Annotated in this window: 98 protein-coding genes, 2 tRNA genes and 2 pseudogenes (1 of these 102 only partly in view); 53 read left to right on the top strand and 49 right to left on the bottom strand. The window is 71.7% G+C overall.

Features of this window, described 5'->3' with window-relative positions:
- On the top strand, positions 1–2,123 hold the 3' portion of the coding sequence (locus ACFY4A_RS15795; protein WP_390829998.1) for a serine/threonine-protein kinase. It extends 454 nt beyond the left edge of the window; the window shows 2,123 of its 2,577 coding nt (coding positions 455–2,577); the start codon falls outside the window, past its left edge; the stop codon is at positions 2,121–2,123.
- Between the two features lie 188 nt (positions 2,124–2,311).
- Here ACFY4A_RS15795 and ACFY4A_RS15790 read toward each other — a convergent pair whose 3' ends face one another.
- Positions 2,312–3,061 carry an SLATT domain-containing protein gene (locus tag ACFY4A_RS15790; protein WP_390829997.1) on the bottom strand — a complete coding sequence of 250 codons (750 nt, stop codon included), beginning with the start codon at positions 3,059–3,061 and terminating at the stop codon, positions 2,312–2,314.
- A gap of 255 nt (positions 3,062–3,316) precedes the next feature.
- On the opposite strand from ACFY4A_RS15790, the gene ACFY4A_RS15785 reads away from it, so the two are divergent.
- From ACFY4A_RS15785 to ACFY4A_RS15755, 7 genes are all read left to right on the top strand, one after another.
- Positions 3,317–3,658, top strand: a complete 342-nt coding sequence (locus ACFY4A_RS15785; protein WP_390829996.1) for a YbaB/EbfC family nucleoid-associated protein — start codon at positions 3,317–3,319, stop codon at positions 3,656–3,658.
- A gap of 58 nt (positions 3,659–3,716) precedes the next feature.
- Positions 3,717–4,316, top strand: coding sequence for a recombination mediator RecR (gene recR / locus ACFY4A_RS15780; protein WP_141359690.1), 600 nt, complete (start codon positions 3,717–3,719; stop codon positions 4,314–4,316).
- Positions 4,309–4,968 carry a DUF5063 domain-containing protein gene (locus tag ACFY4A_RS15775; protein ID WP_390829995.1) on the top strand — a complete coding sequence of 220 codons (660 nt, stop codon included), beginning with the start codon at positions 4,309–4,311 and terminating at the stop codon, positions 4,966–4,968. The genes recR and ACFY4A_RS15775 overlap by 8 nt, the downstream gene beginning before the upstream one ends.
- A 190-nt stretch (positions 4,969–5,158) precedes the next feature.
- The gene (locus tag ACFY4A_RS15770; protein ID WP_390829994.1) at positions 5,159–6,436 is read left to right on the top strand and encodes an aspartate kinase; all 1,278 of its coding nucleotides are present in this window, start codon (positions 5,159–5,161) and stop codon (positions 6,434–6,436) included.
- Positions 6,433–7,536 (top strand): aspartate-semialdehyde dehydrogenase, encoded by a 1,104-nt coding sequence (locus ACFY4A_RS15765; RefSeq protein WP_390829993.1) that lies wholly within the window; start codon positions 6,433–6,435, stop codon positions 7,534–7,536. Before ACFY4A_RS15770 ends, ACFY4A_RS15765 begins: the two co-directional genes overlap by 4 nt.
- Positions 7,537–7,923: 387 nt before the next feature.
- On the top strand, positions 7,924–8,619 hold the full coding sequence (locus ACFY4A_RS15760) for a SigE family RNA polymerase sigma factor (RefSeq protein ID WP_390829992.1): 696 nt from the start codon (positions 7,924–7,926) through the stop codon (positions 8,617–8,619).
- Between the two features lie 104 nt (positions 8,620–8,723).
- Positions 8,724–9,779 (top strand): hypothetical protein, encoded by a 1,056-nt coding sequence (locus ACFY4A_RS15755; protein ID WP_390829991.1) that lies wholly within the window; start codon positions 8,724–8,726, stop codon positions 9,777–9,779.
- 7 nt (positions 9,780–9,786) lie between these two features.
- On the opposite strand, the gene ACFY4A_RS15750 is transcribed toward ACFY4A_RS15755, so the two are convergent.
- Positions 9,787–10,593 carry an SURF1 family protein gene (locus ACFY4A_RS15750; protein ID WP_390829990.1) on the bottom strand — a complete coding sequence of 269 codons (807 nt, stop codon included), beginning with the start codon at positions 10,591–10,593 and terminating at the stop codon, positions 9,787–9,789.
- A gap of 201 nt (positions 10,594–10,794) precedes the next feature.
- On the opposite strand from ACFY4A_RS15750, the gene ACFY4A_RS15745 reads away from it, so the two are divergent.
- Positions 10,795–12,624 (top strand): prolyl oligopeptidase family serine peptidase, encoded by a 1,830-nt coding sequence (locus ACFY4A_RS15745; protein ID WP_390829989.1) that lies wholly within the window; start codon positions 10,795–10,797, stop codon positions 12,622–12,624.
- A gap of 69 nt (positions 12,625–12,693) precedes the next feature.
- Here ACFY4A_RS15745 and ACFY4A_RS15740 read toward each other — a convergent pair whose 3' ends face one another.
- Positions 12,694–14,652 carry an NAD-binding protein gene (locus tag ACFY4A_RS15740; protein WP_390830053.1) on the bottom strand — a complete coding sequence of 653 codons (1,959 nt, stop codon included), beginning with the start codon at positions 14,650–14,652 and terminating at the stop codon, positions 12,694–12,696.
- A gap of 242 nt (positions 14,653–14,894) precedes the next feature.
- Here ACFY4A_RS15740 and ACFY4A_RS15735 point away from each other — a divergent pair, with 242 nt between their 5' ends.
- Together ACFY4A_RS15735 and ACFY4A_RS15730 are read left to right on the top strand one after the other, a co-directional pair.
- A complete protein-coding gene (locus ACFY4A_RS15735; protein ID WP_390829988.1) occupies positions 14,895–15,482 on the top strand; it encodes an RNA polymerase sigma factor in 588 nt (195 codons plus the stop codon).
- The gene (locus ACFY4A_RS15730) at positions 15,472–16,227 is read left to right on the top strand and encodes a hypothetical protein (RefSeq protein WP_390829987.1); all 756 of its coding nucleotides are present in this window, start codon (positions 15,472–15,474) and stop codon (positions 16,225–16,227) included. The genes ACFY4A_RS15735 and ACFY4A_RS15730 overlap by 11 nt, the downstream gene beginning before the upstream one ends.
- A 373-nt stretch (positions 16,228–16,600) precedes the next feature.
- Here ACFY4A_RS15730 and ACFY4A_RS15725 read toward each other — a convergent pair whose 3' ends face one another.
- The 6 genes from ACFY4A_RS15725 to ACFY4A_RS15700 all read right to left on the bottom strand — a co-directional run bounded on the left by ACFY4A_RS15725 (position 16,601) and on the right by ACFY4A_RS15700 (position 23,668).
- The gene (locus tag ACFY4A_RS15725; RefSeq protein ID WP_390829986.1) at positions 16,601–17,473 is read right to left on the bottom strand and encodes a serine/threonine-protein kinase; all 873 of its coding nucleotides are present in this window, start codon (positions 17,471–17,473) and stop codon (positions 16,601–16,603) included.
- The gene (locus ACFY4A_RS15720; RefSeq protein ID WP_390829985.1) at positions 17,470–19,284 is read right to left on the bottom strand and encodes an ABC transporter ATP-binding protein; all 1,815 of its coding nucleotides are present in this window, start codon (positions 19,282–19,284) and stop codon (positions 17,470–17,472) included. The genes ACFY4A_RS15725 and ACFY4A_RS15720 overlap by 4 nt, the downstream gene beginning before the upstream one ends.
- Positions 19,285–19,380: 96 nt before the next feature.
- Positions 19,381–19,566 (bottom strand): hypothetical protein, encoded by a 186-nt coding sequence (locus tag ACFY4A_RS15715; protein ID WP_390829984.1) that lies wholly within the window; start codon positions 19,564–19,566, stop codon positions 19,381–19,383.
- 208 nt (positions 19,567–19,774) lie between these two features.
- A complete protein-coding gene (locus ACFY4A_RS15710) occupies positions 19,775–20,191 on the bottom strand; it encodes a YeeE/YedE thiosulfate transporter family protein (protein ID WP_390829983.1) in 417 nt (138 codons plus the stop codon).
- Positions 20,191–20,916 (bottom strand): YeeE/YedE thiosulfate transporter family protein, encoded by a 726-nt coding sequence (locus tag ACFY4A_RS15705; RefSeq protein WP_390829982.1) that lies wholly within the window; start codon positions 20,914–20,916, stop codon positions 20,191–20,193. Before ACFY4A_RS15705 ends, ACFY4A_RS15710 begins: the two co-directional genes overlap by 1 nt.
- 1,708 nt (positions 20,917–22,624) lie before the next feature.
- Positions 22,625–23,668: a hypothetical protein gene (locus ACFY4A_RS15700; protein ID WP_390829981.1), complete on the bottom strand. Its 1,044-nt coding sequence runs from the start codon at positions 23,666–23,668 to the stop codon at positions 22,625–22,627.
- Between the two features lie 651 nt (positions 23,669–24,319).
- Between ACFY4A_RS15700 and ACFY4A_RS15695 the strand changes: the two are divergent.
- Positions 24,320–24,582, top strand: a pseudogene (locus tag ACFY4A_RS15695) (hypothetical protein).
- On the opposite strand, the gene ACFY4A_RS15690 reads toward ACFY4A_RS15695, so the two are convergent.
- The 5 genes from ACFY4A_RS15690 to ACFY4A_RS15670 form a co-directional block, all read right to left on the bottom strand.
- On the bottom strand, positions 24,545–24,670 hold the full coding sequence (locus ACFY4A_RS15690; protein ID WP_390829980.1) for a hypothetical protein: 126 nt from the start codon (positions 24,668–24,670) through the stop codon (positions 24,545–24,547). The pseudogene ACFY4A_RS15695 and the gene ACFY4A_RS15690 sit on opposite strands and share 38 nt — an antisense overlap.
- A complete protein-coding gene (locus ACFY4A_RS15685) occupies positions 24,667–25,266 on the bottom strand; it encodes an ABC transporter ATP-binding protein (RefSeq protein ID WP_390829979.1) in 600 nt (199 codons plus the stop codon). The genes ACFY4A_RS15690 and ACFY4A_RS15685 overlap by 4 nt, the downstream gene beginning before the upstream one ends.
- Positions 25,267–25,345: 79 nt before the next feature.
- Positions 25,346–25,419 (bottom strand) — tRNA-Pro (locus ACFY4A_RS15680).
- 33 nt (positions 25,420–25,452) lie between these two features.
- Entirely contained in the window at positions 25,453–26,286 is an 834-nt protein-coding gene (locus ACFY4A_RS15675; protein ID WP_390829978.1) for a Pr6Pr family membrane protein, read from the bottom strand.
- A gap of 154 nt (positions 26,287–26,440) precedes the next feature.
- Positions 26,441–27,367: a metallophosphoesterase gene (locus ACFY4A_RS15670; protein ID WP_390829977.1), complete on the bottom strand. Its 927-nt coding sequence runs from the start codon at positions 27,365–27,367 to the stop codon at positions 26,441–26,443.
- A gap of 150 nt (positions 27,368–27,517) precedes the next feature.
- Here ACFY4A_RS15670 and ACFY4A_RS15665 point away from each other — a divergent pair, with 150 nt between their 5' ends.
- Positions 27,518–27,982 carry a GatB/YqeY domain-containing protein gene (locus tag ACFY4A_RS15665; RefSeq protein ID WP_390829976.1) on the top strand — a complete coding sequence of 155 codons (465 nt, stop codon included), beginning with the start codon at positions 27,518–27,520 and terminating at the stop codon, positions 27,980–27,982.
- Between the two features lie 111 nt (positions 27,983–28,093).
- Here ACFY4A_RS15665 and ACFY4A_RS15660 read toward each other — a convergent pair whose 3' ends face one another.
- The gene (locus tag ACFY4A_RS15660; RefSeq protein ID WP_390829975.1) at positions 28,094–30,331 is read right to left on the bottom strand and encodes a transglycosylase domain-containing protein; all 2,238 of its coding nucleotides are present in this window, start codon (positions 30,329–30,331) and stop codon (positions 28,094–28,096) included.
- Between the two features lie 638 nt (positions 30,332–30,969).
- On the opposite strand from ACFY4A_RS15660, the gene ACFY4A_RS15655 reads away from it, so the two are divergent.
- Positions 30,970–31,308, top strand: a complete 339-nt coding sequence (locus ACFY4A_RS15655; protein WP_172632898.1) for a WhiB family transcriptional regulator — start codon at positions 30,970–30,972, stop codon at positions 31,306–31,308.
- Between the two features lie 173 nt (positions 31,309–31,481).
- On the opposite strand, the gene ACFY4A_RS15650 is transcribed toward ACFY4A_RS15655, so the two are convergent.
- Entirely contained in the window at positions 31,482–32,858 is a 1,377-nt protein-coding gene (locus ACFY4A_RS15650; RefSeq protein ID WP_390829974.1) for an ArsA family ATPase, read from the bottom strand.
- Entirely contained in the window at positions 32,855–33,832 is a 978-nt protein-coding gene (locus ACFY4A_RS15645) for an ArsA family ATPase (protein WP_390829973.1), read from the bottom strand. Before ACFY4A_RS15645 ends, ACFY4A_RS15650 begins: the two co-directional genes overlap by 4 nt.
- A gap of 106 nt (positions 33,833–33,938) precedes the next feature.
- On the opposite strand from ACFY4A_RS15645, the gene ACFY4A_RS15640 reads away from it, so the two are divergent.
- The 4 genes from ACFY4A_RS15640 (at position 33,939) to ACFY4A_RS15625 (ending at position 36,373) form a co-directional block, all read left to right on the top strand.
- Positions 33,939–34,097, top strand: coding sequence for a DUF4177 domain-containing protein (locus ACFY4A_RS15640; RefSeq protein WP_009189813.1), 159 nt, complete (start codon positions 33,939–33,941; stop codon positions 34,095–34,097).
- Positions 34,094–34,558 (top strand): RidA family protein, encoded by a 465-nt coding sequence (locus ACFY4A_RS15635; RefSeq protein WP_390829972.1) that lies wholly within the window; start codon positions 34,094–34,096, stop codon positions 34,556–34,558. Before ACFY4A_RS15640 ends, ACFY4A_RS15635 begins: the two co-directional genes overlap by 4 nt.
- 71 nt (positions 34,559–34,629) lie before the next feature.
- Positions 34,630–35,499, top strand: coding sequence for an NUDIX hydrolase (locus tag ACFY4A_RS15630; protein WP_390829971.1), 870 nt, complete (start codon positions 34,630–34,632; stop codon positions 35,497–35,499).
- Between the two features lie 43 nt (positions 35,500–35,542).
- Positions 35,543–36,373: an MBL fold metallo-hydrolase gene (locus ACFY4A_RS15625; protein ID WP_390829970.1), complete on the top strand. Its 831-nt coding sequence runs from the start codon at positions 35,543–35,545 to the stop codon at positions 36,371–36,373.
- 84 nt (positions 36,374–36,457) lie between these two features.
- Here the strand turns inward: ACFY4A_RS15625 and ACFY4A_RS15620 are convergent, their stop codons facing one another.
- Positions 36,458–37,132, bottom strand: a complete 675-nt coding sequence (locus ACFY4A_RS15620; RefSeq protein ID WP_028421034.1) for a Crp/Fnr family transcriptional regulator — start codon at positions 37,130–37,132, stop codon at positions 36,458–36,460.
- A 308-nt stretch (positions 37,133–37,440) separates the two neighbouring features.
- Here ACFY4A_RS15620 and nth point away from each other — a divergent pair, with 308 nt between their 5' ends.
- The 3 genes from nth (at position 37,441) to ACFY4A_RS15605 (ending at position 40,563) form a co-directional block, all read left to right on the top strand.
- Positions 37,441–38,493, top strand: coding sequence for an endonuclease III (gene nth / locus ACFY4A_RS15615; protein WP_390829969.1), 1,053 nt, complete (start codon positions 37,441–37,443; stop codon positions 38,491–38,493).
- Positions 38,494–38,562: 69 nt separating this feature from the next.
- A complete protein-coding gene (locus ACFY4A_RS15610) occupies positions 38,563–39,267 on the top strand; it encodes an NUDIX hydrolase (protein WP_390829968.1) in 705 nt (234 codons plus the stop codon).
- 96 nt (positions 39,268–39,363) lie between these two features.
- Positions 39,364–40,563: a MarP family serine protease gene (locus ACFY4A_RS15605; RefSeq protein ID WP_390829967.1), complete on the top strand. Its 1,200-nt coding sequence runs from the start codon at positions 39,364–39,366 to the stop codon at positions 40,561–40,563.
- A 21-nt stretch (positions 40,564–40,584) separates the two neighbouring features.
- On the opposite strand, the gene ACFY4A_RS15600 is transcribed toward ACFY4A_RS15605, so the two are convergent.
- From ACFY4A_RS15600 to ACFY4A_RS15575, 6 genes are all read right to left on the bottom strand, one after another.
- Positions 40,585–40,764: a hypothetical protein gene (locus ACFY4A_RS15600; RefSeq protein WP_225076961.1), complete on the bottom strand. Its 180-nt coding sequence runs from the start codon at positions 40,762–40,764 to the stop codon at positions 40,585–40,587.
- A gap of 127 nt (positions 40,765–40,891) precedes the next feature.
- Positions 40,892–41,842: an alpha/beta fold hydrolase gene (locus ACFY4A_RS15595; protein WP_390829966.1), complete on the bottom strand. Its 951-nt coding sequence runs from the start codon at positions 41,840–41,842 to the stop codon at positions 40,892–40,894.
- A complete protein-coding gene (locus ACFY4A_RS15590) occupies positions 41,839–42,333 on the bottom strand; it encodes a phage holin family protein (protein WP_390829965.1) in 495 nt (164 codons plus the stop codon). Before ACFY4A_RS15590 ends, ACFY4A_RS15595 begins: the two co-directional genes overlap by 4 nt.
- A 121-nt stretch (positions 42,334–42,454) precedes the next feature.
- A complete protein-coding gene (gene nhaA, locus ACFY4A_RS15585; protein ID WP_390829964.1) occupies positions 42,455–43,897 on the bottom strand; it encodes a Na+/H+ antiporter NhaA in 1,443 nt (480 codons plus the stop codon).
- 218 nt (positions 43,898–44,115) lie between these two features.
- Positions 44,116–46,080, bottom strand: coding sequence for an acetate--CoA ligase (acs, locus tag ACFY4A_RS15580; protein WP_390829963.1), 1,965 nt, complete (start codon positions 46,078–46,080; stop codon positions 44,116–44,118).
- Positions 46,081–46,211: 131 nt separating this feature from the next.
- Positions 46,212–48,596 carry a SulP family inorganic anion transporter gene (locus tag ACFY4A_RS15575; protein WP_390829962.1) on the bottom strand — a complete coding sequence of 795 codons (2,385 nt, stop codon included), beginning with the start codon at positions 48,594–48,596 and terminating at the stop codon, positions 46,212–46,214.
- Between the two features lie 316 nt (positions 48,597–48,912).
- Between ACFY4A_RS15575 and ACFY4A_RS15570 the strand changes: the two genes are divergently transcribed.
- Complete coding sequence (locus ACFY4A_RS15570) at positions 48,913–50,172, top strand: hypothetical protein (protein ID WP_390829961.1); 1,260 nt, start codon at positions 48,913–48,915, stop codon at positions 50,170–50,172.
- A gap of 60 nt (positions 50,173–50,232) precedes the next feature.
- Here ACFY4A_RS15570 and ACFY4A_RS15565 read toward each other — a convergent pair whose 3' ends face one another.
- A complete protein-coding gene (locus ACFY4A_RS15565; protein ID WP_390829960.1) occupies positions 50,233–51,213 on the bottom strand; it encodes an ATP-binding protein in 981 nt (326 codons plus the stop codon).
- A gap of 100 nt (positions 51,214–51,313) precedes the next feature.
- Between ACFY4A_RS15565 and ACFY4A_RS15560 the strand changes: the two genes are divergently transcribed.
- A complete protein-coding gene (locus tag ACFY4A_RS15560; RefSeq protein ID WP_390829959.1) occupies positions 51,314–52,177 on the top strand; it encodes a Fic family protein in 864 nt (287 codons plus the stop codon).
- Between the two features lie 369 nt (positions 52,178–52,546).
- Here the strand turns inward: ACFY4A_RS15560 and ACFY4A_RS15555 are convergent, their stop codons facing one another.
- Positions 52,547–53,380 (bottom strand): HAD family hydrolase, encoded by an 834-nt coding sequence (locus ACFY4A_RS15555; RefSeq protein WP_390829958.1) that lies wholly within the window; start codon positions 53,378–53,380, stop codon positions 52,547–52,549.
- Between the two features lie 583 nt (positions 53,381–53,963).
- On the opposite strand from ACFY4A_RS15555, the gene ssd reads away from it, so the two are divergent.
- The 7 genes from ssd to ACFY4A_RS15520 all read left to right on the top strand — a co-directional run bounded on the left by ssd (position 53,964) and on the right by ACFY4A_RS15520 (position 59,159).
- Positions 53,964–55,067: a septum site-determining protein Ssd gene (ssd, locus tag ACFY4A_RS15550; protein WP_390829957.1), complete on the top strand. Its 1,104-nt coding sequence runs from the start codon at positions 53,964–53,966 to the stop codon at positions 55,065–55,067.
- A gap of 86 nt (positions 55,068–55,153) precedes the next feature.
- The gene (locus ACFY4A_RS15545; RefSeq protein ID WP_390830052.1) at positions 55,154–56,329 is read left to right on the top strand and encodes a TadA family conjugal transfer-associated ATPase; all 1,176 of its coding nucleotides are present in this window, start codon (positions 55,154–55,156) and stop codon (positions 56,327–56,329) included.
- Positions 56,322–57,197, top strand: a complete 876-nt coding sequence (locus ACFY4A_RS15540; protein WP_390830051.1) for a type II secretion system F family protein — start codon at positions 56,322–56,324, stop codon at positions 57,195–57,197. The genes ACFY4A_RS15545 and ACFY4A_RS15540 overlap by 8 nt, the downstream gene beginning before the upstream one ends.
- Before the next feature lie 47 nt (positions 57,198–57,244).
- Positions 57,245–57,994 (top strand): type II secretion system F family protein, encoded by a 750-nt coding sequence (locus ACFY4A_RS15535; RefSeq protein WP_390829956.1) that lies wholly within the window; start codon positions 57,245–57,247, stop codon positions 57,992–57,994.
- A 70-nt stretch (positions 57,995–58,064) separates the two neighbouring features.
- Complete coding sequence (locus ACFY4A_RS15530) at positions 58,065–58,256, top strand: DUF4244 domain-containing protein (RefSeq protein WP_141359645.1); 192 nt, start codon at positions 58,065–58,067, stop codon at positions 58,254–58,256.
- Positions 58,243–58,653: a TadE family type IV pilus minor pilin gene (locus ACFY4A_RS15525; protein ID WP_390829955.1), complete on the top strand. Its 411-nt coding sequence runs from the start codon at positions 58,243–58,245 to the stop codon at positions 58,651–58,653. The genes ACFY4A_RS15530 and ACFY4A_RS15525 overlap by 14 nt, the downstream gene beginning before the upstream one ends.
- Positions 58,650–59,159, top strand: a complete 510-nt coding sequence (locus ACFY4A_RS15520) for an Rv3654c family TadE-like protein (RefSeq protein ID WP_390829954.1) — start codon at positions 58,650–58,652, stop codon at positions 59,157–59,159. Before ACFY4A_RS15525 ends, ACFY4A_RS15520 begins: the two co-directional genes overlap by 4 nt.
- A gap of 76 nt (positions 59,160–59,235) precedes the next feature.
- Here ACFY4A_RS15520 and ACFY4A_RS15515 read toward each other — a convergent pair whose 3' ends face one another.
- Positions 59,236–61,746, bottom strand: a complete 2,511-nt coding sequence (locus ACFY4A_RS15515) for a DEAD/DEAH box helicase (protein ID WP_390829953.1) — start codon at positions 61,744–61,746, stop codon at positions 59,236–59,238.
- A gap of 82 nt (positions 61,747–61,828) precedes the next feature.
- Here ACFY4A_RS15515 and bldG point away from each other — a divergent pair, with 82 nt between their 5' ends.
- From bldG to ACFY4A_RS15460, 11 genes are all read left to right on the top strand, one after another.
- Positions 61,829–62,170, top strand: coding sequence for an anti-sigma factor antagonist BldG (gene bldG, locus ACFY4A_RS15510; protein ID WP_009189842.1), 342 nt, complete (start codon positions 61,829–61,831; stop codon positions 62,168–62,170).
- A gap of 105 nt (positions 62,171–62,275) precedes the next feature.
- Positions 62,276–62,707, top strand: coding sequence for an ATP-binding protein (locus ACFY4A_RS15505; protein WP_390829952.1), 432 nt, complete (start codon positions 62,276–62,278; stop codon positions 62,705–62,707).
- Positions 62,708–63,020: 313 nt separating this feature from the next.
- Positions 63,021–65,426, top strand: coding sequence for a sodium-translocating pyrophosphatase (locus ACFY4A_RS15500; RefSeq protein WP_390829951.1), 2,406 nt, complete (start codon positions 63,021–63,023; stop codon positions 65,424–65,426).
- Positions 65,427–65,616: 190 nt separating this feature from the next.
- Positions 65,617–66,234 (top strand): small secreted protein, encoded by a 618-nt coding sequence (locus tag ACFY4A_RS15495; RefSeq protein ID WP_390829950.1) that lies wholly within the window; start codon positions 65,617–65,619, stop codon positions 66,232–66,234.
- Between the two features lie 64 nt (positions 66,235–66,298).
- The gene (locus ACFY4A_RS15490; RefSeq protein ID WP_390829949.1) at positions 66,299–67,843 is read left to right on the top strand and encodes a methyltransferase; all 1,545 of its coding nucleotides are present in this window, start codon (positions 66,299–66,301) and stop codon (positions 67,841–67,843) included.
- Positions 67,844–68,179: 336 nt separating this feature from the next.
- Positions 68,180–68,377: a hypothetical protein gene (locus ACFY4A_RS15485; RefSeq protein WP_390829948.1), complete on the top strand. Its 198-nt coding sequence runs from the start codon at positions 68,180–68,182 to the stop codon at positions 68,375–68,377.
- A gap of 248 nt (positions 68,378–68,625) precedes the next feature.
- Positions 68,626–71,460: a type I DNA topoisomerase gene (gene topA, locus ACFY4A_RS15480; RefSeq protein ID WP_390829947.1), complete on the top strand. Its 2,835-nt coding sequence runs from the start codon at positions 68,626–68,628 to the stop codon at positions 71,458–71,460.
- A gap of 124 nt (positions 71,461–71,584) precedes the next feature.
- Positions 71,585–74,884: a dTMP kinase gene (gene tmk / locus ACFY4A_RS15475; RefSeq protein WP_390829946.1), complete on the top strand. Its 3,300-nt coding sequence runs from the start codon at positions 71,585–71,587 to the stop codon at positions 74,882–74,884.
- A 644-nt stretch (positions 74,885–75,528) separates the two neighbouring features.
- The gene (locus ACFY4A_RS15470) at positions 75,529–76,734 is read left to right on the top strand and encodes a DNA polymerase III subunit delta' (RefSeq protein WP_390829945.1); all 1,206 of its coding nucleotides are present in this window, start codon (positions 75,529–75,531) and stop codon (positions 76,732–76,734) included.
- Positions 76,735–76,832: 98 nt separating this feature from the next.
- Positions 76,833–78,452, top strand: a complete 1,620-nt coding sequence (locus tag ACFY4A_RS15465; RefSeq protein ID WP_390829944.1) for an alpha/beta hydrolase — start codon at positions 76,833–76,835, stop codon at positions 78,450–78,452.
- Positions 78,453–78,570: 118 nt separating this feature from the next.
- A tRNA-Thr gene (locus tag ACFY4A_RS15460) sits at positions 78,571–78,644 on the top strand.
- Positions 78,645–79,212: 568 nt separating this feature from the next.
- On the opposite strand, the gene ACFY4A_RS15455 is transcribed toward ACFY4A_RS15460, so the two are convergent.
- From ACFY4A_RS15455 to ACFY4A_RS15385, 15 genes are all read right to left on the bottom strand, one after another.
- Entirely contained in the window at positions 79,213–79,716 is a 504-nt protein-coding gene (locus tag ACFY4A_RS15455) for a hypothetical protein (RefSeq protein ID WP_390829943.1), read from the bottom strand.
- Entirely contained in the window at positions 79,717–81,435 is a 1,719-nt protein-coding gene (locus ACFY4A_RS15450) for a sialidase family protein (RefSeq protein WP_390829942.1), read from the bottom strand.
- A gap of 663 nt (positions 81,436–82,098) precedes the next feature.
- Positions 82,099–82,857: a hypothetical protein gene (locus ACFY4A_RS15445; protein ID WP_390829941.1), complete on the bottom strand. Its 759-nt coding sequence runs from the start codon at positions 82,855–82,857 to the stop codon at positions 82,099–82,101.
- A gap of 34 nt (positions 82,858–82,891) precedes the next feature.
- Positions 82,892–83,365, bottom strand: a complete 474-nt coding sequence (locus ACFY4A_RS15440; RefSeq protein ID WP_260328226.1) for a hypothetical protein — start codon at positions 83,363–83,365, stop codon at positions 82,892–82,894.
- An 11-nt stretch (positions 83,366–83,376) separates the two neighbouring features.
- A complete protein-coding gene (locus ACFY4A_RS15435) occupies positions 83,377–84,651 on the bottom strand; it encodes an MCE family protein (RefSeq protein ID WP_390829940.1) in 1,275 nt (424 codons plus the stop codon).
- The gene (locus ACFY4A_RS15430; protein ID WP_390829939.1) at positions 84,648–85,940 is read right to left on the bottom strand and encodes an MCE family protein; all 1,293 of its coding nucleotides are present in this window, start codon (positions 85,938–85,940) and stop codon (positions 84,648–84,650) included. Before ACFY4A_RS15430 ends, ACFY4A_RS15435 begins: the two co-directional genes overlap by 4 nt.
- A complete protein-coding gene (locus ACFY4A_RS15425) occupies positions 85,937–87,046 on the bottom strand; it encodes an MCE family protein (protein ID WP_390829938.1) in 1,110 nt (369 codons plus the stop codon). Before ACFY4A_RS15425 ends, ACFY4A_RS15430 begins: the two co-directional genes overlap by 4 nt.
- On the bottom strand, positions 87,043–88,242 hold the full coding sequence (locus tag ACFY4A_RS15420) for an MCE family protein (protein WP_390829937.1): 1,200 nt from the start codon (positions 88,240–88,242) through the stop codon (positions 87,043–87,045). The genes ACFY4A_RS15425 and ACFY4A_RS15420 overlap by 4 nt, the downstream gene beginning before the upstream one ends.
- Positions 88,239–89,279: an MCE family protein gene (locus ACFY4A_RS15415; RefSeq protein WP_390829936.1), complete on the bottom strand. Its 1,041-nt coding sequence runs from the start codon at positions 89,277–89,279 to the stop codon at positions 88,239–88,241. Before ACFY4A_RS15415 ends, ACFY4A_RS15420 begins: the two co-directional genes overlap by 4 nt.
- Complete coding sequence (locus ACFY4A_RS15410) at positions 89,276–90,523, bottom strand: MCE family protein (protein WP_390829935.1); 1,248 nt, start codon at positions 90,521–90,523, stop codon at positions 89,276–89,278. Before ACFY4A_RS15410 ends, ACFY4A_RS15415 begins: the two co-directional genes overlap by 4 nt.
- 20 nt (positions 90,524–90,543) lie before the next feature.
- Positions 90,544–91,368 carry an MlaE family ABC transporter permease gene (locus ACFY4A_RS15405; RefSeq protein WP_390829933.1) on the bottom strand — a complete coding sequence of 275 codons (825 nt, stop codon included), beginning with the start codon at positions 91,366–91,368 and terminating at the stop codon, positions 90,544–90,546.
- A gap of 3 nt (positions 91,369–91,371) precedes the next feature.
- A complete protein-coding gene (locus tag ACFY4A_RS15400) occupies positions 91,372–92,142 on the bottom strand; it encodes an ABC transporter permease (RefSeq protein WP_061918911.1) in 771 nt (256 codons plus the stop codon).
- Positions 92,139–93,068, bottom strand: a complete 930-nt coding sequence (locus tag ACFY4A_RS15395) for an ABC transporter ATP-binding protein (RefSeq protein WP_390829932.1) — start codon at positions 93,066–93,068, stop codon at positions 92,139–92,141. Before ACFY4A_RS15395 ends, ACFY4A_RS15400 begins: the two co-directional genes overlap by 4 nt.
- 106 nt (positions 93,069–93,174) lie before the next feature.
- Positions 93,175–94,275 carry a sigma-70 family RNA polymerase sigma factor gene (locus ACFY4A_RS15390; RefSeq protein WP_390829931.1) on the bottom strand — a complete coding sequence of 367 codons (1,101 nt, stop codon included), beginning with the start codon at positions 94,273–94,275 and terminating at the stop codon, positions 93,175–93,177.
- A 100-nt stretch (positions 94,276–94,375) separates the two neighbouring features.
- Entirely contained in the window at positions 94,376–95,419 is a 1,044-nt protein-coding gene (locus ACFY4A_RS15385; protein ID WP_390829930.1) for a lytic transglycosylase domain-containing protein, read from the bottom strand.
- Between the two features lies 1 nt (position 95,420).
- Here ACFY4A_RS15385 and ACFY4A_RS15380 point away from each other — a divergent pair, with 1 nt between their 5' ends.
- The 3 genes from ACFY4A_RS15380 (at position 95,421) to ACFY4A_RS15370 (ending at position 99,087) form a co-directional block, all read left to right on the top strand.
- Positions 95,421–95,774, top strand: a complete 354-nt coding sequence (locus ACFY4A_RS15380) for a transposase (RefSeq protein WP_390830050.1) — start codon at positions 95,421–95,423, stop codon at positions 95,772–95,774.
- Positions 95,775–96,168: 394 nt separating this feature from the next.
- A complete protein-coding gene (locus tag ACFY4A_RS15375; protein ID WP_390829929.1) occupies positions 96,169–98,475 on the top strand; it encodes a SpoIIE family protein phosphatase in 2,307 nt (768 codons plus the stop codon).
- Positions 98,476–98,715: 240 nt separating this feature from the next.
- A complete protein-coding gene (locus ACFY4A_RS15370) occupies positions 98,716–99,087 on the top strand; it encodes a hypothetical protein (RefSeq protein WP_390829928.1) in 372 nt (123 codons plus the stop codon).
- A gap of 303 nt (positions 99,088–99,390) precedes the next feature.
- On the opposite strand, the gene ACFY4A_RS15365 is transcribed toward ACFY4A_RS15370, so the two are convergent.
- The gene (locus ACFY4A_RS15365; protein ID WP_390830049.1) at positions 99,391–101,040 is read right to left on the bottom strand and encodes an adenosine deaminase; all 1,650 of its coding nucleotides are present in this window, start codon (positions 101,038–101,040) and stop codon (positions 99,391–99,393) included.
- A 294-nt stretch (positions 101,041–101,334) separates the two neighbouring features.
- On the opposite strand from ACFY4A_RS15365, the gene ACFY4A_RS15360 reads away from it, so the two are divergent.
- Positions 101,335–102,228 carry a glycosyltransferase family 2 protein gene (locus ACFY4A_RS15360; RefSeq protein WP_390829927.1) on the top strand — a complete coding sequence of 298 codons (894 nt, stop codon included), beginning with the start codon at positions 101,335–101,337 and terminating at the stop codon, positions 102,226–102,228.
- A gap of 39 nt (positions 102,229–102,267) precedes the next feature.
- On the opposite strand, the gene ACFY4A_RS15355 is transcribed toward ACFY4A_RS15360, so the two are convergent.
- Both ACFY4A_RS15355 and ACFY4A_RS15350 read right to left on the bottom strand, forming a co-directional pair.
- Positions 102,268–103,962: a bifunctional 3'-5' exonuclease/DNA polymerase gene (locus tag ACFY4A_RS15355; RefSeq protein WP_390829926.1), complete on the bottom strand. Its 1,695-nt coding sequence runs from the start codon at positions 103,960–103,962 to the stop codon at positions 102,268–102,270.
- 72 nt (positions 103,963–104,034) lie between these two features.
- A complete protein-coding gene (locus ACFY4A_RS15350) occupies positions 104,035–104,802 on the bottom strand; it encodes a Clp protease N-terminal domain-containing protein (RefSeq protein WP_390829925.1) in 768 nt (255 codons plus the stop codon).
- Positions 104,803–104,937: 135 nt separating this feature from the next.
- On the opposite strand from ACFY4A_RS15350, the gene ACFY4A_RS15345 reads away from it, so the two are divergent.
- Positions 104,938–106,038: a DUF2786 domain-containing protein gene (locus ACFY4A_RS15345; RefSeq protein ID WP_390829924.1), complete on the top strand. Its 1,101-nt coding sequence runs from the start codon at positions 104,938–104,940 to the stop codon at positions 106,036–106,038.
- Positions 106,039–106,071: 33 nt separating this feature from the next.
- On the opposite strand, the gene ACFY4A_RS15340 is transcribed toward ACFY4A_RS15345, so the two are convergent.
- The 3 genes and pseudogenes from ACFY4A_RS15340 to ACFY4A_RS15330 form a co-directional block, all read right to left on the bottom strand.
- The gene (locus tag ACFY4A_RS15340; RefSeq protein ID WP_390829923.1) at positions 106,072–106,209 is read right to left on the bottom strand and encodes a hypothetical protein; all 138 of its coding nucleotides are present in this window, start codon (positions 106,207–106,209) and stop codon (positions 106,072–106,074) included.
- 48 nt (positions 106,210–106,257) lie between these two features.
- A complete protein-coding gene (locus tag ACFY4A_RS15335) occupies positions 106,258–106,785 on the bottom strand; it encodes a DUF4232 domain-containing protein (protein ID WP_390829922.1) in 528 nt (175 codons plus the stop codon).
- A gap of 682 nt (positions 106,786–107,467) precedes the next feature.
- Positions 107,468–107,560 (bottom strand): annotated as a pseudogene (locus ACFY4A_RS15330) (30S ribosomal protein S14); the annotation flags it as partial.
- 134 nt (positions 107,561–107,694) lie between these two features.
- On the opposite strand from ACFY4A_RS15330, the gene ACFY4A_RS15325 reads away from it, so the two are divergent.
- The 4 genes from ACFY4A_RS15325 (at position 107,695) to ACFY4A_RS15310 (ending at position 109,407) form a co-directional block, all read left to right on the top strand.
- Positions 107,695–108,069 (top strand): VOC family protein, encoded by a 375-nt coding sequence (locus ACFY4A_RS15325; protein ID WP_390829921.1) that lies wholly within the window; start codon positions 107,695–107,697, stop codon positions 108,067–108,069.
- A gap of 28 nt (positions 108,070–108,097) precedes the next feature.
- On the top strand, positions 108,098–108,445 hold the full coding sequence (locus ACFY4A_RS15320) for an ArsR/SmtB family transcription factor (RefSeq protein WP_390829920.1): 348 nt from the start codon (positions 108,098–108,100) through the stop codon (positions 108,443–108,445).
- Between the two features lie 83 nt (positions 108,446–108,528).
- Positions 108,529–108,993: an SRPBCC domain-containing protein gene (locus tag ACFY4A_RS15315; protein WP_390829919.1), complete on the top strand. Its 465-nt coding sequence runs from the start codon at positions 108,529–108,531 to the stop codon at positions 108,991–108,993.
- Between the two features lie 147 nt (positions 108,994–109,140).
- Positions 109,141–109,407, top strand: a complete 267-nt coding sequence (locus ACFY4A_RS15310) for a DUF397 domain-containing protein (protein ID WP_390829918.1) — start codon at positions 109,141–109,143, stop codon at positions 109,405–109,407.
- A gap of 94 nt (positions 109,408–109,501) precedes the next feature.
- On the opposite strand, the gene ACFY4A_RS15305 is transcribed toward ACFY4A_RS15310, so the two are convergent.
- Positions 109,502–109,981 carry an ATP-binding protein gene (locus ACFY4A_RS15305; RefSeq protein ID WP_390829917.1) on the bottom strand — a complete coding sequence of 160 codons (480 nt, stop codon included), beginning with the start codon at positions 109,979–109,981 and terminating at the stop codon, positions 109,502–109,504.
- Between the two features lie 354 nt (positions 109,982–110,335).
- Here ACFY4A_RS15305 and ACFY4A_RS15300 point away from each other — a divergent pair, with 354 nt between their 5' ends.
- From ACFY4A_RS15300 to ACFY4A_RS15290, 3 genes are all read left to right on the top strand, one after another.
- Complete coding sequence (locus ACFY4A_RS15300; protein WP_390830048.1) at positions 110,336–111,160, top strand: helix-turn-helix domain-containing protein; 825 nt, start codon at positions 110,336–110,338, stop codon at positions 111,158–111,160.
- Positions 111,161–111,305: 145 nt separating this feature from the next.
- Positions 111,306–112,766, top strand: a complete 1,461-nt coding sequence (locus ACFY4A_RS15295; protein ID WP_390829916.1) for an aldehyde dehydrogenase family protein — start codon at positions 111,306–111,308, stop codon at positions 112,764–112,766.
- A gap of 16 nt (positions 112,767–112,782) precedes the next feature.
- A complete protein-coding gene (locus tag ACFY4A_RS15290) occupies positions 112,783–113,424 on the top strand; it encodes a PadR family transcriptional regulator (RefSeq protein WP_390829915.1) in 642 nt (213 codons plus the stop codon).
- The last annotated feature ends 333 nt before the right edge of the window (positions 113,425–113,757 follow it).

The raw sequence follows: 113,757 nt of genomic DNA, 5'->3' as shown, positions 1-113,757 counted from the left end.
CCAACGTGCTGGTGACGATCGACGGGCCGCGCGTCATCGACTTCGGCATCGCACGGGCCCTGGAGACCGTCACGGACGGCGGGCTCACGCGGACCGGCGCGCTGGTGGGCTCGCCCGGGTTCATGGCGCCCGAGCAGGTGCGCGGCGACCGGGTCACGACCGCGTGCGACGTCTTCTGCCTGGGCTCGGTCCTCGCGTACGCGGCGACCGGCGCGCTTCCGTTCGGCGGCGCCGACAGCGGAGTGCACGCGCTGATGTACCGCATCGCCGAGAAGGAACCCGACCTCGAGGCGCTGCCCGAGGGCATCGCCGACATCGTCCGCGCCTGCCTGAAGAAGGACCCGGCGGCCCGGCCCACCGTGGACCAGATCATCCAGCGCACCGGCGCCGAGGATACGGTCGCCGACGGCCGCCTCCGCGACCCGTGGCTGCCGAGCGCCCTGGTCGCCCAACTCGGACGCCACGCGGTCCAGCTCCTGGACGCGGAGAACCCGGAGGACCCACGAGAGGCGGCGGGCGCCGCTCCTGGGGGACCCGGCGCCACCCCGCCGACTGGCACGCCCGGCCCTCACGAACCGTCCGGCACGCCCGGGGCTCCCGGAGCCCCTGGGGGCGTGCCGGGGGCGCCTGCTGCCGGGCTCGGGCCTGCAGCGGCCGGCGCTTCCGGTGTGCCCGGCTCCCACGGGGTGCCGGCGCCGCCCGGTGCGCCGGGAGCCGCCGGGGCTTCGGGAGGGGCTGGGGCCGTCTCGGGGGTGCCTGCTGCCGGGTCGGCTTCGGGTGTGCCCGGCCCTGATGGGGCGTCGGTGCCCTCCGGTACACCCGGTGCGCCGGGAGCCGACGGGGCCCAGGGAGGCGCCGGGGCGGTGTCGGAGGCGCCCGATGCCGCGTCCGGGGCTGCCGGTGCATCTGGCGCTCATGGGGCCTCCGGGTCCTCGGGTGCGCCGGGAGCAACCGGGGCTAGCTCAGGGCCTGAGGCTGTCGCCGGCGCGCCTGTTGACGGGTCCGGGGCCGCCGCCTCGGGTGTGCCGGACCCTTATGGGGCGTCGGCGTTGCCCGGTACGCCCGGTGTCCCGGGAGCCGGAGGGCCTCGGGCCGTCTCGGGGGCGCCCGCTGCCGGGTCCGGGGCTGCCGGGTCCGGGGCTGCCGGGGGCGGCTCGCAGGGGCCGGCCGGGGTTTCCGGGGCCGCGGGGGCGCAGCCGCACGCCTCGCCTGAGCATGCGCCCGTTTCCGATGCCTCCGTGCCGCCGCCCGGACAGCCCGGTGGTGGGGGTCGCACCCCCGTGGATCACCTGCCCACCATGATCGCGGGGCAGGTGCCGCCGCCGGGCCCGGCGCCCGCTCCCGCCCCGTACGGCTACCCCCAGCAGCATCCGCAGCCCGCCGCCTACGGCTACCCCCAGCAGCCCGGCGGCTGGGGCGCTTCGCCCGGGCACCACCCGTACGGCAGCCTGGGCCAGACCCCGCCGTACGGCCCGCCCCCGGTCGGCTCGACCCCTCCGTACGGCCCGAGCCCGCTCCCGGAGCGGGAGCCGCGCCGCGGCGGCCGCTCCACCGCGGCGCTGGTCGCGGTGGCACTGGTGGTGGCGCTCGGCGCGGGCGGTTCCGTGTACGCCCTGATGCGCGGCGGCGGCGACAGCGACGACAAGGGCGGCGGGTCCGGCCCGACGCCGGCCGTCAGCGTGCCCACCACGCACGACGCCACGGGTCCCGACGGCTCCGACCCGTCCCCGGCGGCCTCGCAGCCGGGGTCCCCGTCACCGGCCGGCGGCGTGGTCCCGACCGGCTACCTCGGCAGTTGGACGGCGACCATCGACAACGCCTACGGAGCGAACGGCCGCCGGCTCACCATCACCCAGGGAAACGTGGGCGACACCGTGCTCACCCTCGTCGCCGACGGTCCCACCGACAGCGGCGGCACCTATCACTGCGTGTTCGAGGCCCGGCTCGCCCAGCGGCCGAGCGGCGGCGGCCCGCTGGAGATCGGCCCCTCCGTCGTCACGACGGGGCGGCAGAGTGAAGGGTGCAACCCGGGCGCGGCCACGGAGGTCACCCTGCTGCCCGACGGCAGGCTCCAGCGCCTGAACACCGGCAGCGGCGAGAAGCTGACGTACACCAGGCAGTGACCAGGGCCCGTGCCACCGGGCAGTGACCGGCGTCAGCGCGGCTCGGGCGGCCGCTGCCGGGGCATGTTCGGCCGTGCGGCGCCCGGCGGCAGCGGCAGGCGCCCGTGCCCGCCGCCCGGCTCGGACCGCCCGGCGGCCCCCGGCCCCGGCGCCGATGGAGGGCCCGTGCCACCGGGCAGTGACCGGCGTCAGCGCGGCTCGGGCGGCCGCTGCCGGGGCATGTTCGGCCGTGCGGCGCCCGGCGGCAGCGGCAGGCGCCCGTGCCCGCCGCCCGGCTCGGACCGCCCGGCGGCCCCCGGCTCCGGCGCCTGAAGGCCCATCGGCGCCGAGCCGATGCGGAACTCCACCATCCAGTCGGCCGTCTCCGTGCGCACCAGCTCGTTGACGTCCTCCGAGAACCGCCGCAGCACCCCCAGGCACCGCTCGGCGGCCTCACCGGCCGTTCCCTCCGCCGGGCCCAGGACCTCCCGCACGTTCTCGGACGCCCAGTCGAACTGCAACGCCTGCAACCGGCGCTGCACGGCCTGCGCGGTCGCCACGTCCCGCATCCACCCGGCCGTCACCCCGAAGTACCGGTCGATCCCCACACACGCCACGCACAGCAGCAGCGCCACGTACCCCCACGGCGCCACCCCGTCGGCCGCCCCGGTCAGATCGAGCAGGGGCAGCGCCGCCCCGGTCACCGCCCCCGCCGCGGCCCCGCCCCGCAGCGCACGCGCCCCGCGCCGCTTCCACACCCGCTCCCCGAGATACCAGGCCACGGTCTGCAGCGCCCCCCGCTCCACCCAGCGGTACAGCTCGTCCAGCCGCTGCGCCGGCTCGCCCCAGTCGCCGAGCGGGAGCGGCCGCCCGGTCAGATCGCCCGGCCGCAGCCCGGCCGCCTCGTCGCCCCGCCCGTCCTGCGGCGGACGCTCGGGCTGCATCTCCGGCTGACCCACCCGGCACTCCCTACTGATCACGATCCGTGACGCTGGCTGACACGCCGGACCCTTCCTACCCCCCAATGGGTGGCGAGGCGCCGGGAAGCACAGCTTTTCCGCCCGTAAGAGGGCCTTGATCAGGTATAGGGCTCATCCGAGACTCACTCGAAAGAGTGGCGGGGCGCTGCCTGCCCGGACCACGTAGGCTCGTGCCAGCGGGGAACCGGCGAATCGGCCCCCGCCCGGACAGCCGTACGAAAGCAGGAGCTGATCGTGATTCCCGGTGGTGGCCAGCCCAACATGCAGCAGCTGCTCCAGCAGGCCCAGAAGATGCAGCAGGACCTTCAGCGGGCCCAGGAGGAGCTGGCGCGGACCGAGGTCGACGGGCAGGCGGGCGGCGGTCTGGTCAAGGCCACCGTCACCGGCGCCGGCGAGCTGCGCGCGCTGAAGATCGACCCCAAGGCGGTGGACCCGGAGGACACCGAGACCCTCGCCGACCTGATCGTCGCCGCCGTCCAGGCGGCCAACGACAACGCCCAGGCCCTCCAGCAGCAGAAGCTCGGACCGCTGGCCCAGGGTCTCGGCGGCAGCGGAATCCCGGGACTGCCTTTCTGAGGCGGGCGCCGGGCAACTACCGTACGAACCGAAGCGACCCAGGAAGGACGGCACTCCGTTGTACGAAGGCGTGGTCCAGGACCTCATCGACGAGCTCGGGCGGCTGCCCGGCGTCGGTCCCAAGAGCGCGCAGCGGATCGCCTTCCACATCCTTCAGGCGGAACCGGCGGACGTACGGCGGCTCGCCCAGGCCCTGCTCGAGGTGAAGGCGAAGGTCCGCTTCTGCGCGACCTGCGGCAACGTCGCGCAGGAGGAGCTGTGCGGGATCTGCCGCGACAGCCGCCGCGACCCCTCGGTCATCTGCGTGGTCGAGGAGCCGAAGGACGTCGTCGCCATCGAGCGCACCCGCGAGTTCCGCGGCCGTTACCACGTCCTCGGCGGGGCGATCAGCCCCATCGAGGGCGTCGGCCCGGACGACCTGCGAATCCGGGAACTCCTGGCCCGTCTGGCGGACGGCACGGTCACCGAGCTGATCCTGGCCACGGACCCGAATCTCGAAGGCGAGGCGACGGCGACGTACCTCGCCCGCATGATCAAGCCCATGGGCCTGAAGGTCACCCGCCTGGCCAGCGGCCTCCCGGTGGGCGGTGACCTGGAATACGCGGACGAGGTCACTCTCGGCCGCGCCTTCGAGGGGAGACGACTCCTAGATGTCTGACGCCACGCTGCACGCCACCAGCCAGAACCCGGACGACTTCGCGGTCCAGATCGCCGACCAGGTGGAGAGCTTCCTGGTCGCGGTCACCGAGGTCGCCAAGGGCGACGAGCCGGACTCGGCGGTGCCCTTCCTGCTGCTGGAGGTCTCCCAGCTGATGCTGGCCGGCGGCCGGCTGGGCGCGCACGAGGACATCGTCCCCGACGAGCGCTACGAACCCGACTCCGGCCCGGAGCAGGACGTGGACCAGCTCCGCGAGAACCTCGCGCGCCTGCTGGAGCCGATCGACGTCTACTCCGAGGTCTTCGACCCCTACGAGCCGCGCCGGGCGCCCGTGCCCGCCCGGATCTCCGACGACCTGGCGGACGTCGTGGCCGACCTGCGTCACGGCATGGCCCACTACCGAGCCGGCCGCACCACCGAGGCTTTGTGGTGGTGGCAGTTCTCCTACTTCTCCAACTGGGGCTCCACGGCCTCCGCCACCCTGCGCGCCCTGCAGTCCCTGGTCGCCCACGTCCGCCTCAACCAGCCCCTGGAGGAGCTGGACGGCCTGGACACCGACCAGGGCATGGGCGACGACACCCTGGAGTTCGAGGCCGGCAAGGTCATGGCGCAGGAGATCGCGGACCCGCTGGGACTGCGCCGGGCACGCTGACCGCTCCGATGTGACGCGGCGCACTTTCCGAGTGGTATTCCACTCCCTGGGCATGAGCCGTTCTGACCAGCGGGCGCCGGGTATCTCACCATGCGATATCGCGAAAGGGAAATTCGGACGCTCGATAGACTGAGCCGACCGCACCGCATATGCGTGAGTGCGATGGACACGGACTGAGCGAGGAGCGCACGTGGGCCTTGTCGTGCAGAAGTACGGAGGCTCCTCCGTAGCCGATGCCGAAGGCATCAAGCGCGTCGCCAAGCGAATCGTGGAAGCCAAGAAGAACGGCAACGACGTGGTTGTCGTGGTTTCCGCGATGGGCGACACGACGGACGAGCTGATCGATCTCGCCGAGCAGGTTTCCCCGATGCCTGCCGGACGCGAGCTCGACATGCTGCTGACCGCCGGAGAGCGGATCTCCATGGCACTGTTGGCCATGGCGATCAAAAACCTGGGTCACAAGGCCCAGTCGTTCACCGGCAGCCAGGCAGGTGTCATCACCGACTCGGTGCACAACAAAGCCCGGATCATCGACGTCACGCCGGGCCGTATCCGGACCGCGCTGGACGAGGGCAACATCGCCATCGTCGCCGGATTCCAGGGCGTCAGCCAGGACAAGAAGGACATCACCACGCTGGGGCGCGGCGGCTCCGACACCACCGCCGTCGCACTCGCGGCCGCCCTCGACGCCGGGGTGTGCGAGATCTACACCGACGTCGACGGTGTGTTCACCGCCGACCCGCGCGTGGTGGCGAAGGCCCGGAAGATCGACTGGATCTCCTTCGAGGACATGCTGGAGCTGGCCGCGTCCGGCTCCAAGGTGCTGCTCCACCGCTGTGTGGAGTACGCACGCCGGTACAACATCCCGATCCACGTCCGCTCCTCCTTCAGCGGATTGCAGGGCACGTGGGTCAGCAGCGAGCCGATTCAGCAAGGGGACAAGAAGGTGGAGCAGGCCATCATCTCCGGTGTCGCACACGACACCTCCGAGGCCAAGATCACGGTCGTGGGCGTGCCCGACAAGCCCGGCGAGGCCGCCTCCATCTTCCGTACGATCGCCGATGCCGAGATCAACATCGACATGGTCGTGCAGAACGTGTCCGCCGCCTCCACCGGTCTGACGGACATCTCCTTCACGCTGCCGAAGACCGAGGGCCGCAAGGCCATCGACGCGCTGGAGAAGAACCGGGCCGGCATCGGCTTCGACTCCCTGCGCTACGACGACCAGATCGGCAAGATCTCCCTGGTCGGCGCGGGGATGAAGACCAACCCGGGCGTCACCGCCGACTTCTTCACCGCGCTGTCCGACGCGGGCGTGAACATCGAGCTGATCTCGACCTCCGAGATCCGTATCTCGGTCGTCACCCGCCAGGACGACGTGCCGGGGGCCGTGCGCGCCGTGCACAGCGCCTTCGGGCTCGACTCCGACAGCGACGAGGCCGTCGTCTACGGAGGCACCGGGCGATGAGCGACCGACCGACGCTCGCGGTCGTGGGAGCGACCGGAGCCGTCGGCACGGTACTGCTCCGGATCCTGTCCCAGCGCGCGGACATCTGGGGTGACATCCGCCTGCTCGCCTCCCCCCAGGGCTCTCCCCCGGGCTCTCGCCCGCGTTCGAGCGGCGGGGAGCCCGAGCGCACGGTCGGCCGCAGGCTGACCGTGCGCGGCGAGGAGGTCGAGGTGGCCGCGCTCGCCGAGGACGCCTTCGACGGGGTGGACATCGCCCTGTTCGACCTCCCCGACGAGGCCACCGCGCACTGGGCGCCGCTCGCCGCCGCCCGGGGCGCGGTGGTGGTCGACAACTCGGGCGCCTTCCGCACGGACCCCGACGTGCCGCTCGTCGTGCCCGAGGTCAACCCGCACGCGGTGCGTCGGCGCCCGCGCGGGATCGTCTCCAGCCCCCACTGCACCACCCTGTCCATGATCGTGGCGCTGGGCGCGCTGCACGCCGAGTTCGGCCTGCGCGAGCTGGTCCTCTCCTCGTACCAGGCGGTGAGCGGGGCCGGAGACGAGGGCGTGGAGACCCTGCGCCGGCAGCTGTCCCTGGTGGCGGGCACGGAGCTGGGGACCAGCCCCGGTGACGTGCGGCGGGCCGTCGGGGACGACACCGGTCCGTTCCCGGAGCCGGTGGCGCTGAATGTCGTGCCGTGGGCCGGGTCGCTGTGCGACGAGGGCTGGTCGTCGGAGGAGATGAAGTTGCGGGACGAGTCCCGCAAGGTGCTCGGGCTGCCGCGGCTGCCGGTCGCCGTGACCTGCGTGCGCGTCCCGGTGGTCACCACGCACTCCCTGACCGTGCACGCCCGCTTCGAGGGCGAGGTCACGGTCGGCAGGGCGCGGGAGATCCTGGCCACGGCGCCCGGTGTGGTGCTGTACGACAACCCGGCCGCGGGCGAGTTCCCCACGCCCGCCGACGTGGTGGGCACCGATCCGACGTGGGTCGGGCGAGTGCGCCGGGCGCTGGACGATCCCACGGCGCTGGAGTTCTTCGTGTGCGGTGACAACCTGCGCAAGGGCGCGGCGCTGAACATCGCGCAGATCGCGGAGCTGGTGGCGGCCGAGGCGCCGTGACTTCTGTCGCGCGAGTGGGCCGCCGCCGGAGATACCGTGGCCGGGGGCCTATCCGTTTGTAGGATCCATGTAAGAATCATGGCCCGGCCGGTGGGCCGGACCACTTGATCCATGCCGTTCGGCGGCTGATGATTTGCCTCCCCGTCCTTTGCAACCGCGCGAAGGGCGGGGAGCGTCTTTGCGGTCGCCCTTCGGGGGCGTGGGGACGCTGCGGGACGTGGGGACGTCCTGGCGATTCAGGCATAGGGGATGAGCGGGACACATGAGGGCATACAGGGCGCACTCGGGTGTGCCGCCTGCCGTGAGAACGTTGCCGGACGTGTCACATGGCGCAAATGTCTTGCCCGGCACGTACAACCTCGGTGGGGGGAGACGTGTCCAACTGGCGTGGCAGAGGTTCTCGAGTTCACCCCCAAGTTCTTCGAGCGGGGGGTATCCCCGGCGGCGACCCGCGGCACCGCCCTGCGGCCGCCCCGCGCGGCGCTCCGTCCGCGCATGCCCGGTGGCATGCCGGTGATCGCGCCCATGCCCGCCGCGCGGCCCGCCCGCATACCCAGTCAGCGTGAGCCCGCCGAGGAGACCGTGGCGGCCGGCACCACCGTCGACCACCTCACCGAGACCTACCGGGCGCACTACCGCTCCCTGCTGGGCCTGGCCGCGCTCCTGCTCGACGACACCGCCTCCTGCGAGGACGTGGTCCAGGAGGCGTTCATCCGCGTCCACTCCGCCCGCAAACGCGTCCGGGACCCGGAGAAGACCCTCGCCTATCTGCGGCAGACGGTCGTCAACCTCTCCCGTTCGGCCCTGCGGCGCCGCATCCTCGGCCTGAAGCTGCTGTCCAAGCCGATGCCGGACATGGCCAGCGCCGAGGAGGGCGCCTACGACCAGCTGGAGCGCGATTCCCTGATCAAGGCGATGAAGGGCCTCCAGCGCCGCCAGCGCGAGGTCCTGGTGCTGCGCTACTTCGCCGACATGACCGAGGCGCAGGTCGCCGAGACCCTCGGGATCTCGCTGGGCTCGGTCAAGGCGTACGGCTCGCGCGGCATCGCGGCGCTGCGGGTCGCGATGGGGGCGTCGGCATGAGGGAGCACGACGAGGACCGCGACGAGCGCGAGCCGGACGAACCCGGCGCATCGCGCGAGCCGGACCACCAAGAGCACACGCAATCGCACGCTGGGAACGGAACCGTGAACCACAGCCCAGACGAACTCGGCCCGGACGGGCTCGACTCGGACGAGCTGGCACTGCGCAGGATGCTGCACGAGGCGGTCCAGGACGTCGAGCCGCGGGACGGCACGCTGGAACACCTGCGGCGCGCGGTCCCGGCGCGGCGGGCCCGCAAGCGGCAGGCCGCCGTCGGAATGGCGGCCGCCGCCCTGTTCGTCGGCACCGCCATCCCCGCCCTCGTGCACGTGTCCCACACCAGCGACTCCGACGCCAACCCGGCCATCGCGGGCCAGGCCTCCCAGGCCCAGGGCGGCACGAGCCAGGGCAAGGACCCGGACGGTGGCGAGAGCGGCATCGGCGGCTCCTCGGGCAAGGCCACCGGCGGGGGCGCGGAGGAACGCAAGGACGATCGGAAGAGCGGTCCGGACAGCGCCGCCGACAGTGGACCCACCGGCGGCCCGGACAGCCCCTCGGCCCCGGCCGGCAGCGACGCCCCGGTGTGCACGGCCTCCCAGCTCGGTCCCGCCACCGCCACCGTCGACGCCCCCGACTCGGCCGGTGTCGTCTACGGCACCTTCCACGTCACCAACGTCTCCGCCGGCAGTTGCCGGGTGGGCGGCTCCGGCTCGGTGAGCACCCTCGCGCAGGGCGCGGCCGACGCCACCAGGATCACCGTGGTCGCACACACCTCCGGCGACGCGGCGGCCGGGCTACCCGACCCCTCCACCGAGGCACCCGGACTGCTCCTGCCGTCCGGCTCGGCGTACGAGGTGAAGTTCGCCTGGGTGCCCTCCCAGACCTGTCCGACCAGCGGCGGCGGGAGCACCGGGGGCGGCAGCGAGACCGGCGGCCCCTCGTCCGACCCGTCCCCGACCCAGGGCGCGAGCACCACGGGCGGCACGAGCACCGGCAGCGACTCCGGCGTCACCACCCAGACGCTCCTGGCGGACGGCACGGCCGACGGCAGCGTCGTGGTCTCCCACACCCCGGAGGCCGGCTCGCCCTCGGCGTCGGTGACGGTGACGAACGCGTGTGCGGGAACGATCTACCGGACCGGGGTGCTCCCGGCGTCGTAGGGGCCGGTCAGGCGCCGGACGCGCCGCTCGACGCGGGCGCCGGCACCGGGGCCTCCTCGGGCGCCAGCCCCAGTTCCGCGTCCCGTACGGCCTCCACCTCGCGGCGCACCAGCCGGAACCACATGAAGACCACGAAGCCGGCGAAGACGAACCACTCGCCGGTGTATCCGAGGTTCTGGAACGCCTTCAGGTCCAGCCCGGTGTTGTCCGGGGCCTTCGCCGGCACCGCCCTCATCCCGGAGTCGGCGTGGTTGAGGGTGACCCAGGCGTCGTACACGTCGTACGGCACGAGGTTGACCAGCGAGGCCGCGCTGATCGCCGCGGTCTGCCCGGACGGCAGTCCCCCCCGGGCGCTGACCCCGTTGTCACCCGGCGTCTCCGAGGCCTGCAGCGCTCCGGTGACCGTGACCTCGCCCGTGGGCGGCGCCGGGGCCCTCGCCGGACCGGCGTTCCCCGGCAGCCAGCCGCGGACGACCGGCAGCGCCTTGCCGGAGCCGGTGCGCAGCAGCGTCAGCACGTAGAACCCGGGTTCGCCGTCCAGCTCGCGGTCCGGGACGAGCAGCTGGTCGCCGTACCGGCCGGTCGCGGTGGTCTGCATGCCGGACGTGCGCTTGTCCACGGGCAGCAGCCGGTCCAGCGGGCGCGGCGCCTCCTTGCGGTAGGAGGCGGCCTGTTCGGTAGCGGTCCGGTGGTCCTGCACCCGCGCCTCGAACCGGCTCAGCTGCCAGGACCCCATGAACACGCAGAAGGGGATGGCGAGCAGCACGAAGACGTTGATGCCCCACCAGCGAGGTGTCAGCAGAAACCGGTACACGCCCTCAACGGTACGGTGCCGCACGCCGCACCCCGGTCGCGGGGTCGGCCCGGCGGGGCGCCCGGTGGACGGGGCGCGGGTCGCCCGGCGGGCGGGAAAGGTGTGGAAGTCGTAAGAGGATGCGCAGGGTCCGGGCGGAGTTGTCCACAGGCTGGGGAGGCCTGCCAGCGCGTTGTCGGCGGGACCGGGCACTATGGGGTCATGACTGAGAGCAACGGGTCCGACTCGCCGCAGCTCGACCGGCGGGCACTCATCGAGGAGATGCCGGACTGGGAGAAGCGCTTCCGCGCGCCCCGGGTGTCCCTGCCCGACTGGGCGGAGGACGCGCCGGAGCGCTCCCTTTTCGTGTCGAACGCGACCGGGACGTACGAGCTGTACGCCTGGGACCGGGCGACCGGCGGGCAGCGGCAGGTCACCGATCGGCCGAACGGCACGACGGACGGCGTGCTCTCGCCGGACGGGCGCTGGATCTGGTGGTTCGACGACAAGGACGGCGACGAGTTCGGCGTCTGGCGGCGGCAGCCCTTCGAGGGCGGCGCCGACGAGGTGGCCGTGCCCGGCCTCGGGGCGTCGTATCCGGCGGGGCTCGCGCTCGGCCGGGACGGCCGCACGGCGATCGTGGGGCGCTCGACGGACGAGGACGGTACGACCCTGCACCTGGCCCGCGCCGGCCAGGTGACGGAGATCTACCGGCACCGCGAGTCGGCGGGCGTGGGCGACCTCTCCCACGACGGCTCGCTGATCGCCCTGGAGCACACCGAGCACGGCGACGCGATGCACTCGGCGCTGCGCGTGCTGCGCCCGGAGGGCACGACGGTCGCCGAGCTGGACGACACCAAGGGCGGGACGGTCGAGCTGGGCCTCGAGGTGCTGGGCTTCGCCCCGGTCGACGGGGACACGCGGCTGCTCGTCGGCCACCAAAGGCGCGGCCGGTGGGAGCCGCTGGTGTGGGACGTGGCGACGGGCGAGGAGTATGACCTGGCGCTCGACCTGCCCGGCGACGTGAGCGCCGAGTGGTGCCCGGACGGCGGCGGCCTGCTCGTGGTGCACGCCTTCGAGGCCCGCAGCGAGCTGTTCCGCTACGACCTGGCCACCCGCGAGCTGACGAGGATCCCCACCCCGCCCGGCACGGTCTCCGGCGCGACCGCCCGCCCGGACGGCAGCGTGGAGTACCTGTGGTCCTCGGCGGCCGAGCCCTCCGCGGTCCGCTCGACGCACGGCGGGGTGGTACTCGACCCGCCCGGCATGAAGTCGCCGGGATCGGTGCCGGTGGAGGACGTGTGGGTGGAGGGCCCCGGCGGCCGTATCCACGCCCTGGTGCAGAGGCCCGCGGGCGCGACCGGGCCGCTCCCCACGGTCTTCGACATCCACGGCGGCCCCACGTGGCACGACAGCGACTCCTTCGCCGCGGGCCCGGCCGCCTGGGTCGATCACGGCTACGCGGTGGTCCGGGTCAACTACCGCGGCTCGACGGGCTACGGCCGGGCCTGGACGGACGCGCTGAAGCACCGGGTGGGCCTGATCGAGCTGGAGGACATCGCGGCGGTCCGCGAGTGGGCCGTCGGCTCGGGACTGGCCGACCCGGCCCGCCTGATCCTCACCGGCGGCTCCTGGGGCGGCTACCTCACCCTGCTCGGTCTCGGCACCCAGCCCGACCTGTGGGCGCTGGGCATCGCCGTGGTCCCGGTCGCCGACTACGTCACGGCGTACCACGACGAGATGGAGGCGCTGAAGGCCATGGACCGCACCCTGCTCGGCGGCACCCCGGAGGAAGTGCCGGAACGCTTCGAGGCCTCCTCGCCGCTGACCTACGTCGACCAGGTCAAGGCGCCCGTCTACATCTCCGCCGGGGTCAACGACCCGCGCTGCCCGATCCGCCAGATCGAGAACTACGTCAAGCGCCTCGCGGCGCGCGAAGCCGTCCACGAGGTGTACCGCTACGACGCCGGCCACGGCTCCCTGGTCGTCGACGAACGCATCAAGCAGATCCGCCTGGAACTGGACTTCGCGGAGCGGCATCTGCCGAAGTAGGGCAGGTGCGGGGCGCAGGTGGCCCAGGACCGCGCATCCTGAGCCACCTGTGTCCGCCCCGCCCACCTCCTACGTTCCCTGCGTCCTCGTCTGCTCCCGCGACCTGCGGCCCAGCAGCTCCGCCAGCCCGCGCCGGGTCGCCGCGAGCACCACTCGATCCTCCTTCCGCAGGACATGGGTGCCGGGCAGGTTCCACACCAGCCCCGAGCCCCGGTCCGGGTGCTCGGCCGCCGCCTCCGGCGCGGCCGGCTCCCGCCGTCCGTCCGGGGTCATTCCCACGTCGAGTGCCAGCACCCGCCAGTACCCCGGCCGGAAGGCCTCCGCGAGCGTCCTGCCCTCCAGCTGCGGATGCCCACCCACGTCCACGGACGCGAACAGCAGCACCCGCCGCTCCACCGGAATCGCCCCCAGGATCTGCCGGCCGGACATCGCACCGGCGAACGCGGGTGCCGCCAGGTGCGTCACGCTCCGGCTGCGCGTCAGCGCGTGCGGGTGCGCGGCCCGCAGGGTGCGGTACACCGCGGTGGCGAAGTCGTCGTCGTACAGGCGCAGCACCACCCGCAGGTCGGGGCGCACGGACCGCGCGTACAGCACGGCCTCCAGATTCGTCGTGTCCGCGCTGGTCACGGCGAGCAGCGCGTGCGCGCGGTGGATCTTCGCGGCCTCCAGCACGCCCTCCTGCGTGACGTCCCCGAGCACCACCGGAACCCGCAGCCGCCGCGCCGTGGCCACACCGCGCGCCTCCGGGTCCGACTCCACGCACACCACGGGGATGCGCAGCTCCCGCAGCCGCGTCAGCACGCGGGTGCCGATCTTGCCGAGCCCCAGCAGGACGACGTGCCCGCCGAGCCCCCGCGGCGGCCTGCGCAGCGCGGACGCCGACCGGAACGTGCCCAGCGCCTCCAGCACCGCCGCCAGCAGCACGGGCAGCAGCAGCACACCCACCAGCCCGGTCAGCAGTTGCAGGAGCTGCCGTCCGACCGGTTCGCCGAGCGCGGGGTCGTCGATGGCGAACAGGTCGAGCAGCGTCAGGTACACCGCGCCCAGCGGATGGACCCCGGCCACCACCCACAACGCCACCGCGAGCGCGAACACACACGCCACCAGACCCGCCACCGTCCACCGCAGCCGCCGCGAGAACAGCGACGTCAGCGGCGGCACGGCGGCCGCCACCACGCGCCGGGCGGACAGCGGCTCACCGGCGGCGTAGGAGACCTGCTCCAGCACCACGGTCCCGCGCCCGGTGGCCGCCCGTACCGCCGCCTCGTCCGGCAGCAGCTGCGGCCGCTGGTCGCCGCTGTCCTCGGAACCGTCCGCGCCGGCCGGGTCGCTGGTCGTCGCGGACAGCAGTGCCAGAGTGCACAGTCCGGGGTCGGCGACCTGTCCCGGCGCGGGCGGCGGCCGTTCCACCGCGCGCAGCAGCAGTGCGTCGGTCTGGACGACCTTGCTGGTGCCGACGACGGCACTGGCGGCCAGCGCGGGGGCGGCGGTGTCCGCGTCGGACAGCACGGTCGTGGACGCGTCGGCGCCCGCCGCGGAGTCGCCGCCGACCGCCAGCGCGGCGGCCTGGTCGAGGAGCTCCTCGATGTGCTGGCCCAGCCGCCGGTTGTACAGGCGCACCACGAGCCGCAGCCGAGGGTTGATGCGGCGGGCGGTCAGGGCGGCGCGGATGTTGGTCTCGTCGTCGTCGTACACCAGGGCCAGCGCCGCCGCCCGCTCCACACCCGCGTCCGCGAGCACGGCATCGGTCAGTTCGGCGGCCTCCAACAGCCGGTCCGCACCGGTGTGTTGGCCACCCGGGCCACCGCCGGTGCCGTTGCCCGCGCCGCCGGCCCCGCCTCCCGCCCGGTTCACGGCCGCGCTCACCACCCGGTCCAGCAGCGTCGACGCCGTACGGCTGCGGCCCACCACCGGTGGCCGCACCGTGCGCTCGGAGGGCGGTACGACCAGCGTCACGTGCTCGCCGTACACCCCCCGCAACTCGGCGGCCAACCGGTGGGCGAGCCCGTCGTCCCCGCACACCACCATGTGCGCGCCCGTGCCGTCCGGCACACCACCCTGATACGGAACGCTCCCCACGAGGGAAGAGACTGCCGTATCGAGAGGGGTGGTTCCACCATCCACCCCGGCTCCCGCACGGTCCCCGCAGGGCCCCTACGAAAATCGTTCCGCGACAGAGCGCGGGGAGAGCGGTCCCGCGGGAGAATCGGAGCATGGGATTCCGCTTCGGTCGGGCAATCCCTGCACGGGGATGGTCCGTATATACGGATGTGTCGAGATTCTGGTTCCCCGTGGGCCGGCTCCCGGACGAGGCTCTGCTGTCCGGGCTGGCAACCGGTGATCCGGAACTCGCGGTCAGTTTCGTACGCAGGTTTCAGCACCGGGTCTTCGGTGTCGCCGTCGCGGTCACCGGGGATCCGCAACTAGCGGAGGACATCGCTCAACAGACATTCGAGCGGGCGTGGCGGCACGCACAGATCTACGACTCGCGCCGCGGGTCGGTGACGACCTGGCTGACCACCATCGCCCACAACCTCGCCATCGACGCCGTGAGGTCACGGCGTCAGGAGCCGGTGGCGCCGGAGGACCTCGACGCGATCCTGGACGTCGTCAGCGACACCCCCGAGCGGCACGCGCTGGCCGACGAGGCGTCGACCCGGCTGCGCGCAGCCGTGGCCGAGCTGCCGCGCGAACAGGGCCGTGCCCTGGTGATGGCCGGCATCTACGGCATGACCGCCCAGCAGATCGCCGACTGGGAGCACATTCCGCTGGGCACCGCCAAGACACGGGTCAGGACGGCGATGGGGAAGCTGCGCACCACCCTCGCCTCCTTCCAGCGAGGCGACCATGGCCAGTGAGTTCAGCTGCGAGAAGCTCCGCGAGATCGGTGCCGAGCTCGCGCTGGGCGTGCTGCCCGGCCGCGAGCGGGCCGGTGCCGTCGCGCATCTCGAGAGGTGCGCGGACTGCCGCGAGTACATCGGACAGCTGACTCTGCTGGGCGACCGGCTGATCGGGCTCCTGCCGGGCAGCGAGCCGCCGGTCGGGTTCGAGAGCCGGGTGGCGCAGGCGCATACGCAGAGGGCGGCGCACGAGGGGCGTCCACACGCCCGGGCGCCGGGGATCCCGCGTCCGGGCGTGCTCGGCCGGATACGGCCGCGGGTCGCCGCCGTCGCGGGCGCGGTCCTCATCGCCGTCGGCTTCGGCGGCTGGGCGGTCGGCACGGCGATCGAGTCCACCGTGGCCGGGCCCGCCTCGACCGCCGCCGTCGGGTCGGGCATGCTGTGGGGCGGTTTCACCTCAGCCGACGCGGCCGCAAGGCCGGCCGGCGAGGTCTACGCCCACCCCGGCTCCCCGGGCTGGATCTACATGAGCGTCGACCTCACCAAGACCGGCGCCCCCCACGAGGGCAAGGTCACCTGCCGGCTGGTGCGCAAGGACGGCACCACCGTCCGCGTCGGTGAGTTCACCCTGCACCAGGGCCGCGGCTCCTGGGGCGGCCCGGCCACCGTCGACCCCGCGAAGCTGGCCGGCGCGCGGTTGATCGCCCCCGACGGCATCGTGCTGGCCAGGGCCCACTTCGCCACGGGCGAGGAGACGTCCTGAGGACTGCCGGTCGAGGACTGTCGAGGACTGCCGGTCAGGGCGGGCGGCTGCCAGGGCCTCTCGTTCGCGATCCTCCCCCACTGCCTGAAGGGCGTGGGAGGTGCCCCCATCACCGGACCCCGCTCCCTGATCCGGCCTGATCCAAACGAAAGACCCTGATGCTGTGACCGGAAGGGTTCACCGGCTCGCGACGCCCGGTACGGCACCTCGCCGCGTTGTCGCATCACCCGAGTACGTCCAGTACGCGGGCGAGTACGTCCAGTACGCGGGCGGCGCTCCGCCTTGCGATGCTCCCCCACTGCCTGAAGGGCGTGGGAGGTGCCCCCGGCACCGGACGCCGCGAGCTTCCCGGCAAACCTTCCCGGTCACACCACTAGCCGACCGGGCGGGCCGGGGCCGGAAGCACCGAACCCAGGGCCGTGGCCAGTTCGGAGAGCGTGGGCCGGTCCGCCGGGTCCAGGCTCAGACAGCCGTCGACGGCCTCAGCGAGCGCGCGCGGCAGGCGCCGTCGCGACGCGACCGGCGGGGCGGCGTCCTCCAACTGCGGACACCGGAGGTCGCCCGCGCTGTCCTCGCTCTCGTCCTCCCCGCCCGAGGGGAAGGGCACGTCACCGCAGGCCGCCTCGTACAGCGTGACGCCGATGCCCCACACGTCGGCCGCGGCCGTCAGGAGCCCGCCGCGCGCCTGCTCAGGCGAGCGGTAGCACAACGTGCCCGTCCCGCGCGGCGCGTTCCCGGGCGGCCGGGCCACGCTGAGGTCGAGCACCTTGACGTGCCCGCGGTCCACGACGATGTTGGACGGCTTGAGGTCCAGGTGGAGCAGGCCCCGGCCGTGCAGGTAGTGCACCGCGGAGCACAACTGCACCCCGAGGAGCGCCACGTCGGTGGCGGCCGGCCGGCGCCGCAGCCGGCCGAAGAGGTGCGCGAGCGTCTCCCCGGTCAGCGTCTCCATGACGACGAGCGGCTCGGGCGCCGCGAAGGTCTCGTACGCGCGAACCAGGTGCGGGTGGGTGAAGTCGCGCAGCCACCTGCCCTCCCGCAGCAGCTCGCGGCCCAGTCCCGGATCGTCGCGCAGGTCTGGGCGCAGCACCTTGATGACGCAGCGGCAGGCCCGTTCCTCGCTCCAGGAGTCGTACAGGTCGAGCCAGCCCGTGCGGGCCAGGTGGCCGAGGATCTCGTAGCCGGGGACCGGGCGGGTGCCCGCGGGCAGCGGCGGCCCCAGGGCCGTCTGCGTGACGGCGGTCATGACAGCACCGTGCCCTGCGGCGGTGGCCCCGCGGGCGCGGCCGTGCCGTGCAGCCGGTGCAGCCGCGCGTACGTGCCGCCGCGCACGAACAGTTCGTCGTGGGTCCCGGACTCGGTGACCCGGCCGTGGTCGAGCACCACGATCCGGGTGGCGTCGCGGACCGTGAGCAGGTTGTGGGAGATGACGACGGTGGTGCGGCCGGCCATGAGCCGGCGCAGCGGGTCCATGATCCGGCGGCCCGACAGGGCGTCCAGGCCGGTGGTGGGCTCGTCCAGCAGCAGCACGGGCGCGTCCCTGACCATCGCGCGGGCGATGGCCAGCCGCTGGCGCTGCCCGCCGGACAGCGTCCGGCCGCGCTGGCCGACCACGGTGTCGTAGCCGTCCGGCAGCAGCCGGATGAACTCGTCGGCGTCCGCGGCGCGGGCCGCCTCGACGATCTCCGCTTCGGTGGCGCCGGGCCGGCCGTAGGCGATGTTCTCCCGCACCGTGCCGTGCAGGACCAGCGTCTCCTGGAGCACCACCGCGACGCTGTCGCGCACATCGGTCAGGGACAGCTCGCGCAGATCGGTGCCGTCGAGGCGGACGGCGCCCCGGTCGGGGTCGTAGAACCGCAGTTGCAGCTTGGCCACTGTGGACTTCCCGGCCCCGCTCGCGCCCACCAGGGCCAGGGTCTCGCCGGGGCGGACGCGGAACGACACGTCCGACAGGGCCCAGCGGGACGTGCCGGGATAGCGGAAGGACACCCCGTCGAACTCGACCTCGCCACGGGCCCGGCCGATCCGCCGGGCATCCGGGGCCTCGCGGACCTGGGGCCGCTGGTCGAGCAGCTCCACGATGCGTTCGGCGGAGGCGGAGGCGGCGTAGAAGGTGGGAGCGAGGCGGGACAAGTCGCGGACCGGGCCGTAGAGCTTGCCGATCAGCGCCAGGAAGACCAGCAGCCCGCCCAGGGTGAGCTGGCCCTGGGTGAGTTTCCAGGTGCCGAGTCCCATGACGGCGAGGCCGCCGCACACCTCGATGAGCTCCACCAGCGGCCGGTAGACGGCCCGGATCCGCGTCGAGGCCATGGTTGCGTGGAAGCGGCCCAGGTTCTCGCGCTCGAAGCGGTGCTGCTCCCAGTCCTGCCGGTTGTACGCCTGGACCAGGGTCACGTTGCCCAGCGACTCCTCGGCGACCGCGCTGAGCGAGCCGCTGCGGCGCCTGCGCTCCCGCGACGCCTGCTTGGTCAGCCGGGAGAAGTGGCGGGCGGCGCCCCAGAACAGCGGCACGATGACGATCGCGAGGAGCGTGAGGTCCCAGCTCAGATAGAAGAGCAGTCCGAGGAAGACGCCCAGCTGCAGCAGGTTGTAGAACACGTCCGTCACGCCGGAGAGCAGGAACGTCTCGACGGAATCCACGTCCCCCGTGATCCGCGACAGCACGTCCCCCAGCCGCCGCCGTTCGAAGAACCCGAGCGACAGCCCCTGGACGTGCCGGAAGACGTCGGCACGCAGGGAGAGCAGGAAGCGTTCGCTGACGTACGCGGAGGTCACGTCGTCGGCGAACCCCAGGATGCCGGAGAGGAGGATGAGTCCGACGTACGTGGGCGCGATCCAGAGGAACGGGTGCAGGTTCCGCGGGACGAGCACCTCGTCCACCATGATCTTGAAGAGCCACAGTTCGGCCCCGTCGACGAGGGGGCCCGTCGCGCTGAGCAGGAGGAGCGGCGCCAGCCAGCCCCGGCGCCCGCGGGTGTAGGGCCAGAAACGCCGGAACACCTCGCGCAGGGCCAGTGGCGGGGCGGCCGTGACCACGGCCTGCTGATCCGTGCCCACCGACAGCAGACGACTCAGGACATACTGACGGAGCGGACCGGCTCCTTGGGGCTCCGGTCCGCTCCGCTCCGACTCAGCTGGGGTGGCCAAAGTCAGTCACCAGCGGTGGCCCCGCGACCCGCGGTGGTCGCCGTGTCCGCTACGGCCGCCGTGGCCGTGGCCGCCGTGGCCGCCGTGGCCGCTGTGACCGCCATGACCGCCGTGGCCGCCGTGACCGCCGTGGCCGCCGTGGCCGCCGCGATCACGGTCCAGGGCGGGGAAGAGTGCATTGAAGATCGCCATGGCATTCCTCCTGATGGAACGTGTCTCCTAAGGGGGTACGTCCCGGATCAGGATTCAGATGGCGTTTTAGGTCAAAACGGGGCAAATACCTTGCGGCGGGGTGCGGAGCACGCTGCGGCACGCGCTGTGAAAGGCGCTGTGGGACGCGCCCGGCGGGACCGGGCGCGCGTCTGCTTCGGTGTGCGCGTCCGCTTCGGCGCGCGCCCGGTCACAGCCCGCAGGAGCCGCGGTCCAGGTGGAAGTACCGGGCGTTGGCCCAGCGGCACAGCCGGATGCCGACGGCGACGCCGACGATGGTCACCAGAGCGGGCAGGTAACCGCCGGCGACCTGGGTGATCGGGATCGCGGGGCAGCCGCCCGAGATCGCCCACCCCGTACCGAACAGCACCGCGCCGGGGATCACACCGGCGTGGATGCGCCCGGGGGTCCGGCGCACCCGCAGCAGGGCGAACGCGACCACGATGATCGCGACGGCGCCCGCGAAGGACAGGAACATCCGCAGGTCCTGGAAGGTGAACATGCGGTTCAGCTCGGCGTAGTCGCCGAAGCCGATGTTGGAGACGGTGAAGCCGAGGGCCAGGCCGGTGATGATGTTGGCGAGCAGGATCGCGCCCCGGGTACGCATCAGATCACCTTCCACAGGAGGAACGACACCGCGACGGCGGTACCGAAGAACACGGCGGTCGCGACGATGCTGACCGGGCGCAGCCGACCGCAGCCGTTCAGCCCGTGCCCGGAACTGCAACCGCCGGCCAGCCGGGTGCCGAAGCCGACCAGTACGCCCCCCAGGAACAGCAGGACGACCATGGTGATCGGATCGCCGGTGACCAGGTCCCGGAAACCGGGGCCCATGTCGTAGCGGAGCTCGAACCGCCCGGACACGAGCGAGGCGATCAGTCCGCCCAGGAAGATCGACACCAGCAGGGCTCCCTGGGTGACCAGCGGGGCGGGGCGCTGGCTCGTGAGCGGGCCCTCGGTCGCCACGGGTTCGACGTGCGGCGCCGCCGACGGCTGCGGCGACCCGTACGGGGCCTGCGGGTCGGCGTACGAGGTCTGCGGGTCGGCGTACGGGGCCTGCTGGTCGGCGTACGGGACCTGCGACCGCTGGGGCGAGGCCGGTGCGCCGGGCAGCGTTCCGAAGTGCTCCGCGGTGGCCGCGGCGAGAGCTTCGGCAAGCGCCTGATCGTCGGCGAACTCGTCGTCCATCTGCTCGAGACGGCGTTCGCTGCGCCAGTGCAGCACCCGGTCCCAGGCCGACGACACCCCGAAGGAACGATCGGTGGTGAGGGTGTAGTTGACGGTGACCAGAGCGAGCCCGACCGCGCCCGCCCACCAGGGCCAGTAGTTCATGCGGGACCTCTCATCCAGTCGGCGAGCCGACCCCACAAGCCGCGCTTCGCACGGGGTGCCTGCCTCGAGTGCCGAGCGGGGCGGTGCGGGGGCTGGGGAGTCGGTGCGTGGGGTGACGGTTGGTGAGACTGGGCCGGTGCCGGGGGCGCTGCCCCGAACCAGGCGGTGCTCTCGGGTTGTTCGGGTCCAGGTGAGGCCGGCTCAGGCGGTCCGGCCGGTACCGGCCGGGACCACGCGTCGGGCTGCGGCTGCGGAGCCTGCCGGGGTGCCTGCGTGCGGTTGGTCGCGCTGGACCGGCTCGCACCGGTCGCGCCTTCGAGGTGCCGCGCGATCGCTCCGTTGGGCAGCAGGCTGATCGGCACGCGCTCGCCGGTGAGCGACAACTGGTAGCGGGCACAGTCGTGCCACTGGTCCGCGCTGTCGCAGTAGTAGTCGCGCCAACCCTGCAAGCTGGCCCTGAGCAGGGGGAAAAGGGGGCATCCCACGGCGTGCGAGCAACCCACGTTGCTCCCTCCTGACCGGCGCAGACCGCCCGTGCACAAGGGGTCGGTCGCCGTTTCCTGGTTCTTGTCCTTGCCGCGCCCGCACGACGATCAAAAGCGTCGGGGGAATGTCGGCACAGAGCCGTATTGTGACCGCCAGTCACCGCGTTCAGGCGTGATGGAACCACTTTCCCGGTGCCCTGGGCAACCCGACTGAGTTTTCCGGCCGAACCGCTTGACATTGTTCAGTGAGATGCGCCACGCGAAAGGTCTGTTCGCCTACCTCTGATGTCCGGATATTTGCCGGTCGACGGCGGGGCCTTGATCGCGATTAGGTCTCATGATCCCGACCGCTACGGGTCTGAGTCGGTTGCTTGTGGAGAGGGTGCGAATGTTCGACAGGGTTGTGATGGGGTCGTGAATATCGCAGATCAGCCCGCCCTGAGGCAACGCGGAGATCATCACCACTTACGGAATGCGAGCCCCTTTCGAACACTTCACCTGAATCCGACCGACGACCCGGACGGGAAAATTCGGCACCCGCGGCACTTTCCCGGCCATCGAATTCCCCCGTCCCGCGCGGGAGACGGCCCGCCAGAACGCAGGCACGCAGACGAACCCGTGCTCCATGGGTGCCTTCACTACGGATGAAGTTCGGCTCGGCCAGCAGGTCCGTCAGCATGAAGGCCGACTCGGTGACCGACTGCGCGCGCGCCGGTATTCTCAACTCCGGGGCCGCAGAGGGCTCGTAGGGGCCGACGTGTCAACCCGGGCAGGTCACCCCGCCGCCCGCCGGGCGTACAGCCCCTTGGCATCACGCGCCGAGGCCTCGACCGGTGTCACCACAGGAACTTCCAAGAAGGCGGCGCCGTCGGCCTCGTGCCGGACCCGGACCGTGGCGCGCGTCCACGTACGGAGCGCCGACTTGCCAGTTGGCCCAGCGTTCCGCAGCGGGCGCGAACCACGCGAGCGGCGAGATCTCCTGCGGCGATGAGGTTGGCCGCTGGCGATCAGTTGGAGGAGCGCGGGCTCGTCTTCTCCTCGGCCGTCGGCAAGCTCCCACGCAAAGCAGGTGCACCACCTGCTCATGTGAGTTCAGAGCGCGTAGCCACATGATCGGACGACCGGGCTCGAGTTCCGGCGAGCGGTTCGGGATCAGGTGGCGCTGCAAGCAGCGGCCCCCGACCACCGAGCGTGGCCGGGGGCGGCTGCTGTGGTGCTCTGGCTCAGAGCGCCTTGTCGTTGACGAAGAGCTTGGCCGGGCCGCTGGAGGTCCTTACGCCGGTCTCGATGTTGCCGTATGTGGTCGCACCCTCGGTGATCACGCCGTCGGTGATGCTGTCTGGCGTGATCGCGCCGTCGATGATGGCGCCGTCCGTGACGGGGCCCTCGGTGATCGCGCCGGGCGTGATGACGTCGCTGAGAGCCGTGATCTTGCCGGCGTTGGCGCTGCGAAGGCAGTCGTCCGGGTTCTCGCCCGGAGCCGAGTCCCACTCGCCCCACTGCACATCGGTCACGGGCTGGAACGCATAGTCGCCGAACCGGTATTCACCGAACTTGTAGTCACCGAACGACCAGTTGCCGAACGACCAGTCACCGAACGACCAGTCACCGAAGGAGACCGGGGAGTTCCAGCTGGTGGCCCCGGCCTCGTACGACGGGTCCCCCTTCCAGCCCTTGAGGATGAAGCCGGTGTACTGGTTGGCCTTGCGGGCCTCGACGTTGATGTCGTAACCGAGGCTGCCGGTGAGGACGCCGGTACGGCTGCCGGCCCGGGTGCCCTCACGGGAGGCGTCCCGGCTGCCCTCGCGGATGCCGACGTGCGAGACGGTCCGGGTGCCGACGCGCTCGCCGTCGCGCACGCCGTCGCGGTGGAACGTCTTGGTGCCGTTGCCGTTGCCGTTGCCGTTGCCGTTGGTGTAGGTGCAGGTCAGATCCTGCGATACGACCTGGGTGGCTACCTGGGCGCCGGTCTGGGTCCCCAACTGGATGCCGACCTGCGAGCCGATTTGCGAGCCGGCCTGGGTGACCTCCTGCGACAACGACTGGGACGTCGGTTGCTTGGCCGTGAACGCGAGGCTCTTGCTGTCGACGGCCTTCTGAAGCGCCGCGTTGTTGTAGCCGAGGGCGGTCTGGACGTCGCCCTTGCCGATGAAGCCGGCGCCCGTGGTCGGGTCGAAGTCGACCGATGCCGAGGCGGGGGTCGTGCCGAGAGCCATCGCCGCCACAGAGACCGCGACGCTGCTGATGAGTATGCCGCGAATGCGCATGTGTACCGGATCTTTCGTCGTGCCGTCAGTTTCTGTGCCATTACTGGCGTTTGAGGTCCCGTCGGTGCGCCTCTCCTCCGGTCGCTGGCTGTGCGGCTGGGACAGCGGCCTGCGCCGCAGGGTCAATTGGTGCAGCAGGTGAAGAGAAAGTGAAGGCCACATGAAGCCTTCTTGACCATCTTGTGACGGGTGTTCAATTGGCGAGCCGAGTTCCCTGCACGATCCGGCACGGGTCCGGCACGGCCGTCTGCCCCGCGCGGCCTGACTCGCCGGTCTACTGACCAGCCCTCCCGCTGGCCGGCGGACCTGAAGAAGCCCACGGCTCTGACCAGCAGACGCCGTGGGCTTCTGTCGTTGCCGGCCGGCGTCGCGTGACCTCGGGCGGCGCAGGGACGGCCCAGGACGGCCGAAGAGGCCGCCGCTGTGGCACGGCCACGGTCCCGACTGTTCAACCGTTCGGTCCTCACCGTCCTCCGAATGAGTTCGGTGGTGATCGCTACCGGCCTGGACGACGTTCGTGCAGGTCAGAGAGTGGGCGTCGATTGGTCTTGCGCGGTGTCGCGGGGGCCGGGAGCGAATCGGCTCCCAGATGGCTCCCGAGGACTGCGACAGCGCAGATCGTGTTCAGCTCGGCGACTGCTTCGTTGTCCGGTGCCAGGTTGCGCAAGGTGTGCGGCATGGTCCGGGCACTGGGCCCACCAGTATGCTGCCGGGCTACCGCCTCGGCACGACCGAGGCGTCGGCAATGGCCACGTGGCCATCCACGGCCGGGAGGCCATCGTTACCTCACTGACAGCCGTGAGACCCTGCGCAACCTGATCCTCGACATCAAGGCGGGGAAGGCCGACCACCTTCTGTGGAGTCTGCCCGCGACGGTCAGAAGATCTTCGCTCCGATCCGGCCGACGATGGTGAAGGCATGTGTGCCGTAGACGGCGAAGATCGCAACGGCGGCGAGGGCGAGGACTCCGAGGGGAGCGGCCCAGGTGAGCCGGATTCTCATGCGTGCTGCCTTCCTTGCACGGGTTCGGGTTGTGCCGTGGTTCCGACGGTCAGAACGGTGTCACAGCGGTCGCGGACCGCGTCGTTGTGGGTGGCGATGACGACGGCGCAGCCGTCCTCGCTCATCGCGCGGAGGATGTCGACGACCAGGTTGGTGTTGTCGTGGTCGAGCGCACCCGTGGGCTCGTCGGCCAGGACGAGGGCGGGTTGCTTGACGATGAGGCGGGCAAGGGCAACGCGCTGCTGTTCGCCGCCGCTGAGCCGGTGGACCTGTTCCTTCTCCCGGCCGACCAGCCCGACGCGCTCAAGGGCTCCGGTGACGGTCGGGGCGTCCGCCCTCTTCCGTCGTGGTTTCATGGCGACTTCGAGGTTGGCGGCGACGGTCGCGTTCTCGATCAGGGCGTAGTGCTGGAAGAGGTGGCCGAGGACGTCGCGCCGGTAGTGCCGGGAGGCGCGCGGCCCGAAGCCTGTGATGTCCCGGCCCTCGTGGCGGATCGCGCCGGAGCTCGCGGTGTCGAGAAGGCCGAGGCAGTTGAGCAAAGTCGACTTGCCGGAGCCGCTCGGGCCGACCAGCGCGCGACGCGGTGGCCTGATCAAGTTCGTTTGGCCCCCTGTTTGGCCCCCCGAGCACGACAGAGGGCCAATCGCGATCATGCGATTGGCCCTCTGACCAGCGTCGGGGTGGCGGGATTTGAACCCACGACCTCTTCGTCCCGAACGAAGCGCGCTGCCAAGCTGCGCCACACCCCGATGTCGCTACTTGTCGCGGCGACGACGTTTACTTTAGCCCACTGGTGGCCAGAGGCGAAATCCGGTTTTGGCGCGGCGGCGGACCGGGTTCGGGCGGGTGTGGTCGACGGCTACGAGGAGGAGGGCCAGGGCGTAGAAGGAGAGGCCCAGGAGGAGGGAGTTGGCGAGGACGTGCTTGTAGCCGTGCTGGGAGACGTCCAGGAAGGGGTGGAGGTAGCGGTCGGGGGCGCTGGCGGGAAGCAGTTCGCCGCGGGTGAGGGAGAGGACCAGGTAGGCCAGGGGATAGAGCAGCCACGGTGCGGCCTGGTGCAGGTGGAGGCGGTCGGGCGCGGTGAGCAGGAGCCAGTCCAGGAGGGCGGCGATCGGGGCCGCCGTCAGCAGGATCAGGGTGGCTCCCTTCTGCCAGAGCGGGTGGGTGCCGGGCTCGCCCGTGATCGAGAACGCCGGCGACGTCCGGGTCAGGACTACATGGTGCACGAGAGCCGTGATCATGGCGTAGAACACGGCTGCTCCGGTCAGCCAGGCCGGCAGGGGCTGGCGGGCTGTCGAGGCCCTGCGGGCCGAGAGGAAGAGGACCAGGGCCAGGAGGATGTTGCTCTGGATCGCGAACGCGCTCAGGACGCGGGTCGGGGAGCCGAGGTGCAGTTCCACGGCCACGGCGGCCGTGATCGCCGCGGCGGTGAGGTGACGGTAGGCCGCCGCCCAGACGTGGCGGGTGGGCGCCACGACGGCGGCCGGGGGGACGAAGGGGGTGGGCATCAGCTTGACGATGCCCGGGATCACGGGGAGCTCCGGTATGTCCCGAGGAATGGAAGGTGTCGGAGGTATCTCCGGCGCCTCGGGCGGTTCGGGGGTCTCGGCGGCCATGCCCTCACGCTAGGGAGGGTGGACATAGGGGGCGATTCGGGTAGCCCGTTCGTGTTACGGATTGCCGTGCCGGGGGGAGGGGGATCCGCCCCCGGTTCCGGGTCCGTACCCGTTGGAAACCATCCCCGACCCCCAGTCCCGCACCGCTACCGCGTCACTGCCGTTCCACCAGTGTCAGCAGCGTCGCCTCCGGCGGGCAGGCGAAGCGGACCGGGGTGTAGCGGTTGGTGCCGCAGCCGGCTGAGACGTGCAGGTAGGACGTGCGGCCCTCGGCGGTGTGGGTGGAGAGGCCCTTCACGCGGTCGGTGTCCAGGTCGCAGTTGGTGACCAGGGCGCCGTAGAAGGGGATGCAGAGCTGACCGCCGTGGGTGTGGCCGGCCAGGATCAGGGGATAGTCGTCGGCCGTGAAGGCGTCCAGGACGCGCAGGTACGGGGCGTGCACCACGCCCATCGAGAAGTCCGCCGCGGTGGACGGGCCGCCCGCCACCCTCGCGTAGCGGTCCCGCTTGATGTGCGGGTCGTCCAGGCCCGTCAGCTCCACCGAGAGGCCCTCGAGCTTGAGGGTGCCGCGAGTGTTCGTGAGGTTGAGCCAGCCGGCCGCGTCGAAGCCGTCGCGCAGGTCCTCCCACGGGTTGTGGACCACTCCCACGGCGGGCGCGTTGCCGTTCAGGCCGTGCCGACCGGTGGCCTTCTCCAGCAGGTAGCGGGCGGGGTTGCGCAGCTTGGGGCCGTAGTAGTCGTTGGACCCGAAGACGTACGCGCCCGGGAACTCCATCAGCGGGCCGAGGGCGTCGAGGACCTCCGGCACGCCTTCCGGGTCGGACAGGTTGTCGCCCGTGTTGATCACGAAGTCGGGGCGCAGTCCGGCGAGCGAGCGCAGCCAGCGCTGCTTCTTGCGCTGGCCGCCGACCATGTGGATGTCGGAGACCTGAAGGACGCGCAGGGGGCGCATGCCGGAGGGCAGGACAGGGACCGTCACCCTCCTCAGGCGGAAGGAGCGGGCTTCGAACCCCGCAGAGTAAAGGAGACCGGCGGCCGCGACCGCCGTGATGCCCAGGGGTACTCCGTATCGCGCGCGCATGTGTCCATCGTCTCAGGCCGTGCCGTGCGGCGGAAATCGCCGGTGGTCCGCGGCGGAGCCAACGGGCGGGCCCCGCCCGGAGATCGGCGTTCCCCCGGGCTCCGTAAATCGGCGCGCGGGTGCCTTGCCGTTCCTGCGACAATCAAACCCATGACCACGCTCAAGTCGAAGCTGCACGATGACCTCAACGCCGCGATCAAGGAGCGTGACGAGCTCCGCTCCTCGACGCTCCGGCTGACGCTCGCCGCGATCACCAAGGAGGAGGTCGCGGGCAAGGAGAAGCGTGAGCTCTCCGACGACGAGATCCTCAAGGTGATCACCAAGGAGGCCAAGAAGCGCCGGGAGGCGGCCGAGGCCTTCGCGCAGGGTGGTCGTGCCGAGTCGGCCGAGAGGGAGAAGGCGGAGGGCGAGGTGCTCGCCGCGTACCTGCCCAAGCAGCTGTCCGACGAGGAGCTGGACCGGATCGTCGCCCAGGCCGTGGAGGAGGCGAAGGCCGCCGGCGCGGAGGGGCCGCGGGCCATGGGCGCGGTCATGAAGATCGTGAACCCCAAGGTCGCGGGCCAGGCCGAGGGCGGCCGCGTCGCCGCCGCGGTCAAGAAGCTTCTGGCCGGCTGACCCGGCCGGTCCTCGGGGACGGACCCGGGTACGCACGACGAAGGGGCGCCGGCGGATGGCCGGCGCCCCTTCGTCGCGGCGGCGGGGGACCGAGCCCCCGCCGCTTTCCCGTCAGCCGCGGCGTCCTCCGTTGCCGTTGCCGCGCGGTCCGCCGTTCTGGCCCTGGAAGAAGCCGTCCGGGACGGAGAAGGACGGGTTCGGGGAGGGGCCGCCGTCGTTGTTCCCGCCGTTCCCGTTCCCGTCTCCCCCGTCCCTGCCCTTGTGCTCGTCCTGCTCCTTGGGCGCGTCCGGGATGTCGACGAGGTCGAACGACGGGGCGTCCTTGCCCGCCAGCGCACCCGACATCATGTCGCGCCAGATCGGGCCGGGGACCTGGCCACCGAAGACCTTCTCGTAGGGGGTGCCGCCGATGGTGATGTTGACCATGCGTCGCTGGTGCGCCGGGTCGCCGACCCAGACCGCGCCCGCCATGTTCGGCGTGTAGCCGACGAACCAGGCCGCGTAGCGGAAGTCCGTCGTACCGGTCTTGCCCGCGCTGGCACGGTCGCCGAGGCCGGCCTGCGTGCCCGTACCGTCCTCGACCACACCCTTCAGGAGCGTGTTGATCGTGTCGGCGGTGGTCTCCGACATCGCGCGCGAGCAGGTCGACTTCGGGACGGCCAGGGTCTTCCTCTGGTTGCCGGTGGCCTGAGTGATCGACTCGATGGCGATCGGTGTGCAGTACGCGCCGCGGGAGGCGAACGTGGCGTACGCGCTCGCCATGGTCAGCGGCGACACCTCCTGGGTGCCGAGCGCGATCGAGGGGTTCTGCTCGATCGGCGTGCCGTCCGCGCGCCGCACGCCCAACTTGTTGGCCATGTTTGTCACCGGGCAGATGCCGATGTCGCTGATCAGCTGCACGTAGTACGTGTTGACCGACTTGGCGGTCGCCTCCTTCATGCCGTACGGGCCGACCTCCGACTCGTTCTCGTTGGTGAGATCGGTGCCCTTCGTGTTCACCCAGTTCTTGCCGTCGCAGGCGGCGACCGGGCTCGGGTACGGCATCCGGTAGGGCGAGGAGTACTCCTGAGTCGCGGGCTTGCCGCCCTCGACGGCGGCCGCGGCCACGATCGGCTTGAACGTGGAACCGGGCTGGTAGCCCGCGCCACCGCCCATGGCCTTGTCCACCGAGAGGTTGATCTGGGTCTCGTTCTTGCCGAAGCCGTACGGGCGGGACTGGCCCATGGCGAGGATCTTGCCGGTGCCGGGCTCGACGATGGTTGCGGCCGTGGCCACGGCGTCGCTTGCGTTGACGTGGTCGTGGACGGCCTTCTCCAGGGAATCCTGCGCCTGAGGGTCGAGCGTCGTGCGGATCGTCAGACCACCGCGGTTCCAGATCTTCGCCCGGTCCTTCCGGGTCTTACCGAACACCGGGTCGTTCATGAACACTTCGCGGACGTAGTCGCAGAAGAAGCCCGCGCCCCTGACCGCCGTGATGCAGCCGTTGCGCGGCTGGGTCACGTTCAGGCCCAACGGCTCCTTCTTGGCCTTGTCGGCCTCCGCCTGCGAGATGTCGCCGACACTGGCCATGCGCTGCAGGACGACGTTGCGCCGCTTGGTGGCCTCGGCCTCGTCGTTGACCGGGTCGTAGCGGCTCGGGGACTGGACGATGCCGGCGAGCAGCGCCGCCTCGGGCAGGGTCAGGTCCTTGGCGTGCTTGGAGAAGTAGCGCTGGGAGGCGGCCTCGATGCCGTAGGCCTGCTGGCCGAAGAACGTGATGTTCAGGTAGTTCTCGAGGATCTTCTTCTTGCCCAGGTCCTGTTCGACCTGGATCGCGAACTTCAGTTCCTTGATCTTGCGGCCGATGGTCTGCTGGGTGGCCTCCGCGACCTTCGTCGGGTCGTCGCCTGCCTCCTCGACGAAGACGTTCTTGACGTACTGCTGGGTGAGCGTGGAGGCGCCCTGGGAGACCCCGCCGCTCTGCGCGTTCTTGTTGAGCGCGCGCAGCACGCCCTTCAGGTCGATCGCGCCGTGCTGGTAGAAGCGCGAGTCCTCGATCGCGACGATCGCCTTCTGCATGTACGGCGAGATGTCCTTCAGTTGGACCACCGTACGGTCGCGGGAGTAGACCTGGGCGATCTGCTCGCCCTTGTTGTCCAGGATCGTGGTCCGCTGGCTGAGCGGCGGACGCTTGAGATTGGCCGGGATGTCGTCGAACCCCGCGGCCGACCCCTTGGCGGCCAGGCCCAGCGCGCCGGCCGCGGGCAGTGCGATGCCCGCCATCACGGCTCCCGCGAGCACACTGACACCGAGGAACTTGGCGGCCTGCTGCGTTGGCGACAGACCACCGCCCGAGCGCTTCTTTGGCATGAGGGCAGCCTAATCCGTAGTCATGAGCGTTCCGACGGAGCGGGGCTCCTCGGAATGTTCGAATGCAGGATCGTGACATCCAAGGGAGGCCGGGCAGGCAACGCCTCGACGCGCACGGTGACCGCTCAGGCACGGCTCACCAGCCCACTGTCGAACAGGGCCCCCGGTGCCGCTTGATGCGTGGCAACGTGAGGCGTCTACGTTCTCATTCGCCGGACACGCGTATATGCCTTGGCCTAAGCTGCTCTCGACTGTCACAGCGGTGCGATCACGCATCAGTACGTCCGGCAGCTCCGAAACGTTCCGGCTCCGTTCGACTTTTTTGGTCGGGTGGTCCGCGTGGTGTCGGGGCGCGCGGTCGGGGCGTGTGGGATGCGTGCCTGAATTCACCCTGTGTGTCACCTGGTGTCCGCTGCGGCACACGGTAACTGCCCTACTCTGCCGGGAATGTCGCGCATGTCGCCAGCTCACTCCCCCGGGTGATCTGCCGTTTCCCCATAGTCCGTTCGGACCATTCAAGATTGGGCCCGCTGGGGGTGTTGCGCTGTGCCCACCTTCCGTAACGTCCTCAACTGGCGGCGGTGAATATGCCGCTGCCGCCGTGGGGGAGCCTCGATTCGGGAGAGGACGGCGCCGGTATGGGCTGGGTAACCGACTGGAGTGCGCAGGCGGCCTGTCGCACTACCGATCCGGATGAACTGTTCGTTCAGGGAGCAGCGCAGAACAGGGCCAAGGCGGTGTGCACCGGATGTCCGGTTCGCACCGAATGTCTCGCCGACGCGCTCGACAACCGTGTCGAGTTCGGCGTCTGGGGCGGCATGACGGAGCGTGAGCGCCGCGCACTGCTGCGCCGGCGGCCGACCGTGACCTCCTGGCGCCGGCTGCTGGAGACCGCGCGCATGGAGTACGAGCGGGGCGCGGGACTGGTGTCCCTCGCCGACGACCAGGTGTACGAGGACTACGCGGCGGTGGGCTGAGCGGTGGGCTGAGGCGCCGGCCCTCCTGGACGGTCTGTCTTCCTGCTTCCTGGGCGGCGGAGCCACATCTCCTGGGCGGCGGAGTCGTCCCTCCTGGCGTGTTGCTGGTTCGTCCGTGTGTCCGTGGCCGTTTCGCCGCGGGCAGGGACCGCGGAAGCCCAGGCGGGCGCGCGTCAGGCGCCCGGCTCGGGCAGCTCGCGGCGGTGTTCCGCGAGCCGGTTTCCGATGTCCCGCAGCCCCGCGAGGTCGTGCACATCCCCGGGCAGCGCGGCCACTTCGGCCACCGCCACCTCGGGATGCAGGGCGGTGAAGCGGTCACGCGTGCGCTGCTCGCGGAAGAGCAGCTGCATGCGCTCGGCATGCAGCCTCAGCAGGCCCGCGGTGACCTGGTCGACGGACGGCTCCGGCTCGAAGCCGGCGTCGGCGGTCGCCTCGGGGTCCGCGGTAGGCGCACCGGAATCGGGATGAGCGCTGGGAGAGTCTGAACTTCCGTGCGTTTCGGGAGAGTTACGAAGTCCAGCTTTCCCGTCCCGCTGATCCACAATGCGGGACTCCTCAAGATTTTCCGCGGCGGCGAGCGCCCGCTCGGCCGACAGCTCACCGGCGCCGCTGCCGTGCACTCGGTTGAGCACCAGACCGGCCAGCGGCATCTTCTCCGCGGCCAGCCGCTCCACGAAGTACGCGGCCTCGCGCAGCGCGTCCCGCTCCGGGGCCGCGACCACCAGGAACGCGGTTCCCGGCGCCTGAAGCAGTTTGTACGTCGCGTCCGCGCGGGTACGGAAGCCGCCGAAGGTCGTGTCCATCGCGGCCACGAACGTCTGGACGTCCTTGAGCAGCTGACCGCCCAGCAGCTTGCCGAGCGTGCCGGTCATCATCGACATCCCGACGTTCAGGAACTTCATCCCCGCGCGTCCGCCCAGCTTCGCCGGGGCGGTCAGCAGCCGGATCAGCCGGCCGTCGAGGAAGGAGCCGAGCCGCTTGGGCGCGTCCAGGAAGTCCAGGGCGGAGCGGGAGGGCGGGGTGTCGACGACGATGAGGTCCCACTCGTCCCGGGCCCGCAGCTGGCCCAGCTTCTCCATCGCCATGTACTCCTGCGTGCCGGCGAAGCCCGCGGAGAGCGACTGGTAGAAGGGGTTGGCCAGGATCGCGGCCGCCCGCTCGGGGTCCGCGTGCGCCTCGACGACCTCGTCGAAGGTGCGCTTCATGTCGAGCATCATGGCGTGCAGCTCGCCCTCGCCCTCGGTGCCCTTCACCCGGCGCGGGACGTTGTCCAGGGAGTCGATGCCCATGGACTGGGCGAGCCGGCGGGCCGGGTCGATGGTCAGGACGACCACCTTGCGGCCGCGCTCGGCGGCGCGCAGGCCGAGGGCCGCCGCGGTGGTGGTCTTGCCGACCCCGCCCGAGCCGCAGCACACCACGATCCGCGTCGTCGGGTCGTCGAGCAGTGGGTCGACCTCGAGCACGCGCGTGGGTGCCAGATGACGGGCGCCGTCGTACGCGTGGTGGGAGGTGCGCGCGGTCTCCCGCGCGGGTGCCGGGTCCGGGCTCATGAGATCCCCTGCTTCCGCAGCTCGGTCGCCAGTTCGTACAGGCCCGCCAGGTCCATGCCCTCGGCGAGCAGCGGCAGTTCGTGCAGGGGCAGACCCAGCTCGCTCAGCACGGACCGCTGCTCCTCCTCCAGCGTGTAACGCTCGGCGTACTCCTCGGCCTGTTCCAGCAGCGGACCCACCAGCCGCTCGGCGTTCTGGCCGCTCCGCGCCCCGCCGAGCCCGGCGGAGGACAACGACCGGGCGAGCGCGGTGCGCGAAGCGGTCCGTACGAGTTCCAGGTCGCCCGCGTCCAGCACCTGCGGGCGCACCATGTTCACGATGATGCGCCCCACCGGCAGCCGGGCGGCGCGCAGTTCGGCGATGCCGTCGACGGTCTCCTGGACCGGCATCTCCTCCAGCAGCGCCACCAGGTGAACGGCCGTCTCGGGCGACTTCAGCACCCGCATCACCGCCTGGGCCTGGTTGTGTATCGGGCCGATCTTCGCCAGGCCCGCCACCTCGTCGTTGACGTTGAGGAAGCGGGTGATGCGCCCGGTGGGCGGCGCGTCCATGACGACGTAGTCGTAGACGAACCGTCCGCTGCGCTCCTTGCGCCGCACCGCCTCGCACGCCTTGCCGGTCAGCAGGACGTCCCTGAGTCCGGGCGCGATGGTGGTGGCGAAGTCGATGGCGCCGAGCTTCTTCAGGGCCCGGCCGGCACTGCCCAGCTTGTAGAACATCTGGAGGTAGTCCAGCAGGGCCAGTTCGGGGTCTATGGCCAGCGCGTACACCTCCCCGCCCCCGGGAGCGACCGCGATCTTCCGTTCCTCGTAGGGCAGCGCTTCCGTCTCGAAGAGCTGCGCGATGCCCTGCCGGCCCTCGACCTCGACGAGGAGCGTCCGCTTCCCCTCCGTGGCCAGGGCCAGCGCGAGAGCGGCGGCGACCGTCGTCTTTCCGGTCCCGCCCTTGCCGCTGACGACCTGGAGCCTGCTCACGTATTCGAGACTAACCAGTTCGCGCTCGGGTCACGCAGGAGGCTGTGGACAACCGGCGTCGTGGTCGGCCTCATGCCCCGCCGGCGGCAGGGATACAGTCGGCCCCATGACCAAGTGGGAATACGCAACCGTGCCGCTGCTCGTGCATGCCACGAAGCAGATTCTGGACACCTGGGGCGAGGACGGCTGGGAGCTCGTCCAGGTCGTGCCCGGACCGAACCCCGAGCAGTTGGTGGCCTACCTGAAGAGGGAGAAGCAGGCATGAGCGCGGTCGAGGCGAAGCTGGCGGAGCTGGGTCTGAGGCTGCCGGAGGTCGTGCCGCCGCTGGCCGCCTACCAGCCCGCCGTGCGGTCCGGCGTGTACGTCTACACCGCCGGCCAGCTGCCGATGGTGGACGGCAAGCTCCCGGTGACCGGCAAGGTGGGCCTGGAGGTCACCCCGGAGGAGGCCAAGGAGCTGGCGCGCACCTGTGCGCTGAACGCCCTGGCGGCCGTCAAGTCCGTCGCGGGCGACCTGGACCGTGTCGCGCGCGTGGTGAAGGTCGTGGGCTTCGTCGCCTCGGCGGCGGATTTCACCGGCCAGCCGGGGGTCGTCAACGGTGCCAGCGAGCTGCTGGCCGAGGTCCTCGGGGACAAGGGCGTGCACGCGCGCAGCGCGGTCGGCGTGGCGGTGCTGCCGCTGGACGCGCCGGTGGAGGTGGAGATCCAGGTCGAGCTGGAGCCGTAGTCCGAGCCCGGAACCGGCTCTGACCTCGGTCACCTCTCGAACATTCGCTCACCAGGGGATAGCCTCCGCCCATGGCGAATGGGCAGTGGTTTCCCCCGGACTGGCCGGACCGTATCCGCGCGCTCGCGGACGGCACCCTGACACCGGTCACGCCGAAGCGCGCGGCCACCGTCATGCTCCTGAAGGAGACCGGTTCCGGTCCCGCGGTGCACATGCTGCGCAGACGCGCCTCCATGGCCTTCGCCGGAGGCGCGTACGCGTACCCGGGCGGTGGCGTCGACCCCCGTGACGACGACCACCACGTCCGTTGGACGGGGCCCTCGCGCGCATGGTGGGCCGACCGGCTCGGCGTCGGCGAGAAGGCGGCCCAGGCGATCGTCTGCGCCGCCGTCCGCGAGACCTACGAGGAGGCCGGCGTCCTGCTTGCCGGTCCCGACGCGGACTGTGTCGTCGGCGACACCACGGGTGCCGACTGGGAGGCCGACCGCGCCGCCCTGGTCGCCCGTGAGCTGTCGTTCGCCAAGTTCCTGGACCGCCGGGGCCTGGTCCTGCGCTCGGACCTGCTGGGCGCCTGGACCCGCTGGATCACCCCCGAGTTCGAGCCCCGCCGCTACGACACCTGGTTCTTCGTGGCCGCCCTTCCCGAGGGCCAGCGCACCCGGAACGCCTCCACGGAGGCCGACCGCACGGTGTGGATCACCCCCGCTGAGGCGGCGGCCTCGTACGACCGGGGCGAGCTGCTGATGATGCCGCCCACCATCGCCACCCTGCGCCAGCTGATGCCCTGCGGCAGCCCCGCCGAGGCGCTCACCGCCGCACGGTCCCGCGACCTGACCCCCGTGCTCGCTCAGGCCCGCCTGGTGGACGGTGAGGTGGTCCTGACCTGGCCAGGGCACGACGAGTTCACCAAGCACATCCCGAGCGGCACGGCGCGCGCGTGAGCCGCCGCTGCCGCCCGACCGACGTCCAGGAAGGCCCCCTCGCATGACGGACGCAGCAGCGCTACCCGGACAGCCCCGGGGCGGTGCCCTGGCCGGCCCCGCCACCGCGCGGGCCGTCAACGTCCTCGCGCCCAACGCGTCCCCCATGACCCTGGACGGCACCAACACGTGGATCGTCTCGGAGCCCGACTCCGACCTGGCCGTGGTGATCGACCCCGGGCCGCTGGACGAGGGCCACCTGGCCCAGGTGGTCGCCACCGCCGAGGAGGCGGGCAAGCGGATCACGCTGACCCTGCTGACGCACGGCCACCCCGACCACGCCGAGGGCGCCGCCCGCTTCGCCGAGCTGACCCGCACGCGCGTGCGTGCGCTCGATCCGGCCCTGCGGCTGGGCGACGAGGGTCTGGGCGCGGGAGACGTGATCAAGGCGGGCGGGCTGGAGCTGAGGGTCGTACCGACCCCCGGTCACACCGCCGACTCCCTCTGCTTCCACCTGCCGGCCGACCGCGCCGTGCTCACCGGCGACACGATCCTGGGCCGCGGCACGACCGTCGTCGCGCACCCCGACGGCCGTCTGGGCGACTACCTGGACTCGCTGCGACGGCTCAGGTCCCTCACGGTCGACGACGGCGTCCACACGGTCCTGCCCGGCCACGGCCCCGTCCTGGAGGACGCCCAGGGCGCCGTCGAGTTCTACCTCGCCCACCGGGCCCACCGGCTCGCCCAGGTCGAGACGGCCGTCGAGTCCGGCCACCGGACCCCGTCCCAGGTCGTCGCCCACGTGTACGCCGACGTCGACCGCTCCCTGTGGCCGGCCGCCGAGCTCTCGGTGCGCGCCCAGCTGGAGTACCTCAGGGAGCACGGTCTCATCTGACGGCCGACGGTGGGGGCCCCGCCCGACCGGTCGACGAAGAGGCCCCGTCCCGGCCGGGACGGGGCCCACAGGACCGCGGACGGGTCAGCGCGAGCGCTTCGCGAGGCGCTCCACGTCCAGCAGGATCACCGCGCGGGCCTCCAGGCGGAGCCAGCCGCGCTGGGCGAAGTCTGCCAGGGCCTTGTTCACGGTCTCGCGGGAGGCGCCGACCAGCTGGGCCAGCTCCTCCTGGGTGAGGTCGTGCACCACGTGGATGCCCTCCTCGGACTGCACGCCGAAGCGGCGGGAGAGGTCCAGCAGGGCGCGGGCTACACGGCCCGGAACGTCGGAGAAGACCAGGTCCGACATCTGGTCGTTGGTCTTGCGCAGGCGCCGGGCGACGGCGCGCAGCAGGGCGCCGGCCACCTCGGGCCGCGCGTTCAGCCAGGGCTGGAGGTCGCCGTGTCCGAGGGCGAGCATCTTGACTTCGGTCAGCGCGGTCGCGGTCGCGGTGCGCGGGCCCGGGTCGAACAGCGACAGTTCGCCGATGAGCTCGCCGGGGCCGACGACGGCCAGCATGTTCTCGCGGCCGTCCGGGGACGTGCGGTGCAGCTTGACCTTGCCCTCGGTGACCACGTAGAGACGGTCGCCCGGGTCGCCCTCGTGGAACAACGAGTCGCCTCGTGCGAGTGTCACCTCCGTCATGGAGGCGCGGAGCTCCGCGGCCTGCTCGTCGTCGAGCGCCGCGAAGAGCGGATTGCGCCGCAGAACGTCGTCCACGAGTTCTCTCCTTGTCGACCTGCTCAGAGGATCTTGTTCCCCCGTGTGCCAGGGGTCCGTGTTCCCCATTTTGCCGGACGGTCCAAACAGTGTGATCTGTCACAAGGATGCCGCACTGATGTGCCCGCATACGCGGCAGGGGGCCAATCGGGGGCCGATCCCCGGGGTCAGGAGCGGATGTCGGTGCTGGGCCTTAGGCTGGCCGGGTGTCCAAATCGCCGGTGAGAGCGCAGGCCGAGGGGGCTGGGCGGGTGGTTGCAGGTCAGGATTCCGCTGTGGGCGAACAAGGACCCGACGATGGAACGAACATGGCAAAAGCGGCGAAAAAGGCACCCGTGAAGAAGGCGGCACCGGCGAAGAAGGCGGCACAGGCGAAGAGCGAGGCACCCACGAAGAAGGCGGCAGCCGAGAAGAAGACGGCAGCCGAGAAGAAGACGGCCCGCGCCAAGAAGGCGGCCCCCGCCCAGGGCGCGGCCGCGGTCAGGAAGGCCGTGGCTCCCCGGAAGGTGGCGGCCGCGCCGAAGAAGGCCACCGCCGCCGTCAAGAAGGTCGCGCCGGCGAAGACGCTCGCTCCGAAGCCGCCGAAGAACGAGTCGGGCACGGCCCTGGTCCGCCGTGCCCGCCGTATCAACCGCGAGCTCGCCGAGGCGTACCCCTACGCCCACCCCGAGCTGGACTTCGAGAACCCCTTCCAGCTGCTGGTGGCCACGGTCCTGTCGGCCCAGACCACGGACCTCAGGGTCAACCAGACCACGCCCGCGCTGTTCGCCAGGTACCCCGCTCCGGAGGACCTCGCCGCGGCGAACCCCGAGGAGGTCGAGGAGATCCTGCGGCCCACCGGCTTCTTCCGGGCCAAGACCAAGTCGGTGATAGGCCTGTCCAAGGCGCTGGTGGAGGAGTTCGGCGGCGAGGTCCCGGGGCGGCTGGAGGATCTCGTCAAGCTCCCCGGCGTCGGCCGCAAGACCGCCTTCGTGGTCCTCGGCAACGCCTTCGGCCGGCCCGGCCTGACCGTGGACACGCACTTCCAGCGGCTGGTGCGGCGCTGGCAGTGGACCGAGGAGACCGACCCCGACAAGATCGAGGCCGCCGTCGCCGCGCTCTTCCCCAAGAGTGACTGGACGATGCTCTCGCACCACGTGATCTTCCACGGCCGCCGTATCTGCCACGCCCGCAAGCCCGCGTGCGGCGCCTGCCCGATCGCCCCGCTCTGCCCGGCCTACGGCGAGGGCGAGACGGATCCGGAGAAGGCGAAGAAGCTGCTGAAGTACGAAAAGGGCGGCTTCCCGGGCCAGCGCCTCAAGCCGCCGCAGTCCTACCTGGACGCGGGCGGCAGGCCGGCACCGCCGCTGGGGGCCGGATGACACCGGCGGAACGATCTCGGTGCCGTCGGGCGTTGGACACGGCAGGACGGCGAGGGGCACGGGGTGGCGATGACGCGGGCGAGTGAGGCGAGCGGAACCCAGGACGGCTCGGTGGCGCTCAGCACGGAGGGGCTGCCCGGCTGGCTCGAGCCGGTCGTCCGCGTGGCCGAGACGGTCCGGCCGGTCCAGCTGAGCCGCTTCCTGCCGCCGGAGAACGGCGCGGGACGCCAGTCCGCCGTCCTGGTTCTCTTCGGTGAGGCCGAGCGCGGACCCGAACTGCTGCTCATGGAGCGGGCGAGCTCGCTGCGCTCGCACGCCGGCCAGCCGTCGTTCCCCGGCGGGGCGCTCGACCCGGAGGACGGCGACCCGCAGGGCGAGGGCCCGCTGCGGGCCGCGCTGCGCGAGGCCGAGGAGGAGACCGGGCTCGAGCCGGGCGGCGTCCAGCTGTTCGGCGCGCTGCCCCGGCTGTACATCCCGGTCAGCGGCTTCGTCGTCACGCCCGTGCTCGGCTGGTGGCGCGAGCCCAGCCCGGTCGGCGTCGTCGACCCGGCGGAGACCGCCCGCGTGTTCACGGTGCCCGTGGCGGATCTCACGAACCCCGACAACCGGGCCACGACCGTCCACCCCAGCGGCCACCGAGGTCCGGCATTCCTGGTCGAATCAGCCCTCGTGTGGGGCTTCACCGCCGGGATCATCGACCGCCTGCTCCACTACGCGGGCTGGGAGCGGCCCTGGGACCGCGACAAGCAGGTCCCGCTCGACTGGCGGTCGTGACAGGGTGGGCACCGCGGCGGTGCAGCCGGGGGCGGAACTCCAGGACGACGTGCCGGCCCGGAGTGATCGGAACATGATGAGGCGAGGCTCGACGCGGTGAACGTGCTGGACATCCTGCTGCTGATCGCCGCCGCGTGGTTCGCGGTCGTGGGCTACCGCCAGGGATTCGTCGTCGGCATCCTGTCGGTGATCGGCTTCCTGGGCGGCGGGCTCCTAGCCGTGTACACGCTCCCGGTCATCTGGGACGCGATGACGGACAACACACCGGTCAGCACCACCGCGGCCGTCGTCGCGGTCATCGTCGTGATCGTCTGCGCCTCGGTCGGCCAGGCCCTGACCACCCACCTCGGCAGCAAACTGCGCGTGTACATCACCTGGTCCCCGGCCCGCGCCCTGGACGCGACCGGCGGCGCCCTGGTCAACGTCGTCGCCATGCTGCTGGTCGCCTGGCTGATCGGCTCGGCCCTCGGCAGCACGACGATACCGACGCTGGGCAAGGAGGTGCGCAACTCCCGGGTGCTGCTCGGGGTCTCCGAGGCGCTGCCCGCGCAGGCCGACACCTGGTTCGCGGACTTCACCTCCGTCCTCGCGCAGAACGGCTTCCCGCAGGTCTTCAGCCCGTTCGCCAACGAGCCCATCACCGACGTACGGCCCCCGGACCCGGCGCTGGTGAACAGCGCCGTCGCCCTGCGCGCCAAGCAGTCCGTCGTCAAGGTCATGGGCACCGCGCGCAGTTGCGGCAAGGTGCTGGAGGGCAGCGGCTTCGTCTTCGGAAACCGCCGCGTCATGACCAACGCGCACGTCGTGGGCGGTGTCGACGAACCCACCGTCCAGATAGGCGGCGAGGGAAGGAAGTACGACGCCAAGGTCGTCCTGTACGACTGGCACCGCGACATCGCCGTGCTCGACGTGCCGGACCTGAAGGCGCCGGCCCTGAAGTTCACCAGCACGGACGCGCGCAGCGGCGACGGCGCGATCGTCGCCGGCTTCCCGGAGAACGGGGCGTACGACGTCCGTGCCGCGCGCGTGCGCGGGCGCATCACGGCCAGTGGCCCGGACATCTACCACCGCGACACCGTGCGCCGTGACGTCTACTCGCTGTACGCGACCGTGCGCCAGGGCAACTCCGGCGGCCCACTGCTCACGACCGACGGCAGGGTGTACGGCGTGGTGTTCGCCAAGTCCCTCGACGACGCCGACACGGGCTACGCGCTCACGGTCGACGAGATCGAGCAGGACATCGCGCAGGGCCGTACCGCGAACCAGCAGGTGGGCAGCGACGACTGCGCGCTGTAGGCCGTGCCGGCCGGTGCCGGGTCAGCCGCGGCTGTGACGCAGGCGTACCGAGACCCAGCGCGCTCGGCGGCGCAGGATGCGGGGAATGCCCACCCGTGGGTCCGTGTCCGTCAGCTGCGGAGTGCCGCGCTGGTGGGAGTTGGGACCGCTCACCGAACGGCGGGTGCGTGCTACGTCGTTGTAGTCGTGCGTCCAGCCCATACCGGGACGTCTGCCCCCGCCCCATGGTCGATAACCGCCCGCGGAGTCCCCAATTGGCCTATGCGCCGGGCAATTGGCAGTTCGCAGGACAGCTGTTCACGTTCGGATACCGGGCGCGTCGGCAGGATCACCGATCCGGCTCGGGGTCTTTCAGCCAGTTGACCAGCTCCGTCGAGAACGCCATCGGATCCTCTTCGTGCGGGAAGTGGCCCAGGCCGTCGAAGAGGCGCCAGCGGTACGGGGCTTCGACGTACTCGCCCGAGCCGGCCGCGCTGCGGGCGCGCTGGACGGGGTCGAGGGAGCCGTGCAGGTGCAGTGTCGGCACGCGCACGGGCCGCTTCATCCGGCGGTAGAACTGGATGCCGTCGGGGCGGGCCAGGGAGCGCACCAGCCAGCGGTACGGCTCGACGGAGCAGTGCGCCGTCGATGGGATGCACATGGCGCGGCGGTACGTCTCCACCGCCTCGTCGTCGGGCAGCCGCGGTCCCGACCAGTCCCGTACGAGCCGGGCCACCAGGGCACCGTTGTCGGCGGTGAGCTGCCGCTCGGGGATCCAGGGCCGCTGGAACCCCCAGATGTACGAACTCGCGGCCGTCTGCCGGACGTCCCCGAGCATCGCCGAACGCCAGCGCCTGGGGTGCGGCATCGAGGCGACCGCGAGCCGCCGAACCAGCTTGGGGCGCATCGCGGCCGCCGTCCACGCCAGATAGCCGCCGAGGTCGTGGCCGACCAGCGCGGCGTCCGGCTCGCCGAGCGAGCGGACCACGCCGGTGATGTCGAGGGCGAGGTTGGCCGGGTCGTACCCGCGGGGCGTACGGTCGCTGCCGCCCACACCGCGCAGGTCCATCGCGACGGCCCGGAAGCCGGCGTCGGCGAGGGCGACCAACTGGTGCCGCCACGTCCACCAGAACTGCGGGAAGCCGTGCAGCAGCAGGACCAGCGGTCCGTCGCCGAGCTCGGCGATGTGGAAACGGGCGCCGTTGGCCGCGACGTCGCGGTGCGTCACCTTCCTGCCGCCGGGCAGGTCGATCCGGACGACCGGCGTCGATTGGGCCGAAGTGGTGGCGGGCTCCGTCATGAGGTCGAGCGTGCCACGGCCTCGATGGCCGCGGGGGAGCGGTCCTCCAGGGCGGCCGGCTCCGGGCGCGGGTGCGGCTTGGCCTTCTGGAGCACCCCTGCCGTCGCCTTCATGGACGCGGCGACCTTCTGCGGGCCCTGGCTCTTCTTCGTCCTCTTCGCGAGGAACACGCCGATCAGCGCCAGTACGCCGGCGATGAGGACATTGGCCGAGAAGGAGAGCAGGAAGCAGAGGGCGAGGTTCCAGTTGCTCCAGGTGCGAATGCCGTACGCAAGCGCGAAGTTGAGCATCGGCAGCGAGAACAGCAGCAGCGCACCGGCCACGGTGAACACGCCGCCGCTGGTCGCGCCGCGCTTGAAGTCCTGCCGCAGCTGGGCCTTGGCCAGTGCGATCTCGTCGTGCACCAGCGCCGACATTTCGGTGGTCGCCGAGGCGAACAGCTGGCCGATACTGCGTTCGGCGCCGACCGGGCTGCCGTCGGGTGCGCTCATCGCGGTCTTCCTCTCCTGCCTGACTTCGGACTGTGTTCCGCTTGGCTTGCGTCCGGCTGCTGCCACTGCCTGACTTCTGCCCGACTGGGAACGCTCCTGTCATTTGTACCGTCCCGTCAGATCATGCCGGACCGCCGTCCTCCTCGCCTGCCCTGCCCGGCACTTCGGCAAGCCCTCCGGACCGTTCGGCGGTCCTCGCCTCGGCGAGCCGGCGGTGCTCGGCGGCCTTCCGCTCGAGAATCTCGGCCATGCGCAGGTGGTAGGCGGGGTCGTCCTGCTCGTAGACGTCGGGGATGCCGTCGAGGTCGTCGTCCCGCTCTTCGGACTCGCACAGCTTCAGGTACCGGGCGTTGCGTATCTTCAGCAGGACGGTCGCCAGAATCGCCGCGATGAGGGAACCGGCGAGGACGGAGGCCTTGACCTCGTCGGTGAGCGCCACGTCGCCGTCGAAGGCCAGTTCGCCGATGAGCAGGGAGACGGTGAAGCCGATCCCGGCGAGCGTCGCCACGGCGAACAGGTCGGCCCAGGCGAGGTCCTCGCTGAGCGACGCCCTGGTGAAGCGGGCGGCGAGCCAGGTCCCGCCGAAGATGCCGACCGTCTTGCCGACGACCAGCCCGAGGACGACGCCGAGTGTCTCGGGCCGGGTGAACACGGTGGCCAGCGCCCCGCCCGAGACAGAGACGCCCGCGCTGAACAGGGCGAACAGCGGTACCGCCAGGCCCGCCGAAAGGGGCCGTACGAGGTGCTCGATGCGCTCGCCGGGGGAGGTCTCCTCGCCCTCGTGGGGGGCGCAGCGCAGCATCAGGCCCATCGCGACGCCCGCGATGGTGGCGTGTACGCCGCTGTTGTACATCAGCGCCCAGATGACCAGGGCGAGCGGCACGTACACGTACCAGCCGCGCACGCCCTTGCGCAGCAGCAGCCAGAAGACGAGGAGGCCGGCCGCCGCCCCGCCGAGCGCGGCGAAGTTCAGGTTTCCGGTGAAGAAGACGGCGATGATCAGGATCGCGAACAGGTCGTCGACGACGGCGAGCGTCAGCAGGAAGGCGCGCAGGGCGCTGGGCAGCGAGGTGCCGATGACCGCGAGCACGGCGAGCGCGAAGGCGATGTCCGTGGCGGTCGGCACCGCCCAGCCGCTGAGCGAGCCGTCCGAGACGAGGTTGGTCAGGGCGTAGACGACGGCGGGTGCAGCCATGCCGCACAGCGCGGCGATCACCGGCAGGATCGCGGCTCTGCCGTCTTTGAGGTCTCCGGCGACGAGTTCGCGCTTGAGCTCGATTCCGGCGACGAAGAAGAAGACGGCGAGCAGTCCGTCGGCGGCCCAGTGCTCCACGGAGAGGTTCAGGCCGAGGGAGGCGGGGCCGAGGTGGAAGTGTCCGACGCTCTCGTAGCTGGCGCGCAGGGCTGGGATGTTCGCCCAGAGCAGGGCGGCGACCGCGGCGAGGAGGAGGATCACACCACCGACGGTCTCGGTGCGCAGCGCGTCCGCCACGAAGTTCCGCTCGGGCAGGGACAGGCGTCCGAGGAACTTGCGGGCAGGGGTGTCGGTGCGGGGCGCGGCCACGGGAACCTCCGGTCGGTGGGCAGGACGGAACACATGCCGACCAGACTTCCCGGCGCACCTGAGGGTCTCTTCTGTTGTGTTCTCTCGCCTACCTTACCCAAGGCGGGCCGAGCGGGTCCGGCGTCTTCCCGGGGTGCGGAAGGGGCACCCGGCGCTTGTTCCGCCGAGTGCCCCTTGACGCCGTACTCAGTCCTCGCCCACTCCCGGGCGTTCCTCGCTCAGTCCTCGCTGGGCGACGCGGGGAGCTTGGCCTGGATGAGGTCCATGACGGTGGAGTCGGTCAGGGTCGTGACGTCTCCGAGCTGCCGGTTCTCCGCCACGTCACGCAGCAGGCGCCGCATGATCTTCCCGGACCGGGTCTTCGGCAGCTCCGCCACCGGCAGGATCCGCTTGGGCTTGGCGATCGGGCCGAGCGTCGAGCCGACGTGGTCGCGCAACTCGCCGACCAGGGTCTCGGTCTCCGTGACCGCGCCGCGCAGGATCACGAACGCGACGATCGCCTGTCCGGTGGTCTCGTCCGCCGCGCCGACCACGGCCGCCTCGGCGACCGACGGGTGGGAGACGAGGGCGGACTCGACCTCGGTGGTGGAGATGTTGTGCCCGGACACGAGCATCACGTCGTCGACGCGGCCGAGCAGCCAGATGTCGCCGTCGTCGTCCTTCTTGGCGCCGTCACCGGCGAAGTACCGGCGCTCGAACCGCGACCAGTAGGTGTCGATGAACCGCTGGTCGTCGCCCCAGATGGTGCGCAGCATCGACGGCCACGGCTCGGTGAGCACCAGGTAGCCACCGCCGCCGTTGGACACCTCGTTCGCCTCGTCGTCCACCACGGTGGCGGAGATGCCGGGCAGCGGCCGCTGGGCCGAGCCGGGCTTGGCGTCGGTCATCCCCGGCAGCGGGGAGATCATGATGCCGCCGGTCTCCGTCTGCCACCAGGTGTCGACGACCGGGGTGCGGTCGCCGCCGATGTTCTTGCGGTACCAGATCCACGCCTCCGGGTTGATCGGTTCGCCGACCGAGCCGAGGATGCGCAGGGAGGACAGGTCGAACTTCGCGGGGATGTCGTCGCCCCACTTCATGAAGGTACGGATCGCGGTCGGCGCCGTGTAGAGAACCGTCACGCCGTACTTCTGCACGATCTCCCAGAAGCGGCCCTGGTGCGGGGTGTCCGGCGTGCCCTCGTACATCACCTGCGTCGCACCGTTGGCCAGCGGTCCGTACACGATGTACGAGTGGCCGGTGACCCAGCCGACGTCGGCGGTGCACCAGAACACGTCGGTCTCCGGCTTGAGGTCGAAGACCGCCCAGTGCGTGTACGCGACCTGCGTGAGGTAGCCGCCGGAGGTGTGCAGGATGCCCTTCGGCTTCCCCGTCGTGCCCGAGGTGTAGAGGATGAACAGCGGGTGTTCCGCCTCGAACGCCTCGGGGGTGTGCTCGGCCTGCTGACCGTCGACGAGTTCGTGCCACCACAGGTCCCGGCCCTCGGTCCAGGCGACCTCCTGGCCGGTGCGGCGGACCACGACCACGTGGTCGACGTTGTCCACGCGCCCGACCGCCTCGTCGACGGCCGGCTTGAGCGCCGACGGCTTGCCGCGCCGATAGCCGCCGTCGGCGGTGATCACGACCCTGGCGTCGGCGTCCTGGATGCGAGTGGCGAGCGCGTCCGCGGAGAAGCCGCCGAAGACCACCGAGTGCGTGGCACCGATCCTGGCGCAGGCCAGCATCGCGACCGCGGTCTCCGGGATCATCGGCATGTAGATCGCGACCCGGTCGCCCTTCCGGACGCCGAGTTCGAGCAGAGCGTTCGCGGCCCTGGACACCTCGTCCTTGAGCTCGGCGTAGGTGATGGCGCGGTGGTCGCCGGGCTCACCCTCGAAGTGGATCGCGACGCGGTCGCCGTGCCCGGCCTCGACATGCCGGTCGACGCAGTTGTACGCCACGTTGAGCGTGCCGTCCTTGAACCACTTGGCGAACGGCGGGTTCGACCAGTCGAGCGTCTCGGTCGGCTCCGCGGCCCAGGTCAGCCGCCGGGCCTGCTCCGCCCAGAAACCGAGCCTGTCTGCCTTGGCCTGCTCGTACGCGTCCGCCGTGACGTTGGCGTTCGCGGCCAGGTCGGCGGGCGGCGCGAAACGTCGCTCCTCCTTCAGGAGGTTGGAGAGTGAAGAACGCTCGTTGTCTGCCATCGTCGCACACCGTCCCAGTGGTTTAGACCATTCAATGCGTCCGATTCTCTGAGGGCCCCCGGGCGTCGGTCAACCCCTCCCCATCCTGACAGCCGCTCACCCACGGGTCACGCACGGCGATCCCCGGAGGTTCACTCGCGGAGCGCGGTCTCACCCGTAGTGTCTGAAACTTCACGTATTGCGAGGGGTGGTGTCGCCTGTGGGCCGTCCGTCGCTCCCACCAGGGTGAAGGTCTCCTCCCCGTGCGCCCCCGTGAGCAGATACGCCTCGGCCTCGCCCACGTGGAAGTACATCCCGTGCAGCTCCAGCGTCCCCTCCCGCAGGGCGCGGGCCACCGAGTCGTGGGCGCGCAGGTGCTCCAGCTGCTGGACCACATTGGTCAGGCACAGCCGCTCGACCGCGTCGGCGGGCGGCCGCCCGGCCGGCCGGGGGTCGGGGCGGCCGTCGTCGGCCATCCGCTCCAGACTGGGCAGCCCGTGCCGAAGCCACCGCCCGAGTGGCGTACGAGTCTGCCCGGAGCCGGAGCCGGAGGCGGAGGCGAGGAGTGCCTGCATGGCTCCGCACCCGGAATGACCGCACACCGTGATGGAGCGCACCCCGAGCACGTCCACCGCGTACTCGACGGCGGCCGCCACCGAGTCGTCGTCGCCCTGCCACGGCGGCGGCACGAGGTTGCCCACGTTCCGCACGACGAAGAGGTCGCCGGGACCACTGGAAGTGATCATCGACGTGACCAGCCGCGAGTCGGCGCAGGTGAGGAAGAGCTGGGACGGTCGCTGCCCCTCCCGCGCCAGCCGCGCCAGTTCCTCGCGCACGCGCGGCGCGGTGCTGTGCTGGAATGCGCGGATGCCGTGTGCCAGTCGGTGACCGCGGTCGCCGGGTGCCGGTGCCGTGCTCCCGCACTGGTGGTTGCGCCAGGGCGTCCAGGGCCGGCAGCGGCATCGGGCGCCGTCCGGCCCGGCGGGCTCGGCGATGCGGACTCCGGCACGACGGCCGGTGAGCTCGACCGAGCCGCCCTGCGCGGTGTGCGTCCGCTGCCAGTCCTGCAGTGACTCGTACGCCGCGTGATCCACGAACGAGCCGTCCAGCCGGACGACCGCGGCGGCTCCCGAGGGCACGAGGTGCAGGGCCCGGCTGAGCCGTGGCACCGCGAGGAACGTCAACTGCCCTCGTACATGTACGTGATGGACTCCTTTCCGTTCTTCGTGCGTGATGCGGGTGCGGGCGAGGCGGCGCAGGGCGACGGCGACGGCCACGGCGATGCCGAGAGTCACGCCCTGCAGAATGCCTAGGGCCACCACGCCGAGGGCGGTGGCGGCGTACACCGGCACCTCCTGGTGGCGGGTCACCGTGCGGATGTGGTGCGGGGACACCATCTGGATGCCGACGGCCATCACCAGGGCGGCGAGCGAGGCGAGCGGGACGAGCTCCAGCACCGGGACCATCAGCAGCGCGGCGATCACTACGAGAACGCCGTGCAGCATCGTGGAGTTCCGGCTCACGGCACCCGCGCGGACATTCGCCGTACTCCGCACGGCCACCCCGGCGACCGGCAGGCCGCCGAGCGCGCCGGAGACGGCGTTGGCGGCGCCCTGGCCGAGCAGTTCCCGGTCCAGGTCCGAGCGGCCGACGCGTGCGGCCGGACCGGCGCGGCCCGCGACCAGCTTGTCCACGGCGACCGCGCCGAGCAGCGACTGCACGCTGCACACCAGCGTGGTGCTGAGCACCGCGGCGACGAGCCCGAGCACCGGTCCCTGGGGCAGCCCGGCCAGGGCGTGGCTGCGCCAGGACGGCAGATCGACCCTGGGCAGCACCAGCCCGGTGAGGGAGGCGACGGCGGTGGCCGCGGCGACGGCCACGAGCGCGGCCGGCACCCTGCCCAGCAGGCGACCCGCCCGGCCGGGCAGGCGTGGCCAGGACAGCAGCAGTGTCAGGGTCAGCGCGCTCACCGCGAGGGCCGCCGGGTCGAGGCCGGTCAACTGGGCGGGCAGGGCGCCGAGGTTGTCGAGTACGGAGCTCTGTGGGCTGCCGCCGAGGACGATGTGCACCTGGGCGACGGCGATGGTCACCCCGATCCCGGCGAGCATGCCGTGCACGACGGCGGGGCTGACGGCGAGCGCGCCGCGGGCCACGCGCAGGCAGCCGAGGGCGAGTTGGGCGAGACCGGCGAGAACGGTGACGGCGCAGGTCGTGCGCCATCCGTAGCGCTGGATCAGATCGGCGGTGACGACGGTGAGTCCGGCGGCGGGGCCGCTGACCTGGAGCGGTGAGCCGCCGAGTTGTCCGGCGACGAGTCCGCCCACGGCGGCGGCCACGAGACCGGCCCGCAGCGGGGCGCCGGTGGCCAGGGCGATACCGAGGGAGAGGGGCAGGGCGATCAGGAAGACCGCGACGGAGGCCGACACGTCGGTGCCCGTGAGGCCGAGGCGACGTGGTCGCCGGGGCGGGCTGTGGGGTGGGTGGGATCGCTCGGTGCGGGCGGACTTCGCGGTGTGGTCGGGGACGCAGGCCGGCATGTTTCCCGTCTCCTCGGGGTGGCGCGGTCGCGGAACTCTCGGCTGACTCAGCTTTCGGCTGACTCAACGGGACTCAACGGGGACAGAATCAACGCTGAGTAAAGCGATCGTAATGCTACGTAAAGGCGATGCCTGGATTGTCCGCTCAAATGGGGCAGTGAATCACCTCGTTGAGTGAAGTGCACTTTTTGTCGGCTTGTTCTACTAATTCCTTCTCCAGTCCGTGCGATCTTGACGGCGCTGTCGGCCCGTCCGGCACATCACCAGCACACGCCGTCTCGGCGTTGGACGAGAGAAGGAAGAAGGTGGGCGGAACATGGCCGCCACTCGGAGGATCGCCGTGGGCGTCGCCGTCGCCGCGGTCTGTGCCTCGTCGCTCGCCGGTTGCGCGAGCGGCCCCGAGGCGCCGAGGCGCGGCGCGCCCGGCGCGCCGAAGAAGGGCCCGCAGCAGCCCGGGAGTGTCGTCCGCCTGATCGGCGACGGGTCCACCGCGTACACCGGAGCACAGCCGCACCTGCCCAGGCCGGAGCGGCTCAAGGCCGGTGAGAAGCCACCGCAGTTCGTCGTGTTCTCCTGGGACGGGGCGGGGGAGGACAGTCAGAGGCTGTTCTCCCACTTCCGCGAGGTCGCCAAGGCCAACAACGCGACCATGACCTTCTTCCTCAGCGGCGTGTACCTGCTCCCGCAGGAGAAGCGGGACCTGTACCGGCCGCCTCAGCACACGTCAGGCAGCTCCGACATCGGCTTCAACGACGCGAAGGGCGTCGCCGACACGGTCAAGCAGGCGCGGCTGGCGTGGCTGGAGGGCAATGAGATCGGCACGCACTTCAACGGCCACTTCTGCGGCGACGGCGGGGTCGGAAAGTGGTCGGTCGACGAGTGGAAGAGCGAGATCGCCCAGGCCAAGCAGTTCGTGAAGACCTGGAAGACCAACACCGGCATGAAGAACGCCGCTTCGCTGCCCTTCGACTACGACAAGGAGCTCATCGGCGGCCGCACCCCGTGCCTGGAGGGCCAGAAGAACTTCGTCAAGGCGGCGAGCGAGCTGGGCTTCCGCTATGACAGCAGCGGTGTCAACAGCCAGGTGTGGCCCGAGAAGAAGGACGGCTTGTGGGACCTGTCGATGCAGCTGGTGCCCCTCCCCGGGCACACCTTCGAGCAGCTGAGCATGGACTACAACTTCATGGTCAACCAGTCCGGCGCGCGGACCCAGGGGGACCCCGCCAAGTTCGGCTACTGGGGCAAACAGATGCGCGACGGCCTGCTCAAGGGCTTCTACCGGGCCTACGACGGCAACCGCGCCCCGCTGGTGGTCGGCAACCACTTCGAGTCCTGGAACGGCGGCACCTACATGCGCGCCGTCGAGGACGTCGTGAAGGAGGTGTGCAACAAGCCCGAAGTGCGCTGTGTCTCCTTCCGTCAGCTGGCCGACTGGCTGGACGCCCAGGACCCGCGGATTCTCGCAGAGCTGCGGACCCTCGGGGTCGGCGAGGCCCCGAAGCAGGGCTGGGCGTCCTTCCTGTCGGCCCGCCCGGCCCCGGCTCCCAAGGGCGTGCCCGGGGTACCCAGGCCGTAGCGGGACTTCAGGCCGGGGCGGGGGTCCCGGCCACGGCAGGGATCCGGGCCGTAGTGGGACTCACGCCGGGGCGGTGACCCCCTCGCCGAGGACGAAGCCGGGGTCGATCTGGGCCGCGAGGTCGGCCCCGGTCCGCTCGTTTCCCCACGAGGCGGCGTTCTTCAAGTGGAAGTGCACCATCTGGCGGGTGTAGCGGTCCCAGTCGCGCAGCTCGTACGTGGCGTCGGCGGCGACCTGGAGCATGCGCAGGGCGCGGCGGTCGGCGTCCTCGAGGAACTCGAACCGGGGCGGCCGGCCCTTCTCCATGGCGCGCACCCAGTCGGAGTGCCCGACGGTCACGAGCAGGTCGTCCCCGACCTCGGCGCGCAGGAAGTCGAGGTCGTCCTGGCCCTGCACCTTGTTGCCGACGACGCGCAGGACGACCCCGTAGTCGCGGGCGTACTCCTTGTACTGGCGGTATACGGAGACCCCCTTCCGGGTCGGCTCTGCGACGAGGAACGTGATGTCGAAGCGGGTGAACATGCCGGAGGCGAAGGAGTCCGAGCCCGCCGTCATGTCGACCACGGCGTACTCGTCGCGGCTGTCCACCAGGTGGTTCAGGAACAGCTCCACCGCCCCGGTCTTGGAGTGGTAGCAGGCGACCCCCAGGTCGGCGTCCGTGAAGGGGCCGGTGACCATCAAACGCACGGCGCCGCCGTCGAGTTCCACGGGGTGCGCGCAGGCGTCGTAGAGCGGGTTGTCCTCGCACAGGCGCAGCAGGCGCGAGCCCTCGCCCGGGGGGGTCGTCTTGATCATCGTCTCGGTGGAGGCGATGCGCGGGTTGCTGCCGCGCAGGTAGTCCTTGATCAGCGGCAGCCGGTCGCCCATCGCGGGCAGCGCGGCGGCCTGCGCCTCCTCCAGGCCGAGCGCGGCCCCCAGGTGCTGGTTGATGTCGGCGTCGATCGCGACGACGGGCGCGCCGGTGGCCGCGAGATGGCGGATGAACAGGGAGGACAGAGTGGTCTTGCCGCTGCCGCCCTTCCCGACGAAAGCAATTTTCATGTTCACGAAGCGTAGCGTTCCGATTGCCGAGGGTGGAGGTGTGCGTGAAGAAGACCACTCCTTCGTGGGGCTGGGCACTCGGGCCCGTAGGGTCGTACTCATGAGTACGACAGGCGCGACCGCCGATCCACCCCCAAGCTCTCCAAAGAGCTCGAGCACGGCGGACCCCCTTGCGGCCCTGGGCGCGCTGCCCGGTGTGGCCGAGTCCGTGGAGTCCGTGCGCAAGGCCGTGGACCGGGTGTACGGACACCGGGTCATGCGGCGCCGGAGCAACGAGGTCACCTCCGAGGCGGCGCTGCGCGGTGTGCGCGGCTCCGCGGCGCTGTCCGGTGCGGACTGGGCCCTGGAGGAGGTGCGCCGGCGCTCCGACTTCAGCGGCGACGGCGAGGCGCGGGTGATGGGCGCCGCCCTGAGGCTGACGGCCGAGGCCGGCCAACTGCTGTCCATCTGGCGGCAGTCGCCCCTGCGGGTGCTGGCCCGGCTGCACATGGTGGCCGCCGCGAGCCAGGAGGGCGCGGTCGGACGGCCGCGCCAGGAGGGCGAGGACGTCGACGAGCCGCTGATCGAGCTGCCGCCGCCGAGCGCCGAAGAGGTCTCCGGACGCCTGGAGGGCCTGTCGGGGCTGATCGCCGCCGGCAGCTCCGCGCCCGCCCTGGTGATGGCGGCCGTGGTGCACGGCGAACTTCTGGCGCTGCGCCCCTTCGTCTCCCACAACGGACTGGTCGCCCGGGCCGCCGAGCGGATCGTCCTGGTCGGCAGCGGCCTCGATCCCAAGTCGGTCTGCCCCGCCGAGGTCGGTCACGCCGAACTGGGCCGCGCGGCCTACCTGGCCGCCCTCGACGGCTATGTCTCCGGCACCCCGGAGGGCATGGCGGCCTGGATCGCCCACTGCGCGAGGGCGGTGGAGCTGGGGGCGCGCGAATCCACGGCGGTGTGCGAGGCGCTCCAGCGCGGGGCGGCGTGACGGACCCGGACACAGGGTTGCGGCGGTACGAGAACTCGTACCGCCGCTGGCATGACCATCGAGTTACCAAGCGTCCTCGATATGTCGCCCATCAGGTCGGGATCTTTGCCCGTCACCTGGTGCGGCTGGCCCGTAATCGACGGGTCGACGTCGCGTGGGTGCTCGGTGTTCATGCTCGGTCCGTGGGGCCAATTGCGTTGTAAAGGTGATCCTTTCGGATGTCCTTTGGTCTCGCGGGCCGTCGAATCCTTTGTACTGCAAGCGGGGAGCAAGCGGAACCCCCGGCTGCACTTCTTTACTTTCGGGTTCAAACGGGAAGTAAACGGGCGCGCGAGTGCCGCGCGGGATTTTTGGTGGCCGAGCGGCGGATCAGGTGACCGAGTTCCGGCGCCGGCTCGTGTACCAGACGAGCCCCGCGGTGGCCGCCGCCGCGCCTATGGCCGCCGCCGCGACCAGGGCCGGACGCGGCGGTACGGAGAACGCGGGCAGCCGTTGCTTGAGCCGCACCGGCCGGTGGAAGTCGAGAATCGGCCACGCGCGCGCGACGGCCTCCCGGCGCAGCGCCCGGTCGGGGTTCACGGCGTGTGGATGCCCGACCGACTCCAGCATCGGCAGGTCGGTCACCGAGTCGCTGTAGGCGTAGCAGCGGCTGAGGTCGTACCCCTCGGACTCGGCCAGCTCGCGGATCGCCTCCGCCTTGGTCGGGCCGTAGGCGTAGTACTCCACCTCGCCGGTGAAGCAGCCGTCCTCTCCCACCACCATCCGGGTGGCCACCACGCGGTCCGCGCCCAGCAGTTCGCCGATCGGCTCGACCACCTCCGCGCCCGACGTGGACACGATGACCACGTCGCGGCCGGCGGTGTGGTGCTCCTCGATGAGGGACGCGGCCTCGTCGTAGATGATCGGGTCGATCAGGTCGTGCAGCGTCTCGGCGACGATCTCCTTGACCTGCCGCACGTTCCAGCCGCGGCACAGCGCGGACAGGTACTCGCGCATGCGCTCCATCTGTTCGTGGTCGGCGCCGCCGGCGAGGAAGACGAACTGGGCGTACGCCGTGCGCAACACGGCCCTGCGGCTGATCAGTCCGCCTTGGTAGAAGGACTTGCTGAAGGTGAGCGTGCTCGACTTCGCAATGACCGTCTTGTCCAGATCGAAGAAGGCCGCTGTGCGGGGCAAGGAGTGGTTTTCCACGCCCCTGAGCATAGGGGCAGCCCATTCGGCGTAAGGTGGGCGCGTGGGTTTGCCTGAGAGGGCTCTCGGGTACACCATGGAAGTCACGGATCGTTCGCGACCGTGCCAACCCGGTCCGACTCCTCCCCCCCCGAGTCGGCCGTGGAGACGACCCCCGCTCTCCCCCCCGGCGGGGGTCGTCGCATGTCCGGGTGGGTTTCTCCCTTTCCGTCCGTGGTTGCCGAGCCGGCATCGGCCGCACCACGCGGGATCCGGGCCATCTTCATGATCTGTCACATTCCGTAGTCGTGGCACTGCTCTGCGGAAGTCGTACGTGAACCAGTACAGGGGTCACCGGTATGGGTGACGGCGATATTCACAGCCATCGAGTTGTCCACAGTTTTTGACCAAGATCCACACGTTTTTCCGGATCACTGCACCGTGATTCCTACGCGCACCGCTCCCGGCGAGTTCATGGCCGGTTCCGATTGTCCGGGCGCGTGCGGCCGGTTCGTATCGGCCGCCCAAAGGAAGGCCGGTCTCCGGTTCTTCTCATGTTCGGGAATCGCGGGGCCCCACGGGCCGCGCGCAAGAAGCAGCGAAGGGGGTTCGACCCGTGGCCGGAACCGTCACACACGATCCACCGCCCGATGCCGGAGGGCTTCAGGGCAGACCGCTGATCGTCACCGAGGACGCCGGACTCCTCGACGACCTGCTGCGCCTGTGCGCGGCGGCCGGCGCCACACCCGAGGTCCATCACGGCCTGCCCGAGCGCAGAGGCGGCTGGGAGGCGGCGCCGCTGGTGCTGGTCGGCGACGACGCCGCCCGGCGGGTGCGCGGGGCAGCGCGCCGGCGCGGAGTGGTGCTGGTCGGCCGCGACCAGGACGACTCCGGCATCTGGCGGCGCGCCATCGAGATCGGCGCCGACCACGTGCTGGTGCTGCCCGACGGCGAGCAGTGGCTGGTCGACCGCATCGCCGACGTCGCCGAGGGCGTGGGCCGTCCCGCGCTCACCGTGGGCGTCATCGGCGGCCGCGGCGGGGCGGGCGCGTCCACGCTGGCCTGCGCGCTGGCCGTCACCTCCGCGCGGGAGGGCCTGCGCACCCTGCTCGTGGACGCCGATCCGCTGGGCGGCGGCCTCGACGTCCTGCTGGGCGGGGAGACGGCCGAGGGGCTGCGCTGGCCGGCGTTCGCCGCCTCGCGCGGAAGAGTCGGCGGCGGCGCCTTGGAGGAGTCGCTGCCCGAACTGCACTCGCTGCGCGTGCTCAGCTGGGACCGCGGCGACTGTGTGGCCGTCCCGCCGCAGGCCGTCAGGGCGGTGCTGGCCGCCGCCCGGCGGCGCGGCGGCGCCGTGGTGGTCGACCTGCCCCGCCGTGTCGACGAGGGGGTCGCCGAAGCACTCGCCCAGATCGACCTAGGCCTGCTCGTGGCCCCCGCCGAACTGCGCGCCGTGGCGGCCGCGGCACGGGTGGCGTCCGCGGTCGGCATGGTCCTGCGCGATCTGCGGGTGGCGGTCCGGGGGCCGTACGCGCCCGGGCTCGACGACCGCGAGGTGGCCCGGCTGCTCGGTCTGCCGCTGGCGGGCGAGGTGCCCGTGGAGTCGGCGCTGCGGCGCTCAGGCGAGGGCAGGACCCCGCCCGGGGCGGTGGCGCGCGGACCGCTCGCCCGTTTCTGCACCGCCTTCTGGGAGCGGGCCCTGATCGAGGCGGCCGCCGCATGAGGACGGTTGCCGAACACCTGCGGACGGACCAGCGGGCGGCCCCGGCGGACTTGCTCCGCGAGCCCGGGCCCGCCAACGGGCCCCGGATGCCCGCGGAGTTGCTGGACGGCGTACGGCGGTGGCTCGCCGAGAGCGGGGCCGAGCCGACGCCCGCGCGGGTCGCGCAGGCCCTGCGCGAACAGGGCCGCGTGCTCGGGGACGCCGAAGTGCTCGGTGCGGCCGAGCAGTTGCGCTCCGAGCTGATCGGCAGCGGTCCGCTGGAGCCGTTGCTGGCCGATCCGTCGGTGACCGATGTCCTCGTGTCGGCCCCGGACCAGGTGTGGGTGGACCGGGGCGGCGGACTGGAGCGGGCCGCCGTAGCCTTCTCCGACGCGGCGGCCGTACGGCGCCTCGCGCAGCGCCTGGCCGCTGTGGCCGGCCGCCGACTGGACGACGCCCGGCCGTGGGTCGATGCCCGGCTGCCGGACGGGACCCGGCTGCACGCGGTGCTGCCTCCCGTCGCCGTCGGCTGCACCTGCCTGTCCCTGCGGGTCGTACGGCCGCGCGCGTTCACGCTGGAGGAACTGGTCGCGGCGGGTACGGTGCCGCCCGGCGGGGACCGAGTGCTGCGGGCGCTGATCGATGCCCGGCTGTCCTTCCTCATCAGCGGGGGGACCGGAACCGGTAAGACCACGCTGCTCAGCGCGCTGCTCGGACTGGCCGGGCCCGGCCAGCGGATCGTCCTCGCCGAGGACTCCGCGGAACTGCGACCCGACCATCCGCACGTCGTCCGCCTGGAAACCAGGCCCGCCAATCAGGAGGGCGCGGGCCTGGTCACCCTCGAGGACCTGGTGAGGCAGGCCCTGCGGATGCGGCCGGACCGGCTGGTCGTGGGCGAGGTGCGCGGCGGAGAGGTGGTTCATCTGCTGGCCGCGCTGAACACCGGTCACGAAGGCGGCTGCGGCACGGTGCACGCCAACGCGGCGGCGGACGTTCCCGCCCGGCTGGAGGCGCTGGGCACCGCGGCCGGGCTCGACCGGGCAGCGCTGCACAGCCAGTTGGCGGCCGCGCTGTCGGTGGTGCTGCACCTCGTGCGGGACCGTTCCGGGCGGCGGCGGATCGCCGAGGTGCGGGTGCTGGAGCGGGACGCGTCGGGACTGGTGCGGACCGTGCCGGCGCTGCGCTGGGGCGCGGAGGCGTTCGTGGCGGAACGGGGGTGGGAGCGGCTGCGGGGGCTGCTCCGGAGGGAGAGCGGGAGAGGCGGTGACGACCGCGATGGATGAGGGGTTCTCCGGCTCGGTCTGCGTGGCCGCGGGCGCGGTGTGTGCCGGGGCGGCCGTGTGGCTGCTGGGCGGGCGGCACTCCGCGGCACGGCGGGCGCGGTCGCTGCTCGCCGACGGCGGGCCGAAGGGCACGGGATCGCCGCTTTCGGACCGGGTCCTTCGCGGACTGGACCGGGCTCGGGGGCGGTTGCGCGCCGAGTGGTGGGCGCCTGCCGCCGGGATGGCGCTCGCGGTGCTGGGCGCTTCGGTGCTGCCGGTCGTCGCGGGGGCGGTCGGGGTGCCGCTGCTGCGCCGCACCCGGCTCGCCCGGGCGGCACGCCGACGGCAGGAGCGGCGGGCGGACGCGGTGATCGCCCTGTGCGGGGCGATCGCCGGAGAGGTCCGGGCCGGGCGGCAGCCGGGCGAGGCGCTGCTGTGCGCCGCTCGGGACTCGGGTGGGCTCGGCGACGCCCAGGCGGCGGTGCTGGCGGCGGCCCGGTTCGGCGGGGACGTGCCCGCAGCGCTCGCCGCGGCGGCCCGGCAGCCGGGCGCCGAGGGTCTGCGCGGCCTCGCGGCCTGCTGGCGGGTGGCCGTGGACCAGGGCGCCGGCCTGGCGGCCGGTCTTGACCGGCTCGAAGGGGCATTGCGGGCCGAGCGCGACCAACGCGCGGATCTGCGGGCCCAGTTGTCGGGGGCCAGGGCCACGGCCGTCATGCTCGCCGGCCTGCCGGCCCTCGGAGTCCTGCTGGGCACGGCCATGGGAGCCGACCCCTTGCGGGTGTTGCTGCACACGGGAGCGGGGCTGGGCTGCCTGGTCATCGGTGGCGTGCTGGAGAGCGCGGGGCTGTGGTGGGCCCTGCGGATCGTGCGAGCGGCGGAGGCGATGTGAGCGCGGGTGGTGTTGTCCACAGGTTGGGGATTGCCGCAGGGGCGGCGGTGCTCCTGTGGCTTTCGGTGAGATGGCTGGTGGCGATGGGCCGGGAGCGGAGCGCGCGGCGGCGGATGGCGGCGGTGCTGGGGACGGAGCGGACGGCGGAGGAGGCATGGCGCTCGCGCTCACGGCTCCGGGCGGCGGGTGCCCTGCGGCGGTGGCTGCCGGCGGTGGGCGTGGCCGGGGCCGGGTGGGTACTGGTCGGCGGGCTCACCGGGCTCGCGGTCGGGCTGGCCGCGGCGGCCGGGATGTGGCAGTGGAGGCGGCGGACGGCGAGCCGTCCCCAAGCGGAGTCCGACGCGGCCGAAGCAGCCCGCCAGCTCCCGCTCGCGGCCGACCTGTTGGCTGCCTGCATCGCGGCCGGTGCCGGTCCGGTGATCGCCGCCCAGGCCGTCGGGGAGGCCCTGGGCGGCCCCATCGGGGACGCACTGGCCCGGGGGGCCGCTCAGGTCCGGCTCGGCGGACAGCCGTCCGACGCCTGGCGCGGACTCGCCTCGATACCGGGGGCCGCGGCCCTGGCACGGCTGCTGGAACGGGCCGGCGAGTCGGGCCTTCCCGCCGCCGGACCGGTCGCCCGGCTCGCGGCCGACGTCCGCGCCGACCGGGCGCGCACCGCGACGGCCCGGGCACGCCGGGCGGCCGTGCTGGTCACCGCGCCGGTGGGGCTGTGCTTCCTGCCCGCCTTCGTCGCGGTGGGCGTGCTGCCCGTGCTGATCGGCCTCGCGGGTGGAGCGCTGGGCGGAGGTGGTGGCTGACGGCACTGGCTGGACGGATGCAGGAGCAATGAGTCGACAACCAACAGACCAAGACCTTACGGGGGTTGAGATGTACGGAAAGGTGCGGGCACGGCTGCGTGCCCTGGCGCGCAGGGACGCGGGAATGGTGACGTCCGAGTACGCGATGGGGATCATCGCGGCGGTGGCGTTCGCGGTGTTGCTCTACGAGGTGGTGACGAGCGGCCAGGTCAAGACGGAGTTGCAGAACATCGTGAAGCGAGCGCTCAGTGCGCGGATGTGAACGGGCACGGGCACACCGAGCCGAACGGGGAGGCGCCGACGCGGGGTTCGTGACGGCGGAGGCCGCCGTGGTCCTGCCCGTGCTGGTGCTGGTGGTGACGACGCTGGTCTGGGTCCTGCTGGTCGTGCTCGCGCAGATCCAGTGCGTGGACGCGGCACGGGCAGGGGCCCGGGCCGCCGCCCGCCAGGACCCGGACGGCGCGGTCACCCGAGTGACCCGGGATGTGGCACCGCGCGGGGCGAAGGTCACGGTGACCCGCCGGGGAGACCACGTGCATGTGGTCGTCGTGGCCGACCCGCCGGGGCTGGGCGTCCTGCCCTTCCAACTGAGGGAGGAGGCCGTGGCGGAGGCGGAGGACACGGTCGGGACGCGCGCACAGCGGGGGATGGGGACATGAGGCGCCTCATTCCTGTCTTCCGCGGCCTTCGGCGGCTCATCGGTGGCGGGCGTGGCGGACGCCGTCCGTCGGACCGCGGTTCCGCCACCGTGTGGAGCGTCGGGGCGATCGCCCTGCTCTGCGTGGTGTTCGGCATCGGTCTGGCTCTGGGGCAGGCGGTGGTCGACCGGCACCGCGCCGCCGGGGCCGCCGACCTCGCGGCGCTGGCGGCGGCGGGCCACTGGGCCGAGGGCGGTGCCGCCGCCTGCACCCGGGCGGAGGAGGTGGCCCGGGCACAGGGCACCCGCCTCGTCCGGTGCGCGATCGTGGGCGACACCTCGGACGTCACGGCGGCGGCGGAAGGGGGTCCCTTCACCACGGAGGTGAGGGCGAGAGCGGGACCGGCGTCCCCGGTGGGCACCCCGGTGGGGCCGGCGGGGCTCGGGGAGCCCACGACGGGGTCGGTGGGGTCTGGAGGGCCCATGGCAGGCTCTCCGGCCGCCGCGGGGTCCAGGGAGAGGGCCTGAACCCCTGTGGGATCCGTAGCAGGGGCCTACAGCCCCCCACGGGATCCATGACACCGGCACCTTTCGCCGGCGTGGGCTAAGCCTCCGTCTCAGCCTCCGTCTCCGCCTCCGTCTCCGTCTCGGCATCCGCCTCCTTCTCCTCCGGGGCCGCCTTCAGCAGCACCGTCAGCAGACGTACGGCCCCCCTCTTGTGCAGCGGGTCGTTGCCGTTGCCGCACTTGGGGGACTGGATGCAGGACGGGCAGCCGGAGTCGCACTCGCAGGAGGCGATGGCCTCGCGGGTGGCGGAGAGCCAGGCGCGCGCGGTGTGGAAGGCGCGCTCGGCGAAGCCCGCGCCGCCCGGATGACCGTCGTAGACGAAGACCGTGGGCAGCAGCGTGTCGGGGTGCAGCGGGACGGACACGCCGCCGATGTCCCAGCGGTCGCAGGTCGCGAACAGGGGCAGCATGCCGATCGACGCGTGCTCCGCGGCGTGCAGGGCGCCACCGAGGATCTCCGGGTTGATCCGGGCCTCGTCGAGCTGGTCCTCGGTGACCGTCCACCACACCGCGCGGGTGCGCAGCGTACGAGGAGGGAGGTCGAGTTTCGTCTCGCCGAGCACTTCACCGGTGATGACACGTCTGCGCAGGAAGGAGACCACCTGGTTGGTGACCTCGACGGAGCCGTAGCACAGGCGGCCGTCGCCCCAGGGCACCTCGATGTCCGTCTCCAGGACGGAGATCGCCGTCGTGTCGCGGGCGACCGTCGTGTACGGCGGGGCGGCCTCCTCGACCAGGGCGACCGAGTCGTCCAGGTCGAGGGAGCGCACCAGGTACGTAAGGCCCTGGTGCAGATGGACCGCGCCCTCGTGCACCGTCGTGTGCGCCGCGCCCGCGTCGACCGTGCCGAGCAGCCGGCCGGTGCCGGCCTCGACGATCTGCACCGGCCGTCCGCCCTCGCCGCGGATGTCGGTGAGGTCGGCGGCCCGTTCCCGGCGGGTCCAGTGCCAGGCCTTCGTCCGGCGGCGCAGCAGCTTCGCGGCCTCCAGCTGCGGCAGCAGCTCCGCGCAGGCCGGGCCGAACAGTTCGGTGTCCTCCTCGGTGAGCGGCAGCTCGGCGGCGGCCGCGCACAGGTGCGGGGCGAGGACGTAGGGGTTGTCGGGGTCGAGGACCGTGGACTCGACCGGCTGGTCGAACAGGGCCTCGGGGTGGTGGACGAGGAAGGTGTCCAGCGGGTCGTCGCGGGCGACCAGCACCGCCAGGGCGCCCTGACCGGAGCGCCCCGCGCGGCCCGCCTGCTGCCACAGGGAGGCGCGGGTGCCCGGGTAGCCGGCGATCAGTACGGCGTCCAGGCCGGACACGTCCACGCCCAGTTCCAGGGCGGTCGTGGCGGCCAGGCCCAGGAGCTCGCCGGAGTGCAGGGCGCGTTCCAGGGCGCGGCGCTCCTCGGGCAGATAGCCGCCCCGGTAGGCCGCGACGCGCCGGGCCAGCGGCCGGTCGATCTCGGCCAGCCGCTCCTGGGCGATCACCGAGATCAGCTCGGCGCCGCGCCGGGACCGTACGAAGGCGACCGAGCGCACGCCCTGGAGGGTGAGGTCGGTCAGCAGGTCCGCCGTCTCGGCGGTGGCGGTACGCCGGACGGGCGCGCCCCGCTCGCCCCGCAGCTCGGTCAGCGGGGGCTCCCAGAGGGCGAACACCAGTTCACCGCGGGGTGAGGCGTCGTCGGCAACCTCCACCACGGGCACGCCGGTGAGGCGGCGGGCGGCCACCGCGGGCTCCGCGGCGGTCGCCGAGGCCAGCAGGAAGACCGGAGAGGCGCCGTAGCGCGCGCACAGCCGGCGCAGTCGGCGCAGGACCTGGGCGACATGGGAGCCGAAGACACCCCGGTAGGTGTGGCACTCGTCGACGACCACGTACTTCAGGGCCCGCAGGAAGGAGGACCAGCGCGGGTGGGAGGGCAGGATCCCGCGGTGCAGCATGTCGGGGTTGGTCAGGACGTGGTTGGCGTACTGGCGGATCCACTCGCGTTCCTCGGGCGGGGTGTCGCCGTCGTACACCGCGGGGCGCACGGCCTTGCCCAGCGGCCGGGCGAGTTCCTTCACCGCGCGGCACTGGTCGGCCGCGAGAGCCTTGGTGGGGGCCAGGTACAGGGCGGTGGCGCCGCGGCCGTTGGCCGCCTCGGAACCGTCCAGCAACGTCGAGAGCACCGGCACGAGGTAGGCCAGCGACTTGCCGGACGCGGTGCCCGTGGCGACGACGACGGAGTCGCCGTCCAGGGCGTGCCCCGCGACGCGCGCCTGGTGCGCCCACGGGTGTTCGATTCCGCACGCCTGGACCGCCGCGATCACCTCCGGCCGAATCCGGTCGGGCCAGACGGCATGGCGCCCCTCGCGCGGGGGCAAGTGCTCCGTATGAGTGATGCGCGCAGCCCGGCTCTGCCCCGCGGCGAGCCGGTCGAGAACCGCGCCCGGCGCCAGGCGGGTTGCGGGGGCAGCCGGGGATCGATCGGATCGGTGATTCTTGGCCATCGGCACCGAGTCTGTCACCGGCGTGCAGGACAATGGGACCAAGGCGTCGTGCACGCCTGCCGGTAAGTGATTGAATGCCATCGCGGCTGGCGAACCGTCCCGGGGGCTTCAAGCCGAGGTGTCCCGAGGGGCGACCGCTCGATAGCAAGGTGCTGGAGGATCCGTGGACCTGTCCCTGTCGACCCGTACCGTCGGCGATCGTACGGTCGTCGAGGTCGGTGGCGAAATCGACGTATATACCGCGCCCAAGCTGCGCGAGCAGCTGGTCGAGCTGGTGAACGACGGGAATTTCCACCTCGTCGTCGACATGGAGGGCGTGGACTTCCTCGACTCCACCGGGCTCGGCGTGCTGGTCGGAGGCCTGAAGCGAGTGCGTGCCCATGAGGGCTCGCTGCGCCTGGTGTGCAACCAGGAGCGCATTCTCAAGATCTTCCGCATCACCGGTCTCACCAAGGTGTTCCCGATCCACACCTCGGTCGACGAAGCGGTGGCGGCCACAGACTGACCGCCGGCCCCGGGCTGGTGACCGGGGCGGAAGAGTCCAAGCGGGGGCCGGGCTTTTCGGCGGCCCGGTCCTCCGACAGCACGCCCGTAGCTCCGAGGGGGATGCATGGCCACCGTCGAACTCCGCTTCAGCGCGCTGCCCGAGCACGTCAGGACCGCCCGTCTGGTGGCGGCAGCGGTGGCGCGCAGGGCCGGAGTGGACGAGGCCGTCCTCGACGAGGTCAGACTCGCCGTCGGCGAGGCCTGTTCCCGGGCTGTGGGGCTGCATCGCAACGGCGGGATCTCGGCACCGGTGAAGGTGATGCTGACCGAGGAGGAGAAGCAGTTCTCCATCGAGGTCGGCGACGAGGCCCGGCACGCGCCGTACCACGCCGGGGACGCCCCGGGCGCGGTGGACGAGGCGGAGGCCGAGGAGGACGAGATGGGCCTCGCGGTCATCAGCGGCCTCGTCGACGACGTGGAGGTCTCGGCAGGGGAGCAGGGCGGGCTCATCAAGATGACCTGGCCGACCACACCGCCGGTCGCGACGCTTCCCTGACGCACCTCCACCCATTCGGCGCAACACACGAGGGCCCTGCTCCGCAGGGCCCTTCTTGTTGCGCGACCGCTTCCACCAGGTACATTGAATTCGTGAATGAATTCACGACCGGTCGGCAGATCATTTGATCAAGCATTGATCGCGGGTCAATGGTTTTGAGCCATTACCTCTTTCGGGTTCCGTGGCGTGACGTCGATCATTTGCTGAAGAGCAGGTGAAGGGCAATTCGGTTTGCCGCGCTCTGTTTTGATCAGGTTCCGCTACCTACAATCCGTCCACATCTTGAGCTCAGCCCAAGCGTCAAGGAGGACGAATGGCGGGGCTTTCTACCCCTCATCAGTTGGGCCACCCGACAACCTTCGCAGCTGCAGTGTTGACCAACGACAATCGGATCATCGTGGCGGTCATCGCGGCCGTCGCGCTGGCCGCGCTCGTGGTCGCAGGCGTCCTGGTGCGCCAGGTGCTCGCTGCGGGCGAGGGCACCAGCAGCATGAAGAAGATCGCGGAAGCGGTCCAGGAAGGCGCGAACGCCTATCTGGGCCGCCAGTTGCGCACGCTCGGCGTATTCGCGGTGATCGTGTTCTTCCTGCTCATGCTGCTGCCCGCGGACGACTGGAATCAGCGCGCCGGACGATCGGTGTTCTTCCTGATCGGTGCCGCCTTCTCGGCGGCCACCGGCTATATCGGCATGTGGCTCGCCGTGCGCAGCAATGTACGTGTCGCCGCGGCGGCCCGGGAAGCGACCCCTTCGGAGGGTGAGCCGGAAAAGGATCTCACCGCTGTCTCGCACAAGGCCATGAAGATCGCTTTTCGCACCGGCGGCGTCGTCGGCATGTTCACAGTGGGGCTCGGCCTGCTCGGCGCCTCCTGTGTGGTGCTGGTGTACGCGGCCGACGCGCCGAAGGTGCTGGAGGGCTTCGGCCTCGGTGCCGCGCTGATCGCGATGTTCATGCGTGTGGGCGGCGGCATCTTCACCAAGGCCGCCGACGTCGGCGCCGACCTGGTCGGCAAGGTCGAGCAGGGCATTCCGGAGGACGATCCGCGCAATGCCGCGACCATCGCCGACAACGTGGGCGACAACGTCGGCGACTGCGCGGGCATGGCGGCCGACCTCTTCGAGTCGTACGCCGTCACGCTGGTCGCCGCGCTCATCCTCGGCAAGGCGGCCTTCGGCAACGACGGGCTCGCCTTCCCGCTGCTCGTGCCGGCCATCGGTGTGATCACCGCCATGATCGGGATCTTCGCGGTGGCGCCGCGCCGCGCCGACCGCAGCGGTATGAGCGCGATCAACCGCGGTTTCTTCATCTCCGCGGTGATCTCACTCGCCCTGGTCGCGGCCGCCGTCTTCATCTATCTGCCGTCGTCGTACGCGGGTCTCACCGGCGTCACCGACGCTGCGATCAGCGGCAAGGACGGCGACCCGCGGATCCTCGCCCTGGTCGCGGTGGCGATCGGCATCCTGCTGGCCGCCGTGATCCAGCAGCTGACCGGCTACTTCACCGAGACCAACCGCCGGCCGGTCAGAGACATCGGCAAGACCTCGCTCACCGGTCCGGCCACCGTCGTCCTCGCCGGTGTCTCCGTGGGCCTGGAGTCGGCCGTCTACACCGCCCTGCTGATCGGCCTCAGCGTGTACGGGGCCTTCCTGCTCGGCGGTACGTCGATCATGCTCGCGCTGTTCGCGGTGGCGCTGGCCGGCACCGGACTGCTCACCACGGTCGGCGTGATCGTCGCCATGGACACCTTCGGCCCGGTCTCCGACAACGCCCAGGGCATCGCCGAGATGTCCGGCGACGTCGAGGGCGCGGGCGCCCAGGTGCTCACCAACCTGGACGCGGTGGGCAACACCACCAAGGCCATCACCAAGGGCATCGCCATCGCCACCGCCGTCCTCGCGGCCTCGGCGCTCTTCGGGTCGTACCGGGACGCCATCACCACCGGCGCGCGTGACGTCGGGGAGAAACTGACCGGTTCGGGTGCGCCGATGACCCTGATCATGGACATCTCGCAGCCCAACAACCTGGTCGGCCTCATCGCCGGCGCGGCGGTCGTCTTCCTCTTCTCGGGGCTGGCGATCAACGCGGTGTCCCGGTCGGCGGGTTCGGTGGTGTTCGAGGTGCGCCGGCAGTTCCGCGAGAAGCCCGGGATCATGGACTTCAGCGAGAAGCCGGAGTACGGCAAGGTCGTCGACATCTGCACCAAGGACGCCCTGCGCGAGCTCGCCACACCCGGTCTGCTCGCCGTCATGGCGCCCATCTTCATCGGGTTCACGCTCGGTGTAGGTGCGCTCGGCTCCTATCTCGCGGGCGCGATCGGCGCGGGCACGCTGATGGCGGTGTTCCTCGCCAATTCCGGTGGCGCCTGGGACAACGCCAAGAAGCTGGTAGAGGACGGCAACCACGGCGGCAAGGGCAGCGAGGCCCATGCGGCCACGGTGATCGGGGACACGGTCGGCGATCCCTTCAAGGACACCGCCGGCCCCGCGATCAACCCGCTGCTGAAGGTGATGAACCTGGTGTCGCTGCTCATCGCGCCCGCGGTCATCAAGTTCTCCTACGGCAGCGACAAGAGTCTCGGCGTACGGATCGTGATCGCGGTCCTGTCGCTGGCCGTGATCATCGGTGCGGTCTACATCTCCAAGCGGCGCGGCATCGCCGTTGGCGACGACGACAACGCCGAACGGGTGTCCAAGTCAGCCGATCCCGCAGTGGTTTCGTAAGCGGTCTCATCCCGGGCCCAGCTCAGGAGACAGGCGGGCGGCGCGTACGACGCGTCGCCCGCCGCCGTGTGTGCGGATGCTCCCCGTGAGCCTTCTCTCGCTTGGTGCAAATGGCTGCAAGACAGCACACAAGGGGCGATCGACCCCCGAGTGCGGCCGACGCGGCGTGTATGTTCCGGGGCCGAGAGCCATGGAAGGGACCCATCCGGTGAACAAGAAGCTCGCGGCCGCACTGTCCGGCGGTGCGGTACTCGTACTGGCACTGACGGGCTGCACCAGCGGCACAGCCGACGACAAGAACGACGCGCTGAACACCTGGGCCAAGCAGGTGTGCGACGCGGTGCAGCCGCAGGCGAAGAAGATCGAGGCCGCCAACGCCGCCATCCAGAAGGAGACCTCGGACAACAGCGCGCCGGCCCAGGTCCAGAAGACCGACGCGCAGGCCTTCCAGGACATGGCCGATGCCTACAAGGCCATCGGCCAGGCCGTGAACAGCGCCGGCGCACCCGAGGTCGACAAGGGCCGGAAGAAGCAGCAGGACGCGGTCAAGGAGCTCAACGGCCTGTCGGCCTCGTACACCTCCCTGAAGCAGCAGGTGGACAAGCTCGACACCAAGGACCAGGCCAAGTTCGCGGACGGCCTCAAGGACATCGCCACCCGGCTGGACAAGCTGAGCCGGACCGGAAGCGACGCGCTGAAGAACCTCGAGGAGGGCGACGTCGGCAGGGCGATGGCGCAGCAGCCGAGCTGCAAGTCCGCCTCCGCCACCCCATCCACCTCGGCCTCGTCTCCGGCGACGAGCGGCTGACACACCAGACACACGCAGCCACACGCGCGCGTGCGCTGTCGGAGTGAGCCGACACAATGGGGGCGTGAGTGACACCAGCCTGCCCGCACTGCCCGCCTCCGACCGACCGGACGTCGCCGCCCGGCTCCGGGACGCCCTGCTCGGCGCCTCCTTCACCGCCGACGGACTGCTCGAACTGCTCGGCGCGCCCGCGTACGCGGCGCTGGCGCGCAGCGAGACCGTTCCCGCGCTCCGGGCCACGCGCGGCGACACGCCGCTGGAACTGCTGGTCCGGCTGTTCCTGCTCCAGCAGCCGGTGCCGTACGCGCGAGTGGCGGGCGTCCTGCCCGCCGAAGCGTGCCTGGAGACCGGCTGGCTGGTGCGCATCGGCACCGACGAGGTCGCCGCGACCGTGGATGTCCGGCCGTACGGCGGACTCGACGGCGAGGACTGGTTCATCGTGTCCGACCTGGGCTGCGCGGTCGGCGGCGCGGGCGGGATCGGCAGCCGCGACGAGGGCGTCGTCCTCGGTGTCGGCGGCGCCTCCACGACCCTGGCCGGCATCACGGTCCGCGCGCCGGTCGGCTCCGCGCTCGACCTCGGCACCGGCTCCGGCATCCAGGCGCTGCACGCCGGCCGGCACGCCACGCGCGTGACCGCCACCGACGTCAACCCGCGCGCGCTGCACATCACCGCCCTGACGCTGGCGCTGTCCGGCGCGCGGGCCGCCGATCTGCGCCAGGGCTCGCTGTTCGAGCCGGTCCGCGACGACGAGCGGTTCGACCTGATCGTGTCGAACCCGCCCTTCGTGATCTCCCCGGGCGCCCGGCTGACGTACCGCGACGGCGGGATGGGCGGGGACGATCTGTGCCGCACGCTCGTTCAGCAGGCGGGGGAGCGGCTGAACGAGGGCGGGTTCGCGCAGTTCCTCGCCAACTGGCAGCACGTCGAAGGGGAGGACTGGCAGGACAGGCTCAGGTCATGGGTGCCCCGCGGGTGCGACGCGTGGATCGTGCAGCGCGAGGTGCAGGACGTCACGCAGTACGCCGAACTGTGGCTGAGGGACGCGGGCGACCACCGCGGCGACGCCGCGGAGTACCAGGCACGGTACGACGCCTGGCTGGAGGAGTTCGAGGCGCGCAAGGTCAGGGCCGTGGGCTTCGGCTGGATCACACTGCGCAGGACGGGATCCGCGACGCCCTCGATCACCGTGGAGGAGTGGCCGCACCCGGTGGAACAGCCGCTCGGCGACACCGTCCGGGCGCACTTCGCCCGCGTCGACTATCTGCGGGGCCACGACGACGCGGCCCTGCTCGACGGTCACTTCCGGCTCGTGCGCGAGGTGGTCCAGGAGCAGGTCGGACTGCCCGGCGCCGAGGATCCCGAGCATGTCGTGCTGCGCCAGAACCGCGGGATGCGCCGGGCCATCACGGTGGACACGGTGGGCGCCGGCTTCGCCGGTGTCTGCGACGGCACGCTGAGCGCCGGCCGCATCCTGGACGCCATCGCCCAGCTGATGGGCGAGAACCCCCTCCTCCTGCGTGACCGCACACCGGCCCAGATCCGCCTGCTGGTGGAACAGGGTTTCATCGAGCCGGCGCAGGAATCGGCGGAGGAGCCTGCTCAGTGACCGGTGCAGTGGCCCGTTCACGCGACCGATGAGGCCTGTGCTCCTGGGGTGGCCTCCGGGCCTTCCGGGGCTGAGGGGGCGGGGGCGAGTTTCCGTCGTTTTCGGGGCCTGTGGGTCGTTTCGACGGGGCTCGGGCCAACGTTTTTGATCTTTGCCGGGGGTCGGGCGGGAAAACGCCGGAAAAAAGCGGAGAGCTTGATTCCCGTCACCTCGCAGCGGCGGTCGGAGCGCCGCCCCGGGCGTGGGCCGACTCGTGTTCACCGCAGGTTGGCGTCGTCGTCGCCCGCGGGTGGCAGCCTCCCGTACCGAGGCATCCGGGGATGGGAAAGGACGTACATGGAGAGCGGGCCGGCGATCTTCGCGGGAACGGTGTTCTCCCTGTTCGGAGCGGCTTTGCTGGGATGGACGGCGGTCCGGCTCCGGCACCGGGAACCCGTCGCCCTCGGTCTGGCCCGCACCGCGTCGGCGACCGTCGCGACCCTGGCCGCCGTGACCGCCCTGACCGCCGGCGTGTGGTGCTTCGGGCGGCTGTGACAGCCGCCGCACCCGTCCGGTCTCCGTAACTGAGAAATCACCTTCCGCATCAGCCCGAACGGCCTGGTGAGCACTCCGGGCGGCAGGAAGGGGGGTAGTCGGGTTACCGTTCGAGTGGCCGTTGCGGGCTTTTCCCGTTTGACACGGGGGCGGGATGTACCGTCACACTCCGCAGCGTCACCACCCCCCGACCCCCGGGAAATCAAGGCCTGGGGAGGCCCCAGCGTCGACCGGAGAGAAGAGCGAAGTTGTCCCCGACCAGCGAGACCGCACAGGGCGGCCGCCGACTCGTCATCGTCGAGTCGCCTGCCAAGGCGAAGACGATCAAGGGCTACCTCGGCCCCGGCTACACCGTCGAGGCGAGCGTCGGGCACATCCGCGACCTTCCCAACGGTGCCGCGGAGGTCCCCGAGAAGTACACCGGTGAGGTCCGCCGCCTCGGTGTGGACGTGGAACACGACTTCCAGCCGATCTATGTCGTCAACGCGGACAAGAGGGCCCAGGTCAAGAAGCTCAAGGATCTGCTGAAGGAATCCGACGAGCTCTTCCTCGCCACCGATGAGGACCGCGAGGGCGAGGCCATCGCCTGGCACCTTCAGGAGGTGCTCAAGCCGAAGATCCCGGTCAAGCGGATGGTCTTCCACGAGATCACCAAGGACGCCATCCGGGAGGCGGTCGCCAACCCGCGCCAGCTCAACCAGCGGCTGGTCGACGCCCAGGAGACCCGGCGCATCCTCGACCGCCTCTACGGCTACGAGGTCTCTCCCGTGCTGTGGAAGAAGGTCATGCCGCGGCTTTCGGCGGGCCGGGTCCAGTCCGTCGCGACGCGGCTCGTGGTCGAGCGGGAGCGCGAGCGCATGGCGTTCCGTTCCGCCGAGTACTGGGATCTGACCGGCACCTTCGCGACCGGCCGGGCAGGTGACCCGAGCGACCCGTCGGCACTGGTCGCCCGGCTGCAGACCGTCGACGGCAGGCGGGTCGCGCAGGGCCGCGACTTCGACTCCCTGGGCCGGCTCAGGACCCCGAGCACCCTCCACCTCGACGAGGCCGCCGCCCGCGCCCTGGCCGCGGCCCTGGAGAGCACCAGCTTCTCCGTCCGGTCGGTCGAGTCCAAGCCGTACCGCCGCTCGCCGTACGCCCCGTTCCGTACGACGACGCTCCAGCAGGAGGCCAGCCGCAAGCTCGGCTTCGGCGCGAAGGCGACCATGCAGATCGCGCAGAAGCTGTACGAGAACGGCTACATCACGTACATGCGTACGGACTCCACGACCCTGAGCGACACGGCGATCTCCGCCGCCCGCGCCCAGGTCACCCACCTGTACGGCGCCGACTACCTGCCGCCGCAGCCCCGTACGTACGCCGGGAAGGTCAAGAACGCGCAGGAGGCGCACGAGGCGATCCGTCCTTCGGGTGATCGTTTCCGCACGCCCGCCGAGACCGGCCTGACCGGCGACCAGTTCAAGCTCTACGAGCTGATCTGGAAGCGGACGGTCGCCTCCCAGATGAAGGACGCGACCGGGAACAGCGTGACCGTGAGGATCGGCGGCGCCGCGGCCGACGGCCGGGACGTCGAGTTCAGCGCGTCCGGCAAGACGATCACCTTCCACGGCTTCCTCAAGGCGTACGTCGAGGGCGCCGACGACCCCAACGCCGAGCTCGACGACCGCGAGCGCCGGCTGCCCCAGGTCGGCGAGGGCGACGCGCTCACGGCCAGGGAGATCACAGTCGACGGCCACGCCACCAAGCCCCCGGCCCGCTACACCGAGGCCAGCCTGGTCAAGGAGCTGGAAGAGCGCGAGATCGGCCGCCCGTCGACGTACGCGTCGATCATCGGCACGATCCTCGACCGCGGCTACGTCTTCAAGAAGGGCACGGCCCTGGTGCCGTCCTTCCTGTCCTTCGCCGTGGTCAATCTCCTGGAGAAGCACTTCGGGCGGCTCGTCGACTACGACTTCACCGCCAAGATGGAGGACGACCTCGACCGCATCGCGCGCGGTGAGGCGAAGGCCGTGCCGTGGCTGAAGCGCTTCTACTTCGGCGAGGGCACCGACAACGGCGGCGCCGCCGAGGCCGGCAACGGCGACGGGGATCACCTCGGCGGGCTCAAGGAGCTGGTGACCGACCTGGGCGCGATCGACGCGCGCGAGGTGTCGTCGTTCCCCGTGGGCAACGACATCGTGCTGCGGGTCGGGCGCTTCGGCCCGTACATCGAGCGCGGTGAGAAGGGGAGCGACACCCACCAGCGCGCCGACATCGCGGCCGACCTGGCCCCGGACGAGCTGTCCGTCGAGTTCGCCGAGGAACTGCTCGCCAGGCCGAGCGGCGACTTCGAGCTGGGCACCGACCCGGCCACCGGTCACACGATCGTCGCCAAGGACGGCCGCTACGGCCCCTACGTCACCGAGGTGCTCCCCGAGGGCACCCCGAAGACCGGCAAGAACGCGGTCAAGCCCCGTACGGCCTCGCTGTTCAAGTCGATGTCCGTGGACACCGTCACCCTGGACGACGCCCTGAAGCTCATGTCGCTGCCGCGCGTCGTCGGCACCGACGCCGACGGCCAGGAGATCACCGCGCAGAACGGCCGCTACGGCCCGTACCTGAAGAAGGGCACGGACTCGCGCTCGCTCCAGTCCGAGGACCAGATCTTCACGATCACGCTCGAGGAGGCGCAGGCGATCTACGCCCAGCCCAAGCAGCGGGGCCGCGCGGCCGCCAAGCCGCCGCTGAAGGAGCTCGGCGAGGACCCGGTCAGCGGCAAGCCGGTCGTGGTGAAGGACGGCCGCTTCGGCCCGTACGTCACCGACGGCGAGACCAACGCGACCCTGCGCTCCGGCGACAGCGTCGAGGCGATCACCCCGGAGCGCGGTTTCGAGCTCCTCGCGGAGAAGCGGGCGAAGGGCCCGGCCAAGAAGACCGCGAAGAAGGCCGCCGCCAAGAAGACGACGGCGAAGAAGACGGCGTCCACGGCCGCGAAGAAGACCGCGGCCAAGAAGACGACCACCGCCAAGAAGACGGCCGCCAAGAAGACCACCGCGAAGAAGACCACCGCGAAGGCGACGGCAGCCAAGGCGGCGGAGGACTGATCGCGCGGCGGATCCCTCACGGCTCCTTTGCGAAAGGCACGCCCCGGCATCACTTTGGTGTCGGGGCGTGCGCACCTCCGGACGGTCACTCCGTGCTGTCGGTGCGTCCCGATAGGCTGAACGCATGACGCGAGCCGAGCAGCCAACGGCCCACACCTCCGCACCCGACGACGCTCTCATGGCCGATTCCCGCGAGCGCGCCGTCCGCGCCCTGCTGCGCCGGCCGCAGTTGCGGCGGCTGTGGAGCGCCCAACTGGTGGGAGGTGTCGGGGACACCCTCGCGCTCCTGGTCCTGGTCGTCCTCGCCCTCCAGGCGGCGGTCGCCGCAGGCCCCTTCGGCGGCGGCTACCGGGGCGTGGCCTTCGCAGTGGCGACGGTCTTCGGAGCACGCATCCTGGCGACGCTGCTCTTCGGCGCGGTCCTCCTCGGCCCGCTCACCTCTCTCACCTCGCAGGAGGGACCGCTCGACCGGCGCTGGACCATGGTCGGCGCCGACGGTCTGCGCGCCGCCCTGCTGATCGTCGCGCCGCTGTGGATCGACTGGACGCCGAACGACGCCCTGCCCCTCCTCCTGGTCACCGTCTTCGTGACGGGGGTCGCCGAGCGTTTCTGGAGCGTGTGCAGGGAGAGCGCGGCCCCCGCGCTGCTGCCCGCCCCGCCCCCGGAGGGCGCCACGGTGCGCCCGCTGCCGGACCACATGGACGCCCTGCGCCGACTGTCGCTGCGGACCACCTTCCTGGCAGTCCCGCTGGGGGCCGCAGCCCTGGTCGCCGCCTCCCTGCTCAACAACCTCCTGGGCACCGGCGTGGCCTGGTTCGACCAGCACCAGGCGGCCCTCGGCGCGTACGTCGCGGCCGGCCTGTTCGCCGCGTCCCTGTCCGTGCTGACCCACCTGGAACTGCCCGGCACGCGCACCCCCCGCCCGCGCTCGCCGCTGGAGGGGCTGCGCCGCCCCAAGACGGGCACCGGTGTCGACAAGGGCCGCACGGGCGCCGTGCCGCTGCTCGTGCTCGCCTGCGCGTCCGTCGCCGGGGCGATCGCCGCCGCGGTCGCCGTCTGCGTGCTGCACGCCACGGACCTGCGCGGCGGCCCGGTGCTGTACGGGCTGGCGGTGCTCGCCCTGACCGGCGGGGTCGCCGTCGGCATCCGTACGGCGCCGAAGGCGCTGGTCTCCCTGTCGCGGCGGCGGCTGCTGGCCCTGACGACCGCCCTCACCGGTGTCGCCCTGCTCGCCGCCGGGCTGGTCCCCGACGTCACCACGGTCCTGCTGATCCTCGCGCTGGCCGGGGTGAGCGCGGGCGCCGCCGCCAACACCGGGCACACGCTGCTCGACCAGGAGGCCGAGGACTACCGCAAGCCGCGCATGACCGAGCACCTGCACGCGGTGGTACGGGTCTTCGTGGCGCTCGGTGCGGTGCTCGCCCCCGTGGTCGCCGCCGGGATCGGCCCGCACCGGCTGGAGGAAGGCCGGTTCGTGTTCGCGCACGGCGGCGCCGCGTTCACGCTGATGCTGGTCGGCGCGCTGCTGCTGCCGGTGGCCGCGCTGGTCCTCGCCAAGGTCGACGACCGCTCCGGCGTACCCCTGCGGCAGGACCTCGTCGATGCCCTGCGGGGCGGCGACGACCCGGTGACGGCCCCCGCGGAGTCCGGGTTCTTCATCGCCCTGGAGGGCGGCGACGGCGCCGGCAAGTCCACGCAGGCCGAGGCGCTCGCCGACTGGATCAGGTCCAAGGGCCACGAGGTCGTCCTCACCCGCGAGCCGGGCGCCACTCCCGTGGGCAAGCGCCTGCGCTCGATCCTGCTGGACGTGTCCTCGCAGGGCCTGTCCCACCGCGCGGAGGCGCTGCTGTACGCCGCCGACCGCGCGGAGCACGTCGACACGGTCGTACGGCCCGCGCTGAAGCGGGGCGCCGTGGTGATCACCGACCGGTACATCGACTCCTCCGTCGCCTACCAGGGCGCGGGCCGCGACCTGTCCCCGACGGAGATCGCGCGGATCTCCCGCTGGGCGACGAACGGGCTGGTGCCGCATCTGACGGTCCTGCTGGACGTTTCGCCGGAGACCGCCCGTGAACGGTTCACGGAGGCGCCCGACCGCCTGGAGTCGGAGCCGGCCGAGTTCCACGCGCGCGTGCGGTCCGGTTTCCTGGCGCTGGCCGCCGCCGACCCCGGCCGTTACCTCGTGGTGGACGCCGGGCAGGAGCCCGAGGCGGTGACCACGGTCGTCCGGCACCGGCTCGACCAGATGCTGCCGCTGTCCGAGGCCGAGCTGAAGGCGCAGGAGGAAGCGCGGAAGAAGGCCGAGGAGGAGGCGCGCCGCAAGGCCGAGGAAGAGGCCCGGCGCAGGGCCGAGGAGGAGCGCCTGGAGCGCGAGCGCCAGGAGCAGCTGGCGCGGCTGCGCGCCGAGGAGGAGGAGCGCAAGCGGCGCGAGCTGGAGGAGGCGCAGCGGCGCGAGGCCGAGCGGCAGGCCGAGGAGGCCCGGCAGCGCGCCGAGGAGGCCCGGCGCAAGGCCGAGGAGGAACAGGCCCGGCTGCTCGCGGAGGAGCGGGCACGGGCGGAGGCCGAGGCGCGCCGCAAGGCCGAGGAGGAGCAGCGGCGCCGGCAGGCCGAGGAGGAGGAGCGGCTGCGTGCCGAGGCTGAGGCGCGGCGGCTGGAGAAGCAGCGCAAGGCGGAGGAGGCCCTGCTGCGGGCCGAGGAGGCCCGGCGGGCGGCGGAGCAGGCCGCGGCCACCGCGCAGGCCGGTCCGCGCCGGTCCACGGAGCCCGCGGCCGCGGCGGTGCCGCCGGAGGCGGTGACCGTGCCGACGCCGGTGGTGACGCCGACGAACGCGTCGGGCGGACCCGCGGATGAGACGGCGGTGCTGCCGCCGGTGCGGGGCGAGCGGGGGAGCGACGAGTCTTCGGGCGATGGCTCGGGGCAGGACTCGGGCCGGGGCTCGGTCGGGACCTCCCGTGGGGAGGACTCCCGCGGGACGTCGCGCGGATCGGCGGAGTCGGGGCCGCGGACGGCGGGTGAGACCGAGTCCGAGGTGACCGCGGAGCTGCCGCAGCCCATGGTTCCGCCGGGGGCCGCGGACGAGACCGCCGTACTGCCGGCTTTCACGCCGGGGGCCGCGGACGAGACGGCGGTCCTGCCTCCGGTGCGCGGGGAGGACCCCACGGACCGGGTTCCGCCCGGCTTCTTCCGGGACGAGCGGGACGAGCGGTCGCCGGGCGCGTGGCCCGACCAGAGCGACGACCGTACGCGGGAGCTGCCCCAGGTCGACGCCGAGGCAGTTGCCCGGCGGCGGCCGCGGCCGGACTGGGCCGAGGAGACGCCGCTCGACGATCTGCCGACGCTGGCGGACGAGTTGCTGGGCCCGCGTGAGGACGGCCAGGGGTTCGACGACGGCGAGGGCGGCCGGGGACGGGGCCGGCGGCGCTGAGCCGCGGGACAGGGGCCGATGGGGTCGCCGGTGGGCCTGCCGGAGGTCGGATCGGGCCCCGCACCGGAGAGGGGTCGGGTCCCGGGACTGGCCGGGTCCGGAGGCGGGGCGGATCGGAGGCGGGCGGGTCCGGTGCGCGGGAGCTGCCGATTCGCGCGTCGGCATTCGGCGCCCCTCCCGTCTGTGTGCCGGACCGCTGCTCCCGTCAGCCCGGCAACGCAGAGACTGGACCCTGTGCCGAGCGGAGGGGCCTGGGGCCGGGTCCCGTGCCGGCAGGGGTGGCCGGGATTGGATCTCTGCGAGCAGGAGTGGCCGGGCCGGGTCCCGCCGTGTCGACCGGAGGGCTTGGGGCCGGGTCCCGTGCCGGCAGGAGTGGCCGGGATTGGATCTCTGCGAGCAAGAGTGGCCGGGCCGGGTCCCGCGCCGGCAGGGGTGGCCGGGCCGGCCTCCGTGTCGACCGGAGGGCTTGGGGCCGGACCCCGTCTCGGCCGGGGAGGCCGGGACCGGACCCGTGCCGAAAGGTGCCGCCCCGCACGCCGGAGGCGGTCGGCGTGGGGCGCACCGGAGACCCCCGCCGTGTTGTCAGTGGTGCGCCGCACAATGGATCTCGCATCATGAACCATGACGAAAGGGCGGCGTGACCCATGAGCGTGTGGGACGACCTCGTCGGGCAGGAGAAGGTCAGCGAGCAGCTGAGCGCCGCGGCCCGGGACGCCGACGCCCTGGTCACCGCGGCCGCCACGGGCGCGCCACCGCCGGAGGCGTCGAAGATGACGCACGCGTGGCTGTTCACGGGACCGCCCGGCGCGGGGATCACGCGGACGGCGCGGGCCTTCTCCGCCGCCCTCCAGTGCGTGAGCCCCGACCGCGCCCTCGGCGGCGCCCCCGGCTGCGGCTTCTGCGACGGCTGTCATACGGCGCTGGTCGGCACCCACGCCGACGTGAACACGGTCGCCGCCGTGGGCACGCAGATCCTCGCCGACGACATGCGGGACACCGTGCGCAAGTCGTTCACCGCCCCGGCGAACGGCCGCTGGCAGGTGATCCTCGTCGAGGACGCCGAGCGGCTGAACGAGAAGTCCGCCAATGCCGTGCTGAAGGCCGTCGAGGAGCCCGCCCCGCGCACGGTCTGGCTGCTGTGCGCCCCCTCGGTCGAGGACGTCCTGCCCACGATCCGCTCCCGCTGCCGCCACGTGAACCTGCGGACACCGTCGGTGGACGCCGTCGCCGACATGCTCGTGCGCCGGGAAGGCGTCGAACCCGCCGCCGCGGCCGCCGCGGCCCGTGCCACCCAGGGCCACATCGACCGGGCCCGCCGCCTGGCCACCGACCCGGCCGCACGCGAACGCCGGGCCGCCGTCCTGAAGCTCCCACTCCGCGTGGACGAGATAGGCGGCTGCCTCAGGGCGGCCCAGGAACTCGTCGACGCGGCGGCGGACGACGCCAAGGCGCTCGCGGAGGAGACGGACGCCAAGGAGGCCGAGGAACTGAAGGCGGCGCTGGGCGCGGCCCAGGGCGGCCGGCTGCCCCGTGGTACGGCGGGCGTGATGAAGGACCTGGAGGACAAGCAGAAGCGCCGCCGCACCCGCACCCAGCGCGACAGCCTCGACCTCGCCCTGACCGACCTCACCGGCCTCTATCGAGACGTCCTGGCTCTCCAGCTCGGCTCCCGCGTGGCCATCGCCAACGCGGACGTCGAGGACACCCTGGAGCGCCTCGCCCGCGGCGGCACGCCCGAGTCCACCCTGCGCCGCATAGAGGCGATCGCCGCCTGCCGCGACGCCCTCGACCGCAACGTGGCCCCGCTCCTGGCGGTGGAGGCGATGACTATGGCCCTGAGGGCGGGCTGACGAGGACACCGAGGACACCGGCGTCGACGGCCTCACTCGTACGAGGCACGTTCCGCACGTAACGCACTCATTCGATCGCGTAGAGTTACGCTCGCTGGATGCACATCAGGCGCGCCCTTCGTCCGAACAGCAGCAGAGGCCCCCGGCCCCGAACCCCCCTCCGCGCGGCCCGCGCGGGCGGCGCCCTCCTCGCGGCCGCCGCCCTGCTGGTCTCGGCCTGTTCCCCCGGCACCACGCAGCGCCGGACCGAACCCGCGGCGGACGCGGCGCTGGCCGCGCTGCCGCGGGCCACGCCGCCCGCCCTGTCGCCGTACTACGAGCAGAAGCCGGCCTGGCGCAGCTGCGGAGTGTCCGGCTTCGAGTGCGCGACGGTCAAGGCGCCGCTCGACTACGAGCGGCCCGGTGCGGGCGACGTCCGGCTGGCCGTGGCCCGCAAGAAGGCGTCCGGTCCGGGCAAGCGGCTCGGCTCACTCCTGCTGAACCCGGGCGGGCCGGGCGGCTCGGCCGTCGCCTATCTCCAGCGCTTCGCCGGTGCCGGGTACCCGGACGAGATCCGCGCCCGCTACGACCTGGTCGCGATGGACCCGCGCGGGGTCTCCCGCAGCGAGTCCGTGCAGTGCCTCGACGACCGGGACATGGACACGTACACGCAGACCGACTTCACTCCCGACGACCGCAAGGAGACGGACGCGCTCGTCGCCGCGTACCGCAAGTTCGCGGAGGGCTGCGGCGCGCGCGCCGCCCGTCTGCTGCGGCACGTCTCCACCGTGGGGGCGGCACGTGACATGGACATCCTGCGCGCGGTGCTGGGCGACGGAAAGCTGAACTACGTCGGCGCCTCGTACGGGACGTTCCTGGGAGCCACGTACGCAGGCCTGTTCCCGGACCGCGTCGGCCGCCTGGTCCTGGACGGAGCCCTGGACCCCTCGCTGTCGGCACGTCAGACGAACCTGGACCAGACGGCGGGGTTCGACGCGGCCTTCCAGTCGTTCGCGAAGGACTGCGTACGGCAGAGCGACTGCTCGCTCGGCGGCCGCGGCGCGACGCCGAAGCAGGTCGGCGACCAGCTCGCCGCCTTCTTCCGCAGACTCGACGCCCACCCGATCCCCGCCGGTGACGCCGGCGGCCGCCGCCTCGGCGAGTCCCTCGCCACCTTCGGGGTGATCGCGGCGATGTACGACCAGGCGGCCTGGCCGCAACTGCGCGCGGCGCTCACGTCGGCGATGAAGCAGAGCGACGGCGCCGCCCTGCTGGCCCTCGCCGACAGCTACTACGAACGCGACTCCGGCGGCCACTACTCCAACCTGATGTACGCCAACGCGGCCGTGAACTGCCTGGATCTGCCGGCCCCCTTCACCGCGCCCGAGGAGGTGGAGAAGTCCCTCCCCGCCTTCGAGAAGGCCTCCCCCGTCTTCGGCCGCGGCCTCGCCTGGAACACGCTGAACTGCGCGTACTGGCCGGTGAAGTCCACCGGCCAGCCCCACCGCATCGAAGCCAGGGGCGCGGCCCCCATCGTGATCGTCGGCACCACCCGCGACCCGGCGACCCCCTACCGCTGGGCGCAGTCCCTGTCCCGCCAGCTCACCTCGGCCCGCCTGCTGACCTACGACGGCGACGGCCACACCGCCTATCGCCGCGGCAGCCGCTGCATCGACTCCGAGATCAACACCTATCTTCTCCAGGGCACCCCTCCGGCGAACGGAAAGCACTGCTCGTAACCACCGCGCCCGGCCCCGGCGCCCCGGCCCCAGGGGCGCCCCCGGGGCGTGTGCGAAGCACCCCCGGAAACTGTGTAGACTTACCGACGTTGCCGATCGCACCATGGTGCGGCAACGTGCCGCTTTAGCTCAGATGGCCAGAGCAACGCACTCGTAATGCGTAGGTCTCGGGTTCGAATCCCGAAAGCGGCTCCGCTGAAGACCAGGTCGCGTAGCGCGTGACCTGGTCTTTTGTTGTTTCCTTGAGCGACTTCTGGTCTAAACCATTTGCCCGTTCGAGCGCCCTGAAACGGCCAGTATCTGCCTGTCGATGCGCTTGAGGCCGTCGTCCAGGGCCAGGACCTGCGCCGTCATGCCGAGCAATGCCCGGGTGATGGAGCGGTCGTGGGCGAGGGCGTCGATGAGGGAGCGGGCCGCCAGGGGCAGTAGGAGCCCGGTGGGACGGGGGGCAAGCCAAGTGACCCATTCGGGACGAACTGGGGGCGTCGTGCCCAACGGGCGTCGCTCCTGCTCCGGAGGTCGGGGAGAAGTAGCCGGCCGAACTTCGGCCAGAGCCAGCCGGCCGTGGTGTTGGTCCGGGTCTGCCGCCTCACCCTCCTGCGGCAGGCCGGCCAGTCAGACTCGCGGTGCACCCGTTCACCAGGTGTCTTCCAGGCCGAGGGGCCACCCTTCGGTCGACGGCGCACGTGGTGCCGCTCGTCACGAAAGGTGGCCCTCTTGCGGTTTCACCGGCCGGGAAGAGCGCTCGCCCGAGCCGGGTTCAGGAGACGGCAGACGTCAGGTACGTCAGGTATACCCCTCCCTCGCAGTCGGACATCTTCCGCAGGGTCCAGCGGCCCCGGACGGTCGTGGAGGAGAAGTTCGACTCGGCGTCGTCCTCCTCCACTTCGCCCTCCTCATGGATGTAGCCGGCCTCGGGGAGCTGCTTGTGCAGGAACGCCAGGGTGGTGTCGAAGCCGCCCCGTACGACGGTGGCGACGACGAGCCGGCCGCCGGTGCGGTGCTCCACCGAGGTCACGACCGCGCCGTCGGGCACCGGCAGGTTCTCCGGGAAGTCCTTGGGGAGCGGCAGTGAGGCGGCAGTGGGACAGCCGCCGGGCGCGGCACCGGCCGCGTTCCCGGCCGGCGGATCGGTTGCCTGCTCCGCCGCGTACGGCGTCGCCCCCGGGCGCTCGGCGTGCTTGCTCGCCGCCGAGCATCCGGTGACCGCGGCCAGGCTGAGGACGGCTCCTGCCAGTACGGCAGCCGAGAGCGACGGCTTCATCTAGTGGCTGCCTTCGGGCTTCTTGTGCTTGCCGCGGACCACGGCGTCGTACGCGCCGTACAGCGTGTTGCCGGAGGACTGGCGGGCGATGGAGGCCAGCGCGTCGTAGTTCTGCGCACCTCCGGTCGCGCAGGTGCCGGTGCAGCCGTCGGCGTAGGCGGCGAGCACGCGGCCCTGGGCGTCGATGGTGACGTCGATGAAGTCCAGGAGATTGCGGTCCTTGCCGCAGGTGGTGCCGCCCGTGCAGATCGACCCCTTCTGGACGGGGTCGGTGGGGGTGGCGTCGGCGGTGACCCAGGACTGGCCGCCGTCGTAGGTGGTGGCCACATACAGGTGCCACACGCCCTTGAAGCCGGCCGTGTCCTGGTAGTTGCCGCCCGTGGTGGTGCCGAGGAAGGCGATGGCGGCGCGGTTGTCGTCGCCCGCGGTCACGGCCGGGAAGACGATGTTCTTGATGCCGAGGGCCGCGCCGACGTTCTGGTCGTACAGCCACGTCTTGCCCTTGTCGTGGCTGACAGCGATACGCGGTGTGCCGTTGCTGTTCTGGTAGCCCATGTAGACGGTCCCGCCGGCCCCGATCCCCACGCTCGGGTCCGAGTCACCGGGGGTGCTCGACGGGTTCTCGCGGACGGTCCACGTCAGCCCGTTGTCCTCGGAGACGGCCACGGCCTGATGGCCACCGCAGCCCTTGTTGGGCACGTACACCGTGCCGTCCGGGGCCACCTTCACATGCCCGTGCAGGCCGCCGCAGTCCAGCAGCGAGTACATCGGAACGGCGGGCCCGTACGTCAGACCGCCGTCCCGGCTGACCGCGCAGGATGCGTCGGCGATGTCCTGGGAGCAGTAGTAGACGGCGTTCGGGTACGACGTGACGGCGCCTGGACCGCCCGTGGCGAAGGGGCCGCCGCCGATGGTCTGGTGGTCCACACCGGAGTTGATGCCCGAGCCGCCCGTCGGCGTCCACGTTTCACCGTCGTCGTCGGTGTAGCAGGTCAGGGCGGTCTTGCCGGCGAGCTGCGACTCGAAGGTGCGGTGGGTGACCGGGTCGGTGAACAGGATCGGGTCGAGGCTGGTGGTGCTGCCCTGGGGGCAGCCGTTGGCCGCGCTCGCACTCTTGTCTTGCCATGTGGCGGCACCGGCACTGTCGTAGGTGACCTTGAGCGTCGACGTGTACGCCTGGAACATCGCGGCGCCGCTCGCACGGTCGACGCCGATCGAGGGTTCACCGGCGTTGTGCGCGTCCGCGATGCCGTCGGGCGCCCAGGAGTTCGCGTACGTCGGCGGTGTGGCCGTACTCGGCGGCGGATCGGCCGGAGCGGTGATCAGGCTCGCGGTGCCGGTGAAGCTGTCGCCGAGCGGCGCGTACGGCACCACGCGCACGGTGTACGACGCCGACACCGCCGGAAGCAGCACGGTCTCGGGGTCGCTGGAAGAGGCCGAGGCGGCCACCTCTCGGCCGTCCGAATCGAGGACGTACAGGTCGAAGTCGGCGGCGGAGTCCGGCCATCTGACGTCGATGCGCAGGCTGTGACCGGCGTCGTAGCCCGCGGGCACCGACACCTTCAGGGCGTAGTCGTCGCAGGGTTGCGCATTCCCGCAGCTCACCGTCCCGGCAGTGCCGGAGACGTTCGGGACGGCGAAGGGACCGGCGCTCCACGTGGTCGTGGGCGCGGTGTCGCTGACCGATCCTGAGGGCGGGGTGGCGGCGTCGGCAGCCACACTCGGCAGGGTTCCGGCGACGAGCGCCAGCAACCCGACGGCGAGACGCCCCCGCGACCGCGGGTGGCGGTGAAGACGGAGTGCGGAGAGGAGAGCCACAGATACCTCGTGGGTTCGCGAGTCGGACGAAGGGTGGTGTGTGGCGGTACGGGTGATGCCTTCGTCTGCTCTACGGGGAGGCAGGCGGCGTCCGTCGCGAGAAACCGAACTCTTTTCGAAACGGGCCGGACGGTGCGCGCGGGGTGCACCGGACCGGAAGGGACTGTCCAACAAGGCTTGACGCGGGTCAAACCATCGTTCCTGCGGATGATGTACCGCTGCGGCTGGCACGAAGGCAGGGCGGGAGACCGTGGTTGCGTCAGGACGTCAGGAGATGTCCGCGCCCGGTCTCAGCGCGTGGCGACGGCATTGTCCGCCGCACCGGTCGTGCCCTGCTGGGCACCGCAGTTCATCGGCGTAGTGGGACTGGATCACGCCTCGCCGACCGCCCTGCTGAGGGAGGTCAGCAGGAGTCGGTGAGGTAACTTGCTCGGGGGCGGGGAAGTCGCCCAGGGCCACCACAGCTCGACCGCCGTGAAGCCCGCCATCCCCTTCGGGCCGCACCCCATTCCCCACGAAGCAGTGCCCCCGCGCGACTGCGCGAGGGCACTTACGGAGGCCTGGTCAGAGGGCGTCGACGCCACTCACCTTCCAGCCGTCGGAGGTGCGGGTGAGCGTCATACGCACCCGGTTCAGGTCCAGCCGGGGCTCCGGGACCTGAGTGCTCTGGGTGACCTGGTTGACGAAGAGCAGGACGACGACCCGGTCCGTTGTGGCCGACACGACGGAGACCGTCGGGGCGCCGCCGTCGGCGGGTGTGGCCACGGTCGCCTTCACCACGCCGTGGTACTTCGTCGCGGTCGGCGCGACCACCGCCTTCGTGGTCTTGCCGTACTGGTCGCGGAAGTGCCCGGTCAGCAGGGCGCGGGCCCGGGAGAAGTCCCGGTCCAGGTGCCGGTAGTCGTACGACAGCACGACCGGCGCCGCCTTCCGCGCGGCCGCGAGGGCCTCGTCGCGGGCCTGCTCCGCCTGCCGCCCCTGCCGGTACCGCCACCCGAGTACGGCGGCCGCGACCAGGGCCGCCACGAGGACGACGCCCAGCACCGCGGTGAGCACGCTCCGCCCGGCCTTGCGCGGGGGCGTGCCGTCCTCCTGCTCTCCCTCGAACGACTCGGGCGACTCGAGTTCCGGCGGGTCCTCCAAGCCGTTCGCGGGGGGCTCGACGAGCAGGGTGCGCCCGGAGGGAGTCTGCTCTTCCTGGCGGGCACCGCGCTCCGGGCGCGCGGGCCGCCCGGCGCGCTTGGCTGCCGCGCGGGCGGCCGCAGTCATGGTGCGGCGGGCCGGTGAGCCGGTGCCGCGGGTGCGGGAGGTCGGGTTCGCCACGGTGTCTCTTCTCATCGATGGCCTCACGGGTGGGTCAGCCCACGAACGCGACGTCGGAGGTCAGCCAGCGGCCGGCCACGCGCGCGAGGTCGAGCTGGAGCCGGTAGGTGCGCGCCTGGCCCTCGGGCGCGGCGGTGTTGGTCACCTTGCTGTCGGCCACGACCAGGACCCGGGCCGAGCGCGCGTCGGACCGCACGATGCCCGCCTCCAGGACCTGCCCCTCGGACACCGACTTGTTCTGCGCGACCAGCTTCGTCAGCTGTGCGGTCTGCGCGGCGAACTCCTTCTTGAACTCGCCGGTGGCGCCCTTCAGCACATTGCCGCTGTCCCGGTCGTAGTGCCGGTAGTCGAGCGAGGTGAAGCTCAGCGCCGACTGGCGGGCCGCCGCCAGGATGTCCTGACGGCGCTGTTCCGCCGCGCGCTGGTCGGACAGCTTCAGGCCCAGCCAGACACACAGCACGGTCGTCAACACGGTCGCGGCGACGAGCCCCGCCGACAGCAGCCTCATGCGTCCGCCTCTCACACCATCGGTCCCACGAGCAGCCATTGCCACGACTCCTTTCCGAACACGGTCTGTTCCCCGCCCGTCGAGCCGATCTCGACGGGCGTTCCGTCCGGGCCGGTCACGGTGCCGGTCTCCGGGTCGTACGGGGCCACGAACGCGGCCTGGTCGGTGCTGTACCGACCGGTCGTCGCGCCGGGCGCGTTCTGCGCTCCGCGCACCGAGGTCTTGCTGCCGCGCGGTACCGTGCAGCGCGCGTCGGTGTTCGCCGGGCGCGTGCCGGTGTCGGCGGGGTCGCGCCGCTGGGTGCCGTAGCCCTGGGTGCACGCGGGAGGGTCGTCGGCGTTCACGGTCAGCCCGAAGTGGGTGGTGCCGTCGCCGGGGACGACCGTGTAGCTGCCCGCGACCGTGAGCGGGAGGGTGACCAGGGCCTGTTCGACGCCGGGCAGCCGGGCCAGGGTGATCTGGCCGCCGCTGACGAGGTTGGCCAGCAGGACCGGCACGTGCGGCCGGGTGGACTTCAGCAGGGAGTCCAACTGCTGGGCGGCGGGCGCGGTGTTGCCGATCAGCCTGCGCAGATCGCCGTCGCTCGACTTCAACTGCCCGGTGAGCGTGGCCAGGTCGCGGGAGAACGACTTGATGGCCGAGCCCTGGTCGGCCTGTGTCTTGAGCACCTTCCGCGAGTCCTCGATCAGCGAGACCGTCTGGGGGAGCGACTCGGATGCCGACTCCACCAGCGCGTCGCCGGAGTCCACCAGCCGGCTCAGGTTCGGTCCGGTGCCGGCGAACGCCTTGCCCAGCTCGTCGACGGTGACCCGCAGATCGTCCTTGCCGACCGAGTTGACCAGCCGGTCGAGGCCGAGGACCAGGTCGGTGACCGGCAGCGGGGTCCGGGTGCGACTGCGCGGGATCGGGCTGCCGTCCATGAGGTACGGCCCGCCCGACCGCCGTGGCTGGAGGTCGACGTACTGCTCGCCCACCGCCGAACGGTCGGCGACCACCGCGAGCGTGTCGGCCGGGATCTTCGGGGCGCCGTCCTCGATCTTCAGCGCCACCGAGACCCCGGACCCGGTCAGCCGCAGATCGCCCACGCGGCCCACTGGCACCCCCCGGTAGGTGACCTCGGCGCCGGGGAAGACGCCTCCGGACTCGGCGAAGTCGGCGCGCACGGTGTACCCGCGGTGCAGGACGTCGTCCACCAGGCCCGTGTACCGGGCGCCGACGTACGACACCCCGAGGGCGGTGACGGTCGCGAAGGCGAGCAGCTGGGCCCTGACCGTACGTGTGATCACGGCAGTATCCCCTTCAGCATCAGCTCGGCGAGGCCGGGATCGACCCCCGGCGGGAGGCGACGCGAGCCGCCCCCGGTGCCGTAGGCAGCGGTGCACACCGGCGGGCACAGCAGGGTGCTGCCGTCGGAGGGCGTCGACGGCACGGCGGGCGCGGAGGGCACGGAGGGCACGGACGGCACGGATGGGGCGCCCGGCAGGGACGGGGCGGACGGGAGAGGGACGGGGGTGGGGACGCCGGGAAGATGCGGTGTCCCGGGGGCCGGGGACTTCCCGCCCTTGCCCGGCTTGCCGGTGACGTTGCCGTAGAGGTCCGCCAGGTCGAGGTCGGCGGTGATCTTCAGGTTGACGTAGTCGCCCTTGACGGCGTCCGTCGCGTTGCGCGGGAACGGGTAAGTGGTGAGGATTTCGAGGGAGTTGGGCAGGTCGTCGCCCGCCTTGTTCAGCTCCTGCAGGATGGGCTGGAGCTTCTTCAGGTTGGCGACGGTGTCGTCGTGGGAGGCGTTCACCACCTTGGTGCCGGTCTTGCCGAGCCTGGACAGGGCGGTGAGCATCTTCGTTAGGTCCTTGCGCTGGTCGGCGAGGGCCTTCAGGGCGGGCGGCATGGTGCCGACGGCCAGGGCGATCGTCTTCTTCTCCTTCTTCAGCCGCTTTGCGAGCCGGTCGACGCCCTTCAGCGCGCGCACGATCTCCGCCCGCTGGTCGTCGAGGCCGCCGAGGAACGTGTCGAGCTGCTTCAGCAGGGACCTGACCCGGTCCTCACGGCCGCTGAGGGCCTTGTTCAACTCGACGGTGATTGTCTTCAGCTGGGCCACCCCGCCGCCGTTGAGCAGCGCGGACAGGGCCGACAGCACCTCCTCGACCTCCGGGTTGCGGCCGCTGCGGGACAGCGGGATGCGGTCGCCGTCGCGGAGCCGTCCGACGGGGCGCGTGCCGGCCGGCGCGGACAGGGCGACGTACTTCTCGCCGAGCATGCTGGTCTGCCTCAGATCGGCGACCGCGTTGCCGGGCAGCTTCACCGAGTCGGCGATCCTGAGCCGCACGCGGGCGTGCCAGCCGTCCAGTTCCACCTTCTCGACCGTGCCGACGGTGACGTTGTTGACCTTGACCGCCGACTGCGGCACGAGGTCCAGGACGTCCCGGAACTCGACGGTGACGTGGTAGGCGTGACCGTCCGAGGCGGCGCCGCCGGGGAGCGGGACGTCGTACCAGCCGTTGAACTCGCAGCCGGTCAGCAGCAGCGAGCCGACCGCCGTCCAGGCGGCCACCCGCCCCTTGCGCTGCACGCTCATGCCGGTGCTCCCAGAATTCCGCCGAGGGTCTTGTCGACCGTGCCCGTCGACGCCGGGGCCGACGGAACCTTGGGCAGGGAGTCGAAGAGCTTCTTCAGCCCGGCACAGTTGTCGTGGTCGTCGCCGGTCGTCTTCAGGATCGAGCAGAGCAGGGATGACATGTCCTGCGGGGCTTGCGCGTTGTTGCGGGTGTCGAGGGTGCCGGCGGCGGGGTTGTAGGCGTTCTGCAGGTTCGACAGGCCCGTGGGGGCGACGGTCAACAGCTCTTCCAGAGCGCCCCGTTGGGTGACGAGGACCTTGGTGACCTTGGCCAGGCCCTTCACGTCCGAGGTCAGCGCCTTCTTGTTGCCCTTCACGAAGTCGGACACGTCGCCGAGTGCGGCGGCCAGGTACTTCAGCGCGGCCGCGAGGTCTTTGCGCTCCCCGGCGAGCTGCCCGGCCACGTCGGCGAGGTCGGTGTTGAACGACCGCACGCTGGCGTCGTCCGCCGCCAGCGCGGCCGTCAACACCTGGAGGTTCCGCACGGTCCCGAACAGGTGGCCGCGCCCGTCGGACAGCGTGGTGACCGCCTGGGACAGGTCCTCCACCGTCTGGTTGAGGTTCTCGCCCTGCCCCTGGAGGTTGTCCGCGCTCACTCCGAGCAGCCGGGACAGCGAGCCCTTCTTGTTGGCGCCGTTCGGGCCGAGCGCCTCGGCGGTGGTGTGCAGGCTGTCGAAGATCCGGTCCAGCTCGACGGGGACGGCCGTACGGGACTCGGGGACGACGTCTCCGTCCCGCAGCACCGCGCCCTTGCGGTACACCGGCAGCAGCTGCACGTAACGGTCGCTGACCACCGAGGAGTTGACGATAGCGGCCTGTGCGTCGGCGGGGACCTTGCGGTCCCGGTCGTATTCCAGCTCCACCCGTACCCGGTCGCCCTCCGGCGTGATCTTCCTGACCTCGCCGATGCGGACGCCGAGGACGCGGACGTCGGAGCCGGGGTAGATGCCGACGGTGCGCGGGAAGTACGCCGTGACGCGGACGGGGCCGGGGCCCGGCCAGAGGACGACGGCGAGGCCGACGACGATCGCGAGCGCGGTGAACAGGGCCAGGAGTCTGCGGGTCATCGGGTGCCTCCCGTCCGTGGCGTGACCGGGGCGGCGACCAGGTTCTGGACGTAGGAGTCGAACCAGCGGCCGTTGCCGAGGGTGTTGGTGAAGAGCCGTACGTACGGGGCGAGCAGCCGGACGCCGCGGTCGAGGCTCGCCTGGTTGCGTTCGAGCATCGTCACGAAGGTGTTGAGGTTCTTCAGCGCGGGCCCGATCTCCTTGCTGTTGTCGTCGACCAGGCCGGACAGCTCGATGCCCAGCAGCGCGGAGCTCTTGAGCAGCTTGTGGATCGCCGCGCGCCGCTTGCCGATCTCCTTGAACAGGGCGTCACCGTCCTTCACCAGAGCGGAGAAGTCCTTCGTGTGACCGGCCAGCACCTCGGTGACTCCGTTCGCATGGTCGAGAAGCCCGCGCAGCGCCTTGTCACGGGCGGCGACGGTCCGGGAGATCCGCGACAGCCCCTTGATCGACGCCCGCACCTCCTCGGGGGAGTCCTGGAAGGTGACGGAGATCGTGTCCAGTGCCTTCGCGAGCCGGTCCGTGTCGACCTCCTCGATGGTGGTCGTCAGGTCGCTGAAGGCCTGGACGACGTCGTACGCCGACACGGTCCGCCTAAGCGGGATCTCGCTGCCCGGCTTCAACTGGCCGGGCCCCTTCGGGTGCAGGGCCAGGTACTTCGCGCCGAGGATCGTCTTGACACGGATCGACGCACCCGTGTCGGTACCGAACGCCGGGTGGCCCTTCACTTTGAAGGTCACCTTGACGTGGTCGCCGTCCAGGTCGACGCCCTCGACCTTGCCGACCTTGACCCCGGCGATCCGTACCTCGTCGCCCGGCTTGAGCCCGCCGGCCTCGGAGAAGGCCGCGCTGTAGGTGTCGCCGCCGCCGATCAGCGGCAGGCTGCCGGCGTTGAAGGCGGCAAAGGTGAGCAGCGCGAGGACGGTGAGGCCGACGGCCCCGACGACGACCGGGTTGCTCCCCCACTGCCTGAAAGGCGTGGGAGGTTCCCCCACGCGGAAGGGCTTCAGGCGTGGCCGCTTGAACCGGATCCTGGGCAGCTTCGGCGGCAGGACGCGCACCTTCACGAGGGGTTCGGGGCGGGATTTGCGCTTCGGCAGCAGCGTGGGGAGTTTCGGCAGCTTCGGCGGCAGGACCCGGACCCTCACCAGCGGCTCAGGGCGGCGGACGATGCGCCGCCTGATGCGCATGCTCATCCGCCACACCTCGCCCGCGCCACGTGCAGCTCCGGGGTGATCACCTGCTTGGTCTTCGGCAGCACGATCCGGCCGTCGAAGTCGCAGAGGTAGAAGTTGAACCACGAGCCGTACGAGGCGGTCCCCGTCAGCTTCTCGAGCTTGTTCGGCAGCCGCTTCAGGACGCCCTCCACGGTGTTCTCGTTCTTGTTCAGCGTTCCGGTGAGATCGCCGAGCCCGGCGATGTCGTCCTTCAGCGGTGGACGCGCGTCCTTCAGCAGCCCCGACGTGACGTCCGTGAGGTCGCCGATGCTCACCAGCGACTCCCCGATGGGCTTGCGGTCGGCGGACAGCCCCGAGACCACCCGGCGCAGCTGCGTGAGCAGCCCGGAGAAGCGGGCGCCGCGCTTGTCGAGCGTCTCCAGGACGGTGTTGAGGTTGTCGATCACCGATCCGATCAGCTTGTCGCGGTCGGCGAGGGTGCTGGTGAGCGAGGCCGTGTGCGCGAGCAGGCTGTTCACCGTGCCGCCCTCGCCCTGGAGGGTCTGGACGATCTCGGTGGCGAGCTGGTTGACGTCGCTCGGGCTGAGCGCGGCGAACAGCGGCTTGAAGCCGTTCAGTAGGGCGTTGAGGTCCAGTGCCGGCCGGGTCCGGGACAGCGGGATGGTGCCGCCCGGCCGCAGTCTGGCGGTGACGTCGCCTGTGCCCTCGGTGAGTGCGATGTACCGCTGCCCGACCAGGTTGCGGTAGCGGACGACCGCGTGGGTCCCGGCGAGCAGCGGCCGGTCCGCGCTGACGGTGAACGTGACCTCCGCCAGCGTCCGGTCCTTGATCCGGATGCCCTCGACCTCTCCTACCCGCACTCCGGCCACCCGGATGTCGTCGCCGGTCTCCAGTCCGGTGACGTCGGTGAACACCGCGTGATAGGTGTCCTTGGGGGTGAAGGAGACGTTGACGACGGTGGCGGCGAGCAGCGCCGTCGCCGCGATCGTGACCAGCGCGAAGAGGCTGAACTTGACCAGCGGGGCGGCGGTCTGCCGGGCTCCTGACCTGCTCATGTGACACTCACCGCCGTTCCGCGCGCGAGCGGCCCGAACAGCAGGGTCGCCACGGGCGGCACCTCGTCCATGGGGACGCCCATGACGGGGCCCACGAGCGAGCCGACGGCCCGCTGCTCGGCCCGGGTGGCGGACACGTCGGCACCTCCGGGGAGTGCGCCGCCGGAACCTCCGGCCGACGTGCCGTCGTCGAGATGGGGCTTCGGCCCGGGCACCTGCGGATGCGGCAGGCCGTGGCAGTTCGGGCCGGACCGCTCGCCGTACACCGGCTCCTCACCGGGCCGGTACGCCCCCTGCGGCCGGACGACCTCGAGGGTGATCCGCATCTGGCCGCCCCGGAACGCGTCCTGCGACACCTTCTCCTGCCGGACCAGGCCCTGGAACAGGCACGGGTACTCGGGGGAGTAGCGGGCGAACAGCTCCAGCGTGGGGCGGGAGACCCGGCCCAGGGTGATCAGCCGGTCGCCGTTCTCGGACAGGAAGTCGTTCGCCGTACCCGCCATGGAGGCGGTCGCGCGCAGAGCCGAGGCCAACCGGTCCCTCTTCTCGACGATCGTCCGGCTGGTGGTGACCGTGTTGCGCAGGATCCGCATCAGGTCGGGCGCGGCGTCGCCGTACACCTCGGCGACATCCGCGAACCGCGTGATGTCCTGCTTGAGGGAGGGCATGTGCGGGTTGAGGCGGCGCAGATAGCCCTCGAGCCGGGTGAGGTTGTCGCCGATCCGGTCGCCGCGGCCCTCCAGTGCGGTGGAGAACGCCGAGAGCGTGGCGTTGAGTTCACCCGGCCGGACCGTGCGCAGCAGCGGCAGCAGGTCGTTCATCAGCTGCTGCACCTCGATGCCGACCTTCGTGCGGTCCTGGGTGATGACGTCGCCCGCACGGATGGGCCGAGCCGACGCGTGCGCGGCGCCGGCGGGAGCGACCAGGTCGACGTACTTCTCGCCGAACAGCGTCTTGGGCAGCAGCCGCGCGTGCACGTCCGAGGGGATGTACGACACGTACTGCGGCTTGAGCGCGATGTCGAGGGTCGCCTTCGTGCCGTCGGCGTGCACCTCGCGCACCTCACCGACCAGCAGCCCGCGCAGCTTGACGTCGGCGCGTGGATCGAGCTGGTTGCCGAGGGTGTCGGCCTCCAGGGTGATGGGCACGACGGAGGTGAACGCCTGCTGATAGACGGCCACCGCGAGCGACAGCAGCAGCGCGAGCACGGCGAGGAACGCGATGCCGTACAGCCTGAGTCTCATTCTGTGCGTGCGCACCGCTCTCACCCCGCTATCCGTACCGTCGTGTTGGCGCCCCAGATCGCGAGGCTCAGGAAGAAGTCCAGGACGTTGATGGCGACGATCGAGGTCCGCACCGCCCGGCCCACCGCGACGCCGACACCGGCCGGGCCGCCGGTCGCGTGGTAGCCGTAGTAGCAGTGCACCAGGATGATCAGCAGGGCGAAGACGATCACCTTGCCGAAGGACCAGAAGACGTCGACGGGCGGCAGGTACTGGTGGAAGTAGTGGTCGTACGTGCCGGTCGACTGCCCGTAGTAGCCGGTGGTGATGGTGCGGGCGGCCAGGTACGAGGACAGCAGCCCGATCACGTACAGCGGGATCACCGCGACGAAGCCGGCGATCATCCGCGTCGTCACCAGGAACGGCAGCGACGGGACGCCCATCACCTCCAGCGCGTCGGTCTCCTCGCTGATCCGCATCGCACCGAGCTGCGCGGTGAACCCGGCGCCGACCGTCGCGGACAGGGCGAGTCCGGCCACCAGCGGGGCGATCTCCCGGGTGTTGAAGTACGCCGACAGGAACGCCACGAAGTTGGAGGTGCCGAGCTGGTTGAGGGCCGCGTAGCCCTGGAGGCCGACCTCGGTGCCGGTGAAGAAGGACAGGAACGCGATCACGCCGACCGTGCCGCCGACGACGGCGAGCGCGCCGCGTCCGAAGCTCACCTCGGCGAGCAGCCGCAGGATCTCCTTCTTGTAGCGGCGCAGGGTCCGGCCCGTCCAAGCCAACGAGCGTCCGTAGAAGGACAGTTGGGTGCCCAGCTCTTCGAGTGAGCGCAAGGGGCGATCGAGGAGTTGTTGCGGTCTCATCGGCTAACCCCTCTGCGGGACTACCTGGAAGTACACGGCAGTCATCACGAAGTTGGTCACGAACAGCAACATGAAGGTGATCACCACGGACTGGTTGACGGCATCGCCCACGCCCTTAGGACCGCCTTGCGCCGTCAGACCCTTGTACGAGGCGACGATCGCCGCGATGGCCCCGAACACCAGCGCCTTGATCTCCGCCGCCCACAGGTCGGACAGCTGGGCGAGGGTGGTGAAGGACGCCAGGTAGGCGCCCGGCGTCCCGTGCTGGAGGACGACGTTGAAGAAGTAGCCGCCCGCGACACCGACCACCGAGACGAGACCGTTGAGCAGCACGGCCACGACCATCGACGCCAGCACCCGCGGTACGACGAGCCGGTGGATCGGGTCGATGCCGAGCACCTGCATCGCGTCGATCTCGTCCCGGATCTTGCGCGCCCCGAGGTCCGCGCAGATCGCCGTGCCGCCCGCGCCCGCGATCAGCAGCGCGGTGACGATCGGCGAGGCCTCCCGCAGCACGGCGAGCACGGACGCGGCACCGGAGAAGGACTGCGCGCCCAACTGCCGGGTCAGGCTGCCGATCTGCAGCGCGATGACCGCCCCGAAGGGGATCGAGACCAGAGCCGTCGGCAGGATCGTGACGCTCGCGACGAACCACGCCTGCTGGATGAACTCCCTCGCCTGGAAGGGCCGTCGGGGGAGGGACCGGACGACGTCCAGCGCCATCGCGAAGAGGTTGCCCGAGTGCCGGAGCGCACCCGTCGGGGAGAGCCTCATGTGCCCGTCACCCCCGTCCCGTGCAGCTCTGCCTCGCGTCTCGCGATCGCCTCCCAGCGGGGCGGGCGGGTGATGCCGGGGCTGGGGAGCAGGCGGGGAGTCAGCGCATCGGCCGGGCCGCCCTCGTCGATCTGGGCCAGCTCCTGCTCGACCTGGGCCGCGTCCTTCTCCTCCGCCATGCCGATCGGCCCCTGCATCCGGCCGTTCAGGAACTGCCGTACGACGGGCTCGTCACTGGCCAGCAGCTCCTCGCGGGGCCCGAACATCACCAGCTCGCGCCGGAACAGCAGCCCGATGTTGTCCGGGACCTGGCGGGCCGAGGCGATGTCGTGGGTGACGATCAGGAAGGTCGCGTCGATCTGTGCGTTGAGGTCGACGATGAGCTGATTGAGGTAGGCCACGCGGACCGGGTCCAGGCCCGAGTCCGGCTCGTCGAACAGGATGATCTCCGGGTCGAGGACCAGGGCACGGGCGAGCCCGGCCCGCTTGCGCATACCGCCGGAGATCTCGCCGGGCAGCTTCCCCTCGGCGCCGATCAGCCCGACCATGTCCATCTTTTCGAGGACGATCCGCTTGATCTCGCTCTCGGACCTGCGGGTGTGCTCGCGCAGCGGGAAGGCGATGTTGTCGTAGAGGTTCATCGAGCCGAACAGCGCGCCGTCCTGGAACAGCACGCCGAACAGCTTCCGCACCTCGTACAGGTCGTGCTCGCGCAGGCGGGTGATGTCCCGGCCCGCGACCTTCACCGAGCCCCGCTCCGGCTTCAGCAGCCCCACGAGCGTCTTGAGGAACACCGACTTGCCCGTCCCCGAGGGGCCGAGCATCACCGAGACCTCCCCGGCGGGCAGCGTCAGCGAGACGTCCCGCCAGATGACCTGGTGGCCGAAGGACTTGGTCAGCCCTTCCACACAGATCTCGACACCCATCCGGTTCCACCCTTCGCCCGTGGAGCAGCTCCGACATCTGCTCTACGGGGAGGGGAGGGGCGTCCGTCGCGGCGGACGAAGAGTTTTTGCGGACGCGTGTACGGGGCTACGGCAGCTTCGGCGACGGCGTGCGCGAAGGCGTCCTCGGGGCGGGGACGGAGAGCGGAGCGACCGGTACGGCCGAGGCCGGGGGAAGCGACGGGACCGACGAGGCGGCCGACCTCGTCGGCAGGTCCGGCACCGCGGTCGGCAGGTCCGGCACGGCGGTCGGCAGGTCCGGCACGGCGGTCGGCAGGCCCGGCACCTGCGGCACCTCGGGCACCTGCGGCACCGACAGCTCCGGGAGCGGGAACGTGGACACCTCCGGCAGGGATGGCACCGGCACCCGCAGCGGCAGGGACGTTCCCCCGGTGGGTGAGGGCGTCCGGCCCCAAGTCCCGGGCGCCGAGGGCGAGGGGGCGGCGGGCGTCCTGGGGGCGCGCCCCCGGCCCGCGGCCTCGCCGCCCAGGACCTGCGCGTCGCTGGATATGGCCGGCCGCGGCGCCGGACCGTTCCCGTTTCCGCCCCTGTCGAGCGCGTACGGCAGCACGAACCCCGCCACCACCAGGGTCGCCGCAGTCGAGGTGACCGCGACCGCCTGGGCATTGCCGCCCCCGCGCAGCCGCCCGCGCCCGACCAGGAACAGCACCAGCCCGAGCGTCCCGGCCAGCGAGGCGCGCAGCGTCCGACGGGCCCGGGCGAGCAGCGACTCGACGGTCCGGTAGCTGAGCCCCATCCGCACCGCGACCTGGCTCACGTCCAGGTCCTCGGACCTCAGCCGAAGCGCCTCCGCCTGCCGGGCGGGCAGCTCACCGCTGCGCACGGCGAGCCACTTGGCCTCGGCCCGGTCGCACACCGCCTCCTCGACGGGTACCGGGCCCGGCGCGACGAGTGTGGGGCGGCTGCCCACCTCGGCCTCGCGGTTGACCTGCCGGTGCCGGTCGACGCACAGCCGCATCGTCACCGTCGTCAGCCAGGCGCCGAGCCGCTCGTCGTCGAGGTCCGGGCGCTCCGCGGCCCGCAGCATCGCCTCGTGAACGGCGTCCTCGGCGTCCTCCTGGCTCATGGACCGCCGCCGGGCCACCTTGAGCAGTTGCTCGCGATGGCTCCACATGCGCTGCCAACGCTCGTCGGCGGCCGCGGTGTCCGCAGGCATGTCCGTCGCCATGAGGGCCCCTTCGCACTCACCCGCCGGTCCTGTGCTTCCGACGCTGGCGACATTACCGCCGAGTAGGGCAGTTGTGGAGGGGGGAGACGCCCATCTTGTTTCAGCCGTTGCCGGTGGTCAGCGGCCCCGCATCCGGCAGCACACCGCCGCCGGGCAGTGTGAGGGTCGGTTCGGGGAGGGGAACCAGCGGCGTCCCGGACTCCTTCGGGAGGCCGGCCTTGGGTGACGGGCTGGGGGAGGACGAGGTGGGCGGCGTCGACGGCGTGCGCCAAGGACCGGGGACCGGCTTCCGGTCGTCCGACGGCTTCGGCGGCGAGGGCTTCGGCCTCTTCGGGCGGGACGGCTTCGGCCGGTCCGGCCGGGATCCGTCGGAGGCGTCCGGCACCACGCGGTGTCCGGTCAGGTAGTACGCGTACCACGCCTTGACGGTGCGCAGATAGGCGTCCAAGTGGTTGTAGCCCAGGATCGCCCGGTCCAGGTCGGCGGGGTTCGACAGGTCCCGGCCGCCCGCGCACAGGTAGCGGCCGGCGGCGAGCGCCGCGTCGTGGACGTTGTTCGGGTCCGTCCGTCCGTCGCCGTTGCCGTCCGCTCCCCAGCGGGCCCAGGTGGACGGGATGAACTGCATCGGGCCGACCGCGCGGTCGTACACCGCGTCCCCGTCGTACGCGCCGCCGTCGGTGTCCGCCACGACGGCGTAGGCGCCGCCGGTCAGCCGCGGGCCGAGGACGGGCGTCACGGTCGTACCGTCCCGGGTCACCCGGCCGCCCCGTGCCTGCCCGGACTCCACCTGGCCGATCGCGGCCAGCAGCTGCCAGCGCAGCCGGCAGCGCGGCGCGCTGCGCGCCAGCTCCTCCTCGGCACGCCGGTACGCGGCGAACACGCTCGCGGGCAGGGCGCCGCCGCCCGTCACTTCCTGTGCCGAGCCCTTCTTCCGCGTCCGCAGCGGGGGAAGACCGGTGCGGTACCGGGTGTCGCCGGACACGCTGAGGCCGTGCTCGGCGGGTGCCGCCCTCCGCGCGGGCTCCGCGGCCTCGGCCGAGACCGCCCTCGGCGCCTGCGACGCGGTCAGCACGGCCATCGCCGCCGCCGCGATCGCCGTACCCCTGGCACCCCTCAGTGCCCCCTTGAGCGCACGCGCTGTCACTGTGCAGCCCCCTCCGTGGGTGAATCCGTCGTCTGCTCTACGCGGCCGGAGGGCAGGTCCGTCGCGCGGAACCGGGGGGATCGGGCGGGCGCCTCTTCGGGAGCGGGGCACGCATGTGTGTCCGTCAACTGACGTGCGGTGGGCGCGGATCGAGCCGTTGCTCCCGGACCGGACGCCGAGGCGGGGTGGCCGGTGGCGGGATCACCGCGAGGTGATCGACGTGATCGCCTTCGAGTTTCAGACCGGGACGCAGTGGGTTCATCTGCCGGAGAAGTACGGCAACTGGCGGGGCGTCTGCAACCGGTGCGGATCAGGGCCGTCGACGGCACTTGGGAGCGAGTGTTCACCGCGCTGATGGCCCAGGCCGACGCGGACGAAGACCTCTACTGGGCTGTCTCGGTGGACTCCACGATCGGGCGGGCTCACCAGCACGCGGCCGGGGCCCGCAAAAAGGGGCCCCGGCCGGCGAACCGGACGACCATGCCATCGGCCGGGCCCGCGACGGACCGACCGTCCTCACCGCTGGCCGGCGCCCCTCGTCGTTCAGTGGCCCCGGCTGAGTTCGCCGCCGCGACCGGCAGGCGTACTTTTGAAATCAGGCAAGGGCGACTCCCCGATCGGAACGTCCAGGCCGCGGTGGAAGCCGCGAGGGCGCATGCGAGATCTTCGGGCGGCCTGAGGGTCCGGGCCAGGCCCTGGACCACGGATGCGAACGGGGTGCGTACTCACACGGCAGGCGCGGAGGGGTCATGGCCGAGCTCGGTAAGGCGGGCAACCCGCCGAACCCTGCCGCCGTGCTGCGCGAGCCCGCACGGCTGGCCGCCGTGGACGCCGTCCGCGCGGTCGACGAGCTGACCGTGGACGCCTTCGCCCGTTCCGTGGGCCTGGCCGCACGGCTGCTGGACACCCGTATGGCGCTGATCAGTCTGGCCGGTGCGGACCAGCAGTTCATCCAGGGCGGGATCGGTGGAGCCGTACCGCGGCACGGGGAGCAGGAGCGAGTCGACTGGGGCTTCTGCTCCGAGGTGGTCGTGTCGGGCCGGCCGCTGGTCATCGACGACGTCCGGAACGACTCCGAGCACCGGTCCGACCTCGCGGTCGCCGCCACCGGCATGCGCGCGTACCTGGGCGTGCCGCTGCTGTTGGAGGAGCTGCCGATCGGCGTGATGTACGTGATCGACACCAGGCCGCGGCTGTGGGACACGGAGCAGCAGCGGGCCCTTGAGCAACTGGGCGTTTCGGTGATGAGCGAGATCCAGTTGCGGCTGGACGCGGCCGAACGCGGTCGGCTCTACGAGAAGGCCGCGGCTGCCGCCGCGGTCGAGCACAGACGTTCCCAGCAGTTGCAGGATCTGGCGCGGGCAAGTCTGCGGATCAACGCCGCGCCGTCACTGGAATTCGCCCTCCAGACGGTCACCGAGGAGGCCAGGGCACTGGTGGGCACGCACCAGTCGGTCACCAGCATGACCACGAACCTGCGCTGGGCCCAGGCGATCAACGCGGTCTCCCTGTCGGACAAGTACGGCGAGTACCGCTTCTTCGACGCGCCCCCGGTCGGAGAGGGGATCTATGTCCTGGTGTGCAGGGACAACCGGCCGATGCGGATGACCCAGGACGAGTTGGAGGCCCATCCGGCCTGGCGGGGCTTCGGCTCCTACGCCGCGGTTCATCCGCCGATGCGCGGTTGGCTGGCCGTCCCGCTGATCGGCACCGACGGTCGCAACCTGGGTCTGATCCAGCTTTCCGACAAGCAGGACGGCAGCGACTTCACGGCCGACGACGAGGCGATCCTCGTCCAGCTCGCCCAGCTGGCCTCCGCGAGCATCGATAAGGCCGCGGCACTGGAGAACCAGTACGAGATCGCTCGTACCCTGCAGAGCAGTCTGCTGCCGCAGCAACTGCCCGAGCACTCGGCGGTGTCGGCCGCCTCCCGATACCTGCCCGCCGCACCCCGCGCCGGGGTGGGCGGTGACTGGTTCGACGTGATCGGGCTCTCCGGTGCCCGGGTCGCGCTGGTGGTCGGGGACGTGGTCGGACACGGCATCCACGCCGCCGCGGCCATGGGCAGGCTGCGTACGGCCGTGCGCACCCTCGCCGATGTCGATCCCACCCCGGAGGAGCTGCTCACCCGGTTGGACGACCTGGTGAGCCGGCAGTTCGCGGAATCGGGGGCCGACGACGGTGCCGACCCGGCACGCGGAGGCGCCGTGGATGTCGGAACCACCTGCCTGTACGCGGTGTACGACCCGGTGGCCGGGCGTTGCTCCCTGGCCGGTGCCGGCCATCCGGCGCCCATCGTCGTGGCCCCGGACGGCAGCGCCGACTTCCTCGACCTGCCCTCCGGGCCGCCGCTCGGTGTCGGCGGCGTGCCGTTCGAGACGGTGGAGACGGAGGTGCCGGAGGGCAGTCTGCTCGCCTTCTACACCGACGGCCTGGTCGTGTCCCGGCAGCGCGACCTGGAAGCGGGGCTGGAAGAACTGCGCCAGGCGCTGACCGAGCCGTGCGACTCACTGGAAGCGCTGTGCGACCACGTGGTCAAGGCGCTGCTGCCCGATCCCCCGGCCGACGACGCCGCACTGCTCCTCGTCCGGCCGCACGGCCTGGACGAGACGCGGGTCGCCACCTGGGACATCGCCGCGGAACCGGCAGAAGTGGCCCGGATCCGCGCTCGGACCGCTCGCCTGCTGGCGGCATGGGGTCTGGAGGAGATCGGCTTCGTGACCGAGTTGGTGGTGAGCGAGCTGGTCACCAACGCCATCCGCTACGGCCAGCCCCCCATACAGATGCGGCTCATCTACGACCGGACGCTCATCTGCGAGGTCTCCGACGCCAGCAGTACCGCCCCGCACCTGTACCAGGCCCGCATCTTCGACGAGGGCGGACGCGGCCTGATGATGGTCGCCAAGCTCACCCAGCGCTGGGGCACCCGCCACTCCCGCGACGGCAAGACCATCTGGTGCGAGCAGGCCCTGCCCGTGGAGGGCGCGCCTGTGGAGGGCCTGCCTGGGGAGGGCCTGTCTTTGGATGACCTGCTGCCGCCCGAGTCACAGCAGTAGCCCGGCCTTTTCGTGTCCTTTTGTGTTCGGGGTGTCGGCGTCCGGGGTGTCGGCGTGCCCGGCCGGGCCGCCCGCCGTGATCCGTACGTGATCGGGGGGCCGTGGTCTCACCGCCCGGCTGTGGCATGCGCGGGACGCGCGGACAAGGGCGGGGGACGGTCATGACGTCTCGGCGCGCGGCGATACCGGCGCCGGCCGGGGGTCTGCTGACAACGGTGCTGCTGTGGTGGGCGGGGGCGAGTGCGCAGGCGCTGCACCTGGCGGGCACCGCCGACGCGATCGCCGGCCGGACCGCCGCCGAGCTCGAACACCGGCTCATCCCCCTGGTCGTACGACCCTCCGGACGTCGTACGGTTCGGTGCCGGGGCGTCCGACTGGGTCAACGGCACGCCCGAGCCGGACGGAGCCCGCTACCTGGCGCTCCATCACACCGCGCTGCAGATCCGTTTCGGCACGGTGTTCGCCTTCTTCGTGCCCGGGGCGCTGCACCTGGTCCGCAGGCTGCCGCCGGTGCACGGCCGGCTGCCCGCCACGCTGCCCGCGGTGTGGACCTGGGGTCTGGTGGCGGGGACCCTGGCGGTGACCGTCTCCGCGCCGTGGGCGATCGCCTGAAGGTTCACCGGCTCGCGACGCCCGGCACGGCACCTCGCCGCGTTGTCGCATCACCCGAGCACGTCCAGTACGCGGGCGACGCTCCGCCTTGCGATGCTCCCCCACTGCCTGAAGGGCGTGGGAGGTGCCCCCGGCACCGGACGCCGCGAGCTTCCCGGCAAACCTTCCCGGTCACAGCACCAGCGGCCTGTCCGCCGCGTCGGGCGTCGCACCCTTACGGAGGAACGGGGGGCGCCGGGGCTTTCGCCGCGGAGTGCCCCCGTGGAGTGCTCCGTGCCCCCGGGGAGAGGGCACGGAGGGGGTTCAGCGCACCGCGCGGGCGTGCGTACGCTCGAAGACGGCGAAGGCCGCCTCCTGGCGCCACTCGAGTTCCGCCCTGGGGCTGCCGGACAGCAGGCGCCGACAGGCCGGGGTCCGTACGGGCAGGCCGGGGCGTTCACCACGGCAGGCGCGCACGACCCGGTAGCCCGCGGTGCTGGGATCGCCCCGCCACAGGCTCGCACCGGGCAGGAATGCGTACTGGAGCGAGGCGCGCGCGAGGTCCTTCAGCTCGGGGTAGGAAAGGCCGTAGGTCGTGGCGGCGTACTGGTACTCGTGGCTGATGTCGATCCGGGAAACGCCGGGATCGTCGGTGGCCAGCACGATGGGGACGCCGTGGCGGCGATACGTGGTGAAGGGGTGGTCGGCGGCCTTCACGCCGAGGATCTGGGCGTTGCTGGTGAAGGGCACTTCGACGGCGACCTGGCGGGCGGCCATGGTGCGGGCCGTGCTCTGCCAGCGGTCCTCGTGGACAAGGTCGACGCCGTGCCCGACGCGCTCGGTGCGTGCGACGTCCACGGCCTCCGCGATGTGGAACCTCAGGTCTTGCGGTTTGACCAGTCCGGGCCACAACTCGCCAGCATGCAGGGTGACATGGGCCTTCGGATACTGGCCGCGCAGATAACGGACCATGCGCATCTGGAGGCTGTAGTCGCGCAGTGCTGCGTCCCCGTCCTCCGGCTGGACGAGGTTGACCGCGACGAAGCGCGGGTCGCGCTCGGCCAGCCGCATGCCCAGGGCGAGTTGGGTGAAGACCCGCTCCGGGGCGCTGCCCCGGGAGGCCTGGGAGACCCAGCGGACGGTGAGCCGGCAGCCGGGCCGGGCCCGGTGGGTGCCGCAGCGCTCGGTCGCGCTGAACTCGGCGTCGCCGTCGTCGGCCTCCTTGCGGGCCGCGGCGACCAGCCTGTCCAGCTTGCCGCCGGCCACCAACTTGCGGTGCAGGGCAGCGAGATCGTCGTCCCAGCCGACCTCGGCGGCCAGCTGTTTCGCGCCGTCGGAGGCAGGGGTGACCATGGTCTCCAGATAGAACTGGTTCTGGCCCGCGACGTGGTCGGCGACCTGGGCGAGCAGCTTGCCCCGGTGCCGCCAGGTCACCTCGCCGAACTTCCCGAAGGTGTCGAAGAAGTGGTCGTGGCCGTTGCGGCCGGGCGGGAAGTCCTCCATGGACCAGGCGCGAACCAGCGCGTCGTGGAAGGCGCGATCGGCCCGGGCGTCCGCCGCGGGCCGGGTGCCCGGACGGCACGGCGGCGCGACGGCGGTCAGCGTCGCGGTCTCGACGCACAGCCCGTCCTCGGCGGCCAGCTCGATCAGGTACTCCGTGGACACCGCGCCGGAGAGGTGGTTGTGCAGGTCCCCGCCCTTGGGCAGCCTCACGAAGAAGCCGCGCAGCGGCACGGGCCGGGCGCGCAGCGATCTCAGGTAGGCGTCCGTACGGGCCTCCGCGACCGTCGCCGGCCTGGACTGAGGCACGGCACGCGACGGCAGCCCGTCGGCGGCCTGTTGCGCGCCGCCGGTCTGTTGCGCGCCAGCGGCGGGCTGCGCGCCGGCGGACAGGGCGGACAGGAGGGACAGGGCCAGGAGGGAGCCCACGGCGGCCGGAACGGCCCGGCGGCGTGCGGAACTTCGGCGTTGCATGCTCACTCGGGCATGATCGGGGAACACACGCGGCCGAACCGGTTCTCCCGGACGTCTTTCGCCGGACAGTACCCGACCGGGTGACCGCGCGGAATTCCGCGGACGTCACCCGGGCGGCTGACGGACTCACGGCGTGGGGTGCGGTTTTCGTGCCGGTTCCGGAAGGGTTGCGGTGAGGCGGGGTAAGAGGACGCAGAGTGATGCAGGGCCGGAGCAACCGGCGCCGCCGAGGCGACATCCTGGTGAACGAGGGGCGCCGTGCGGGCGCCGTTGTCGTCGGACGGGATGAGGGCCGTGGTGGAGCCGAGGATCGCTGTCGCGGTGGTGACCATGGGCAACCGGCCTGCCGAGGTCGACGCCCTGCTGGAGTCCGTGGCCAAGCAGGATCTGGCGCCCGCGCGCATCGTCATCGTCGGCAACGGGTGCCGGCTGCCGGAGTTCGCCCGCAGGCTTTCCCTGCCCGGCGAGGTCACGGCGGTCGAACTCGAAGAGAACCTCGGCTGTCCCGGCGGGCGCAATGCCGCCCTGGCCCGGCTGCGGGAGTTCGGGGACGTCGACGTGGTCGTGGAGCTGGACGACGACGGGCTCCTGGTCGACGCCGACGTGTTGCGCCGGGTACGGGACCTGTACGCCGCCGACCCGCGCCTCGGCATCGTCGGCTTCCGCATCGCCGACGAGTACGGCGAGACCCAGCAGCGGCACGTGCCGCGGATCGGCGGGTCGGACCCGATGCGGGGCGGGTACGTCACCGGGTTCCTCGGCGGCGGGCACGCGCTGCGGACGGCGATGCTGGAGCAGACCGGGGACTGGCCCGCGGAGTTCTTCTTCGCGCACGAGGAGACCGACCTGGCCTGGCGTGCCGCCGACGCCGGCTGGAAGATCCTCTACGCGCCCGAGCTGCTCCTGCGGCACCCGAAGACCTCGCCCGCCCGGCACGCCATCTACTACCGGGTCACCGCCCGCAACCGGGTCTGGCTGGTCCGGCGGCGGCTGCCGCTCCCGCTCATTCCGGTCCACCTCGGCGTGTGGACGCTGCTCACCCTGGCGCGGACCCGTTCGCTCGCCGGGCTGCGGGCGTGGATCAGCGGGTTTGCGGAGGGGTTGCGCGAGTCCGCGGGGGAGCGGCGGCCCATGCGCTGGCGGACCGTCTGGCGGCTGACCCGGCTCGGCCGGCCGCCGGTCGTCTGACCCGCCGGACCGCGGTCGGCTCACGTCCCGCCCTCGCGCTCACTTCGCGTCGGCGTAGCACTCCACCACCGCCGTAGTGAACGGAAACCGCACCGGGGTGTCGCCGAACGTCAGCCGTCCCGCCAGCTCCGCGGCCTGCCGGATCGCTTCGACGACCGTGTCCGCCTCCTCCTTCGGGCAGTGCACGATCACCTCGTCGTGCTGGAAGAAGACCAGCTCGGCCGCCGTTTCCCGGCAGGTGCGGCGCAGCGCGGCGAGCAGCAGCAGGGCCCAGTCGGCGGCGCTGCCCTGCACGACGAAGTTGCGGGCGAAGCGGCCTCGGGCGCGGGAGTCGGTGGAGGCGTACCCCGGCATCCACCCCTGGTCGGCGGGTGGTGCGGCGGCCGGGTCGTCCTGCGGGAGGCCCGCCTCCCCGGTCGCGTCCTCGGTCGTCCCGGCGGCCGGGGGACACGTACGGCCCAGCCAGGTCCGTACGAGCCGGCCCTCCTCACCGGCCCGCGCGGCGTCGTCGACGTACGCCACCGCCTTCGGGAAGCGGCGTCTGAGGGCGGCGAGGTTCTTCAGGCCGTCGCCGGAGGTCTGCCCGTAGACCGCGCCGAGCACGGCGAGTTTCGCCTGGGCGCGGTCGCCGGAGAAGGCCCGGTCGGACACCGACTGGTAGAGGTCGGCGTCCCGGCCCGCCACCTCCATCAGCCCCGGGTCGCGGGAGATGGCCGCCAGCACCCGCGGCTCCATCTGGGCGGCGTCGGCCACGACCAGCCGCCAGCCGGGGTCGGCCACCACGGCCCTGCGGATGACCTTGGGGATCTGGAGCGCGCCCCCGCCGTTGGTCACCCAGCGGCCGGTGACCGTGCCGCCGGCGAGGAACTCCGGCCTGAACCGCCCCTCCCGCACCCAGTCCTGGAGCCAGGACCAGCCGTGGGCGACCCGGATCCGGTACAGCCTCTTGTACTCCAGCAGGGGTTCGACGGCCGGGTGGTCGACGGACTGGAGCTCCCAGCGGCGGGTGGACTTCACCCTGATCCCGGCCCGGGCGAAGGCCTTGATCACATCGGCGGGCAGATCCGGCCGCACCCGGTGGCCGAAGGCCGCGGACACCTCGTCCGCGAGCTCGGCCAGGCGGCGGGGCTCGCCGCCGCCCGCGTACCGCTCGCCGAGCAGTTCGTGCAGCACCTGGCGGTGCACGTCCGCGCGCCAGGGCAGGCCCGCGCGGTTCATCTCGGCCGCCACCAGCGTGCCCGCCGACTCGGCGGCGGTCAGCAGGCGCATACGGTCCGGGTGCTCGGCTCGTTCGTGCCGCCGCTGCTGCTCGGCGTAGACCGTGATCAGGTCCGCCAGCGGCAGGCGCACGCCCTGCGGCTCGAAGAGCGAGGACTGCGCGCCGGGTTCGGCGGACCGGTGCGGCGGGTCCGGCGGTACGGGGCCGCCGCGCAGCCGGGCCAGGGCGGCGGCGGCCGAGCGCGGCTCGCCGTGGCGCCCCTCGTGGCCGAGGAGGAGCGTCTCGGCGTCCTCGATGTCGTAGCACCGCTCCACCCGCACGCCCGCGGCGAGCAGGCGTGGATAGACCTCGGCGGTGGACCGCCACACCCATCGGGTGACGTCCGGTCTGCCGCGGACCGCCTCCGCGAGGTCCGCGGCACGGTGCACCGGACCGGCGGGCAGGCCGTCCCGGCCGAGGGGGGCGACCTCGGCGCCGCCGTCCTCGGCCGGTGCCAGAGCCCACCGGTCGGTCATGTCGGCGAGTGTCGCAGGCGGGTCTGACAACGGGCTCCGGCCCGCCGCTCAGGAGGGCGGGTCGTCGGGCGGTCAGCCGTCCTGTCCGCCGTCGTGCGGCTCCTGGTCCTCGTCCTGCCGGGCGCGGTCCTTCACCAGTTCCGCCAGGGCCGCCGCGACGTACTCCTCGGCGCGTGCCTTGTCCAGGCCGACGCCGCTGAGGACGCCCTCGCCGTTCTCCAGCTCCAGCAGGGCCAGCAGGATGTGCTCGGTGCCGATGTAGTTGTGGCCGAGGCGCAGGGCCTCGCGGAAGGTGAGTTCCAGGGCCTTCTTGGCGGCCGAGCCGTACGGGACCAGCTCGGGAGCCTCGGCGGACGCCGGCGGCAGGGCGGCGGTCGCGGCCTCGCGGACGGTGTCCAGGGTGACGCCCTGGGCGTCGATGGCCTGCGCGGCCATGGCCTCGGGTTCGGTGAGCAGCCCGAGAACCAGGTGCGCGGGCGTTCCTTCGGCGCTCCTGGCGGCCTTGGCCTCCTCGTGGGCGGCCATGACGACCTTGCGGGCGCGGGGCGTGTAGCGGCTGAAGCCCTGGCTGGGATCGAGGTCGGCCGACTCCTTGGGCACGAACCGCTTCTGCGCGGCCTGCCGGGTGACGCCCATGCTCCTGCCGATGTCGGTCCAGGAGGCGCCGGAGCGCCGGGCCTGGTCGACGAAGTGCCCGATGAGGTGGTCCGCCACCTCGCCGAGGTGCTCGGCGGCGAGTACGGCGTCCTGAAGCTGTTCGAGGGGTTCCTGGTGGACCGTCTTGATGGCCGAGATGAGGTCGTCCAGACGGACGCTCGACCTGATGGCGGGGTTCGTCATGTGTCAACCGTAGGTTGCGCCCACCAGCGTGTCAACCTCGAGTTGACACGCTTGAGGTCCCCGGGAGCACTCTGGGAACGCGTCTGTCCACAGGGTGTGGACAGAGTCGCGCGCGCCTCATGGCACGATCGACCGGTGAGTACGTCCAGCACCGTCGAGCGCGCCTTCCGGGCCGCCCTGTACGCACCCTCCGACGACGCCCTCGACACCGGCGCCTCCCTGCTGGCGGCCGACCCCGTGGCGGACGCCGAACTCCTTCGGCGCGGGCGGGAGTTCGTGGCGACGGCGTGGCAGCGCGGCTGGCAGCCCGCCGATGTCGCGCGGATCGTCGGGCGGGAGCTCGACGAGGTCCATGTGCGGCTGCTCGCGGCGCTCGTCCGTGCGCAGGCGGTCGACGACCGGCCGCGCGGCCCGCGCTGGGCCGCCCAGCTCGACGGACTGCCGCCCGGAAAGGCGCCCCGCACCGACCGTTTCTCGCACGCCACCGCCCTCCTGGAGCTCTACCGCCTGCTGCTGCGGCTCCCCGCGCTCGAACCTCTGGACGAGTCCGCGCCCGCGTCCCGGACCGAGTCCCGCATGCTCACCCGGATCCGGGCGCTGCTCGCCAAGGCGGAGGCGACCGGATATCCGGAGGAGGCCGAGGCGCTGAGCGCGAAGGCGCAGGAGCTGATGGCGCGGCACAGCGTCGACGAGGCGCTGCTCGCCGCCCGCGCCCCGGCGCCCGACGCTCCCGGCGCCTGTCGGATCGGTGTCGAGCCGCCGTACGAACAGGCCAAGGCCGTGCTGCTGGACGCCGTCGCCACCGCGAACCACTGCCGCGCCGTGTGGAACGAGGCCCTCGGTTTCTCCACCGTCGTCGGTTTCGAGGCCGACCTGGAGGTGGTCGAGCTGCTCTACGCCTCGCTGCTGGTCCAGGCCACGACCGCGATGAGCAGGGCGGAGGCCGCCCAGCGGGCGGGCGGGCGCAGGCGCACCAAGACCTTCCGGCAGTCCTTCCTCGCCGCCTACGCCCACCGCGTCGGCGCCCGCCTCGCGGCCGCCGCCGAGACCCAGGTGACCGCGGACCTGCTGCCCGTCCTGGCGACCCGGGACGTGGCGGTCACCGACCGCGTGGACCGCATGTTCCCGGAGACGACCACCACCCGCCTGCGCGGGGTGAGCGACACGGCGGGCTGGACGGAGGGTGCCCGGGCGGCGGACCGGGCCCAGGTGAAGTCCCGCCCGCCACTCGGCTGACGCGCCGCGCCACCTGCGTGGACGGCGTCGCGGTCAGTCGCCGGCCTGCTGGAAGGCCGTCACCGACGCGTCCGGGTCGCCCGCGTTGTCCTTGCCCTGGACCGGGCCGTAGGACCACGGGAAATCCTGGCTGTCGGCGGCTCCGGGCAGACTGAGCTTCAGCGACGTCACCGCGAGGCTCTTGGCGGCGCCGCGCCACCTGCGTGGACGGCGTCGCGGTCAGTCGCCGGCCTGCTGGAAGGCCGTCACCGACGCGTCCGGGTCGCCCGCGTTGTCCTTGCCCTGGACCGGGCCGTAGGACCACGGGAAATCCTGGCTGTCGGCGGCTCCGGGCAGACTGAGCTTCAGCGACGTCACCGCGAGGCTCTTGGCGTCGCCCTCCTTGCCCCGTACGTAGGTGAGGGTGAAGGACGCCGTGTCGTCCTTGGCGAGCGTGAGCTTCCCCGGCTTGCCGGACTTGTCCTGCGGGACGGTCGCCGTGGCCTTGCCGGCGGACAGGGTGACGCCCGGGAAGCCCTCCAGGGTGCACCGGGCACCCCGGTTGGTGACGGTGACGGGCACATTGCCCGTGTCCCCGGCGGCGGGCGCGGCGTTGGCGGGGCCGACCTGAACCCCGAGCTCGCCGGTCCGGCAGGCCGTGCCGTCGGTGTTCTTGTCCCCGGAGCCGGTGTCGCTGCCGCCGCTGTCGCAGGCGGTGAGCAGGAGGGCCGCGGTGAGGGCGGTGACGGTGATCGGAATGGCGCGCATGAACTGGTCCCTTGGATCGTGACGATGCCCGAGGATCATCACGCACGAGCGCGCGGCGCGGTTGCCCGCCCCGCGACCGGCCCCGCGAACGTCAGGAGCCCAGGCTCGCCGTTGGCAGGCCCGACGGTAGTGCCCCGCCCGTCGACCGGGTGTACGTCTCCGCGCCGAGACCACCCTCCCAGGTAACGCGGAGCGTGGTCTTGTTGACGGAGCCCACCGTGCCGGTCGTACGGGCCCTGCACGCGTCGAGGTGGATCACGTGCCTCGCGCCCTCCTCGACCGCCGTTCCGGTGCAGATGGTCCGGTCGGTCGAGAAGAGCGCTGCCTGCTTGCCGGTGACGATCAGGACCACGGCCTTGCCGCCGGTGGTGGCGAGCCAACTCCCCTCGACACCGTCGCTCCTGGCGGTCGAACCGCCCGTCCCGCCGCCGTCATCGTCGCTCGCGCTCGCGCTCGCGCCGGGGGTGGCGGAGGCCTTGCCCTTGGCGTCGGAGCCGCCGCTGTCGCACCCGGTGAGCGCAAGCGCGCCGAGCAGGCCCACGGCCGCGATCCGCGTCGCCGCGCCCGCCCCCGTTGCCGCCGCCGTCCTGGTCCCCGTGGTCGTCGGAAAGCCCCCAAGCTCTGACCGGTCGGCCGCCCGGCGGCCGGTACGACCGCAGCAAGCTACCAGGACCGGGCGCTGCCAGGAGGCCTTTCGGACCCCGGCCGGATGCCCGGCGTGCGCCTGCTCCCGCAGGCTCATCCGGGACAGGCCGAAGGTGCGCAGGTAACCGCGTCAAGGACGCCGCGGGAGATGGCGCGGCTGCCGTACTCCGGCCGCCGACCCGGTCGGCGACGGCGCACGGACGCTATAGGTAGGAGTTTCCCTACGGTTGACACGTAGGGAAACTCCTACCTAATGTCGTCTCCATGAACATCACTCACACCTCCTTCGTCACCCTCCCCGTCAGCGACCAGGACCGCGCGCTGCGCTTCTACACGGACGTCCTCGGCTTCGAGACGGTCGCCGACCGGGACATGCCCCAGGGGCGATGGCTCCAGGTGGCACCCGCCGGCGCGCAGACGGTCTTCACGCTCTCCGGGCCGGACATGGGGGGTTTCGAGCCCGGTTCGGCACGGGGGATCATGTTGGTCACGACCGATGTCGACGCCGACTGCGCGCGGCTCGCGCAGGCGGGCGTCTCCGTGCAGGGCCCGGACGACCTGCCCTGGGGCCGCATGGCATCCTTCGCGGACCCCGACGGCAACGGTCTGATGCTGCTGACCGAGAAGGAAGGTTTCTGACCGCCGCCATGGACGGGACGAGCACCGAATGAACGGGACGGGTGCCGCCGCGGAGGACCGCGTCTTCGCCGCGCTCGCCAACGCCACCCGCCGCGAGGTGCTGCGGCTGCTGCGCGAGGAGGGGCCCCAGCCCGTCCAGGACCTGGCCGACCGCTTCGCCATGCGCCGCCCCAGCCTCTCGGAACACCTCAAGGTGCTCCGGGATGCCGGCCTCGTCTCCGAGCAGCGCTCCGGACGGCAGCGCATCTACCGCCTGGAGGCGGCCCCGCTGGCCGAGGTGCAGGACTGGCTCCACCCGTACGAGCGGTTCTGGCGCGGCCGGATGAAGGAACTCGGCGCGCTGCTGGACCGTATGCCCGACGACGACCCCATCTGAGCACCGACCCTTGCGGTGACCGCACCCGAACACGGGCCCATGCGGCGACCGCACCCGAGCACCGACCCCCACGGCGACCGCACATGAGCACCGACCCCCACGACGACCTCACCACGATCCGTGTCGACCACTTCTACCCGCATCCGCCCGCCAAGGTCTGGCGGGCCCTCACCGAGCCCACGCTGCTCGCGCAGTGGCAGATGCCGGGTGCCGCGGACTTCCGTCTCGAGGTCGGCCACCGCTACCGGATGACGTCCGTCCCGCGGCCGAACTCCAACTTCTCCGGCGTCGTCGACGTGGAGGTTCTCGCCTACGACGCAAAACGGATGCTGTCCGTCCGCTGGAGGGACGCCGATCCGGCCAATCCCGCGGACTGGACGCTCACATGGACGTTGGAACAGGAGGGCCGCGGTACGCGTCTCTTCCTGGTGCACGAGGGATTCGATCCGGACGATCCGGCACAGATGACGGCGCGGAAGATCATGGACGGGGGTTGGCGCTCGCATGTCCTGCGCGTTCTGGGGCAGACGCTCGACCGGCTCGGGTGAAGCGGACGTCAGGGCTGTAACCGCTGAACCACTCCCCGTGCACGTGCATCTGCTCGAGCATCTGCATGTGAAGAGGGCTATGATCCCGATCAGTTGACCGATGCATCAATGGCCACACCAGCCAGGTGCACCACCGGGGAGCGACCTGTGGACCACGACGTTGAGGGCGGGTACGGGGGCGACGTGTACAACGGCATGGCGGCCACACGGCTGCGCGGGGTGGCCTGGCAGAAGAGCCGGCACAGCAACTCGCAGGGCTCCTGCGTGGAGTTCGCGCGACTGCCGGGCGGAGACGTGGCGGTGCGCAACTCCCGCTTCCCCGACGGTCCCGCGCTCGTCTACACGCGCGCGGAGATCGAGGCGATGCTGCTGGGCGTCAAGGACGGGGAGTTCGACCACCTGATAGCGGGCTGACGTGCCCTCCAGCGGGGTGCGCGACTCGGGGCGATCGGTGCACAGTGCACGGTAACGCGCGTAGAACCGCGGCGTCGAAGAAGGCCGCCGTTCGTCATTCGGCGGGCGGCAGCCGGAAGAGCGCCCAGACCACCTTGCCGTTCAGGCTGCCGGTCAGCGGGTGCCAGCCCCAGCTGTCGCTGAAGGAGTCGACGAGGAAGAGGCCGCGGCCCGACTCCGCCGAGAAGTCGTCCGTCTCGCGGGCGACCGGGCTTTCCCGGCTGGGGTCGCGCACGGCGCACACCAGCCGCCCCGTCCACTTCAGCAGGTGCAGCCGCACGGGCGGGTCGTGGTCGCACGAGTGCTCCGGCGACGGCGTCGGCAGGCCGTGCCGCAGGGCGTTGGTGACCAGCTCGGAGACCACCAGGCAGACGTCCTCGAACCGGTCGCCCAGTTCCCACCGGTCGAGCGCCGTGCGGGTGAACTGCCTTGCCTCGCGCACCGCTTCGTAGCGGGCGGGCAGTGCGCAGGAGGCGGCGCTGGACACGGCCGCGGGATCCAGCGGGGGAAGGCCCTGCCGTAACGGCTCGAGCATGGTCGATCCATTCGTCCCCATGCGAGGCACTCCCGGTAATCCGCGGTCGTTGCGATGCAGCGGTGGCGCGAGACCATGGTTTCGGATGCGCACATCAGATGCAAGGGCAGATGCACGTGCACGCGACCGAATTGGACCTCCCCGTACCGCTTACTGGCCATTTTTTCCGCCATCTTCCCGTCATTCGACGGTCTCCTGCCCGGCTCCCGCCGTCCGGATTCCTTGATCTCTTTCCGTTTCCGTAATCACGCGAGTACAGCTCGGAGTGAATTAGTGGCAGACTGCGGCCCTTGAAGACGGTTGGGGAGGCTGGCGAACGTGAGCGCGGGAGAGCCCGGATCGGTGGTGCGGCGCATGCTGCTCGGCTCGCAACTCAGGCGACTGCGTGAAGCGCGGGGCATCACGCGCGAGGCTGCCGGGTACTCGATCCGCGCCTCGGAATCGAAGATCAGCCGGATGGAGTTGGGCCGGGTGAGCTTCAAGACCCGAGACGTGGAAGACCTGTTGACGCTGTACGGCATCACGGACGAGGCGGAGCGCACCTCGCTGCTCTCCCTTGCCAAGGAGGCCAACGTCGCGGGCTGGTGGCACAGTTACTCCGACGTCCTGCCCAGCTGGTTCCCCACCTATGTGGGACTGGAGGGCGCGGCGTCGCTGATCCGCGTCTACGAGGTGCAGTTCGTGCACGGGCTGCTCCAGACCGAGGCGTACGCCCGGGCGGTGGTCCGGCGCGGTATGCAGGACGCGAGCGAGGCCGACGTGGAACGGCGGGTGGCGCTGCGCATGGAGCGGCAGAAGTACCTCGTCTCCGAGAACGCGCCCGACCTCCACATCGTCCTCGACGAGGCCGCCCTGCGCCGCCCCTACGGCGACCGCGACGTGACGCGCGGGCAGTTGCAGCACCTGATCGAGATCTCCGAGCGGCCCAACGTACGGCTGCAGATCATGCCGTTCAGCTTCGGCGGGCACGCCGGCGAGTCCGGGGCCTTCACCATCCTGAGCTTCCCCGAGTCCGACCTGTCGGACGTGGTCTACCTGGAGCAGCTCACCAGCGCCCTCTACCTGGACAAGCCCGAGGACGTCGCCCAGTACGAGAGGACGCTGGAGGAACTCCAGCACGACGGACCCGGCCCGGACGAGAGCCGCGACCTGTTGCGCGGGCTGCTCCAGCTCTCGTAGGGACCCCCCCGGAAACCCGTATCGAACGCCCAACTCTGCTCCCTCGCAAGTAGGATGACGCCTGATCAGACCATGAAGAAGTGATCGGGGGTTGATCGGGCTCCGACTGCTTCGACCGTCTCGCAGCAGGGGATCGAGGGAGCACATGGCGTCCTACTTCACCGACCTGGCCCAGCAGTACATCGACGGGGAGTGGCGCCCCGGGACCGGCTCCTGGGACATCATCGACTTCAACCCCTACGACGGGGAGAGGCTGGCCTCGATCACCATAGCCACGGTCGACGAGGTGGATCAGGCCTACCGCGCGGCCGCCCGCGCCCAGAAGGAGTGGGCCGCGACCAACGCCTACGCCCGCCGGGCCGTCTTCGAGAAGGCGCTGCGGCTGGTCGAGGAGCGGGAGCCGGAGATCACCGACGTGATCATCGCCGAGCTCGGCGGCACCCGTCTGAAGGCCGCTTTCGAGCTGCACCTCGCCAAGGAGTTCCTGCGCGAGTCGATCCACCTGGCGATGCGCCCGGAGGGGAAGATCCTGCCCTCCCCGGTCGACGGCAAGGAGAACCGCGTCTACCGGGTGCCGGCCGGTGTCGTGGGCGTCATCAGCCCCTTCAACTTCCCCTTCCTGCTCTCCCTGAAGTCGGTCGCCCCGGCGCTCGCCCTCGGCAACGCCGTGGTGCTCAAGCCGCACCAGGACACCCCGGTGACCGGCGGCTCCCTGGTCGCGAAGATCTTCGAGGACGCGGGGCTGCCGGCCGGTCTGCTGAACGTCGTCATCACGGACATAGCCGAGATCGGCGACGCCTTCATCGAGCACCCCGTCCCCAAGGTCATCTCCTTCACCGGCTCCGACAAGGTCGGCCGGCACGTCGCCACCGTCTGCGCCTCCCACTTCAAGCGCTCGGTGCTGGAACTCGGCGGCAACAGCGCGGTCGTGGTCCTGGACGACGCCGATCTCGACTACGCGGTCGAGGCGGCCGTCTTCAGCCGGTACGTCCACCAGGGCCAGGTCTGCATGGCCGCGAACCGGATCATGGTGGACCGCTCGGTCGCCGAGGAGTTCACCGGGAAGTTCGTCGCCAAGGTCAGGTCGCTGAAGGCCGGCGACCCGCGCGACCCGGAGACCGTCATCGGCCCGGTGATCAACTCCACCCAGGCGAACGCGGTTTCGGGCGCCGTGGAGCAGGCGATCGCCGAGGGGGCCACGGCCCTGCTGCGCGGCACCACCACCGACAACCTCGTCGAGCCGTCGGTCCTGACGAACCTGCCCGCCGACTCCTCCCTGCTCCGTCAGGAGGTCTTCGGCCCGGTCGCCTTCGTCATCCCGTTCGACGGCGAGGAGGAGGCGGTCCGGATCGTCAACGACACCCCCTACGGCCTCAGCGGCGCCGTCCACACGGCGGACGTCGAGCGCGGTGTCGCCTTCGCCAAGCGGATCGACACGGGCATGTTCCACGTGAACGACGGCACCGTCCACGACGAGCCGCTCGTCCCCTTCGGCGGCGAGAAGCACTCCGGCATCGGCCGGCTGAACGGCGAGACGACCCTGGACGCCTTCACCACGCTGAAGTGGATCTCGGTCCAGCACGGCCGGAGCGGCTTCCCGTTCTAGCTCTAACCTGGGGTCCATGTCAGCGATCCGTCTCCTCGTGCTGGGCGCCGTCCGCCAGCACGGGCGGGCCCACGGCTACCAGGTGCGCGGCGACCTGGAGTACTGGGGCGCGCACGAGTGGTCCAACGCCAAGCCCGGCTCCATCTACCACGCCCTGAAACAGATGGCCGGGCAAGGACTGCTGCACGCGCACGAGACCGCTCCGTCCACGGCCGGCGGCCCGCCCCGCACCGAGTACGAGATCACCGACGCCGGCACCGAGGAGTACTTCCGGCTGCTGCGGGAGGCCCTGGTCGCCTACGGCCAGAAGGCGGACGTCCAGTCCGCGGCCATCGGCTTCCTCGTCGACCTGCCCAGGGACGAGGCGATCGCCCTGCTCGAGGAGCGGATCCGGCGGATCGAGGAGTGGCGGACGGCCGTCACCGAGCACTACGTTCCCGAGGACGGCCCCGAACAGCTCGGCCACATCGGCGAGATCATGAACCTGTGGGTCCACACGGCCGACTCCGACGCCATGTGGACCCGGGGACTGATCGGACGCCTCGAACGCGGTGCCTACACCTTCGCCGGCGAGGGCGAGCCGTTCGTCGGCGTCCTGGCCGAAGGCGAGCGCAACCCGTACGCGACGGGCGAGCGGCATCCGGAGGACGACCGCTGAGCCTGCACGACACGGCCCGGGGTCTTTCGTTCGGATCGGGCCGGATCAGGGAGCGGGGTCCGATGCCGGCGGCACCTCCCGGCCCCTTCGGGCAGTGGGGGAGCATCGCGAGGCGGAGGAGGCCGGCAGGGCGGGGCCCTGCCGGCCGACGACAACGCGGCTGGGGGTCCCCTGCTCGAAGAGCTCGGGGGAAGCGGCGCCGGACCCCGCGAGCCCGGCCTGATCCGAACGAGAGGCCCTAGTGCAGCGCCGCATTGATCTTGCGAGGGTTATGCGGCTTTGAGTGGGGTTCCGTCGTAGGTCCAGCGGAACGGTCGGGCCTCGTCGTCGTAG

Origin of the sequence: Streptomyces sp. NPDC001292 (genome assembly GCF_042896465.1) — a bacterium.
Classification (GTDB): Bacteria; Actinomycetota; Actinomycetes; order Streptomycetales; family Streptomycetaceae; genus Streptomyces.
The sequence above is the reverse complement of the archived record's forward strand: the minus strand, read 5'-3'. Positions and strand labels throughout refer to the sequence as shown.

What these genes read in the sequence shown, in the direction of transcription:
- ACFY4A_RS15665 (WP_390829976.1), top strand. Translation starts at nt 27,518, where the DNA reads ATGACCACGCTCAAGTCGAAGCTGCACGATGACCTCAACGCCGCGATC.
- ACFY4A_RS15725 (WP_390829986.1), bottom strand. Translation starts at nt 17,473, where the DNA reads ATGACCGCCGTCACGCAGACGGCCCTGGGGCCGCCGCTGCCCGCGGGC.
- ACFY4A_RS15395 (WP_390829932.1), bottom strand. Translation starts at nt 93,068, where the DNA reads ATGGGTGTCGAGATCTGTGTGGAAGGGCTGACCAAGTCCTTCGGCCAC.
- ACFY4A_RS15325 (WP_390829921.1), top strand. Translation starts at nt 107,695, where the DNA reads ATGAACATCACTCACACCTCCTTCGTCACCCTCCCCGTCAGCGACCAG.
- ACFY4A_RS15400 (WP_061918911.1), bottom strand. Translation starts at nt 92,142, where the DNA reads ATGAGGCTCTCCCCGACGGGTGCGCTCCGGCACTCGGGCAACCTCTTC.
- ACFY4A_RS15775 (WP_390829995.1), top strand. Translation starts at nt 4,309, where the DNA reads ATGTCTGACGCCACGCTGCACGCCACCAGCCAGAACCCGGACGACTTC.
- ACFY4A_RS15410 (WP_390829935.1), bottom strand. Translation starts at nt 90,523, where the DNA reads ATGAGACTCAGGCTGTACGGCATCGCGTTCCTCGCCGTGCTCGCGCTG.
- ACFY4A_RS15305 (WP_390829917.1), bottom strand. Translation starts at nt 109,981, where the DNA reads ATGCTCGAGCCGTTACGGCAGGGCCTTCCCCCGCTGGATCCCGCGGCC.
- ACFY4A_RS15440 (WP_260328226.1), bottom strand. Translation starts at nt 83,365, where the DNA reads ATGAGGCTGCTGTCGGCGGGGCTCGTCGCCGCGACCGTGTTGACGACC.
- ACFY4A_RS15485 (WP_390829948.1), top strand. Translation starts at nt 68,180, where the DNA reads ATGGAGAGCGGGCCGGCGATCTTCGCGGGAACGGTGTTCTCCCTGTTC.
- ACFY4A_RS15670 (WP_390829977.1), bottom strand. Translation starts at nt 27,367, where the DNA reads ATGCGCGCGCGATACGGAGTACCCCTGGGCATCACGGCGGTCGCGGCC.
- ACFY4A_RS15540 (WP_390830051.1), top strand. Translation starts at nt 56,322, where the DNA reads ATGGATGAGGGGTTCTCCGGCTCGGTCTGCGTGGCCGCGGGCGCGGTG.
- ACFY4A_RS15675 (WP_390829978.1), bottom strand. Translation starts at nt 26,286, where the DNA reads ATGGCCGCCGAGACCCCCGAACCGCCCGAGGCGCCGGAGATACCTCCG.
- ACFY4A_RS15650 (WP_390829974.1), bottom strand. Translation starts at nt 32,858, where the DNA reads ATGAGCCCGGACCCGGCACCCGCGCGGGAGACCGCGCGCACCTCCCAC.
- ACFY4A_RS15320 (WP_390829920.1), top strand. Translation starts at nt 108,098, where the DNA reads ATGAACGGGACGGGTGCCGCCGCGGAGGACCGCGTCTTCGCCGCGCTC.
- ACFY4A_RS15290 (WP_390829915.1), top strand. Translation starts at nt 112,783, where the DNA reads ATGTCAGCGATCCGTCTCCTCGTGCTGGGCGCCGTCCGCCAGCACGGG.
- ACFY4A_RS15555 (WP_390829958.1), bottom strand. Translation starts at nt 53,380, where the DNA reads ATGCTCAGGGGCGTGGAAAACCACTCCTTGCCCCGCACAGCGGCCTTC.
- ACFY4A_RS15335 (WP_390829922.1), bottom strand. Translation starts at nt 106,785, where the DNA reads ATGCGCGCCATTCCGATCACCGTCACCGCCCTCACCGCGGCCCTCCTG.
- ACFY4A_RS15365 (WP_390830049.1), bottom strand. Translation starts at nt 101,040, where the DNA reads ATGCAACGCCGAAGTTCCGCACGCCGCCGGGCCGTTCCGGCCGCCGTG.
- ACFY4A_RS15590 (WP_390829965.1), bottom strand. Translation starts at nt 42,333, where the DNA reads ATGAGCGCACCCGACGGCAGCCCGGTCGGCGCCGAACGCAGTATCGGC.
- ACFY4A_RS15740 (WP_390830053.1), bottom strand. Translation starts at nt 14,652, where the DNA reads ATGGTGGTGTGCGGGGACGACGGGCTCGCCCACCGGTTGGCCGCCGAG.
- ACFY4A_RS15655 (WP_172632898.1), top strand. Translation starts at nt 30,970, where the DNA reads ATGGGCTGGGTAACCGACTGGAGTGCGCAGGCGGCCTGTCGCACTACC.
- ACFY4A_RS15560 (WP_390829959.1), top strand. Translation starts at nt 51,314, where the DNA reads ATGAGTACGACAGGCGCGACCGCCGATCCACCCCCAAGCTCTCCAAAG.
- nth (WP_390829969.1), top strand. Translation starts at nt 37,441, where the DNA reads ATGGCAAAAGCGGCGAAAAAGGCACCCGTGAAGAAGGCGGCACCGGCG.
- ACFY4A_RS15635 (WP_390829972.1), top strand. Translation starts at nt 34,094, where the DNA reads ATGAGCGCGGTCGAGGCGAAGCTGGCGGAGCTGGGTCTGAGGCTGCCG.
- ACFY4A_RS15575 (WP_390829962.1), bottom strand. Translation starts at nt 48,596, where the DNA reads ATGCCGGCCTGCGTCCCCGACCACACCGCGAAGTCCGCCCGCACCGAG.
- ACFY4A_RS15505 (WP_390829952.1), top strand. Translation starts at nt 62,276, where the DNA reads ATGGCCACCGTCGAACTCCGCTTCAGCGCGCTGCCCGAGCACGTCAGG.
- ACFY4A_RS15765 (WP_390829993.1), top strand. Translation starts at nt 6,433, where the DNA reads ATGAGCGACCGACCGACGCTCGCGGTCGTGGGAGCGACCGGAGCCGTC.
- ACFY4A_RS15515 (WP_390829953.1), bottom strand. Translation starts at nt 61,746, where the DNA reads ATGGCATTCAATCACTTACCGGCAGGCGTGCACGACGCCTTGGTCCCA.
- ACFY4A_RS15700 (WP_390829981.1), bottom strand. Translation starts at nt 23,668, where the DNA reads ATGCGCATTCGCGGCATACTCATCAGCAGCGTCGCGGTCTCTGTGGCG.
- ACFY4A_RS15745 (WP_390829989.1), top strand. Translation starts at nt 10,795, where the DNA reads ATGACTGAGAGCAACGGGTCCGACTCGCCGCAGCTCGACCGGCGGGCA.
- ACFY4A_RS15495 (WP_390829950.1), top strand. Translation starts at nt 65,617, where the DNA reads ATGGAAGGGACCCATCCGGTGAACAAGAAGCTCGCGGCCGCACTGTCC.
- ACFY4A_RS15500 (WP_390829951.1), top strand. Translation starts at nt 63,021, where the DNA reads ATGGCGGGGCTTTCTACCCCTCATCAGTTGGGCCACCCGACAACCTTC.
- ACFY4A_RS15415 (WP_390829936.1), bottom strand. Translation starts at nt 89,279, where the DNA reads ATGAGCAGGTCAGGAGCCCGGCAGACCGCCGCCCCGCTGGTCAAGTTC.
- acs (WP_390829963.1), bottom strand. Translation starts at nt 46,080, where the DNA reads ATGGCAGACAACGAGCGTTCTTCACTCTCCAACCTCCTGAAGGAGGAG.
- tmk (WP_390829946.1), top strand. Translation starts at nt 71,585, where the DNA reads ATGACGCGAGCCGAGCAGCCAACGGCCCACACCTCCGCACCCGACGAC.
- ACFY4A_RS15565 (WP_390829960.1), bottom strand. Translation starts at nt 51,213, where the DNA reads ATGAAAATTGCTTTCGTCGGGAAGGGCGGCAGCGGCAAGACCACTCTG.
- ACFY4A_RS15715 (WP_390829984.1), bottom strand. Translation starts at nt 19,566, where the DNA reads ATGGCGATCTTCAATGCACTCTTCCCCGCCCTGGACCGTGATCGCGGC.
- ACFY4A_RS15470 (WP_390829945.1), top strand. Translation starts at nt 75,529, where the DNA reads ATGAGCGTGTGGGACGACCTCGTCGGGCAGGAGAAGGTCAGCGAGCAG.
- ACFY4A_RS15595 (WP_390829966.1), bottom strand. Translation starts at nt 41,842, where the DNA reads ATGACGGAGCCCGCCACCACTTCGGCCCAATCGACGCCGGTCGTCCGG.
- ACFY4A_RS15630 (WP_390829971.1), top strand. Translation starts at nt 34,630, where the DNA reads ATGGCGAATGGGCAGTGGTTTCCCCCGGACTGGCCGGACCGTATCCGC.
- ACFY4A_RS15570 (WP_390829961.1), top strand. Translation starts at nt 48,913, where the DNA reads ATGGCCGCCACTCGGAGGATCGCCGTGGGCGTCGCCGTCGCCGCGGTC.
- ACFY4A_RS15420 (WP_390829937.1), bottom strand. Translation starts at nt 88,242, where the DNA reads ATGAGCATGCGCATCAGGCGGCGCATCGTCCGCCGCCCTGAGCCGCTG.
- ACFY4A_RS15545 (WP_390830052.1), top strand. Translation starts at nt 55,154, where the DNA reads ATGCCCGCGGAGTTGCTGGACGGCGTACGGCGGTGGCTCGCCGAGAGC.
- ACFY4A_RS15660 (WP_390829975.1), bottom strand. Translation starts at nt 30,331, where the DNA reads ATGCCAAAGAAGCGCTCGGGCGGTGGTCTGTCGCCAACGCAGCAGGCC.
- ACFY4A_RS15625 (WP_390829970.1), top strand. Translation starts at nt 35,543, where the DNA reads ATGACGGACGCAGCAGCGCTACCCGGACAGCCCCGGGGCGGTGCCCTG.
- ACFY4A_RS15455 (WP_390829943.1), bottom strand. Translation starts at nt 79,716, where the DNA reads ATGAAGCCGTCGCTCTCGGCTGCCGTACTGGCAGGAGCCGTCCTCAGC.
- ACFY4A_RS15430 (WP_390829939.1), bottom strand. Translation starts at nt 85,940, where the DNA reads ATGAGCGTGCAGCGCAAGGGGCGGGTGGCCGCCTGGACGGCGGTCGGC.
- ACFY4A_RS15710 (WP_390829983.1), bottom strand. Translation starts at nt 20,191, where the DNA reads ATGCGTACCCGGGGCGCGATCCTGCTCGCCAACATCATCACCGGCCTG.
- ACFY4A_RS15405 (WP_390829933.1), bottom strand. Translation starts at nt 91,368, where the DNA reads ATGAGACCGCAACAACTCCTCGATCGCCCCTTGCGCTCACTCGAAGAG.
- ACFY4A_RS15600 (WP_225076961.1), bottom strand. Translation starts at nt 40,764, where the DNA reads ATGGGCTGGACGCACGACTACAACGACGTAGCACGCACCCGCCGTTCG.
- ACFY4A_RS15465 (WP_390829944.1), top strand. Translation starts at nt 76,833, where the DNA reads ATGCACATCAGGCGCGCCCTTCGTCCGAACAGCAGCAGAGGCCCCCGG.
- ACFY4A_RS15530 (WP_141359645.1), top strand. Translation starts at nt 58,065, where the DNA reads ATGTACGGAAAGGTGCGGGCACGGCTGCGTGCCCTGGCGCGCAGGGAC.
- ACFY4A_RS15520 (WP_390829954.1), top strand. Translation starts at nt 58,650, where the DNA reads ATGAGGCGCCTCATTCCTGTCTTCCGCGGCCTTCGGCGGCTCATCGGT.
- ACFY4A_RS15640 (WP_009189813.1), top strand. Translation starts at nt 33,939, where the DNA reads ATGACCAAGTGGGAATACGCAACCGTGCCGCTGCTCGTGCATGCCACG.
- ACFY4A_RS15300 (WP_390830048.1), top strand. Translation starts at nt 110,336, where the DNA reads ATGCTGCTCGGCTCGCAACTCAGGCGACTGCGTGAAGCGCGGGGCATC.
- ACFY4A_RS15690 (WP_390829980.1), bottom strand. Translation starts at nt 24,670, where the DNA reads ATGAGAATCCGGCTCACCTGGGCCGCTCCCCTCGGAGTCCTCGCCCTC.
- ACFY4A_RS15355 (WP_390829926.1), bottom strand. Translation starts at nt 103,962, where the DNA reads ATGACCGACCGGTGGGCTCTGGCACCGGCCGAGGACGGCGGCGCCGAG.
- ACFY4A_RS15350 (WP_390829925.1), bottom strand. Translation starts at nt 104,802, where the DNA reads ATGACGAACCCCGCCATCAGGTCGAGCGTCCGTCTGGACGACCTCATC.
- ACFY4A_RS15375 (WP_390829929.1), top strand. Translation starts at nt 96,169, where the DNA reads ATGGCCGAGCTCGGTAAGGCGGGCAACCCGCCGAACCCTGCCGCCGTG.
- ACFY4A_RS15295 (WP_390829916.1), top strand. Translation starts at nt 111,306, where the DNA reads ATGGCGTCCTACTTCACCGACCTGGCCCAGCAGTACATCGACGGGGAG.
- ACFY4A_RS15705 (WP_390829982.1), bottom strand. Translation starts at nt 20,916, where the DNA reads ATGAACTACTGGCCCTGGTGGGCGGGCGCGGTCGGGCTCGCTCTGGTC.
- ACFY4A_RS15315 (WP_390829919.1), top strand. Translation starts at nt 108,529, where the DNA reads ATGAGCACCGACCCCCACGACGACCTCACCACGATCCGTGTCGACCAC.
- ACFY4A_RS15610 (WP_390829968.1), top strand. Translation starts at nt 38,563, where the DNA reads ATGACGCGGGCGAGTGAGGCGAGCGGAACCCAGGACGGCTCGGTGGCG.
- ACFY4A_RS15425 (WP_390829938.1), bottom strand. Translation starts at nt 87,046, where the DNA reads ATGACCCGCAGACTCCTGGCCCTGTTCACCGCGCTCGCGATCGTCGTC.
- ACFY4A_RS15730 (WP_390829987.1), top strand. Translation starts at nt 15,472, where the DNA reads ATGGCCAGTGAGTTCAGCTGCGAGAAGCTCCGCGAGATCGGTGCCGAG.
- ACFY4A_RS15390 (WP_390829931.1), bottom strand. Translation starts at nt 94,275, where the DNA reads ATGGCGACGGACATGCCTGCGGACACCGCGGCCGCCGACGAGCGTTGG.